The sequence below is a fragment of the Amycolatopsis sp. NBC_00345 genome, assembly GCF_036116635.1.
Classification (GTDB): domain Bacteria; phylum Actinomycetota; class Actinomycetes; order Mycobacteriales; family Pseudonocardiaceae; genus Amycolatopsis.
On the sequence record NZ_CP107995.1, the window covers coordinates 170,146 to 283,990 of the forward strand.

At 71.5% G+C, this 113,845-nt stretch carries 108 protein-coding genes and 1 pseudogene (2 of these 109 running past the window's edge); 68 read left to right on the forward strand and 41 right to left on the reverse strand.

Translation table 11 applies throughout. The features are described from left to right. Positions 1-986: the 3' portion of a hypothetical protein gene (locus OG943_RS00800; RefSeq protein WP_328607711.1), read on the forward strand. It extends 295 nt beyond the left edge of the window; the window shows 986 of its 1,281 coding nt (coding positions 296-1,281); its start codon lies beyond the left edge, outside the window; it ends in the stop codon at positions 984-986. Beyond that, positions 983-1,693, forward strand: a complete 711-nt coding sequence (locus tag OG943_RS00805) for a hypothetical protein (protein ID WP_328607712.1) — start codon at positions 983-985, stop codon at positions 1,691-1,693. The genes OG943_RS00800 and OG943_RS00805 overlap by 4 nt, the downstream gene beginning before the upstream one ends. On the opposite strand, the gene merB is transcribed toward OG943_RS00805, so the two are convergent. Continuing rightward, complete coding sequence (merB, locus tag OG943_RS00810; protein ID WP_328607713.1) at positions 1,648-2,388, reverse strand: organomercurial lyase; 741 nt, start codon at positions 2,386-2,388, stop codon at positions 1,648-1,650. The genes OG943_RS00805 and merB overlap by 46 nt on opposite strands. A 242-nt stretch (positions 2,389-2,630) precedes the next feature. Here merB and OG943_RS00815 point away from each other — a divergent pair, with 242 nt between their 5' ends. The 3 genes from OG943_RS00815 to OG943_RS00825 all read left to right on the forward strand — a co-directional run bounded on the left by OG943_RS00815 (position 2,631) and on the right by OG943_RS00825 (position 6,555). After that, positions 2,631-3,830: an IS110 family transposase gene (locus tag OG943_RS00815; protein WP_442874770.1), complete on the forward strand. Its 1,200-nt coding sequence runs from the start codon at positions 2,631-2,633 to the stop codon at positions 3,828-3,830. A 106-nt stretch (positions 3,831-3,936) separates the two neighbouring features. Continuing rightward, complete coding sequence (locus OG943_RS00820) at positions 3,937-4,821, forward strand: methylenetetrahydrofolate reductase (protein ID WP_328607714.1); 885 nt, start codon at positions 3,937-3,939, stop codon at positions 4,819-4,821. A gap of 42 nt (positions 4,822-4,863) precedes the next feature. After that, entirely contained in the window at positions 4,864-6,555 is a 1,692-nt protein-coding gene (locus OG943_RS00825) for a DUF885 domain-containing protein (RefSeq protein ID WP_328607715.1), read from the forward strand. A gap of 71 nt (positions 6,556-6,626) precedes the next feature. On the opposite strand, the gene OG943_RS00830 is transcribed toward OG943_RS00825, so the two are convergent. Beyond that, entirely contained in the window at positions 6,627-7,085 is a 459-nt protein-coding gene (locus OG943_RS00830; RefSeq protein ID WP_328607716.1) for a MarR family winged helix-turn-helix transcriptional regulator, read from the reverse strand. A gap of 62 nt (positions 7,086-7,147) precedes the next feature. Here OG943_RS00830 and OG943_RS00835 point away from each other — a divergent pair, with 62 nt between their 5' ends. The 4 genes from OG943_RS00835 (at position 7,148) to OG943_RS00850 (ending at position 9,774) form a co-directional block, all read left to right on the forward strand. Next, positions 7,148-7,516, forward strand: coding sequence for a VOC family protein (locus OG943_RS00835; protein WP_328607717.1), 369 nt, complete (start codon positions 7,148-7,150; stop codon positions 7,514-7,516). Then, positions 7,509-8,138 (forward strand): NAD(P)H-binding protein, encoded by a 630-nt coding sequence (locus OG943_RS00840; protein ID WP_328607718.1) that lies wholly within the window; start codon positions 7,509-7,511, stop codon positions 8,136-8,138. The genes OG943_RS00835 and OG943_RS00840 overlap by 8 nt, the downstream gene beginning before the upstream one ends. Next, positions 8,135-8,617: an EVE domain-containing protein gene (locus OG943_RS00845; RefSeq protein WP_328607719.1), complete on the forward strand. Its 483-nt coding sequence runs from the start codon at positions 8,135-8,137 to the stop codon at positions 8,615-8,617. Before OG943_RS00840 ends, OG943_RS00845 begins: the two co-directional genes overlap by 4 nt. A 248-nt stretch (positions 8,618-8,865) precedes the next feature. Next, positions 8,866-9,774: a DMT family transporter gene (locus OG943_RS00850; protein ID WP_328607720.1), complete on the forward strand. Its 909-nt coding sequence runs from the start codon at positions 8,866-8,868 to the stop codon at positions 9,772-9,774. 2 nt (positions 9,775-9,776) lie between these two features. Here the strand turns inward: OG943_RS00850 and OG943_RS00855 are convergent, their stop codons facing one another. Together OG943_RS00855 and OG943_RS00860 are read right to left on the reverse strand one after the other, a co-directional pair. Continuing rightward, on the reverse strand, positions 9,777-10,349 hold the full coding sequence (locus tag OG943_RS00855) for a GNAT family N-acetyltransferase (RefSeq protein ID WP_328607721.1): 573 nt from the start codon (positions 10,347-10,349) through the stop codon (positions 9,777-9,779). Beyond that, entirely contained in the window at positions 10,346-10,870 is a 525-nt protein-coding gene (locus tag OG943_RS00860) for a YbaK/EbsC family protein (RefSeq protein WP_328607722.1), read from the reverse strand. Before OG943_RS00860 ends, OG943_RS00855 begins: the two co-directional genes overlap by 4 nt. A gap of 223 nt (positions 10,871-11,093) precedes the next feature. Here OG943_RS00860 and OG943_RS00865 point away from each other — a divergent pair, with 223 nt between their 5' ends. From OG943_RS00865 to OG943_RS00880, 4 genes are all read left to right on the forward strand, one after another. Beyond that, positions 11,094-11,558 (forward strand): SAV_6107 family HEPN domain-containing protein, encoded by a 465-nt coding sequence (locus OG943_RS00865; RefSeq protein WP_328607723.1) that lies wholly within the window; start codon positions 11,094-11,096, stop codon positions 11,556-11,558. After that, positions 11,548-12,315 (forward strand): maleylpyruvate isomerase N-terminal domain-containing protein, encoded by a 768-nt coding sequence (locus tag OG943_RS00870; protein ID WP_328607724.1) that lies wholly within the window; start codon positions 11,548-11,550, stop codon positions 12,313-12,315. The genes OG943_RS00865 and OG943_RS00870 overlap by 11 nt, the downstream gene beginning before the upstream one ends. Before the next feature lie 108 nt (positions 12,316-12,423). Further along, the gene (locus OG943_RS00875) at positions 12,424-13,197 is read left to right on the forward strand and encodes a VOC family protein (protein ID WP_328607725.1); all 774 of its coding nucleotides are present in this window, start codon (positions 12,424-12,426) and stop codon (positions 13,195-13,197) included. Between the two features lie 97 nt (positions 13,198-13,294). Then, entirely contained in the window at positions 13,295-14,377 is a 1,083-nt protein-coding gene (locus OG943_RS00880) for a GNAT family N-acetyltransferase (protein ID WP_328607726.1), read from the forward strand. Positions 14,378-14,972: 595 nt separating this feature from the next. On the opposite strand, the gene def is transcribed toward OG943_RS00880, so the two are convergent. Further along, the gene (gene def / locus OG943_RS00885) at positions 14,973-15,473 is read right to left on the reverse strand and encodes a peptide deformylase (protein ID WP_328607727.1); all 501 of its coding nucleotides are present in this window, start codon (positions 15,471-15,473) and stop codon (positions 14,973-14,975) included. 55 nt (positions 15,474-15,528) lie between these two features. Next, a complete protein-coding gene (locus tag OG943_RS00890; protein ID WP_328607728.1) occupies positions 15,529-20,196 on the reverse strand; it encodes an ATP-dependent helicase in 4,668 nt (1,555 codons plus the stop codon). 453 nt (positions 20,197-20,649) lie between these two features. On the opposite strand from OG943_RS00890, the gene OG943_RS00895 reads away from it, so the two are divergent. The 4 genes from OG943_RS00895 to OG943_RS00910 all read left to right on the forward strand — a co-directional run bounded on the left by OG943_RS00895 (position 20,650) and on the right by OG943_RS00910 (position 24,814). Continuing rightward, positions 20,650-22,512, forward strand: a complete 1,863-nt coding sequence (locus OG943_RS00895; protein ID WP_328607729.1) for an Hsp70 family protein — start codon at positions 20,650-20,652, stop codon at positions 22,510-22,512. 75 nt (positions 22,513-22,587) lie between these two features. Next, positions 22,588-22,782, forward strand: coding sequence for a DUF3046 domain-containing protein (locus OG943_RS00900; RefSeq protein WP_328607730.1), 195 nt, complete (start codon positions 22,588-22,590; stop codon positions 22,780-22,782). 253 nt (positions 22,783-23,035) lie between these two features. Continuing rightward, positions 23,036-24,091, forward strand: a complete 1,056-nt coding sequence (recA, locus tag OG943_RS00905) for a recombinase RecA (protein ID WP_328607731.1) — start codon at positions 23,036-23,038, stop codon at positions 24,089-24,091. 195 nt (positions 24,092-24,286) lie between these two features. Continuing rightward, positions 24,287-24,814, forward strand: coding sequence for a regulatory protein RecX (locus OG943_RS00910; RefSeq protein ID WP_328611957.1), 528 nt, complete (start codon positions 24,287-24,289; stop codon positions 24,812-24,814). A 112-nt stretch (positions 24,815-24,926) separates the two neighbouring features. Here the strand turns inward: OG943_RS00910 and eda are convergent, their stop codons facing one another. Both eda and edd read right to left on the reverse strand, forming a co-directional pair. Next, the gene (gene eda, locus OG943_RS00915) at positions 24,927-25,553 is read right to left on the reverse strand and encodes a bifunctional 4-hydroxy-2-oxoglutarate aldolase/2-dehydro-3-deoxy-phosphogluconate aldolase (protein ID WP_328607732.1); all 627 of its coding nucleotides are present in this window, start codon (positions 25,551-25,553) and stop codon (positions 24,927-24,929) included. Next, the gene (edd, locus tag OG943_RS00920) at positions 25,550-27,529 is read right to left on the reverse strand and encodes a phosphogluconate dehydratase (RefSeq protein WP_328607733.1); all 1,980 of its coding nucleotides are present in this window, start codon (positions 27,527-27,529) and stop codon (positions 25,550-25,552) included. The genes eda and edd overlap by 4 nt, the downstream gene beginning before the upstream one ends. A gap of 256 nt (positions 27,530-27,785) precedes the next feature. On the opposite strand from edd, the gene OG943_RS00925 reads away from it, so the two are divergent. From OG943_RS00925 to OG943_RS00945, 5 genes are all read left to right on the forward strand, one after another. After that, the gene (locus OG943_RS00925; RefSeq protein ID WP_328607734.1) at positions 27,786-28,073 is read left to right on the forward strand and encodes a hypothetical protein; all 288 of its coding nucleotides are present in this window, start codon (positions 27,786-27,788) and stop codon (positions 28,071-28,073) included. Then, the gene (locus OG943_RS00930; protein ID WP_328607735.1) at positions 28,070-28,900 is read left to right on the forward strand and encodes a hypothetical protein; all 831 of its coding nucleotides are present in this window, start codon (positions 28,070-28,072) and stop codon (positions 28,898-28,900) included. The genes OG943_RS00925 and OG943_RS00930 overlap by 4 nt, the downstream gene beginning before the upstream one ends. 84 nt (positions 28,901-28,984) lie before the next feature. After that, entirely contained in the window at positions 28,985-30,904 is a 1,920-nt protein-coding gene (locus OG943_RS00935; RefSeq protein WP_328607736.1) for a fumarate reductase/succinate dehydrogenase flavoprotein subunit, read from the forward strand. Then, positions 30,901-31,653: a succinate dehydrogenase/fumarate reductase iron-sulfur subunit gene (locus OG943_RS00940; RefSeq protein WP_328607737.1), complete on the forward strand. Its 753-nt coding sequence runs from the start codon at positions 30,901-30,903 to the stop codon at positions 31,651-31,653. Before OG943_RS00935 ends, OG943_RS00940 begins: the two co-directional genes overlap by 4 nt. Beyond that, the gene (locus tag OG943_RS00945; protein WP_328607738.1) at positions 31,650-32,276 is read left to right on the forward strand and encodes a hypothetical protein; all 627 of its coding nucleotides are present in this window, start codon (positions 31,650-31,652) and stop codon (positions 32,274-32,276) included. Before OG943_RS00940 ends, OG943_RS00945 begins: the two co-directional genes overlap by 4 nt. A 30-nt stretch (positions 32,277-32,306) precedes the next feature. On the opposite strand, the gene OG943_RS00950 is transcribed toward OG943_RS00945, so the two are convergent. Beyond that, complete coding sequence (locus OG943_RS00950) at positions 32,307-32,750, reverse strand: hypothetical protein (RefSeq protein WP_328607739.1); 444 nt, start codon at positions 32,748-32,750, stop codon at positions 32,307-32,309. Positions 32,751-32,969: 219 nt separating this feature from the next. Between OG943_RS00950 and OG943_RS00955 the strand changes: the two genes are divergently transcribed. The 3 genes from OG943_RS00955 (at position 32,970) to OG943_RS00965 (ending at position 35,981) form a co-directional block, all read left to right on the forward strand. Next, a complete protein-coding gene (locus OG943_RS00955; protein ID WP_328607740.1) occupies positions 32,970-34,064 on the forward strand; it encodes an amidohydrolase family protein in 1,095 nt (364 codons plus the stop codon). A gap of 143 nt (positions 34,065-34,207) precedes the next feature. Next, positions 34,208-35,254 carry a DUF4037 domain-containing protein gene (locus OG943_RS00960; RefSeq protein WP_328607741.1) on the forward strand — a complete coding sequence of 349 codons (1,047 nt, stop codon included), beginning with the start codon at positions 34,208-34,210 and terminating at the stop codon, positions 35,252-35,254. 46 nt (positions 35,255-35,300) lie between these two features. Further along, positions 35,301-35,981, forward strand: a complete 681-nt coding sequence (locus OG943_RS00965) for a YoaK family protein (RefSeq protein WP_328607742.1) — start codon at positions 35,301-35,303, stop codon at positions 35,979-35,981. On the opposite strand, the gene OG943_RS00970 is transcribed toward OG943_RS00965, so the two are convergent. From OG943_RS00970 to OG943_RS00990, 5 genes are all read right to left on the reverse strand, one after another. Then, on the reverse strand, positions 35,978-36,697 hold the full coding sequence (locus OG943_RS00970) for a class I SAM-dependent methyltransferase (RefSeq protein WP_328607743.1): 720 nt from the start codon (positions 36,695-36,697) through the stop codon (positions 35,978-35,980). The genes OG943_RS00965 and OG943_RS00970 overlap by 4 nt on opposite strands. A 129-nt stretch (positions 36,698-36,826) precedes the next feature. After that, the gene (locus OG943_RS00975) at positions 36,827-37,729 is read right to left on the reverse strand and encodes an amino acid ABC transporter permease (RefSeq protein ID WP_328607744.1); all 903 of its coding nucleotides are present in this window, start codon (positions 37,727-37,729) and stop codon (positions 36,827-36,829) included. Then, positions 37,726-38,373 (reverse strand): amino acid ABC transporter permease, encoded by a 648-nt coding sequence (locus OG943_RS00980; protein WP_328607745.1) that lies wholly within the window; start codon positions 38,371-38,373, stop codon positions 37,726-37,728. The genes OG943_RS00975 and OG943_RS00980 overlap by 4 nt, the downstream gene beginning before the upstream one ends. An 85-nt stretch (positions 38,374-38,458) precedes the next feature. After that, positions 38,459-39,370, reverse strand: a complete 912-nt coding sequence (locus tag OG943_RS00985) for a glutamate ABC transporter substrate-binding protein (protein WP_328607746.1) — start codon at positions 39,368-39,370, stop codon at positions 38,459-38,461. Positions 39,371-39,456: 86 nt separating this feature from the next. Further along, entirely contained in the window at positions 39,457-40,185 is a 729-nt protein-coding gene (locus OG943_RS00990) for an amino acid ABC transporter ATP-binding protein (RefSeq protein WP_328611958.1), read from the reverse strand. Positions 40,186-40,527: 342 nt separating this feature from the next. On the opposite strand from OG943_RS00990, the gene OG943_RS00995 reads away from it, so the two are divergent. Beyond that, the gene (locus tag OG943_RS00995; protein ID WP_328607747.1) at positions 40,528-41,193 is read left to right on the forward strand and encodes a response regulator transcription factor; all 666 of its coding nucleotides are present in this window, start codon (positions 40,528-40,530) and stop codon (positions 41,191-41,193) included. Between the two features lie 3 nt (positions 41,194-41,196). Then, positions 41,197-42,600, forward strand: a complete 1,404-nt coding sequence (locus OG943_RS01000) for a sensor histidine kinase (protein WP_328607748.1) — start codon at positions 41,197-41,199, stop codon at positions 42,598-42,600. A 12-nt stretch (positions 42,601-42,612) separates the two neighbouring features. Here the strand turns inward: OG943_RS01000 and OG943_RS01005 are convergent, their stop codons facing one another. The 3 genes from OG943_RS01005 to OG943_RS01015 form a co-directional block, all read right to left on the reverse strand. Further along, positions 42,613-42,993, reverse strand: coding sequence for a hypothetical protein (locus OG943_RS01005; RefSeq protein ID WP_328607749.1), 381 nt, complete (start codon positions 42,991-42,993; stop codon positions 42,613-42,615). A 540-nt stretch (positions 42,994-43,533) separates the two neighbouring features. Further along, positions 43,534-44,760 carry an MFS transporter gene (locus tag OG943_RS01010; RefSeq protein WP_328607750.1) on the reverse strand — a complete coding sequence of 409 codons (1,227 nt, stop codon included), beginning with the start codon at positions 44,758-44,760 and terminating at the stop codon, positions 43,534-43,536. Positions 44,761-44,941: 181 nt separating this feature from the next. Next, complete coding sequence (locus OG943_RS01015; protein ID WP_328607751.1) at positions 44,942-45,307, reverse strand: hypothetical protein; 366 nt, start codon at positions 45,305-45,307, stop codon at positions 44,942-44,944. A gap of 165 nt (positions 45,308-45,472) precedes the next feature. On the opposite strand from OG943_RS01015, the pseudogene OG943_RS48270 reads away from it, so the two are divergent. Further along, positions 45,473-46,264: pseudogene (locus tag OG943_RS48270) on the forward strand (ATP-binding protein); the annotation flags it as partial. An 82-nt stretch (positions 46,265-46,346) separates the two neighbouring features. Further along, a complete protein-coding gene (locus OG943_RS01025; RefSeq protein ID WP_328607753.1) occupies positions 46,347-47,144 on the forward strand; it encodes an nSTAND1 domain-containing NTPase in 798 nt (265 codons plus the stop codon). A 14-nt stretch (positions 47,145-47,158) separates the two neighbouring features. Here OG943_RS01025 and OG943_RS01030 read toward each other — a convergent pair whose 3' ends face one another. Continuing rightward, positions 47,159-48,088, reverse strand: coding sequence for a TAXI family TRAP transporter solute-binding subunit (locus tag OG943_RS01030; RefSeq protein WP_328607754.1), 930 nt, complete (start codon positions 48,086-48,088; stop codon positions 47,159-47,161). A 175-nt stretch (positions 48,089-48,263) separates the two neighbouring features. Here OG943_RS01030 and miaB point away from each other — a divergent pair, with 175 nt between their 5' ends. Together miaB and OG943_RS01040 are read left to right on the forward strand one after the other, a co-directional pair. Next, a complete protein-coding gene (miaB, locus tag OG943_RS01035) occupies positions 48,264-49,745 on the forward strand; it encodes a tRNA (N6-isopentenyl adenosine(37)-C2)-methylthiotransferase MiaB (RefSeq protein WP_328607755.1) in 1,482 nt (493 codons plus the stop codon). Positions 49,746-49,768: 23 nt separating this feature from the next. Next, positions 49,769-50,218 carry an Rv2732c family membrane protein gene (locus OG943_RS01040; protein ID WP_442874771.1) on the forward strand — a complete coding sequence of 150 codons (450 nt, stop codon included), beginning with the start codon at positions 49,769-49,771 and terminating at the stop codon, positions 50,216-50,218. Between the two features lie 66 nt (positions 50,219-50,284). On the opposite strand, the gene OG943_RS01045 is transcribed toward OG943_RS01040, so the two are convergent. Beyond that, positions 50,285-51,598, reverse strand: a complete 1,314-nt coding sequence (locus OG943_RS01045) for a DUF349 domain-containing protein (RefSeq protein ID WP_328607757.1) — start codon at positions 51,596-51,598, stop codon at positions 50,285-50,287. Positions 51,599-51,816: 218 nt separating this feature from the next. Here OG943_RS01045 and miaA point away from each other — a divergent pair, with 218 nt between their 5' ends. After that, positions 51,817-52,737, forward strand: coding sequence for a tRNA (adenosine(37)-N6)-dimethylallyltransferase MiaA (miaA, locus tag OG943_RS01050; RefSeq protein ID WP_328607758.1), 921 nt, complete (start codon positions 51,817-51,819; stop codon positions 52,735-52,737). Between the two features lie 9 nt (positions 52,738-52,746). Further along, complete coding sequence (gene dapF, locus OG943_RS01055) at positions 52,747-53,574, forward strand: diaminopimelate epimerase (protein ID WP_328607759.1); 828 nt, start codon at positions 52,747-52,749, stop codon at positions 53,572-53,574. 6 nt (positions 53,575-53,580) lie between these two features. Here the strand turns inward: dapF and OG943_RS01060 are convergent, their stop codons facing one another. The 4 genes from OG943_RS01060 to OG943_RS01075 all read right to left on the reverse strand — a co-directional run bounded on the left by OG943_RS01060 (position 53,581) and on the right by OG943_RS01075 (position 58,393). Further along, positions 53,581-54,138: a hypothetical protein gene (locus tag OG943_RS01060; RefSeq protein ID WP_328607760.1), complete on the reverse strand. Its 558-nt coding sequence runs from the start codon at positions 54,136-54,138 to the stop codon at positions 53,581-53,583. Positions 54,139-54,241: 103 nt separating this feature from the next. Continuing rightward, entirely contained in the window at positions 54,242-54,430 is a 189-nt protein-coding gene (locus tag OG943_RS01065; RefSeq protein WP_328607761.1) for a hypothetical protein, read from the reverse strand. A gap of 165 nt (positions 54,431-54,595) precedes the next feature. After that, entirely contained in the window at positions 54,596-57,130 is a 2,535-nt protein-coding gene (gene valS, locus OG943_RS01070; protein WP_328607762.1) for a valine--tRNA ligase, read from the reverse strand. Positions 57,131-57,139: 9 nt separating this feature from the next. Further along, positions 57,140-58,393, reverse strand: coding sequence for an MFS transporter (locus tag OG943_RS01075; RefSeq protein WP_328607763.1), 1,254 nt, complete (start codon positions 58,391-58,393; stop codon positions 57,140-57,142). 63 nt (positions 58,394-58,456) lie between these two features. On the opposite strand from OG943_RS01075, the gene OG943_RS01080 reads away from it, so the two are divergent. From OG943_RS01080 to OG943_RS01090, 3 genes are read left to right on the forward strand one after another with little or no spacing between them, the layout of a single operon-like run. Then, positions 58,457-58,960 carry an ArsR/SmtB family transcription factor gene (locus tag OG943_RS01080; RefSeq protein WP_328607764.1) on the forward strand — a complete coding sequence of 168 codons (504 nt, stop codon included), beginning with the start codon at positions 58,457-58,459 and terminating at the stop codon, positions 58,958-58,960. Between the two features lie 43 nt (positions 58,961-59,003). Further along, positions 59,004-60,437 carry a GTPase HflX gene (gene hflX, locus OG943_RS01085; RefSeq protein ID WP_328607765.1) on the forward strand — a complete coding sequence of 478 codons (1,434 nt, stop codon included), beginning with the start codon at positions 59,004-59,006 and terminating at the stop codon, positions 60,435-60,437. A 54-nt stretch (positions 60,438-60,491) separates the two neighbouring features. Next, a complete protein-coding gene (locus OG943_RS01090; protein ID WP_328607766.1) occupies positions 60,492-61,496 on the forward strand; it encodes a hypothetical protein in 1,005 nt (334 codons plus the stop codon). Positions 61,497-61,686: 190 nt separating this feature from the next. On the opposite strand, the gene lexA is transcribed toward OG943_RS01090, so the two are convergent. After that, positions 61,687-62,403 (reverse strand): transcriptional repressor LexA, encoded by a 717-nt coding sequence (gene lexA / locus OG943_RS01095; RefSeq protein ID WP_328607767.1) that lies wholly within the window; start codon positions 62,401-62,403, stop codon positions 61,687-61,689. A 327-nt stretch (positions 62,404-62,730) separates the two neighbouring features. On the opposite strand from lexA, the gene OG943_RS01100 reads away from it, so the two are divergent. From OG943_RS01100 to OG943_RS01125, 6 genes are all read left to right on the forward strand, one after another. Then, positions 62,731-63,237 carry a LysM peptidoglycan-binding domain-containing protein gene (locus OG943_RS01100; protein WP_328607768.1) on the forward strand — a complete coding sequence of 169 codons (507 nt, stop codon included), beginning with the start codon at positions 62,731-62,733 and terminating at the stop codon, positions 63,235-63,237. An 891-nt stretch (positions 63,238-64,128) separates the two neighbouring features. Continuing rightward, positions 64,129-64,620, forward strand: a complete 492-nt coding sequence (gene nrdR, locus OG943_RS01105; RefSeq protein ID WP_328607769.1) for a transcriptional regulator NrdR — start codon at positions 64,129-64,131, stop codon at positions 64,618-64,620. A gap of 40 nt (positions 64,621-64,660) precedes the next feature. Next, positions 64,661-67,486, forward strand: coding sequence for a vitamin B12-dependent ribonucleotide reductase (locus OG943_RS01110; RefSeq protein ID WP_328607770.1), 2,826 nt, complete (start codon positions 64,661-64,663; stop codon positions 67,484-67,486). A 176-nt stretch (positions 67,487-67,662) separates the two neighbouring features. Further along, positions 67,663-68,079 carry a type II toxin-antitoxin system HicB family antitoxin gene (locus OG943_RS01115; protein WP_328607771.1) on the forward strand — a complete coding sequence of 139 codons (417 nt, stop codon included), beginning with the start codon at positions 67,663-67,665 and terminating at the stop codon, positions 68,077-68,079. 65 nt (positions 68,080-68,144) lie between these two features. After that, complete coding sequence (locus OG943_RS01120; protein WP_328607772.1) at positions 68,145-68,504, forward strand: cytotoxic translational repressor of toxin-antitoxin stability system; 360 nt, start codon at positions 68,145-68,147, stop codon at positions 68,502-68,504. Between the two features lie 186 nt (positions 68,505-68,690). Further along, positions 68,691-69,515, forward strand: a complete 825-nt coding sequence (locus OG943_RS01125; protein WP_328607773.1) for a S1 family peptidase — start codon at positions 68,691-68,693, stop codon at positions 69,513-69,515. A gap of 52 nt (positions 69,516-69,567) precedes the next feature. Here OG943_RS01125 and OG943_RS01130 read toward each other — a convergent pair whose 3' ends face one another. Continuing rightward, positions 69,568-70,437 (reverse strand): phosphoribosyltransferase, encoded by an 870-nt coding sequence (locus tag OG943_RS01130; RefSeq protein WP_328607774.1) that lies wholly within the window; start codon positions 70,435-70,437, stop codon positions 69,568-69,570. Positions 70,438-70,540: 103 nt separating this feature from the next. On the opposite strand from OG943_RS01130, the gene OG943_RS01135 reads away from it, so the two are divergent. Beyond that, complete coding sequence (locus OG943_RS01135; protein ID WP_442874677.1) at positions 70,541-71,266, forward strand: ferritin-like domain-containing protein; 726 nt, start codon at positions 70,541-70,543, stop codon at positions 71,264-71,266. Between the two features lie 9 nt (positions 71,267-71,275). Here the strand turns inward: OG943_RS01135 and OG943_RS01140 are convergent, their stop codons facing one another. Continuing rightward, positions 71,276-71,890 (reverse strand): TetR/AcrR family transcriptional regulator, encoded by a 615-nt coding sequence (locus OG943_RS01140; protein ID WP_328607775.1) that lies wholly within the window; start codon positions 71,888-71,890, stop codon positions 71,276-71,278. Positions 71,891-71,961: 71 nt separating this feature from the next. On the opposite strand from OG943_RS01140, the gene OG943_RS01145 reads away from it, so the two are divergent. Then, on the forward strand, positions 71,962-72,246 hold the full coding sequence (locus OG943_RS01145) for a hypothetical protein (protein ID WP_328607776.1): 285 nt from the start codon (positions 71,962-71,964) through the stop codon (positions 72,244-72,246). Continuing rightward, the gene (locus OG943_RS01150; protein ID WP_328607777.1) at positions 72,243-72,383 is read left to right on the forward strand and encodes a hypothetical protein; all 141 of its coding nucleotides are present in this window, start codon (positions 72,243-72,245) and stop codon (positions 72,381-72,383) included. The genes OG943_RS01145 and OG943_RS01150 overlap by 4 nt, the downstream gene beginning before the upstream one ends. 46 nt (positions 72,384-72,429) lie before the next feature. Here OG943_RS01150 and OG943_RS01155 read toward each other — a convergent pair whose 3' ends face one another. Continuing rightward, on the reverse strand, positions 72,430-74,442 hold the full coding sequence (locus OG943_RS01155; protein ID WP_328607778.1) for a prolyl oligopeptidase family serine peptidase: 2,013 nt from the start codon (positions 74,440-74,442) through the stop codon (positions 72,430-72,432). 157 nt (positions 74,443-74,599) lie between these two features. Here OG943_RS01155 and OG943_RS01160 point away from each other — a divergent pair, with 157 nt between their 5' ends. Next, on the forward strand, positions 74,600-75,646 hold the full coding sequence (locus OG943_RS01160) for a neutral zinc metallopeptidase (protein WP_328607779.1): 1,047 nt from the start codon (positions 74,600-74,602) through the stop codon (positions 75,644-75,646). On the opposite strand, the gene OG943_RS01165 is transcribed toward OG943_RS01160, so the two are convergent. Next, on the reverse strand, positions 75,634-76,218 hold the full coding sequence (locus tag OG943_RS01165; protein WP_328607780.1) for a TIGR03086 family metal-binding protein: 585 nt from the start codon (positions 76,216-76,218) through the stop codon (positions 75,634-75,636). The genes OG943_RS01160 and OG943_RS01165 overlap by 13 nt on opposite strands. A gap of 82 nt (positions 76,219-76,300) precedes the next feature. On the opposite strand from OG943_RS01165, the gene pdxR reads away from it, so the two are divergent. The 3 genes from pdxR (at position 76,301) to OG943_RS01180 (ending at position 78,697) form a co-directional block, all read left to right on the forward strand. Further along, the gene (gene pdxR, locus OG943_RS01170) at positions 76,301-77,722 is read left to right on the forward strand and encodes a MocR-like pyridoxine biosynthesis transcription factor PdxR (RefSeq protein ID WP_328607781.1); all 1,422 of its coding nucleotides are present in this window, start codon (positions 76,301-76,303) and stop codon (positions 77,720-77,722) included. Beyond that, complete coding sequence (locus OG943_RS01175; protein WP_328607782.1) at positions 77,719-78,165, forward strand: hypothetical protein; 447 nt, start codon at positions 77,719-77,721, stop codon at positions 78,163-78,165. Before pdxR ends, OG943_RS01175 begins: the two co-directional genes overlap by 4 nt. Positions 78,166-78,265: 100 nt before the next feature. Then, positions 78,266-78,697: a CBS domain-containing protein gene (locus OG943_RS01180; protein WP_328607783.1), complete on the forward strand. Its 432-nt coding sequence runs from the start codon at positions 78,266-78,268 to the stop codon at positions 78,695-78,697. Positions 78,698-78,700: 3 nt separating this feature from the next. On the opposite strand, the gene OG943_RS01185 is transcribed toward OG943_RS01180, so the two are convergent. Beyond that, complete coding sequence (locus tag OG943_RS01185; protein WP_328607784.1) at positions 78,701-80,260, reverse strand: DUF4139 domain-containing protein; 1,560 nt, start codon at positions 80,258-80,260, stop codon at positions 78,701-78,703. 120 nt (positions 80,261-80,380) lie between these two features. Here OG943_RS01185 and OG943_RS01190 point away from each other — a divergent pair, with 120 nt between their 5' ends. Then, positions 80,381-82,144 (forward strand): Xaa-Pro dipeptidyl-peptidase, encoded by a 1,764-nt coding sequence (locus OG943_RS01190; RefSeq protein ID WP_442874772.1) that lies wholly within the window; start codon positions 80,381-80,383, stop codon positions 82,142-82,144. Here the strand turns inward: OG943_RS01190 and OG943_RS01195 are convergent. The 3 genes from OG943_RS01195 to OG943_RS01205 form a co-directional block, all read right to left on the reverse strand. Then, positions 82,141-82,941, reverse strand: a complete 801-nt coding sequence (locus OG943_RS01195; RefSeq protein WP_328607786.1) for an alpha/beta fold hydrolase — start codon at positions 82,939-82,941, stop codon at positions 82,141-82,143. The two genes, OG943_RS01190 and OG943_RS01195, sit on opposite strands and share 4 nt — an antisense overlap. A gap of 123 nt (positions 82,942-83,064) precedes the next feature. Beyond that, positions 83,065-83,706: a response regulator transcription factor gene (locus tag OG943_RS01200; protein ID WP_328611960.1), complete on the reverse strand. Its 642-nt coding sequence runs from the start codon at positions 83,704-83,706 to the stop codon at positions 83,065-83,067. Further along, the gene (locus tag OG943_RS01205) at positions 83,703-84,833 is read right to left on the reverse strand and encodes a sensor histidine kinase (protein ID WP_328607787.1); all 1,131 of its coding nucleotides are present in this window, start codon (positions 84,831-84,833) and stop codon (positions 83,703-83,705) included. The genes OG943_RS01200 and OG943_RS01205 overlap by 4 nt, the downstream gene beginning before the upstream one ends. A 605-nt stretch (positions 84,834-85,438) precedes the next feature. Here OG943_RS01205 and OG943_RS01210 point away from each other — a divergent pair. After that, positions 85,439-86,482: a DUF4192 domain-containing protein gene (locus tag OG943_RS01210; RefSeq protein ID WP_328607788.1), complete on the forward strand. Its 1,044-nt coding sequence runs from the start codon at positions 85,439-85,441 to the stop codon at positions 86,480-86,482. A 4-nt stretch (positions 86,483-86,486) separates the two neighbouring features. Here OG943_RS01210 and galE read toward each other — a convergent pair whose 3' ends face one another. The 3 genes from galE to OG943_RS01225 form a co-directional block, all read right to left on the reverse strand. Then, entirely contained in the window at positions 86,487-87,467 is a 981-nt protein-coding gene (gene galE, locus OG943_RS01215) for a UDP-glucose 4-epimerase GalE (protein ID WP_328607789.1), read from the reverse strand. Between the two features lie 273 nt (positions 87,468-87,740). Further along, entirely contained in the window at positions 87,741-88,925 is a 1,185-nt protein-coding gene (gene galK, locus OG943_RS01220) for a galactokinase (protein WP_328607790.1), read from the reverse strand. After that, the gene (locus OG943_RS01225) at positions 88,922-89,644 is read right to left on the reverse strand and encodes a metal-dependent transcriptional regulator (RefSeq protein WP_091617706.1); all 723 of its coding nucleotides are present in this window, start codon (positions 89,642-89,644) and stop codon (positions 88,922-88,924) included. The genes galK and OG943_RS01225 overlap by 4 nt, the downstream gene beginning before the upstream one ends. Before the next feature lie 110 nt (positions 89,645-89,754). On the opposite strand from OG943_RS01225, the gene OG943_RS01230 reads away from it, so the two are divergent. The 3 genes from OG943_RS01230 (at position 89,755) to OG943_RS01240 (ending at position 94,850) form a co-directional block, all read left to right on the forward strand. Then, positions 89,755-90,594, forward strand: coding sequence for a sulfurtransferase (locus OG943_RS01230; RefSeq protein WP_328607791.1), 840 nt, complete (start codon positions 89,755-89,757; stop codon positions 90,592-90,594). Between the two features lie 306 nt (positions 90,595-90,900). Further along, positions 90,901-92,073 (forward strand): acetoin utilization protein AcuC, encoded by a 1,173-nt coding sequence (locus OG943_RS01235; RefSeq protein ID WP_328607792.1) that lies wholly within the window; start codon positions 90,901-90,903, stop codon positions 92,071-92,073. Between the two features lie 2 nt (positions 92,074-92,075). After that, entirely contained in the window at positions 92,076-94,850 is a 2,775-nt protein-coding gene (locus OG943_RS01240; protein ID WP_328607793.1) for a bifunctional acetate--CoA ligase family protein/GNAT family N-acetyltransferase, read from the forward strand. 76 nt (positions 94,851-94,926) lie between these two features. Here the strand turns inward: OG943_RS01240 and OG943_RS01245 are convergent, their stop codons facing one another. Both OG943_RS01245 and OG943_RS01250 read right to left on the reverse strand, forming a co-directional pair. Further along, positions 94,927-95,955, reverse strand: a complete 1,029-nt coding sequence (locus tag OG943_RS01245; protein ID WP_328607794.1) for an acyl-CoA dehydrogenase family protein — start codon at positions 95,953-95,955, stop codon at positions 94,927-94,929. 9 nt (positions 95,956-95,964) lie between these two features. After that, positions 95,965-97,146, reverse strand: a complete 1,182-nt coding sequence (locus OG943_RS01250; protein WP_328607795.1) for an acyl-CoA dehydrogenase family protein — start codon at positions 97,144-97,146, stop codon at positions 95,965-95,967. Positions 97,147-97,249: 103 nt separating this feature from the next. Here OG943_RS01250 and OG943_RS01255 point away from each other — a divergent pair, with 103 nt between their 5' ends. The 13 genes from OG943_RS01255 (at position 97,250) to OG943_RS01315 (ending at position 109,144) form a co-directional block, all read left to right on the forward strand. Beyond that, positions 97,250-97,441: a ferredoxin gene (locus tag OG943_RS01255; protein ID WP_328607796.1), complete on the forward strand. Its 192-nt coding sequence runs from the start codon at positions 97,250-97,252 to the stop codon at positions 97,439-97,441. A 129-nt stretch (positions 97,442-97,570) separates the two neighbouring features. Next, positions 97,571-98,452 carry a 3-oxoacyl-ACP reductase gene (locus tag OG943_RS01260; protein WP_328607797.1) on the forward strand — a complete coding sequence of 294 codons (882 nt, stop codon included), beginning with the start codon at positions 97,571-97,573 and terminating at the stop codon, positions 98,450-98,452. Between the two features lie 68 nt (positions 98,453-98,520). Further along, positions 98,521-99,279 carry a glucose 1-dehydrogenase gene (locus OG943_RS01265; protein WP_328607798.1) on the forward strand — a complete coding sequence of 253 codons (759 nt, stop codon included), beginning with the start codon at positions 98,521-98,523 and terminating at the stop codon, positions 99,277-99,279. A gap of 127 nt (positions 99,280-99,406) precedes the next feature. Then, positions 99,407-100,198: an MlaE family ABC transporter permease gene (locus OG943_RS01270; protein ID WP_328607799.1), complete on the forward strand. Its 792-nt coding sequence runs from the start codon at positions 99,407-99,409 to the stop codon at positions 100,196-100,198. Next, positions 100,199-101,077, forward strand: a complete 879-nt coding sequence (locus tag OG943_RS01275; protein WP_328607800.1) for an MlaE family ABC transporter permease — start codon at positions 100,199-100,201, stop codon at positions 101,075-101,077. Further along, a complete protein-coding gene (locus OG943_RS01280; protein WP_328607801.1) occupies positions 101,074-102,438 on the forward strand; it encodes an MCE family protein in 1,365 nt (454 codons plus the stop codon). The genes OG943_RS01275 and OG943_RS01280 overlap by 4 nt, the downstream gene beginning before the upstream one ends. Next, positions 102,435-103,472 (forward strand): MlaD family protein, encoded by a 1,038-nt coding sequence (locus tag OG943_RS01285; RefSeq protein WP_328607802.1) that lies wholly within the window; start codon positions 102,435-102,437, stop codon positions 103,470-103,472. The genes OG943_RS01280 and OG943_RS01285 overlap by 4 nt, the downstream gene beginning before the upstream one ends. Further along, complete coding sequence (locus OG943_RS01290; protein WP_328607803.1) at positions 103,469-104,500, forward strand: MlaD family protein; 1,032 nt, start codon at positions 103,469-103,471, stop codon at positions 104,498-104,500. The genes OG943_RS01285 and OG943_RS01290 overlap by 4 nt, the downstream gene beginning before the upstream one ends. Before the next feature lie 34 nt (positions 104,501-104,534). After that, positions 104,535-105,731 (forward strand): MCE family protein, encoded by a 1,197-nt coding sequence (locus OG943_RS01295; RefSeq protein WP_328607804.1) that lies wholly within the window; start codon positions 104,535-104,537, stop codon positions 105,729-105,731. After that, complete coding sequence (locus OG943_RS01300) at positions 105,728-106,909, forward strand: MCE family protein (RefSeq protein WP_328607805.1); 1,182 nt, start codon at positions 105,728-105,730, stop codon at positions 106,907-106,909. Before OG943_RS01295 ends, OG943_RS01300 begins: the two co-directional genes overlap by 4 nt. Beyond that, positions 106,906-108,147 (forward strand): MCE family protein, encoded by a 1,242-nt coding sequence (locus tag OG943_RS01305; protein WP_328607806.1) that lies wholly within the window; start codon positions 106,906-106,908, stop codon positions 108,145-108,147. The genes OG943_RS01300 and OG943_RS01305 overlap by 4 nt, the downstream gene beginning before the upstream one ends. Further along, complete coding sequence (locus OG943_RS01310; protein WP_328607807.1) at positions 108,147-108,635, forward strand: hypothetical protein; 489 nt, start codon at positions 108,147-108,149, stop codon at positions 108,633-108,635. Before OG943_RS01305 ends, OG943_RS01310 begins: the two co-directional genes overlap by 1 nt. Positions 108,636-108,649: 14 nt before the next feature. After that, positions 108,650-109,144: a hypothetical protein gene (locus tag OG943_RS01315; RefSeq protein ID WP_328611961.1), complete on the forward strand. Its 495-nt coding sequence runs from the start codon at positions 108,650-108,652 to the stop codon at positions 109,142-109,144. A gap of 19 nt (positions 109,145-109,163) precedes the next feature. Here the strand turns inward: OG943_RS01315 and OG943_RS01320 are convergent, their stop codons facing one another. After that, entirely contained in the window at positions 109,164-110,003 is an 840-nt protein-coding gene (locus OG943_RS01320; RefSeq protein ID WP_328607808.1) for a helix-turn-helix domain-containing GNAT family N-acetyltransferase, read from the reverse strand. 101 nt (positions 110,004-110,104) lie between these two features. On the opposite strand from OG943_RS01320, the gene OG943_RS01325 reads away from it, so the two are divergent. Continuing rightward, positions 110,105-111,469 (forward strand): FAD-dependent oxidoreductase, encoded by a 1,365-nt coding sequence (locus OG943_RS01325; protein WP_328607809.1) that lies wholly within the window; start codon positions 110,105-110,107, stop codon positions 111,467-111,469. On the opposite strand, the gene OG943_RS01330 is transcribed toward OG943_RS01325, so the two are convergent. The 3 genes from OG943_RS01330 to OG943_RS01340 all read right to left on the reverse strand — a co-directional run. Continuing rightward, positions 111,437-112,333: a serine hydrolase gene (locus OG943_RS01330; RefSeq protein ID WP_328607810.1), complete on the reverse strand. Its 897-nt coding sequence runs from the start codon at positions 112,331-112,333 to the stop codon at positions 111,437-111,439. The two genes, OG943_RS01325 and OG943_RS01330, sit on opposite strands and share 33 nt — an antisense overlap. Positions 112,334-112,541: 208 nt before the next feature. Beyond that, positions 112,542-113,606 carry an ACR3 family arsenite efflux transporter gene (gene arsB / locus OG943_RS01335; RefSeq protein WP_328607811.1) on the reverse strand — a complete coding sequence of 355 codons (1,065 nt, stop codon included), beginning with the start codon at positions 113,604-113,606 and terminating at the stop codon, positions 112,542-112,544. Positions 113,607-113,634: 28 nt separating this feature from the next. Further along, positions 113,635-113,845, reverse strand: partial view of an arsenate reductase ArsC gene (locus OG943_RS01340; RefSeq protein ID WP_328607812.1) — the 3' portion only. The gene runs 206 nt beyond the window's last position; the window shows 211 of its 417 coding nt (coding positions 207-417); its start codon lies off the right edge, out of view; the stop codon is at positions 113,635-113,637.

Consider the following 113,845-nt stretch of genomic DNA (forward strand, 5'->3'; position numbering starts at 1 on the left):
AGTGGCCGCGCGGGACCACCCGCGGCGAGCTGCGCGAGTTCGAGTTCAGCGTGATGACCCAGGTCGGCGCGGACGCCGAGCCCGTGGTGAAGCTCGGTTACCTCGAGTACCCCGGCGAACTGCTGACCGACCCGGACGCGCCTGGCTCCACCGCGCAGGCCACGCTGCTCAAGGCGATCGCCGGCGCCGACGCGCTGGTCGGCATCATCGACGGCTTCCGCCTGCTCCAGGCCCACAACGGGGACCAGCGCGGCCAGCTGATGCTCGAGGCGTCGCTCGACGCGATGATCAACGCGATGCTGCCGGTGCGCAGCCCGATCGTCTTCGTGATCACCAAGTGGGACCTGCTCGACCACCTGCACCCGGACGAGAACGAGCGGCTGCGGATGGTGCGCGAGCGGCTGATGGACACCCCCGGGTTCGCCGACCTGGTCAAGGTCCACAGCGCCCGGCGGATCGTGCGGCTGATCCCGGTCACCGCCGTCGGGCACGACTTCGCCGAGTACCGCGACGGCGCGGTGCGCAAGAACCCCGGCGGCCGGTTCCGGCCGTCGAACGTCGAGGCCGCGCTTTCGGTGGTGGTGCCGGACATCCTGCGCCAGACCGAGATGTCGCTCGACCACGCGACGCGGGCCGAGCTGCTCGCCGCGGCGCAGCGGCGGGTGCGGATGGGGCCTGGGGAGGCGTTGCGGACGCTCGGCACGTACGTCACGGGAAAGGCCGCGCGGATCCTGATCTCCTCGGTCGGTGCGGGCGTGGTCGCGGAGTCCGGCCTGTCGCTGCTGCTCGACACGCTCGGCCCGCGCGGCTACGACCCGGCGGAGCACAGCGCCCGGCTGGCGCGGCTCGGTGAGGCGGACCGCCGGGCGGAGGAGTTCGTCCAGGCCCGGCGACGGGTCGTCGGCGAGCTGCAGCGGCAGGTCGCGGTGCTCGAGGCGAAGCTGCCCGACTCCCGCCTCGGCGGCGACCGCTGGGGTGACTGGTGACGGGCGAGGCGTGGCCGTTCCTCGTGGCGCGGGGACGGCGGCGCGGCTACTCGGCGCTGCTCGTGCCGGGCTTCCTCGGCGAGCACGGGTTCCTGGAGGAAACCGCCGTGCCGCTGGACGACGTGTCCTTCCGCACCGCCTCGACCCCGTTCGGCACGCTCACCTGGGCCGAGCACGCGGTGACGACGGCCGACGCCGGCGGCGAGCCCCGCGACGAGTACGGCCGGCCGCTCGTCCTGCTGCACGGGCTCCTGTGCCCGCGCGGTGAACCGGCCGACGCCGGCGCTGCCCTCGCCCGGACGGATGCGATCGCGCTGGCCGTCTACCGCCGGTTCCTCGCCGGCGAGGAGGCGTTCCGGGCGGAGGAGTCGACGCCGTTCGAGGTCGGCCTGGCCCGGGTTCCGACGTTCCGGCCCGCTCCGGCGCCGCGTCCGCCCGTCGCGATTTCGGCCCCGCCGCGGGGAAAGCCGCGGCGCGGGCTGGTGTGGGCGGGGGCCGGCGCGGTGGTGGTGGCCGGCGGCGTCGCCGCGGTGATCGCGCTCGTGTCGGCGGGCAGCGGGCCGGAACCACCGCCGCCGTGCCCGCGGGACGTGGTGACGCTGACTTCCACGCCGCTGCCGTCGCCGGTGGCGACCTGCCTGCTCGACGGGAAGACCGTCGGCTACTCGCCCCAGAACGCCCCGGTCAGCCCGACGCCCCGGAAGTAGTCCGCCGCCTCGGCCGGCTCGCGCCGCCGGTAGCCGTGGTCGAGGCGGCCCGCGTACCAGCCGCTCGCCAGGTGCCACAGCGTGTCCAGGTCGAGCACGGATCCCTTGCCGGTGCCCGATTCCCCGGCCCATTCGTCCACACAGGACTCGTCGCAGAACAGCCGCTGGAGCGAGCAGGTGTGCCGCACGTCGTCCCACATGCGGGCCGCGGGCACGGGGAAGTGCGCCACCTGCGCGCCCTTCGGCGGTGCTTCGCGGCCGACGACCAGCGCGCTCGGCTCGCCGCAGCCGGGGCAGCGGGTCGAGACCAGCACCTCCGGCTCGTCCGGCACGAGGTGCGGGATCGCGAACGAGTCCCACGCGCAGCCGCCCCACCACAGCGTGCGGGCGCCCATCACGGAGAAGCCGAGCGGGACCGCGGCGAACGGGTGAGCCAGTACCACGTGCTCGCACTCGTCCAGCACGAGCTGGCGCGCGCCGTCGAGGCGGTGCAGCGCCTGCTTGGCCACGGCCAGCGAGCCGTGCGCGGCGTCGGCCAGCTCCGGCGCGGTCGGCGGCCGGCCGTGCACCGCGAACGCCCGGTACACGGCCACTCGCACGTCCTCGTCCCAGGCGGTGTCCAGGCTCCCGCGACCCACCTCACCGGGGCCCGTCGTGGCCCGGATGCCGGTCGATTCGCTCGTTAGCTCGCTCATGACGGCTCCATAAGATTGGTGGTGTTCGGGACGGGATGTTCTGGATGCCCAGGGCGATGGGGTGTGGCTGATGACTGCTTGCCTTGTGTGGTGGCTTTCGAGGAGTGGCCGCTCTGTCGTTCTGGACGCCCTGGCCGCTGATTGAGATCTGCGCGTGGTCGCTGTTTATGGAGCTGCTGGCGGGGTTGTCCACGGGGTTGAGCTGTGAAGACGGGACGGTGGGCTGCGTGGCAGTGCGCAAGATGTGGGTCGGGATCGACGTTGGCAAGGGCTTCCACCATGCGTGCGCGGTGGACGAGACCGGCACGATCGTGTTCTCGCGGAAGGTGGCCAACGGGCAGGCCGTGATCGAGCAGCTGATCACCCGCACCACCACGAAAGCGTCCGGGGTGGTGTGGGCGGTGGACATGACCTCCGGTGCCGCAAGCCTGCTGATCGCGTTGCTGCTGGCCACCGGCCAGCCGGTGGTGTCGGTGCCGGGCCGGCTGGTCAACCGGATGGCCGGAGCGTTCGCCGGGGAAGGCAAAACCGACGCCAAAGACGCCCGCACGATCGCTGAAACCGCTCGTCTGCGCGGGGACCTGACCCCGATCACCAGCCCGGACGCGGTGGTGACCGATCTGCGGGTGCTCACCGCGCGGCGGGAGGACCTGATGGCCGACTGGGTGCGCGGGGTCAACCGGATCCGCGAACTGCTGGCGAGCATCTTTCCCTCGCTGGAACGAGCGTTCGACTACTCCACCCGCTCCGCGCTGGTCCTGCTCACCGGTTTCCAGACCCCGGACAGCGTCCGGACGGCCGAGGCGTCCGGGTTGTCGGGCTACCTGACCGAGCACGGTGCTTGGGCCAAGGGTATTCCGTCCATGGTGGACAAAGCGCTGGCTGCCGCGGCCGAGCAAACCGTTGCCCTGCCGGGAGAATCGGTGACCGCGCCGTTGGTCGCACGCCTGGCACGGCAGTTGCTGGAGCTGGACCGGGAGATCAAGGATCTCGGCAAGCAGCTCGGTGAGCGGTTCGCCGGACACCCCAGCTCCGGGCATATCACCAGCGTGGATGGCTTCGGCCCCATCCTCGGCGCTCAGTTGCTCGCCGGCACCGGCGGCGACCTGCGAGCCGCCTTCCGCAGCTCCGGCCACCTGGCTGCCTATGCCGGTCTCGCGCCGGTGCCCCGCGACTCCGGACGGGTGCGGGGCAACCTGCACCGCCCGCAGCGTTATCACCGTGGCCTGCGCCGGGTGTTCTACCTGGCCGCGCTGTCGTCGATCAAACGTCCCGACGGCCCATCGCGAGTCTTCTACCTGCGCAAACGTGGCGAGGGGAAACGGCACACCCAGGCCCTGATCGCCCTGGCCCGCCGCTTGGTCGACGTCATCTGGGCGTTGCTGCGAGACGGCCGCGAGTTCCATCCCTCACCACCGGTCACAACCACAGCTGCTGCTTGACACCATCATTGAAACTCCTCGCGCGGCTGTGCCTCGACCGTACCCGTGGTCAAGGCCACGCGCCGGGGCTGCCCGCGCCCGGTTTCGCCCACTACCATTTCGTTCCATGACGTCGGTGATCGAGCGGTTGCGGGGGGACGCGCCCGCGTTCTCCATCGAGTTCTTCCCACCCCGGGACGAGGCCGACGAGGCCGTGCTCTGGAAGGCCATCCGCGAGCTCGAACCGCTGGACCCCGCCTACATGTCCATCACCTACGGCGCGGGCGGCTCCAGCCGCGACGGCACCATCCGCAGCATCGCCCGCGTCGCCACGGAGACCACGCTCTGCCCGATGGCGCACCTGACCGCCGTCAACCACTCGGTGACGGAGCTGCGCAACGTGATCGGCTGGTACGCCGCCGTCGGCGTCCGCAACATCCTCGCGGTGCGCGGCGACCCGCCGGGTGACGTCTACGGCGACTGGGTCCCGCACCCCGAAGGGCTCAAGTACGCCGAGGAGCTGGTCGATCTGGTCCGCTCGCTCGGCGACTTCTGCGTCGGCGTCTCGGCCTTCCCGTACGGGCACCCGCGCTCAGCGGACCTGGAGTCGGACACGAAGTACCTGGTCCGCAAGTTCCGCGCGGGCGCCGACTTCGCCATCGCGCAGCTGTTCTTCGAGGCCGAGGACTTCCTGCGGCTGCGCGACCGGGTGGCCGCGGCGGGCTGCGACGCGCTGGTGCTGCCCGGCATCATGCCGCTGACCACGCTGCGGACGCTGCACACCACTGTCAAGCTGGCGGGCGTGCCGGCGTCGCAGCGGCTGCTGGACCGGCTCGAGCCACTTTCGGATGACCCCAAGGCCTTCCGCGCGGAAGGGATCGACGTGGTCACCGAACTGTGCGAGAAGCTGCTCTCCGAAGGCGTGCCCGACCTGCACTTCTACACGTTCAACCGGTCCAAGGCCACGCGTGAGGTGGTGGGCAGGCTGGGGCTGGTGCCGGCCCGGGCTTAAGTATGTGTCGCCAAGTTGTAACGGCCCGGTAGCGTGCCCGGCATGGCTTCCACCGAAGAGGGCGTGCACGGGATCTGCGACCGGTACGTCGACGACTACGCGGCCGTGGACCCGGTCTCCGCGACCATGCTCGGCGTCGACGGTTACGACGACCAGCTCACCGACTACTCGCCGGACGGGCACGCGGCCCGGGCCGCGCTCGCCGCGCGGGCACTGGCCGAGATCGCCGTCGCCGAGCCCGCCGACGCGGGCGAGCGCGTCGCCAAGGCCGTGTTCACCGAGCGGGTGGGCCTGGACGTCGAGATCCACGAGGCCGGCCTCGACCTGGCCGCGCTGAACGTGATCGCCAGCCCGGTGCAGGACCTGCGCATGGTGTTCGACCTGATGCCGATGGACACCGCCGGGCAGTGGCGGAACATCGCCGCCCGGCTCGGGAAGGTGCCCGCGGCGCTCGCCGGGATCCGCGCGTCGCTGCTGGCCGCGGCGGACGACGGCCACGTTTCGGCGCTGCGCCAGATCGCCAAGGTCGCCGAGCAGTGCGAGACCTGGGCGGGGCTCAAGGACGGGCCGGGCTTCTTCACCGGGCTCGTGGGCGCCGCGGCCGGCAACAAGGCCGCCGCCGGGCTGGAGGACGACCTCGCCGCGGGCGCGCGCGGGGCGGAGGAGGCGTTCGCGGAGTTCGCGGGCTTCCTGCGCGCCGAGCTGGCGCCGCGCGCGCCGGCCAAGGACGCGGTGGGCGAGGACGTCTACAAGCTGTGGTCGCGCTACTACGTCGGCGCCGCGCTCGACCTGCACGAGGCCTACGAGTGGGGCTGGAACGAGTTCGCGCGCATCGACGCCGAGATGCGCGTCGTCGCGGACCGGATCCGGCCGGGCGCCACCGTCGCGGAGGCCGCGGCGGTGCTCGACGCCGACCCGCGCTACCGCGTGAAGGGCCGGGCCCAGTTCGAAGCGTGGATGCAGTCGCTGTCGGACGACGCGCTGAAGTCGTTGCGCGGCAAGCACTTCGACATCCCCGACCGGCTGATGGCGCTGGAGTGCCGGATCGCCCCGCCGGGCGGCGGCGTCGGCGCGTACTACACCGGGCCGAGCGAGGACTTCAGCCGCCCGGGCCGGATGTGGTGGTCGCTGCCCGCGGACAAGGACGAGTTCACCACCTGGCGCGAGGTCTCGACCGTCTACCACGAGGGCGTCCCCGGCCACCACCTGCAGATCGCGACGGCGGTCAACCAGGCGGGCTCGCTGACGAAGTACCAGCGGCTGATGACGTTCATCTCCGCGCACGGCGAGGGCTGGGCCCTGTACGCCGAGCGCCTCATGCAGGACCTCGGCTACCTCGCCGACGACGGGAACCTGCTCGGCATGCTGTCGGAGCAGCTGTTCCGCGCCGCCCGCGTGGTCGTCGACCTCGGCATGCACCTGGAGCTGGAGATCCCGGCGGGCACGGGCTTCCACGAGGGCGAGCGGTGGACCCCGGAGCTGGGCCTGGAGTTCATGCTCACCCGCACGATCACCGACCAGGCCCACGTCCACGACGAGATCGACCGCTACCTCGGCTGGCCGGGCCAGGCCCCCTCGTACAAACTCGGCGAACGCCTCTGGCTCGCCGCCCGCGACGACGCCCGCCGCCGCCAGGGGGAGTCCTTCGACATCAAGCAGTTCCACACCCTGGCCCTCCAGATGGGCGGCATGGGCCTGGACACGTTGCGCGACCAGCTTTCCCAGCTGAACTGATCCCACGGCGCGGGTTTCCCACGGAGGCCTCCTCACCCAGCTCGATCCGCTGGGTGAGGAGGCCTCCGCTGTCAGGCACCGTCGTTGCCGTCGCGCAGGGAATGGATCATGCTCCGCAGGATCTGGAACGCGCCTGACTGCTCGGTTTCGGTCAGGCCGGCCAGCATTCTGACCTCGACGGACCGGACCGCGATGGTCGCCTTCTCGAGTCTCCGTCGGCCGCGTGGCGTGAGCCGGGTGGGAAGAGCCTTCCCGACGGGTGCCTCGGCGGGCCTGGTCACGTGGCCCTCTCGTTCCAGGGTCTGGAGCAGCACGTTCATCGACTGCCGGGTCACGAACGCGCCCCGGGCGAGCTCGGAGTTCGACAGGCCCGGTCGTTGGGCCAGCAGTTCGAGGCAGGAGTAGTGCGTCACGCTCATCCCGAGCGGCCGCAGTACTTCCTCCATGGCTGCCCGCAGCGCGCTTGACGCCTCTTTCAGCAGGTAGCCCAGTGATTTGTTCAGGTCGACGCCGTCACCGTCTTGACTCATGTCAGTATTCTGACATACATTGAGCTATGTCAGAAGACTGACACGAAGAGAAGGAGCACACCTTGCCCGCCACCGGCCCCGACTTCATCTCGCTGCAAGCGCGTGACCTGGACGCTTCGCAGGCGTTCTACGAGCAGTACCTCGGCCTCGTCCGCTCGCCGGCCGGACCTCCGCACGCCGTCGTCTTCGAGACGAAGCCGATCGCGTTCGCGCTCCGCGACGTCCTTCCCGGCACCGATCTCGCCGCCGTGACCCAGCCCGGCATCGGTGCCGCGATCTGGCTCCACGCCACCGACGTCCAGGCCATTCACGACGCCCTCGCCGCCGACGGCCACACCATCGTCTCCGCACCGATCGACGGCCCCTTCGGCCGGACATTCACCTTCGCCGACCCCGACGGCTACCAGGTCACCCTCCACGACCGTGGCTGAGGCGAGCACCCTGGTTTTCGGGGCTACCGGAGCACTCGGCCGCCATGTCCTGGACGCGCTGGCCGCCCGGGGAATCAGTCCTGAAACGATCACCGCGGCCGGTCGGAACCAAGTGCGCCTCGGGGAACTTGCTGCCGCCGGGTTCGGCACCGCTGCCGTTGATCTGTCGGATTCAGCCGCCGTCGAGGAGCTGGTTGCCAGGCACTCCGACATTGTGCTGATCTCGGGCGGCGACCCGAATCGCCTTGCCCAGCACGAGTCGGTCATCAAGGCCGCGAAGAACGCGAATGCCCGGCACGCTGAGGCATTGGCCATCGTGGTCACCACGGCTGGGCACGACAATGTCACTTACAGCCTCTCGGGTGACACGGACTTCACCTACGCGGACATTGCCGAAGCGATGTCGGTCGTGCTGGAGCGAGAGGTCGCTTACCAGCCGGTCACTGCCGAAGAATTGCGGGGAGCGCTCATCAATTCGGGGATGGGCGGCGGGCTGGCCGCGTTCTTGGCAGGTCTCGATGAAACCATCGCTGCCGGGGTTTTCGCCCGGGTCGGTGACGATCTTTCCCGGCTCCTCGGCCGGCCGACGACCGGACTGGTCGAGGGGCTGACGGCAAAGTGAACAGTGAGGCCGGCGCGGGCGGGCCGGCTCGCGCCGTCCCTTCTCCCGATCGGCGATTCTGGATCAACACCGTCAGCCTGGATCACGTTGAAGCGGCCATCCAGGGAGGCTTCACACAAGCGGACCACGGTGCCGGCACACGTCTTCGCCGGCCGCGTCCTGGCGATGAGATGGTCTTTTACTCGCCGCGCACGAACTTACGGGGAGGTGAACCCGTCAGGCAGTTCACCGCGTGGGCCACCATCACCGGCGACAAGCCTTACCAGGCCTATGTCAGCGACGAATTTCAGCCATGGCGGCTCGCGGTCACATTTCACGCTTGTGAGCGAGTCGATGCGAAGCCACTTGTCGATCAGTTGTCTTTTGTCACGGACCCCGCTCATTGGGGTCTGCCATTTCGCCGTGGACTGTTTCCCATTCCGCGGCAGGATTTTTTGACGATCGCCGCGCACATGGTCCCGCGTGAAGATACCCGCTGATCTCACCGGCTCTCTTCCGCGATGAGCCCCAACCCACCGAAAAACCCCTGTCCCCACCGCAACCCCGCCACTAGGCTTCCGCCCGTGCATCGGATCTTCCTCGTCACCCCGCCGCCCCACGCCTGAGCGGGGTGATGCCCGCCGCGGAGTCGGCTCCGCGGCTGATCAGTGCTGCCGTGTCACGGCCTGAAAAGTCCGCCCCGCGTCGTCGAACGTCCTGAAATCCTTCGACGCTGGAGCGTTTTCCGATGTCTCTTTCGATCGCTTCGCCCGCGCGCGCCCGTTCGTCGGCCGCGCTGGTGCTCGCCGGGGTGCTGTGGGGCACCGGCGGGCTCGCCGGGTCGCTGCTGGGCCAGCTCGCCGGGCTCAATCCGCTGGCTGTGGCCGCGTACCGGCTGCTTGTCGGAGGCGCCACAGCCTCCGCGTACGTCGCTCTCACCGGCGGTCTGCGAGGCCTGCCGCGTACGCCCGAAGTGCTACGCCGCCTGCTCGCGGTGGGTGGCCTGTTCGCCCTGTTCCAGACCAGCTACTTCGCCGCCGTCTCGCTCAGCTCCGTCAGCACGGCGACGATGACCACGATCGGCGCCGCACCCGTGGTGCTCACCGTCGTCTCCGCGGTGCGGAACCGCCGCGCGCCGCGCCTGTGGACGCTGGTGTCCGTCGGCGGCGCCGTCGCGGGGCTGGTGCTGCTGCGCTGGTCGCCGGAGGTCGCGACGTCACCCGCGCGGCTGGCCGGCGGCCTCGGCTTCGCACTGCTCGCGGCGGCCGGGTTCGCCGTGCTCACGCTCGTCACGGCGAAGCCCGTCGACGGTCTCGAACCGTTGGCCACCACGGCGTTCGGCTGCCTGGCCGGTGGCCTGCTGCTGACGCCCGCCGCGATGTGGTTCGGCATGGGCCTGCCCGCCCGCGTCGACGTGCTGCTGCTGGCCGTGTACTTCGGCGCCGTCCCGACGGCTGTCGCCTACGCCGCGTACTTCCGCGGCCTCGGCGGCGCCCACCCCGTGCTGGGCGCGCTGTCCGCGTTGCTGGAGCCGCTCACCGCGACGGTGCTTTCGGTCGTCTTCCTGCACGAACGGCTGAGCGCCTTCGCGTGGGGAGGCGCGGTGCTGCTCCTCGCGGCGCTCGCGGTCGGCTACTGGCGGCCCGAGCCGAGGTGACGCTACTGCGCGTCGAGTGGCAGGGGCCGCCCGAGGATCGCGAACGGCCGCGGGTCGCCGGTGAAGTGGTAGTCGCGCAGCACGTCGAGGAAACCCATGCGGCGGTACAGCTTCCACGCCCGGCTGGTGCCCTCCGGGGTGGACAGCAGGACGTTGGCGCTCGGCACGCCGTCGAGCAGCCGCCGCAGCAGGTCCTCGCCGATGCCCTTGCCCTGGTTCTCCGGGCGCACGTGGATCTCGGTCAGCTCGAAGTAGTCCGTGAGCCAGCGGTCGGCCTCCGGCGCGCCCGAGCGGCGGGTCAGCCCCTGGCGCACCTGCTCGTGCCACCACTGCCCGGCGCGGCCCTTGTACCCGTAGGCGATGCCGAGCAGTTCGTCATCGGCGTCGAGGGCGGCCATGCAGCGCCAGCCCGCGCGCAACGCGTGCGTCAGCCACATCGGCGCCCGCTGCTCGGCGGTGCCGTCCGGGTAGCGCATCGCGGTCACGTAGATGGCCAGCGCCTCGGGCAGGCGCGCGCGGAACTCGTCCGCGGACAGCTGGACGTAGCGGAAGCACCCGGAGGACGTCGCGGTCACGATCGGTCATTCTCCCCTTCGCCCGCCAGGGCACCGGCGGTGGCCCCGGTCAGCTCCGCCAGGCCGTCGAAGGTCGTCGGGAAGATCGACTTCGGGTGCCCGGCCGCGGCCCACACCACGTCGTACGCGCGCAGCGCCGTGTCCACCAGCGTCACCAGCTTCGCGGGGTGGCCGACGGGCGCGACGCCGCCGATGGGCTGACCGGTGTGCTCGCGGACGAAATCGGCGTCGGCCTTGCCCACGTCGGTGAGGCCGGAGAGCTCGGCCAGCCGGGCCGGGTCGGCGCGGTGGGCGCCCGAGGTGAGGGCGAGCAGCGCCGTCTCCGTGCCGTCGGCCGTGCGGGCCCGGAAGACGAGGCTGTTGGCGATGGCGCCGACCGGTACGCCGAGCGCTTCCGCGGCCTGCGCGGCGGTGCGGACTTCGGCGGGCAGCACGCGGACGCCGTCGGCGGCGGCCTGCTGGCCGGACTCGGCCAGCACGGCTGTGACCTTGGCGACGGCGGGATGGTCGAGCGAGCTCATGCGGTTATGAGACCACGCCACCGGCACCGTGTCCCGCGCCACGCCCCCGGAATCCACCGGCGGGGTTGAGCGAACGCGGCACCTGGGGTTACTCTGGAAATCGTTCGAACAGACGTTCGACACCTGGTGAGCGCGCACCGGCCGGTGCCCGGCGCGGGGGCGGGGGAAGCGCCTCGGCGCCGGGCATCGGGCCGGAGCTCACCCGAGCAGGAGGAGGGTTGTCATGTCCGTCTCGGTCGTGTCCCCCGCGGACCCCGGGCAGCCGCAGCTGCCCCTGTCGCTGCGGCCGCCCGCGCCGCCGGCCGCGGTCGCCCTGCTCGCCCAGGCCAAGCGCGGGCTGGCCGGCGCCGAGCGCGAGCGTGACCCGGCGGAGCGGTTCATCGGGGCTTATCTGTCCGCGCTGCGCGGCGCCGCGGCGGTGCTCGCCGCGCGCGGCCGCCCGAGCCGGGGACGGTCCCGCCCGGCCAGCGGCTGGGTCCTGCTCGACGCCGTCGCGCCCGAGCTCCGGGAGTGGTCGGCGTTCTTCGCGGCCAACTCGGCCACGCGCGCCGCCGCGGAGGCCGGCATCACCGGCCGGGTCACCGCCGAGTCGGCGGCGGACCTGCTGCGCGCCACGTCGTTGTTTCTTGAGGTCGTCCGCCGTGTCGTGCACGGAGAGCCGATAACGGGCGAAGCCCATGTCGCGTGAGCTAGGTCCGGTCGACCATGGCCGGTTGCTCGAAGCCCTCGGGGTCGAGGCGAGGGTGCTCGGGGAGGTGGCCCACGCGGCGTCGCCCGACAGCCCGGTGCCCACCACGCCGGGCTGGACGCTGAACGAGCTGCTCCGGCACGTCGGCAGCATCTACCGGCTCGCGTGGGGATGGATGACGGAAGGGCACCGGCCCGTCCACTGGCAGCGCGGCCCGCTGCCGGGCGAGCCGGTGGCCGAGTACTTCGACGCCGGCCGGGAGGCGCTGCTGGCCGAGCTGGCCGCGCACGATCCGTCGGCGCGCGCGTCCACCTGGTGGCCCGCGGACCCGACGTACGGTTTCTGGCGCCGTCGCATGCTGCACGAAACCCTGGTCCACCGGTTCGACGCCGAGCGCGCCGCGGGCGTGGCGCACTCCCCGGTCCCGGACGACCTGGCCGCCGACGGCGTGGACGAGGTGCTCACCCTGTACTTCGACCAGAAGCTCGCCACCATGGGCCTGGCCGGCACTCGCCACGGCACGGTGGGGATCCGCACCGGCGGGCACAGCTGGATCGCCCGCGCGGGCCCCGACGAGACAGTCGCTTGGCGCTGTTCCGCCGAGGAGGCCGAGGCCGCGGACGAACTAGTCGAGGCCGAAGCGTCACGGGTCTACCTGTGGCTCTGGGGCCGCGCGGCCCCAACGGCCGTCACCGTCACCGGCGGCCACGACCTCGCCGCCCAGGTCTGGGCCCTGCTGCGGCTCGCCACCCGCTGAACCGGAGAGTGGGGAAGCTTTTCCGGTTTCTGTCGGTAGGTGTTTCGGCGCAGCGCCGATTCCTGCGCGGCGGCGTTTTTTGTCGGTGCCCGCCGCTAACTTGGCGGGATGGCTACGCGTTTGGTGAACCTGGTGGTCGACGCGGCACGGCCCCAGGAGCTCGCAAGCTTCTGGGCCGCGCTGCTCGGCTGGCAGGCAGCCGCCGACCTACCGGACGAGGTCGAGGTCCACGCACCCCCCGACGACGGGTGGGAGCTTGACCTGATCTTCGTGCCAGTGCCAGTGCCACCTGTATCGCTGGCACCGTCGCCGCCCGCGCCGCCGCTGGTGCCGAAGGTGGCCAAGAACCGCATCCACCTCGACTTGGCGAGTACCTCGGCGGCGCACCAGGCCGAGCGCGTGGAGCGCGCGCTGGAGCTGGGCGCGCGCCGGTTGGACCTCGGCCAGGGTGATGTGCCGTGGGTGGTGCTCGCCGATCCCGAAGGGAACGCGTTCTGCGTACTGGAGCCGCGCGAGGAGTACGCGGATTCGGGGGCGGTGGCGGCGATCGTCGTCGATGCCGGGGAGCCCGCGCGGCTGGCGGGGTTCTGGTCGGCGCTCACCGGCTGGCCGGTGTCGTCGGCGGAGGATGTGATCGTCGGGCTGCGGGCGCCGTCCGGGCGTGGGCCGTGGCTGGAGTTCCTGCGCTCGGCTGATCACAAACTCGGCAAGAACCGGCTGCACCTCGACGTCGCCCCGCACGCAGGGGAGGACCACGCGGCGGCGGTCGTACAGGTGGTCGCGGCCGGGGCGGCACCTGCCGACGTCGGGCAGGGCGACGTGCCGTGGGTGGTGCTCGCCGACCCCGAAGGGAACGAGTTCTGCGTGCTCACGCCCCGCTGAGCCGTGTTTCGAGCGGATAACGGAACTCCGCCGAACGCTGACAAGCGCGAAACACCACGCGACGGGCCCGGTTACAACCACCGGGGACCGTGGGGGCATGGAAACCTTCCGAGCCCGGCCGAATCGCACGCCGCTGGTGGCGGAGCTGCCGCCCGAGGAGCCGACCGCGTCCGCGTGGCGCGTCCGGGTCCGGATGGACGACCGGCCCGGCACGCTCGCGCGCATCGCCATCCGCCTGGCCGACCTCGAGTGCAACATCCTGGGCCTCACCGTGCTCCCGGTGCCCGGCGGCGTGCTCGACGAGATCGTGCTGCGGCCCGCCACCGGCCTGCCCAAGGAGGTACTCGCGGAGGCCATCCGCGGTGAGGGCTGCGAGTGCTCCGGCATCGTCGACGCCGACGTCCGCGAACTGCGCGACACGGCGTCCTTCGCGTTGTCGGCGGCCCGCCGCGCGGTCGACGATCCCGAGCGACTCGCCGAAGTGCTCCGCGACGTGCTCGCCGCCGACCTCGTCACGCGCGTCCCAGCGCCGGAGGGCAACCCGGGCCGCACCGAGAGCGGCCACCGCGCGGTCTTCCCGCTCGACGCGGACACGGTGCTGGTCGCGCGCCGCCGCTGGGCGCCGTTCGTGGAGCTGGAGCTGACCCGCGCGGCCGCGTTGATCACGCTGCTGGCGGCCATGCGCCACAACGTCTCGGGCGCTGTTGTGCTGGACCGCCCGGACGGTGCCGCCGTCATCCTCCGCCCCGGCACCCCGCGCGACGCCGACGCTGTCTCCGAGCTGCACCAGCGTTGCTCGATGAAAACACTGTTCCGTCGTTACCACACCGGCGTCCGCACCGTGCCGCGCAGATGGCTCCACAAACTGCTGACGCCCCCGCGCGGCTCGAGCGTCCTCGCGGTCTGCGGCCGTGAGGTCATCGGCCTGGGACAGCTGATTCCGCAACCGGACGGCACCGCGGAAGTCTCGCTGCTGGTGGAGGACGCCTGGCAGGCCGAAGGCATCGGCACGGCTTTGCTGGCCCGCCTCGCCGTCCTGGCCACCTCCGCGGGCCACACGGAACTCACCGCCGTCTGCCTCCCCGGCGACGACACGATGTCCCGGACCGCCGCCCGCGCCGGCCTCCGCGCCGAACGCTCCACCACGGACACCTCGGCCCTGCGCTTCTTCCTGCCCTGAGCCAGAGCAGGCCTAAACCGAGTCTGCAGGGCAGAGCGGACAGGACTAGAGCCGCGCCGAACCGAAGCTGCGCCGAACCGAACCAGCGCCGAACGCTGAACCAGCGCAGCGCCGAACCGAGCCTGCGCAGAGCCGAGCCGAGTCTGCAGGGCAGAGCGGGCGGACCCAGCTTGCCGAGCGCTGGTCGGCCGGGCCGCGAACTTGACCCGAGCCGGGTGCGGGCGCAGCCTGCCTTGGCCAGCCACTCCCGCCGATGCTCTCCCGCCATCCCCGGTGGAGATCGCGCGAATCGGCGGCCGTGCCGACCCGCAACCGCGCGGGTCGGCAACTGCGCAGGTTGGCAACTGTGTGGGTTAGCAACCGTGCAAGCCGTGCGGGGCAGGCAACCACGCGGGTCGGCGACCATGCGGGTCGAGTTGTCGTGCGGGGCACGCAAGGCGGCGCAGCGACGGTCAGGCTCAGTGGTGGTCAGGTGGGGCGGAGCAGGTGGTGGTCAGGTGAAGCGGAACAGCGGTGGTCAGGCGGGGCGGAGCAGGCGGTGGCCAGCTGAGGCGGAGCAGCAGTGGTCAGGCGGGGCGGACCGGTGGCTCCGGGATCAGCGGTTCCAGAACCAGTCCTTGCCGCGGGCTTCGCGGAGGGCCTGTTTCTTGTGGTCGGACGTGAGGCGGTCCAGGTAGAGCTTGCCGTCGAGATGGTCGGTCTCGTGCTGGAGGCACTGGGCGAGCACGTCGACGCCCTCGACCTCGATCGGCTCGTTGCGGAGGTCGACGCCGCGGACCACGGCGTGCTTCGCGCGGACCGTGGGGAACCACAGTTCCGGCACGGACAGGCAGCCCTCGCCGATTTCGTGCGTCTCCTCGGACAGCGAGACGATCTCGGGGTTGATCACGTAGCCCGTGAGGCCCCCGACGTCGTAGCTGAACACCCGCAGGCTCACGCCGATCTGCGGCGCCGCGAGCCCGGCCCGGCCCTCCGGCTCGACCGAGTCCAGCAGGTCCTTCACCAGCGCTTCGATCTTCTTGTCGAAGGTGGTCACGGGATCGCAGACCGTCTTCAGCACCGGGTCACCGAAGTAGCGCAGTTCGCGCATCGCCATGATCGAACGTCCTTATGTCACCGAGTGTCCGCGGAAAGTCTAGTGACCACGGTGCTCACGCCCGTAGCCGCAGGCCCTTCGGCGTCGCGCGGAACCCGGCCTCCTGCAGGATGTCCGCGAGCTCGGACGTCAGCGCGTGCTCGCCGTCGGCCCGCTGCACGGCGAGCTGGCCGAGCCAGCCCTCGCGCACGGCCGTGGACAACGCCGCCGCGGCCTGCTGCAAGGCCGGCCGCTCCTCGGTGAAACTCAACAGCGACTTGCCGCCCCGTTCGACGTACAACGCCGGCATCCCGTCGACCAGCACCGCCAGCGCCCCGGCCTTCCGCGCCGGCCGGTGCTTCGTGTCACCCGTCGCGGCCGGCCAGGACAGCGCCGCCCCGTACGGCTGCGCCGGGTCCGCCGCGGCCAGCACCACCGCACTGCCCGCCTGGCCCGGTCTGCCCCCGGAGTGGTCGGCTTGGGGGCCGGACACCGCGCGGAGCCGGTCAACCGCGCCCTTCGCCGCGAACTGGGCCGCGCCGAGACCTTCGACGACGTAACCGCGCACGACCTGGCCGGCGTCCTCCATGCCGCGCAGCACCTTGTAGATCCCCGAGAACCCGCCCGTGACGCGTTCGGTGTCGAGCGCGCCGCGGGTGAGCACGCCATGGCGTTCCAGGAACGCTTCCGTGCGAGCGTGCGCCCGGCGGGTCGGGTCCGTCTCGCGGGGCGGGGTGAGAGCCCAGCGCCCGGCGACCGTCGGCGGCCCGGACCGCGACGGCATCGCCGGGCGGCCCGCCCGCATCCGCGCGTACCGCCCGCGCGGCGCCTGCCGCCGGGGCTTGTGCGCGCCGTGCCCCGCGACCTGCGCGCGCAGCGGCCCCAGGGTGTCGCCGGTGACCAGCCCGGCCCAGACCAGATCCCACAGGGCGGCGACGACCGCGCCGTCGTCCGGCGGCGCCTCCAGCTGTGGTGTGACCCGGTCCACCAGCTGGCGGAAGAACAGCGCCCCACCGTCCAAAGCGGACACGACCGCCGTGTGCAGCGGGCTCGACGGCGGGTCCTCCTCCACCTCCGGTAGCAGCAGGTCCGCGACGTCGGACGGCGCCAGCGCCAGCCAGCCGTCCCCGCCCGCCAGCGCCCCGCAGCCCGCCCAGGTGACCTCGCCCGCCGTGGTCAGCTCGTCGAGCAGCGCGGGGGAGTACCCCGGCAGCCGGCTCGGCAGGATCAGCGACTCGACCGCGCTCGCCGGCAACGGCGCGCCCGCCAGCTGCTCCACCACCGACAGCACGTCGTCGGCCGTGGGCGCCGACCGCAGCCGGCCGCCGATTCCGTGCCACGCCGGCAGGAACCGGCCCAGCGCCGCCGGCTCCACGGGCTCGACCTCCGCCCGCAGCCGCGCCAGCGACGCCCGCCGCAGCCGCCGCAGCACCGCCGAGTCGCAGTACTCGACGCCGACGCCGTGCGTCTCCGGGTGCCCGACCGGGCTCAGCTCCCCGCGCACCAGCCTGCCCTGCCCGGTCAACCGGTCGAGCACGCCGACGACCACCGCCGTGCCCAGCCCGAACCGCGCGGCCGCCGCCGACGCCGGGAACGGCCCGCGGACCCGCGCGTACCGCGACAGCAGGTCGCCCAGCGGGTCTTCGACCGGCTCCGTGAACGCCTCCGGCACGCCCACCGGCAGCGCGGCGCCCAGCGCGTCACGCACCCGGCCCGCGTCCTCGATCGCGAGGTACCGCTCCTCGCCGGCGATCCGCACCCGGATGGCCCGCCGCGTGGATTCCAGCTCCGCCAGCCACTCCGGCTGGATCCCGCGCTCGCCCGCCTCCACTGTGGACAGATCGCCGAGGAACCGCAGCAGGTCGGCCGCGTCCTCGGCCGACCGCGCGTGGCGCTCGGGATCGAGCCGCTGCAGCGACCGCTCCACTTCTCGCACCGCGTCCGGGTCGAGCAGTTCGCGGATCGCCTCCGTGCCCAGCAATTCGGCGAGCAGCGTGGAGTCCAGTGACAGCGCGGCCGCCCGCCGCTCGGCCAGCGGCGCGTCGGTCTCGTACAGGAACATCCCGACGTAGCCGAACAGCAGGCTGCGCGCGAACGGCGAGGCCGACGGCGTCTCGACCTCCACCAGACGCACCCGGCGCGCCCGGACGTCGGCCATCAGCTCCCGCAGCCCGCCCACGTCGTAGACGTCCTGCAGGACTTCCCGCATCGCCTCCAGCACCACGGGGAACCGCTCGTACTTCGACGCCACCGACAGCAGTTGCGACGCCCGCTGCCGCTGCTGCCACAAGGGCGTCCGGCGCCTCGGGTCCCGTCGCGGCAGCAACAGCGACCGCGCCGCGCACTCCCGGAAGCGCGCGGCGAACACCGCCGAGCCGCCGACCTCCGCGACGATCAGCTGCTCGACCTCCTCGGGGTCCAGCAGCACGTCGTCGGCGCCGATGGTCACCTCGGCGCCGTCGGCGTCGAGCGCGTCGGGCAGGCGCAGCACGATGCCGTCGTCGGAGTGCGCCACCTGCGCGTCGACCCCGCGGTTCTCCCTCAGCCGGGCCGCGATGGCCAGCGCCCACGGCGCGTTCACCTGCGCCCCGAACGGCGAGTGCACCACGATCCGCCAGTCGCCCAGCTCGTCGCGGTAGCGCTCGAGCAGGATCGTGCGGTCGTTCGGCACGTGCCGGGTCGCCGACTTCTGCTCTTCCAGGTACGCCAGCAGGTTGTCGCACGCCCGCTGGTCGAGCCCGGCCGCCGCGGCCCGCGCACGGGCCGTTTCGGCGTCCGATGTGGACAGTTCGCGGACGAACGCGCCCAGCGCGCGCCCCAGCTCCAGTGGCCGCCCGGCCGCGTCGCCCTTCCAGAACGGCATCCGCGCGGGCTGCCCCGGCGCGGGCACCACGATCACGCGGTCGTGCGTGATTTCGGTGATCCGCCACGAGGACGTGCCCAGCAGGATGGTGTCGCCGACCCGCGACTCGTACACCATCTCCTCGTCGAACTCGCCGACGCGCGAGCCGGGCTTGTCGTCCGCGCCCGGGGTCATCACGGTGAACAGCCCGCGGTCGGGGATCGTGCCGCCGGAGGTGACCGCCAGCCGCTGCGAGCCCGGCCGCCCGCGCAGCTCGTCGGCGACGCGGTCCCAGGTGATCCGCGCGCGCAGCTCACCGAACTCCTCGCTCGGGTACCGGCCGGCGAGCATGTCGAGCACCGCGTGCAGCGCGTCGTCCGGCAGCGCGGCGAACGGCGCCGCCCGCCGCACCAGCGCCGCGACTTCCGGCACCGTCCACGGCTCCAGCGCCACCATCGCGACGATGTGCTGGGCCAGCACATCGAGCGGGTTGCGCGGGTACCGCACGGCCTCGATCGCCCCGGCCGCCATCCGTTCCGCGACCACCGCGCAGGAAACCAGGTCGCCCCGGAACTTCGGGAACATCACCCCGGACGACACCGCGCCCACCTGGTGCCCGGCCCGGCCGACCCGCTGCAGCCCGGACGCGACCGTCGGCGGGGCCTCGATCTGCACGACCAGGTCGACCGCGCCCATGTCGATGCCCAGCTCCAGCGACGACGTCGCCACCACACACGGCAGCCGCCCGGACTTCAGGTCCTCCTCGACGTGGGTGCGCTGCTCCCGCGACATCGACCCGTGGTGCGCCCGCGCGACCACCGGCGCCGCGCCCGTGGCCAGCCCCGACTGTCCGACCGCCTCGGCCGGGAACGCGTCTTCGGCGCGCAGCTCGGTCTGCTCGGCCGCCAGCTCGTTGAGCCGGGCGGTGAGCCGCTCGGTCAGCCGCCGGGAGTTGGCGAACACGATGGTCGAGTGGTGCGCCCGGACCAGCTCCAGCACGCGCTCTTCCACCGCGGGCCAGATCGACGGCCGCTTCACCGCGGCCCCCGCGATCTCTTCCTGCGTGCCGATGCCGCCCTCTGACGGTAAATCAGCCAGCGACGTCAGGTCGTCCAGCCGCTCCATCGGTGACGGCGCCGGCCCGTCGAGGTTCGCCATGTCCTCGACCGGCACCTCTACCCGCACTTCGATCGTCTTCGCGAGCTTCGGCTGCACCACTGTGACCGGGCGCCCGCCCGCGAGGAACGCGCTCACCTCGTCGACCGGCCGGACGGTCGCGGACAGCCCGATCCGCTGCGCCGGCTTGGGCAGCAGCGCGTCGAGCCGCTCCAGCGACAGCGCCAGGTGCGCGCCGCGCTTCCCGCCCGCGACCGCGTGCACCTCGTCGACGATCACCGTCTCGACCCCCGCCAGCGACTCGCGCGCCGACGAGGTGAGGATCAGGAACAGCGACTCCGGCGTGGTCACCAGCACGTCCGGCGGCGTCTTGCCGAACGACCGCCGCTCGGCCGCGGTGGTGTCGCCGGTGCGCATGCCGACCTCGATCCCCGGCACCGGCAGCCCCAGCCGCCGCGCCGCCTGCGAGATCCCGGCGAGCGGTGCGCGCAGGTTTCGCTGGACATCGACCGCCAGCGCCTTCAGCGGCGAGACGTACAGGATCCGGCAGCGCTTGCGCGGCTCGGCCGGCGGCGGCTCCACCGACAGCCGGTCCAGCGCCCAGAGGAACGCGGACAGCGTCTTGCCGGACCCGGTGGGCGCGACGACCAAGGCGTGTTCCCCGGCGTGCGCGGCCCGCCAGGCCCCCTCCTGCGCCGCGGTGGGCGCGGCGAAGGCCCCCGCGAACCAGGTGCTGGTCGCGGGGGAGAAGAGGTCTAGCACGTCTGCTGCCACGTTCTCCATCATGCGCGGCACCCCCGACAGTTTCGGTTCCGGTCGCCGTCGAAGGCGGTCCGCTCAGAGCGAACGGCCGGAGAGAACGCCTGGTCGGAGGCGTACGGGACGGGTGCGGCCTCACCCGTCCGAGCGATCCTGGCAAGCTGCGCCGGAGCCACGGAGGAGCGGTCAGACACCGCGTAAGGCGGATGCCCGAAACACGTGTCCACCTCGTCTCACGGCAGGCCGCCGGTGACGGCACGTCGGCAACACCAAGCCTGCTCCACTGTGGACACCGGGCTCACCACGAGGCCCGGCCGCCGGACCACCCGGTGCACCCCGTGCGAGCTGCCGGGGGCGCCGAGATGGTGGGTCCCGTCACGTTCGCCCGCCGAGGGGAAGCGAGTTTCACGGGTCCGCACGCACGGTGACCGTCCGCGTGGGAGCATCACCGCCAGCACCGCTACGTCGAGGGGGAGTGCTGTGCGGATCCTGTCGGTGGACCTCGGGACGTCCAACACCGTCGCCGTCCTTTCGGCACACGGCATGCCGCCGAGGGTCGTCGAGGTGGACGGTTCGGCCAACATGCCCTCCGCGATCTTCGCCGGCGAGGACGGCACGATCATGGTCGGCCGCGACGCCGAGCGCCGCGCGCGCCTGGACCCGACGCGCTTCGAGCCCAACCCGAAGCGCCGCATCGACGAGCAGACCCTGCTGCTGGGCACCGACGTCGTGCCCGTGAACGAGGCGCTGGCCGCCATCCTGCGCCGCGTGCTCGACGAGATCACCCGCCAGCTCGGCGGCGAGCAACCCGACGAAGTCCGGCTGACGCATCCCGCGCAGTGGGGGCCGGTGCGCCGCAACGTCCTGCTGTCCGCGGCCCGGCTGGCCGGCATCGGTTCGAGCGTGCTGCTGGTGCCCGAGCCTGTCGCGGCGGCCGCGCACTTCGCGTCGTTCCCGGGCAAGGCGCTGGCGCCCGGGCAGGCGCTCGCGGTCTACGACCTCGGCGCGGGCACCTTCGACGTCGCCGTCGTCGGCGCCACCCAGAACGGCTTCGTGGTGCTGGCCGAGGACGGCCTGCCCGACCTCGGCGGGCTCGACGTGGACCAGGCGCTGATGGTGCACGTCGGCCGCGAGGTCTCGCACTCGGACCCGCAGCGCTGGCAACGGCTCCTGCGCCCGGAGTCCACCGCGGACCGCCGTACGCGGCGCGCGCTGCAGGAGGACGTGAAGGCCGCCAAGGAGGCTCTGTCCCGGCACCCGCAGACCGAGGTGCCGATGCCGGAGCCGTTCAAGGACGTGCTGGTCACCCGCGGCGAGCTGGAAGGCCTGGTGCGCCCGGCGATGCTGCGCAGCGTCGAACTGCTGTCGCGCACGCTCCGCTCGTCCGGGCTGACGCCGGACCGGCTCGCGGGCATCTACCTGGTCGGCGGGTCGAGCCGGCTGCCGCTGGTCGGCTCGATGATCGCGGAGAAGCTCGGCGTGGTGCCGGGCAGCCTCGACCAGCCGGAGACGGCCGTGGCCCTCGGCGCGCAGCACGTGGCGCGCGACGGGCTGTCGATGCGGACGCAGAACGTCGAGGGCCCGGTCGCGGCCGGGACGCCGGCGCCGTTCGCGCCGCCGGTCGCCGCCATACCGGGCGGATACCCGGCGCGGCCCGGCTACCCGCAGCAGCCGCCGTCGTTCCCGCCCCAGCAGCAGCACGCGCCGGCGCCGTCGAACTTCCCCACGTACTCGCTGTCCGACCAGGCCGCGCCGCCGAAGAAGGGCGGGCGGACGAAGCTGTGGATCGGGATCGCCGTGGCGGTGGTCGTGGTGCTCGCCGCGGGGCTGACGTTCTTCCTGACCTCGAGCTCCTCGGTGAAGACCTACACCGCCGAGGAGTGCAAGACGCCCGGCCCGGCCGACTCCGGCGGGCTCACCGGCTGCATGCGCCAGCTCGCCGGGACGATCGCCGGCACCGGCGACTGCAAGCCGGGCATGGGCAACGGCCCCGCCGCGCCCGCGCAGAGCCTCGGCGCGACGTCGACGTGCTCGGCGCCCGGCCGCGCGGGCACTCAGGTGACGTACGTGCAGGGCACTTCGGCGGACGAGCTGAAGCAGTACACCGACGGGCTGCTGACTTCCGCGGGCGGCGACCGGACCGAGGCCGACTGGGCGGGCAACGGGCTCAAGGGCCGGTACTCGTCCGCGGCCGGGCAGGCCTCGGCGGTGCTGGTGTTCACGGTGGCCGACCGGCCGCTCGTCGGCTTCATTTACCAGCTGAACTCGAGCGACCAGGCGGCCGCGACCACGCCCGGCACGCTGGCCGACTACTTCGAGCAGAGCGTTCAACCGGGGAAGTGAGCGGAACCCGGAGCCGGCTCTGGCGCGAACGGGCCGTTCGCGGCGCCGGGGCGCGCGCGAGCTAGCATTCGGCCGATGCGTATCACGGTTTTCCGGCGGCTCATGGCCGAAGAGTTCGGCGCCGGCCGGGCCGCGGTGCTGACCAGCGACCACGTGTTCAGCGGGCTCGGTGGCCGGACCATCGAACAGGCGCTGGGCTCCGGCATCCCGCCCAAGCAGATCTGGCGCGAGGTCTGTACTGCCTTCGACATCCCGCCGGAGCGGCGCTGACCTGCGGTCTCTTCGCCGCGCAGACTCGGACGGGCGAAAAATCCTAGCGCAAGGGCGTGTCGGTACTTTCCTCGAACAGGTGTTCGTCTAGTGTGTTGTCCACACCGGGGCCAGCGATCCACAGATCGGTCGCCGCGCCTGGAATTGTCGGTCCCTGCCCGTAGCGTCGGACCGAACAGTGCTTGATCCAAACAGAGCTTGATCTGGACAATCGAACAAGCCCCACAGGCCCAACCAGCGAGGTGGACTTCCCATGGCACCAGCAGCACCCGACAAGGACAAGGCGCTCGAGCTCGCCCTGGCCCAGATCGACAAGCAGTACGGCAAGGGCTCCGTGATGCGCCTCGGCGAAGAGGGCCGTGCCCCCATCGCCGTGATCCCGACCGGGGCGATCGCACTCGACGTCGCGCTCGGGATCGGCGGGCTGCCGCGGGGCCGGGTCGTCGAGATCTACGGCCCGGAGTCCTCCGGTAAGACGACCGTCGCCCTGCACTCGGTGGCCAACGCGCAGCGGAACGGCGGCATCGCGGCGTTCATCGACGCGGAGCACGCGCTGGACCCGGAGTACGCCAAGAAGCTCGGCGTGGACACCGACGCGCTGCTGGTCTCCCAGCCGGACACCGGTGAGCAGGCGCTGGAGATCGCGGACATGCTGATCCGCTCGGGCGCGCTCGACATCCTGGTCATCGACTCGGTCGCCGCGCTCGTGCCGCGCGCCGAGATCGAGGGCGAGATGGGTGACAACCACGTCGGCCTGCAGGCCCGCCTGATGAGCCAGGCGCTGCGGAAGATGACCGGTGCGATGAACAACTCCGGCACCACCGCGATCTTCATCAACCAGCTGCGCGAGAAGATCGGCGTCATGTTCGGCTCCCCGGAGACGACGACCGGTGGCAAGGCGCTCAAGTTCTACGCTTCGGTCCGCCTCGACGTGCGCCGCATCGAGACCCTGAAGGACGGCGGCGAGCCGGTCGGCAACCGCACCCGGGTGAAGGTGGTCAAGAACAAGGTCGCGCCGCCCTTCAAGCAGGCCGAGTTCGACATCCTCTACGGCCACGGCATCTCCCGCGAGGGCTCGCTCATCGACATGGGCGTCGACCAGGGCATCCTGCGCAAGTCCGGTGCCTGGTACACCTACGAGGGCGACCAGCTCGGCCAGGGCAAGGAGAACGCGCGGAAGTTCCTGCTCGACAACCCGGACATCGCCAACGAGATCGAGAAGCGGATCAAGGAGAAGCTGGGCATCGGCGCGAAGGTCGACGCCGAGGCCGAGGCCGTCGAAGCGGTGCCCGCTCCCGTCGACTTCTAAGGGGCCGAGGGAAAGGGTGAGTGTGTCCACGGGGCACGCTCACCGTGACCTCTCCTTCCGACATCCACAGGGCGGACTCCAGCCAGGGCGGGCCTGCGGACGCCCGGCGGAGGCCGGTTTCCTGGTGGCCGCGGTTCGTCAGCCGCGGTCACCTGAGTTCGAGTGATGGGAGCGGTTGTGGCGAGGGCGCCGAAGGTGGATCCGGCGGAGCTGCCGCCGGAGGAACGGGCGAAGAAGGCCAAGGAGATCTGCTTCGATCTGCTGGCCATGCGGCCCCGCACGGGCGAGGAGCTCCGGCAGGCCTTGCACCGCAAGGGGTTCGACGAGCCGACGATCGAGACCCTGCTCGGCAAACTGGACCGGGCGGGGCTGATCAACGACGCGGAGTTCGCCGAGGTCTGGGTCCGTTCCCGGCACGCCAACCAGGGTCTCTCCCGCACCGCGCTCGTCGCCGAGCTGCGTCGTAAGGGCGTCGACGACGAGATCGCCGTCCAGGCCGCGAGCGAGGTCGACCGCGAGGCTGAGGAGCAGCGGGCCCGCGAGCTGGTCCGCAAGCGCCTGGGCTCGCTGGGCAACGTCGACGAGCAGACAGCCATCCGCCGCCTGCTCGGTTTCCTCGGCCGCAAGGGTTATCCGCAGGGTCTGGCTTACACCGTCATCCGCGAGGAGCTGCGTGAGTACGGCGCCGAGTCCACCATCCTGGACGACGCCGTCATCGAGTGACGGGCCGCGACCGATCGGCCACAGCAGAGCGGCTTTCCTTGGGGTACAAGGAAAACTGAGACCGCCGTTCCCCGGAATCGACCGCGGGGGAACGGCGGCACAAAGCCAGGAGTCAGGCGCCGAGCTTCGCGGCTTCCGCGGCGAGGGACTCGACGGCAGCGAAGTCCTTGGCGGCCAGCAGCTTCTTCGGGGTCAGCCAGGAGCCGCCGATGCAGCCGACGTTCGGCAGGGCCAGGTAGGTCGGGGCGGTGGCCGCGGTGATACCGCCGGTCGGGCAGAAGCGCAGGGCCGGCAGGGGGCCGGCGATGGACTTCAGGTAGTCCACGCCACCGCTGGCCTCCGCGGGGAAGAACTTCAGCGCGGTCAGGCCGCGTTCGGCCAAGCGCATCGCCTCCGACACCGTGCCGGCGCCCGGGAGGAACGGCAAGCCGGTCGCGAAGGCGGCTTCGAGGACGGTGTCCGTGCAGCCCGGCGTCACGAGGAACTTCGCGCCCGCGTCGGCGGCCTGCTTGGCCTGGCCGGCGCTGGTCACCGTGCCGGCGCCGATCACGATGTCCGGCACCTCCGCGGCCACGCGCTCGATCGCGGCGAGCGCCACGGGCGTGCGCAGGGTCAGCTCGATCACCCCGATGCCGCCGGCGAGCAGGGCGCGCGCGGTGGGCACCGCGTCGCCGAGGTCGTCGATCACCACGACGGGCATCACGGGGGACAGTTCGAGCAGGTCCGTGCCGGTGGTCACTGACCGACCTCCTGGGTTTCCAAAGCGGCTTCCAAAGTGGGCAAGGGCAGGCCGGGACCGAACCCCGGGCCACGGCCGAGGGGCGGCGGCCCCTGGACCCCGCGGTAGAGGTCCAGCTCCGGCGTGAGCGCCCCGAAGACGCTCGCGCCCTGGTCGGCGGGACCGACCGCGCGGCGCAGCGCCCCGAACAGCTCCCGCCCGGTGCCGGTCCAGGATGCCTCGGACGGGGGCGCGTCCACCAGGTCGCGGCGGGCGAGTTCTTCGTCACCGACCAGCACGTCCAGCGTGCCGGCCCGGGCGTCGAGGCGGATCACGTCGCCGTCGGCGATGCGGCCGATCGGCCCGCCCACGGCGGCTTCCGGCGTCACCTGGATCGCCGCCGGGATCTTGCCCGAGGCGCCCGACATGCGGCCGTCGGTGAGCAACGCCACCTGGTAACCGCGGTCCATCAGCACGCCGAGCGCCGGCGTGAGGCCGTGCAGCTCCGGCATCCCGTTGGCCTGCGGGCCCTGCTGCCGCAGCACGACCACGACGTCACGGTCCAGCTCGCCGGCCTCGAACGCCGTCTTGAACGCTTCCTGCGACGTGAACACCCGCGTCGGCGCCTGCACCACGCGGTGCTCCGGCGCCACGGCCGACACCTTGGTCACCGCCCGGCCGAGGTTGCCCGCGACCATCCGCAGCCCGCCGTCCGGGGCGAACGGCCGCTCCGCCGGACGCAGGACGTCCTCGTCGAGGCTGTGCGTCGGCACGTCGCGCCACACCAGTTCGCCGTCGGACAGGATCGGCTCCTCGGTGTAGCGGCGCAGCCCGAACCCGGCGACGGTGTGCACGTCCTCGTGCAGCAGCCCCGCGTCGAGCAGCGTGCCCACCAGGAACTGGATGCCGCCGGCGGCGTGGAAGTGGTTGATGTCCGCGCTGCCGTTCGGGTACACCCGCGCCAGCAGCGGCACCACCGCGGACAGGTCCGAGAAGTCGTCCCAGGTCAGCTGGATGCCCGCCGCGGCGGCGATCGAGACCAGGTGCATCGTGTGGTTGGTCGAGCCGCCCGTGGCCAGCAGGGTGATGACGCCGTTGACGAACGCCTTCTCGTCCAGCACCCGGGAGATCGGCGTGTACGACTCGCCGCGCGACAGCAAGACCATGCGCCGCCCGGCTTCCTCGGTCAGCGCCCGGCGCAGTGGCGAGTTCGGCTGGACGAAGCTGGCGCCCGGCAGGTGCAGGCCCATCACCTCGACCACCATCTGGTTCGAGTTCGCCGTGCCGTAGAACGTGCAGGTTCCCGCGGAGTGGTACGAAGCCGCTTCGGCGTCGAGGAGGTCTTCGCGCGTCGCGAGGCCCTCGGCGTACAGCTGCCGCACGCGGGCTTTCTCCTTGTTCGGCAGGCCGGAGTTCATCGGACCCGCGGGCACGAGGATCGCCGGCAGGTGCCCGAAGGACAGCGCGCCGGCCAGCAGGCCCGGCACGATCTTGTCGCACACGCCCAGCAGCAGCGCGGCGTCGAACATGTCGTGTGACAACGCGATCGCCGTCGCCATCGCGATCACCTCGCGGCTGAAGAGCGACAGCTCCATGCCCGGGCGGCCCTGCGTGATCCCGTCGCACATCGCGGGCACGCCGCCGGCGAACTGGGCGACACCGCCGGCCTCGCGCACGGACTTCTTCAGCCAGGCCGGGTACTCCTGCATCGGCTGGTGCGCGGAAAGCATGTCGTTGTAAGAGGAAACGATGGCGACGCCCGGCGCGCGGACTTCGCGCAGCGCGGCCTTGTCGACGCCTTCCATCGCGGCGAAGCCGTGCGCGAGGTTGCTACAGGCCAGGCCGCGGCGGACCGGTCCCTCGTCGTAAGCCGACGCGCTGCGTTCGAGATAGGCCCCGCGCGTCGCCGCACTGCGCTCCACGATGCGGGCGGTGACTTCGGCGACCACGGGGTGCACGGGGGTCTTTCTGGCGGGCTGGTTCGGGATGCTGTTCATGTCCGGCTCCCGGCTCACTGGTGGTGGGGGGTCCGCGGGACGGCAGCTCTGGCGTCGCAGGAACGTGACGCCAACCACGGTAACCGGTCGGAGCCGCACTTTCAAAATCGATTCAGAAGACCCCTAGAGGTGAGCCCGATCACTCCCGGTCAGGGAGATGTGCTACTTGTCACAGTGCACACAGCGGGGCAGAGTCGTAGGTGACGACGTGATCGTCACCCCGGTCCTGTCAGCGCAGAGAAGAGGGAGGCACCCGATGTCCACCACCGAACTCACTGAACTGCGGCGCACCATTGGCCAGCTACGGCAGTGCGTGGGCGCCCTGCGCTCCCGGTACGGCGACGCGTCGGCCGTCCGCAGGCTGGCCAACGACGTCGAACGGCTCGACATCGACACCGCCGACCTGGACGGGCACCCACCCGCCGTGCCGGCCCAGGCGAAACCCGTGGACCGCGTCCCCGTGCCGGACACCCCGTACGACCCGGCGCTGTGGCACGGCGCCGACGACGAGGGTGTTGGTGGATACAAGCGCGACCAGCGGTGAGCGCTCCCACTGACAACGACGTCAGCCGGGAAGGCACCGGTGTTCGCGCACCGGGCCGGGCCCGGATCGCCGACCGGACCCTGCGGACCGACCGATGGTGGCTGCAGCCCCTGCTCACTGTGCTGGGGCTGGCCACTTTCATCGTCTACGCGACGGTCCGGGCTTTCGTGCGCACCGCGTACTGGGTGCCCGATTACCACTACCTGACGCCGTTTTACTCACCCTGTGTCTCCACGTCCTGTGTCGCCGGCTCGAGCCACTTCGGGCACTGGTTCGGTGCCTTCCCGAGCTGGCTCCCGCTCGGGGCGCTGGTGCTGCCGTTCCTGCTCGGCTTCCGGCTGACCTGTTACTACTACCGCAAGGCCTACTACCGCTCGGTCTGGTTCTCGCCGCCGGCGTGCGCGGTCGCGGAGCCGCACGCGCGTTACTCGGGTGAGACGCGGCTGCCGCTGATCATCCAGAACGTGCACCGCTACTTCTTCTACGTCGCGACGATCGTCTCGCTGGTCAACACCTACGACGCGGTGATGGCGTTCCACAGCCCGAGCGGCTTCGGCTTCGGGCTCGGCAACATCATCATCGTCGCGAACGTGGTGCTGCTGTGGGCGTACACGCTGTCCTGCCACTCGTGCCGGCACGTGACCGGCGGCAGGCTCAAGCACTTCTCGAAACATCCCGTGCGCTACTGGGTGTGGACCCAGGTCTCGAAACTCAACACCCGGCACATGACCCTCGCGTGGACGACCCTCGGCACCCTGGTGCTGACCGACCTCTATGTGATGCTCGTGTCGAGCGGGGCCATCGCGGACCTGCGTTTCGTGGGCTAGCGTCGGCACCCGCACCGGCGGCGAGAGAAAACCGGCAGTAACGAAGAACAACGGCGTCCAGCAGCTCTCGAGGTGGCTCTATTCATGACCGAGGTCGAACGGCACAGCTACGACGTGGTGGTGATCGGTGCCGGCGGCGCCGGTCTGCGCGCGGTGATCGAAGCGCGCGAACAGGGTTACAGCGTCGCGGTGGTGTGCAAGTCCTTGTTCGGCAAGGCCCATACCGTGATGGCCGAAGGCGGCTGCGCGGCGTCGATGGGCAACGCGAACTCCAATGACAACTGGCAGGTGCACTTCCGCGACACCATGCGCGGCGGGAAGTTCCTGAACAACTGGCGGATGGCCGAGCTGCACGCCAAGGAGGCCCCGGACCGCGTCTGGGAGCTGGAGACCTACGGCGCGCTGTTCGACCGCACCGCCGACGGCCGGATCAGCCAGCGCAACTTCGGCGGGCACACCTACCCGCGGCTGGCGCACGTCGGCGACCGGACCGGGCTCGAGCTGATCCGCACGATGCAGCAGAAGATCGTTTCGCTGCAGCAGGAGGACTTCGCCAAGTTCGGTGACTACGAGGCGCGGATCAAGGTCTTCGCCGAGTGCACCGTGACCGAGCTGCTGCTCGACGGCGGCGCGGTGGCCGGAGCGTTCGGCTACTGGCGGGAGACCGGCCGGTTCGTCCTGTTCGACGCGCCCGCCGTGGTGCTCGCGACGGGCGGCATCGGCAAGTCGTTCAAGGTCACGTCGAACTCGTGGGAGTACACCGGCGACGGCCACGCGCTGGCCCTGCGCGCGGGCGCGAAGCTGATCAACATGGAGTTCGTCCAGTTCCACCCCACCGGGATGGTCTGGCCGCCGAGTGTGAAGGGCATCCTCGTGACCGAGGGCGTCCGCGGCGACGGCGGCGTGCTGAAGAACTCCGACGACGAGCGGTTCATGTTCGGCTACGTGCCGGACGTGTTCAAGGGCCAGTACGCGGACAGCGTCGAGGAGGCCGACCGCTGGTACGCCGACGCGGACAACAACCGCCGCACGCCGGACCTGCTGCCGCGTGACGAAGTGGCGCGCGCGATCAACTCGGAGGTCAAGGAGGGCCGCGGCTCGCCGCACGGCGGGGTGTTCCTCGACATCGCGAGCCGGCTGCCCGCCGAGGAGATCCGCCGCCGGCTGCCGTCGATGTACCACCAGTTCAAGGAGCTGGCCGACGTCGACATCACCAAGGAGGCCATGGAGGTCGGCCCCACCTGCCACTACGTGATGGGTGGCATCGAGGTGGACCCGGACACCGGCGCGGCGAGCGTGCCGGGCCTGTTCGCGGCCGGCGAGTGCTCCGGCGGCATGCACGGCTCCAACCGGCTCGGCGGCAACTCGCTGTCCGACCTGCTGGTGTTCGGCCGGCGGGCCGGGCTGGGCGCGGCGGCGTACGTGGGCGGCCTCGGCGAGAGCAGGCCGAAGGTCGGGGAGTCCGATGTGGACGCTGCGGCCAAGATGGCGCTGGCGCCGTTCGACCCGCCCGAAGACGGTGTCGCCGAGAACCCCTACACCCTGCACACCGAGCTGCAGCAGTCGATGAACGACCTGGTGGGCATCATCCGCAAGGCCGGCGAGATCCGGCAGGCGCTGGAGAAGCTCGGTGAGATCCGGCAGCGGATCCTCCGCGTGACGGTGGAGGGGCACCGGCAGTTCAACCCCGGCTGGCACCTCGCCGTCGACCTGCGCAACATGCTGCTGGTCAGCGAATGCGTGGCCCGCGCGGCGCTCACCCGCACCGAGAGCCGCGGCGGCCACACCCGTGACGACTATCCGGGCATGGACGCGGAGTGGCGGCACAAGCTGTTGGTCTGCTCCGCCGTCGCGGGGGACAACCCCACGGTGCCGGACGTCGACGTGGCGGTGGCCGAGCAGCTCCCGCTGCGCCAGGACCTGCTGGAGCTGTTCGAGCTCGACGAGCTGGGCAAGTACTACACCGACGGCGAGCTCGAGAGCCACCCCGGGAGGGACTCGTGAGTTACAAGGCCAGTTTCCGGGTCTGGCGCGGCGACGACAGCGCCGGCGAGCTGCAGGACTTCAAGGTCGAGGTGAACGAGGGCGAGGTGGTGCTCGACATCATCCACCGCCTGCAGGCCACCCAGGTCTCGGACCTCGCCGTGCGCTGGAACTGCAAGGCGGGCAAGTGCGGCTCGTGCTCGGCGGAGATCAACGGCAAGCCGCGGCTGCTGTGCATGACGCGGATGTCCACGTTCACCGAGGACGAGGTCGTCACCGTCACGCCGCTGCGCACGTTCCCGGTGATCCGCGACCTCGTCACGGACGTGTCGTTCAACTACGCCAAGGCGCGGGAGATCCCGTCGTTCACGCCGCCGAAGGACCTGCAGCCGGGGGAGTACCGGATGCAGCAGGTGGACGTCGAGCGCTCGCAGGAGTTCCGCAAGTGCATCGAGTGCTTCCTGTGCCAGAACACCTGCCACGTGGTGCGCGACCACGAGGAGAACAAGGAGAACTTCGCCGGGCCGCGGTACCTGATGCGGATCGCCGAGCTGGAGATGCACCCGCTCGACGTCGCCGACCGCCGTGACGCCGCGCAGGACGAGCACGGCCTCGGCCTGTGCAACATCACCAAGTGCTGCACCGAGGTGTGCCCGGAAGGCATCCACATCACCGACAACGCGCTGATCCCGATGAAGGAGCGGGTCGCCGACCGTAAATACGATCCGATCGTCTGGCTCGGCAACAAGCTCTTCCGCCGCGATCGGTGACGGCGGCGCGGGACGAGCTGGCCGGGGCGGTGGTCGCGGCGCTGACCGCGGCCAGTCCCGGCTCCCGTGCGGGCCTGCGTGGTTCGCTCGCGGCCGGAACCGCCGACGCCTACAGCGATATCGACGTGGAGTGGGTGGTCCCGGACGGCCGGCTCACGGCGTGTGCTGCCCAGGTGCGGCCGGTGCTGGAGCGGATCCGGCCGGTCGCCGCGGTGCGCGCTTCGCCGGACTTCTTCCACTCGCCCGTGCGGCGGCTGCTGTTCGTGCGGTTCACCGGTGTGCCGCTGTTCTGGCGGCTGGACCTCGCCGTGCGCGAGGCCTCCGTGCCCGCGGACCCGGGTGAGGACGAGCCGGTTGCGCATGCGCGGGACGACGAATGGTCCCGCCCGGCGAGTGCGCTGGCCAACGCGCTGGGCGCGGTGAAAGCCGTGGCGCGCGGGCGGTTCGAGGACGCGCGTGGCCTGCTGGACCGTGGGTTCGCCCGGATCGACGTAGCCGGCTCCGCGAGTGGGCGGTGGGCGGACGACGTCACGCGGCTGGCTCTCGCGGCCGTGGCTCGGGAACCCGGTTTGACCGCGCTGGCGGAGGAGACGATCCAGCTGGCCGGGGCGGAACTCGGCTGAGCTGCGCCCCGGCGCTGGATCACTTGCCCGTCAGATGTGGTAGTCGACGTTCGCGGCCAGTGCGGTGGGGTTGGCCTTCACCCGGACCTCCAGCATGGACGCCGTGTTCGAGGGCCACTTGATCGTGCCCGTGCCCTTGGTGCCGCAGCTGACCGACTGCCACTTGTCCGGGTTGCGCGCCTTGCTCATGCGAGCCTCGACGCACGCGGACTGGTTGGTGCTCTCCTGCACGCTCCAGTAGACGCGGAGCTTGCCGCTCCAGCCGCTGGCCGGGCTGGTGTACGAGCACTTCTTCGAGACGGGGCCCCACTTCCCGATCACCCCGGAGGCGGTGCCGCTGCAGAGAAACATGGCGCTGTTCGGCGCCGCCGACGCCGGTGCCGCCGCGAAGCCCGCCGAAAGCAGCGAGGTCACCGCGAACGCCGCGACGACGGACGCGATACGGGCGTTTTTGGGCGCGCGCTTTTTCATCATGTTCATACTCTTTCCCCAGATCTCCCAGTGACGGCCGTTCATGATCAACGGCCTGGGGTGAGTATTGCAGCCGTCGCGCCGGAATGCACGTGGTGGGTGGAAAAAGCCCTACGAGCTGGGAAAACAACCAAGGATACGAAGGCTTCTCGTCTTCACTTGATGTTTCGTTAAGGTGAATCGCGTTAAGGTGGGCTCGTGCTCGTGACGAACGTGTCCGTAATGGACGTTGAACACGGTGTGTCCGATCTCGCGAACGTGCTCGTCCGGGACGGTGTGATCCAGGCAGTCGGATCCGATGTGGACGGTCCGGATCCGTTTGACGGCAAGGGTGGGCTGCTGCTTCCCGGCCTGATCGACTGCCATGTGCACGTCGCGTTCCCTGGCCGGGGAGGACTGCCGCGCAGCACCCGGATCCTCGAGGCCGTTCCTGTCCTCAGTGGACTGCTGGCGTGCGGGGTGACGACCGTCCGCGACGCGTGGGGCGCGGACGCCGGGTTCCGGCACGCGCTGCGCGAGGGCTGGATCACCGGGCCGGACCTGCTCGTCAGCCTGCGGCAGCTGTCGCCGACCGGCGGGCTCGGCGACTGGTGGGACGCCGGCACCGGGCGCGAGGACGCGATCGCGGACCCGTCGCTGCCGGACAGCGTGTTCGACGGGCCGGACGAGGCGCGCGCGGCGGTGCGGCGCATGGTGCGGGCCGGTGCGGACTGGATCAAGCTCGGCGCGAGCGGCTCGATGGCTTCGATCCGCGAGGGCCGCAGTGTCGAGCCGACAGACGCGGAGCTGCACGCCGTGGTGGACGAGGCCCGCCGCTGCGGCCGGGATGTGCTGGCGCACGCGCACACCGCGCGTTCGGCCGCGGCCGCCGCCCGCGCCGGGGCGCGCAGCATCGAGCACGGCGTGTTCCTCGACGAGGCCGCGGTCACGGCGATGCGCGAGAGCGGCTGCTGGTACGTGCCCACCCTCGTGCCCACCGCCGACGACCCGGACGCGCGCCGCGCGCACCGGCGTTCGCTGGACCTCGCGCGGGCGGCGGGCGTCCCGATCGCGGCGGGCTCCGACCTCGCGCCCCGGCCGCATGTCGACTTGACGACCGAGCTGCGCCTGCTGTCCGAAGCCGGCCTCGGCCCGGCCGGCGCCTTGCGGGCCGCCACGAGCGAAGCGGCTCGCCTGCTGCGTCTCGACGACCGCGGCCGGATCGAACCGGGCCTGCGCGCGGATCTCTTGCTGCTGCACGGATCGGAGCTGGACGTGACGGATCTCGCGGGCCGCGTCCGCGCCGTCTGGCAGCAGGGACAGCTCGTGGCAGGCTGACTGTGCCGTTTGTTCCCAATCCGGCCACAGTCACGGCGGGATCGGCCGCGCACAGGCCGTCACCATCTGCCCGTGCCCGCCTACTTTTGGCCGGATTGGGAATCCGGTCGTGGTGTGGCAGCTGGATCGGCAGAATCGTCATTGTGGACTTCGTACCCGGGCTCGAACTCTCGCGACGCTTCTACGACGAGGCCGTCCGGCCGGTGCTGGACCGGCATCGGCCCGGCCTGGTGCACACGGCGGCGCTGATCGGGCCCGGTTCGGAGGTGCTCGGCTTCGACAGCGCCCGGTCTGCCGACCACGACTGGGGACCGCGGCTGCTGCTGTTCCCGCAGGAGCCCGAACCGGCGCTCGACGAGCTGCTGGCCCGCGAGCTGCCGCGCGAATTCCTGGGCTACTCCACGCACTTCGCGGACAACGAGGGTGATCCGACCCGGCGGATGGCGCCCGTCGACGGCCCGTTCCGCCACGGCGTCGGCGTCACCGGCCTGAGCGGCTGGCTGTCCGGGCGCCTCGGCTTCGACCCGCTGCACGGCGTCACCCGCGCCGACTGGCTGGCCACGCCCACGCAGGCGCTCGCGGAGGTCACCGGCGGCGCCGTCTTCCACGACGGCCTCGCGCGGCTCGGCCCCGCGCGCCGCCTGCTGGACTGGTACCCCGACGACGTCTGGCGTGAGGTGCTTTCCGGGCAGTGGCTGCGGATCGCCCAGGAGGAGGCGTTTGTCGGCCGTTGTGGCGAGGCCGGCGACGAGCTGGGCTCGGCCGTGGTGGCCGCCCGGCTCGTGCGCGACCTCATGCGGCTGTGCCTGCTGATGGCCCGGCGGTACCCGCCGTACAGCAAGTGGCTGGGCAGCGCGTTCGCCCGTCTTCCGGGCGCGCGTGAGCTGACGCCCGCGCTCACCGGCGCGTTGGCCGCGACGACGTGGCCCGAGCGGGAGAGGTTCCTGGTCATTGCGTACGAAATCGTTGCGGCGCAACACAATGAGCTGGGTCTGACGAAGCCGCTAGACCCGCGGGTGCGGGGGTTCCACAGCCGCCCGTTCCGGGTGCTGGGCGCCGGCCGGTTCGCCGATGCGCTCGCGCCGGGGAGCGTCGGCGCGGTGGACCAGTGGGTGGACAGCACGGACGTGCTGGGCCACCCGGCTCGGACCCGGGCTGTGTCGTCAGCGCTGGCCGCGGACGGGCCGTGAGCAAGTTCGCCGGGTGGTGCGCGGCAGTTGGTGCTGTACTGCTGAGGTGACTGCTTCGAAGCCGCCCCCGCCGCGGGATCTCGTCTGGCTGCTGCTGGCGCTGACGTTTGTCACCGGGGTCGTCGACGCGGTGAGTTTTCTCGGGCTGGGGCGGGTGTTCGTCGCGAACATGACCGGCAACGTCGTCTTCCTGGGGTTCGCCGCGGCGGGGGAGGCGTCGCTGTCGGTGGTCGCTTCGGTGACCGCGGTGCTGGCGTTCCTGCTCGGCGCGCTGGCCGGTGGCCGGCTCATCAACCGCACGGGGGACCGCGGGCACCGCCTGCTGCGGCACTCGACCACGGTGCAGGTCGCGCTGGTGGTCGTGGCCGTGGTCCTCGCGGCGACCGTCGGCGCGAGCGGGCGGCTGGGCAGCGAGCTGCTGATCGTCGTGCTCGGCCTCGCGATGGGCGTGCAGAACGCCGCCGTGCGCCGCATCGACATCCCGGACCTGACGACCACCGTGCTCACCCGGACCCTCACCGGTTTCGCCGCCGACTCGAAGGCCGCGGGCGGCAAGGGGGGCCGTCCGGCGCGGCAGCTGGCGGCCGTCGCGGCCATGCTGGTCGGGGCCTTCGTGGGCGGCCTGCTGCAACTGCACGTCTCGATGTGGGTGGCGTTGCTGCCGGCGCTCGTCGTGCTGCTGGGCGTGCTCGGGATTTTGGTGGCACACCGGGAAAAGACCGCTTAGGGACGCGCGGCCGTCAGCACCGCGAAGGTCGGGCTTTCGCGCAGGGGACGCCAGAAGCCCTCGTCGCCGGGAGGGGTCACGACGGGCTGGCGGCGGACGGTGGTCAGCCCCGTCCGGGCCAGCGCCGCCTCCACCACGCCCGGCGGCCAGAAGAACGACTCGAACTCGAACGGCGGCTCGGTTCCCACGTGGACGGTCGTGCGCGTGCGGCCGTCGACGACGTCGTGCCGGGTCACGGTCAGGCCGTAGCGCGCGTAGTCCGCGAGGACGGCCCAGTCGGCTTCCGGGTTGGGGTGCAGGAGGACCAGCCGTCCGCCCGGGCGGACGTTCGCCGCGAGGCCGGCCAGCATGGTGTCCAGCGCGGCGGGACCCGGCGCGTAACCGACCAGCCAGACGGCGGTGACCACGTCGAACGCGCCGATCACCGGCAGCTTCAGCGCGTCGTGCACCTCGTACGAGATGCCCAGCGGATCGCGCTCCTCCTGGCGCTGGGCGTACCCGACCATCGCGCGCGCCGCGTCCACGCCGAAGACCCGAGACGCGCCGGCGGAGCGGAAAAGCCGGGGGTAGAAGCCTGTGCCACTGCCCACGTCCAGCACCGAGCGGCGGGACAGGTCCCCGGCGGCGGCCAGCACCGTGGCCGCTTCCGCGAGCCCGATGGGGATCCGCTTGACCTCTTCGTAGCGCGCGTTGAGCACTTCGTACTGGTCGGTCACGGCAGCTCCTCGCGGCTCGGGATCCGCGCCGACGACGCTAGCCATCACCGCCCGGGCGCGACAGTGCCGAGACGGAAGAAGCCCCCGGTGGACGAACCACCGGGGGCTTTTCGGGAACGGGGAGCGGACTCAGCTCGAGCCGCCGAGGCCCCCGCCGAAGGCCTGGCCGCCCGCGGCGTTGCCGAGCACGATCTGCTCGGCCTTCCGGTCCGTGGGTTCGATGTGCTTCTTGCTCCGCCGGTTGCGCCGCTCCAGGTACGTCGCGAGCGCGGTCAGCAGCAGGCACATCACGATGTAGATCGCGGCCGCCACGATGGTCGACGGCACGATCGGCCGGGCGAACGCCCCCTGCGAGCCGATGTAACGCGCGTAGTAGAGCAGCTCCGGGTAGGTCACCAGGAAGCCCAGCGCGGTGTCCTTCAGCAGCACCACCAGCTGGCTGATGATCGTCGGCAGCATCGCGCGGATCGCCTGCGGCAGCAGGACCGTGAACATCACCTGGGTCTTGCGCATGCCCAGCGCGTACGCGGCTTCGGCCTGCCCCTTCGGGAGCGAGTTGACGCCCGCGCGGAAGACCTCCGCGAGCACCGAGCCGTTGTACAGGGTCAGGCCGAGCACCACGGCGAACAGCGGCGAGGTGTCGAAGCCGAGCGTCGGCAGGCCGTAGTAGAACAGGAACATCAGGATCAGCAGCGGGATCGCGCGGAAGAACTCGACGATCGCCGTGGAGATGCCGCGGATCCAGCCGTGGTCGGACAGCCGCCCGGCCGCGAAGACCGCGCCGAAGATCAGCGCGAACACCGCGCCCAGTGCGAACGCCTTGAGGGTCGCCACCACCGCGCTCGCCAGGTCCGACTGGACCTGCGCGTACTGCAGCCACTCCCACTTCTGGGCGGTGAACTGCCCGCTGTCGTAGAAGCTGTAAACGACGAACGCGATCAGCGCCAGCACCACGACGATGCCGATCACCGCGTACAGCCGGTGCCGGATCCGCGACTTCGGCCCGGGGACGTCGAACAGGACGTTGTTCATCGGGCCACGCTCCAGCGCTTCTCGAGACTGCGCTGCACGAACGACAGTACGGAGACCAGGATGATGAAGCCGAGCGCCACCCACAGCAGGGCGACCATCTGGTTGTCACCGCGCTCGGAGATGTAACTCCGGATCGCACCGGCCTCGGACACCGAGAACCCGCCGGCGATCGTGCTGTTCTTCAGCAGCGCGATCAGCGTGCTGATCATCGGCGGCACCACCGATCGCAAGGCCTGCGGCAGCACCACCTGGCCGAGGATCTGGCCGAAGTTGAGGCCGAGCGCGCGGCCCGCCTCGGCTTGGCCGACCGGCACCGTGTTGATGCCCGAGCGCACGACCTCGCAGATGAACGCCGAGGTGTACACCGTAAGCGAGACCACGGCCGCCGTGAAGTAGCTGACCTTGACGATGTTCAGCAGCGGGTAGGCGAAGACGAAGAAGGCGAACACCAGGGTCAGCGGTGTGTTGCGGACGATCGTCACGTACGTCGTGCCGATCGCGCGGAACACCGGGACCGGGCTCACCCGCAGCATCGCCAGGATCGTGCCGAAGACCAGGCTGCCGACCGCGGCGATCGCGAACAACTCGATCGTGGTGAGGAAGAACGGACCGAACAGGTCCAGATTGTTGAGCAGGACGTCCATGGGCCCTTCCCCGCGTCCGTGGGCTGGTGGTGGATGTCAAGCGGCCGGTGGCCGGGAGATCCCCGTCCACCGGCCGCTTACCGGGTCAGTACTTGACGATCGTCGGCTTGGTCGCGGTCGAGCCGGACTTGCCGAGGGTGGCGTCGTAGATCTTCTGCCAGGTGCCGTCGTCCAGGCTGGCCTGCAGCAGGTCGTCGATCTTGTCCCGCAGCACCTTGTCGTCCTTGTTCAGGCCGATGCCGTAGGGCTCCTTCGAGAACGGCTCGCCGACGACCTTCAGGGTCTTGTCCTGGGCGGCGTAGCCCTTGAGGATCGCGTCGTCGGTGGTGACGGCATCGACGTCCTTGGTCCCCAGCTTGTCGATGCACTGCGAGTACTTCTGGAACTCGACGATGTTGCCCGGCTCGGTCAGGCCCTGGTCGCGGACCCGCTGGATCGGGGTCGACCCGGTGACCGAGCAGACCTTCTTGCCCTTGAGCGTCTGCGGGCCGGTGATCGAGTTGTCGTCGGCGCGGACCAGCAGGCCCTGGCCGGCCTGGAAGTACGGGCCGGCGAAGGAGACCAGCGCCTTGCGCTTGTCGGTGATCGTGTAGGTGCCGACGTAGAGGTCGACTTGCCCGTTGGAGATCGCCTGTTCACGCGCGGCCGAGTCGACCGTCGTGTACTTGATCTTGTCCTCGCTGAAGCCGAGGCCCGCGGACACCATCCGGGCGATCTCGATGTCGAAGCCGCTGAACTTGCCCGTGGTCGGGTCCTTGAAGCCGAGGCCCGGCTGGTCGTCCTTGACCCCGATGGTGATGCTGCCCGCGGACTTGATCTTGGTGAACACCGGGGAGCCGGCCAGGTCGACGTTCTGCGCGACGGTGTAGGTCGGCAGGGCGGCCGTGTTCGCGCCGCTGGCGTCGCCGCCGGGGCTCGTCGGGGTGCCCTCCTTGCCGCAGGCCGTGAGCAGCAGGCTGCCGGCGAGCAGGCCTGCCGCGAGGGTGCGGATCCTCATCTGAGTGTCTCCTGTATCTGTCGTCGGCACGGCTGTGCTGCCGCTCCGGGGCGGGCGCCGGTGAAGGCGCCGGTGGGGTCGGTCGGTCAGTGGGTGAGGATCTTGCCCAGGAAGTCCTTCGCCCGGTCGCTCTTGGGCTTGGTGAAGAACTCCTCCGGAGTGGTGTCCTCGACGATCTCGCCGTCCGCCATGAAGATGACGCGGTCGGCGGCCCGGCGTGCGAAGCCCATTTCGTGGGTGACCACGAGCATGGTCATGCCGTCCTTGGCCAGGCCGGTCATCACGTCGAGCACCTCCTGGACCATCTCCGGGTCCAGCGCCGAGGTCGGCTCGTCGAACAGCATCACCTTCGGGCGCATCGCGAGCGCGCGGGCGATCGCCACGCGCTGCTGCTGCCCGCCGGAGAGCTGCGCCGGGTACTTGTCGGCCTGGTTGGCGATGCCGACCCGCTCCAGCAGCTCCATCGCGGTCTTGCGCGCTTCGGCACTGGCGGTCTTGCGCACCTTTACCGGCGCGAGCATGACGTTCTCGAGGATCGTCTTGTGCGCGAACAGGTTGAACGACTGGAACACCATGCCGACGTCGGCGCGCAGTGCGGCCAGCGCCTTGCCCTCGGCCGGCAGCGCGACGCCGTCCACCGCGATCTCGCCCGAGTTGATCGGCTCCAGCCGGTTGATCGCGCGGCACAGCGTCGACTTGCCCGACCCGGACGGCCCGAGTACCACCAGGACCTGGCCGCGCGGCACCTCGAGGGTGATCTCCTTGAGTACGTGCAGGTCGCCGAAGTACTTGTTCACGGCGGCCGCCTTGATCATCGGCGCCGCCACCTCCGCGGTCATCTGGCCTCCAGAGCTCGTCTACCTGCTGCTGCGGGACGCCGGTCCCACGTTGATGGCGGAAACCTACCCTCGTCGCCCCCTTTGTAAAGGCCGCTTGAGCAATACTTAGGGTTTCAAGTAGGTATCGACTCGCCGCCGTGCTCAACGGGGTCCGGGTCGGTCTTGTGCTGCTCAGCCTAGCCAAACGGGACGCGATCGCCCGTCGCTGAGGGCACCGGCGTGTCACCGAGGGTAGTTCGCGGTGCCCTTTCGGGCTCGGGTGCGGTGGCCCCCTAGAGTTCCCCGCTACCGTGGGCTGGATCACCGGGGAGGCGAGCGGTGCGGGTGCTGCTGGTGGAGGACGACGACCGGGTCGCGGGCGCCCTCGTGCCCGCGCTGACCCGGCGCGGGCTGGCGATGCAACGCCTGGCGTCCGGTGCCGGGGTGCTCGACCGGGTGCACGAGGTGGACGTCGTGCTGCTCGACCTGGGGCTGCCCGACATCGACGGCGTCGTGCTGTGCCGCCAGATCCGCGCGGTCAGCGACGTCGCGGTGATCGTGGTGTCGGCCCGCGGCGAGGTGGACGACCGGGTGCAGGGCCTGCGCGCCGGTGCCGATGACTACCTGGTGAAGCCCTACGACGTCGAGGAGCTGCTGGCGCGCGTGGAGGCCGTGCGGCGCCGCCGCGGCGAGCGGGCCGGCGTGCCCGAGCCGGTGATCGAGGTCGGCGACGTGCGGATCGACCTGGCGCGGCACGAGGTGCTCGTGGACGGCCAGTCGATCGCCCTGTCCCGCAAGGAGTTCCAGGTGCTCGCCCTGGTGGCGGGCGCACGCGGCACGGTGTGCTCGCGAGAGCACGTGCTCACCGAGGTGTGGGGCCACCGGGGCGCGGCGGAGAGCCGTTCACTCGACGTCCACGTCGCCACGCTGCGCACGAAGCTGGGCCGCCCGGCGCTGATCGAGACCGTCCGCGGCGTCGGCTACCGCCTCGGCGGGCGGGGCTGAGCTGTGCGCGTCCGCCTCCAGGGGATCGTGGTCACGCTCGTCGCGCTGCTCGTGTTCGGCCTGGGCATCCCGCTCGCGCTGAGCATGGCGGGCAGCGCGCAGCAGGACCTCTTCCTGGACCGGCTGACCGACACCGCGCGGTTCGCTTCGCTCGCGCAGCGCCCGCTGCTGGACAACCGGCCCGCGCTGCTGGAGCCGGAGCTGCGCCGTTACACCGAGGTGTACGGCGTGCAGGTCGTGGTGGTGAACCAGGACGACGTCGCCGTGCTCAGCTCGCTCGGCGGCACGGACGCGGAGCGCATCGACTCACGGGCGATCGAGGGCCCGGCGAACGAGGCGCTCGCCGGGCGGCACCCGACGCCCGGCTCGTTGCTGATGCCGTGGGAGACCGAGCCGCTGGTGCTGGCCGAGCCGATCCTCATCGACGGGGAGGTGCGCGGCGCCGTCGTCACGGAGTCGTCCACCGAGCACGTGCGCACGGAGCTGTTGTGGCAGTGGCTGGTGCTAGCAGCGGGCGCGGTGGTCGCGTTCGGGCTGGCGCTGCTGGTCGCCCTGCCGGTGGTGCGCTGGACGTTGCGTCCGGTGCGGCGGCTCGACGAGGCGACCGGCGCGCTGGTGGCGTCGGTGGTCAGCGGCCGGACGGCGGAGCCGGTGGGGGAGAGCGGCGGCCCGCCGGAGCTGCGCCAGCTCGGCCGGTCGTTCGACCGGATGGCCGCGAGCGTCTCGGAGGCGCTGGCCGCACAGCGCGCGTTCGTCGCGGACGCCTCGCACCAGCTGCGGAACCCGTTGACGGCGTTGAAGATCCGGCTCGGCAACCTCGACGGCCAGGTCGGCGACGAGGCCGCGGCCGCCGACCTCGACGCCGCCAGGGTCGACGCCGGACGGCTGCACCAGATCCTCGACGAGCTGCTCTCGATGGCCCGCGCGGAGGCCGCCGGCGGCGAGCTGGTGGCCACGGACCTCGGCGAGGTGGTGGCCGACCGCGTCGCGGACTGGACGGTGGTCGGCGCGGCCCGAGACGTCACCCTGGAGACCTCCGGCGACGCCGCCGGCGTGCGCGTGCTCGTCCCGCCGCGCGGCTTCGAGGTGATCCTGGACGCGTTGCTGGACAACGCGTTCAAGTTCACCGCCTCCGGCACGTCGGTACTCGTCTCGGCGGAACGCGACGGCGACCGCGTCACGCTCGCGGTCCGCGACCACGGCCCCGGCCTGCGCCCGGAGGAGCTGGAACGCGCGATGGACCGCTTCTGGCGCAGCGGCGCCCACCAGAACGTCCCCGGCTCGGGCCTCGGCCTGGCCATCGTCCGCGAGATCGTCCGCCACTCCGGCGGCGAGCTCCGCCTGGACCTCCCGGACGGCGGCGGGCTGCGGATCACCATGGACTTCCCGGCGGCCCCGGCCGTCTGAGCCGGCTCCCGTTCAGGGGCTGGTGAAGGTCACCTCCGGGAACGCCGCGCTGGGGCCGTTGAGCAGCGGCTGGGGCAACCCGTTGAGCTGCCGCTGGAAGAACGCGCCGACGTAGGTGGCGGTGATCGTGATCGACCGGGGAGCGTTCGGGATGGGCAGCGCGCCGCTTTCGTTGACCAGGTAGTCCAGGTCGGTGAACGAGTAATGGTCGGCTCCGGCGACCGTGAGCCACCGCTTCCAGCCGTGCAGGTTCGGCCAGCCGGCGGTCCAGCTCGGCACGAGCTCCGGGCTGCTCGGGTCCGCCGCCGCGACCAGCAGGACCGGGCGGTGGCCGAGGCCGGTGGCGGGCACCGGCGGGGTGATGGGGCTGTCCAGGTTGGCGCCGGCCAGCACCCGCCGGTCCGGTGAGTTCGGTCAGCAGGAAGGACACGTCCTGGGCGCGGCTGGTCGCGACCTGCGCATGGCTGATCGTGCCGGCGTCGAGCTCGTCGCACGCCACGCAGGGCAGCACGCCGCCGGGGAGTTGAGTGGCCACCGATTCGTAGGCGTGGTCGACGGTGCGGATAGCGGCCGGGCAGGGGCAGGGCGTCAGCGCGCGTCCCGGTGCAGGTGGCGGCGAAAGTGGACGGCGCGAGGGTTCCCGGCAGGTTGGTGTAGGTGAGTAGTGCTGTTGCTTCGGCGATGTTCAGGTACGAGGCGGGCGCGCTGGTGCCGGGGATGGCCGGGTAGTAGATGTCCGTCATCAACTGCCCGGACTGCGAAGACCACGGATCGGTGCGTGCCGGGTCGGTCAGGTGCAGGGTGCCGCGACGGCAGGGGCGGCCGCGCCGAGGGAAACGATCGCCGCGGCGGCGGACACTGCGCCCAGCGTTGTTCGCCAGATCATCGTCATGGTGACGACTCTTCCGGCCGCCACCCGCCGCGACATCCGGGCTAACCCTGAACGGCCCCCTGAATTCCGCGCGGAATCCGCTCGCCGCCGGAACGGGCGAGCAGGGTGATCACCGCCGCGACCACGGTGACCGCCGTCGTGACGAGTGCGGTCACCGTCCAGCCGACCCGCTCGACCGCGGCCGCGCCGAAAGCCGTGCCGAGACTTCCCCCGGCGAAGTAGACGACCATGTAGGCGCTGTTGAACCTCGCCGGTGCGCCCGGCTCGATGGCGAGAACCGTGCTCTGGTTCGCGACCTGGGCGGCGAACAGGCCCGCGTCGAACAGGGCCAGGCAAACCAGCGTCGACACGGTGCTCGAGAGGGCGAAGGCAAGCACAGCACCGGCGAGGCCGGCGAGACACAGGCCGCAGAGAATCACCCGGCGGGCGCCCACCCGATCGGTCCACGCTCCCGCGACTCGTGTGGCGGCGATCCCCAGTATTCCGGCGAAAGCGTACAACCCGATGCGCTCCGCGGAGTACGAAAAAGGAGGCTCCGACAGGGCCACCGCGAGCCCGGACCAGACGGCGCAGAACGCGAAGAACCAGAGGGTGCCCCGCATCGCGGCGAGACGGAGAGCCGAGTACCGCCGGTACAGCCCGGGGATCGAGCGCAGGGTCGCGAGGTAACCGCGGTCAGTGGCGCCGGCCACCGGTGGAATCACGAACAGCACTGTCACGGCGATGGCCGCGCACGCACCGGCGAAGACCCCCAGCATCCCTCGCCAGCCGATCAGGTCGGCCAGCCAGCCACCGGCGATCCGGCCGCCGAGAACCCCGGCCGAGATCCCCGCGGTGACGATTCCCAGCGAAGTGGCCCGCCGGTCCGCACTCGCCAGCCTGCCGACCACCGAGCTCAGCCCGGCGCCGGCCGACGAGCAGGCACCGACCACGCCGAGAACCAGGCCGAGCAGCCAGACCTGGCCGACGGCCGCGTTCAGCGCCAGAGCCGCGGCGAGCGCGCCGAACTGCGCGGACAGGACGTGGCGCGGGGAAAGCTGGTCAACGAGCGGAACCAGCAGGGCGAGCCCGCACAGGTAGCCGATCGGGCCGCAGGCCAGCGCCACGCCGACGGAGGCGAGCGACGTGCCCAGCGCGCCACCGACCTCGGCGATGGCGGGTTGCAACGGGTAGAGGGCCGCTGTGCCGACTGCCGCGGCGAGCGAGATGAATCCGACCACGGGGCCTCGGACAAGTCCCGCGGAAGGCGGGGTGATTTCGGTTTGCACGAGCCGAGCGTAGGAAGCACGGCAGGGCGGGCGCTGGCAGGAAATCGCCGTGACCCTTGGGAAATCCGTGAAGCGGGTCCCGGCTCTCGCTGCCCGTGGGCGCATTGATCGGCGAAGCTGCGGCACGACGGGAGGGCCCTCCCCGTGCGGAGAGGGCCCTCGGTTCCGGTGTCTCAGCGGATCACTGGTCGTACCAGCCGAACGCGGTGAGCGTGCCCGCGCCGGAGCAGTTGCCGCCGAAGGCCCAGTAGCCCGGCCCCTGCGCCGGCCCGTACCGGACGCTGCCGTCCGAGCAGCGGGTCACGGCGCCGCTGCGGCCGGAGTCGACCCGCACGTTGGCCGTCCACCGGTTGCTGTCGTGATAGGTGGTCACGAAGCTCGATACGTGGTCCGGCTGAACCCCGCCCGGGCTCGGGTACACGAGGTGCTCGTGCACAGTCGGCGCCGCCGTGGCCGCCGAGGCCGTGCCCGCCAGTGCCACGGAGCCGACAACGGCCGCCGCCCCCGCGACCACGACCCCGATCCGGGTGAACTTGGTGTTCTTCATATGCGTAACTCCCCCTGCTGTATTCAATGTGAATTTGTTTCTGGTCGGCCGGCTGGATCCGATCGGCCTCGTCCCTGTCTAGTGCGTTGGGGTTGTTCGCGGTGGAGTGCTGGACAGCGAACGACAAACTCCGAACAATGGGATTCGCCTGAGGGGGGTGGCGTCATGCCAAAGCGCGAGCGTCCGCTTGTCGCGGATGGGGGAGTTTTGTCGCAGTTCGCGGTGGATCTGCGGAAACTGCGGGAGAAAGCGGGAAGTCCGCCGTATCGGGAGCTGGGCCGGAGAGCGCATTACGCGGCCGGGACGCTATCCGACGCGGCGGCGGGCCGGAAGCTGCCGACGCTGGCGGTGACCAGGGCTTATGTTCGGGCGTGCGAGGGTGACGTCGCCGAATGGGAAGAGCGTTACCGGGCAGCCGTCGCCGAACTCGGCGTGGCCAATGGATTACCTAAAGTCACTGCGGAGCCGTTTCCCGGAGACCCGGCGTTCGAACCGGACGACGCCCATCGGTTCTTCGGCCGGGAGGATGTTGTCGCGCGGTTGGCCGGAATGGTGGATTCGGAGCGTTTCCTGGTCGTTTCCGGTGCTTCCGGAGCCGGGAAATCGTCGGTACTCCGGGCCGGTCTCGTCGCACGAATACGTGCGTACGGGGCCGGGCCGGTAATCCTGATGACCCCCGGGCGGCTTCCGCTCGAGGAATGCGCGGCGCGGCTGGCGGCGCTGACCGGGGAACCGGCGGGGCGGGTGCGCGCCGGGCTCGCAGCCGATCCCGCGAATCTGCACCGGTATGCCCGGCGGGCCGTGACCGGACCGGACGCGGAGCTGCTGATCGTCCTCGATCAGTTCGAAGAAGTGTTCACCCGGTGCCGAGCCGGCGGCGAGCGAGACGCGTTCCTGGCGGCACTCGGCCAGGCGGCGCGGAATCCGGACAGCCGGGTCCGGGTCGTCCTGGGCGTCCGAACGGATTTCCTGGCGCGGTGCGCCGTGGTTCCCGGACTGGCCGGCGTGCTGAGCGCGGCACAGGTGCGGGGTCGGCCCGATGACCACCGAGCAGCTGCGCTCGGCGATCGTGCGGCCCGCCGCCGAAGCGGGCCACCGGGTGGAGAACGCGTTGCTGGCCACGCTCATGGCCGAAACGGCGCGGCAGCCCGGCGCGCTCCCGCTGGTTTCCAGAGCGCTGAGGGAAACGTGGCGGCACGGCGGAGCGCTGACGCTGGAGGCGTATCGCGCGGCCGGCGGGATCACCCGGTCGCTGGTGCGCGTCGCCGAAGACGTCTACGACGAGTTCGACGACGTCCAGCGGGCCATCGCCCGTGATCTCTTCGCACGCCTGACCGAGCCGGGCGAAGACGCCGACGACACCGCGCGTCACGTCCACCGCCGTGAGCTGGACAGCGGCCCGGACCTGGACGTCGTGCTCGAGCGCCTGGTCCGCGCGCGGCTGGTCACCGTGGACGCCGACGGCCTGGACGTCGCCCACGACGCGCTCATCCGCGGCTGGCCGCGGCTGCGTGGCTGGCTGGCCACCGACCGGCCCGGCCTCGCCGTGCACCGGAGGCTGACCGAGGCCACCGGCCTGTGGGAGGAGGCGAACGGCGATCCGGCCGTGCTGTACCGGGGCGCGCGGCTGGAATTCGTGCTGGCGTGGTCGGCGCGGGCGAGGCTGACCGGCCGGGAACGCCGGTTCCTCGAAGCGGGCGTCGCGGTGCGCGATGCCGAGGAACGCCGGGGCCGTGAACGGGCGCGAAGGTTCCGGCGGCTCGGCGCAGCGGCCGTCGCTTCGGGCGCGCTCGCCGTCGCCTCGACGGTCGCGGCGGTGTTATGGCGGCCGAGCTGACCTCTCCGGGGCGGTTAGGTCTTCACGCTCCGGTAGTAACTGAGCGCGCCCGGGTGCAGTGGCAGCGGCTCGGTCTCGATGCCCGGGTGCACGTCGATCGACAGGGCCGCGCGGTTGGCCGCGGCCAGCGCCGGGCGCGCGTCGAACAGGCCGCGGGTGAGGGCTTCGGCGACGGCGTCCGACATCGAGGTGGGCACGACCAGGAAGTTGGGCACCACCAGCGTGGTCACCGGGCCGGGCTGGTTGTAGGTGCTGCCGGGGATCGTCGCGGTGCCGTAGACCGAGCTGAAGGCCTGCATGCCGGGCATCAGGGCGGACATGTCGAGCAGCCGCAGGCCGACCTTCTCCGTGTACTGCGTGATCAGCGGCGTCGGCAGGCCGCCGGACCAGAACAGGGCATCGACGGTGTGGTTCTCCAGCGCTTTCAGCGAGTCGTCCAGGCTCAGCTGCTGCACGGTGACCGAGTCCTGCAGCCCGGCGACCTGCAGCACGCGCTCCGCGATGTACTCCACGCCCGACTCCGGCGAGCCGACGGCGATGTGGTGCCCCTTCAGCATCGGCACCGAGGTGTACGGCGAGTCCGCGCGCACCACGATGTGCAGGTAGTCGTCATGGATGCGGGCCAGCGCGGCCAGCTTGCCGGGTTTCGCGGCGGCGGCCTCGGCGGCGAGGTCGGCGGCCACGAACGCGACGTCGGCCCCACCCGACTCCACGCGGTTGAGGTTGTCGCGCGAGCCCTGCGTCGACAACACGGTGGGCCGTTCGATCCCCAGGTCGGCGGCCCACGCGTCGGCGAGCGGCTGGGCGAGGTCGCTGTACACGCCACCCTGCGAGCCCGTCGCGATGCGCAGCCGCAGCCCCGAGAAGCTCGGGCCGCAGCCGGCCAGCAGCGCGCCGGCCGCCACCACCGCGACCGCGACCGCCGCCATCCGCCTCCACCGCATGGGGCGATCGTGCCAGACGCGGGGCCGGGAGCACGAAGACCGCCACGATGGGCCCCAGTGACGGTGGAACGGGGCGGTTACCCGCGGTTGAGCCGGTCATAACCGCCCCGTGAAGCGGGAACGGCGAGGTGGGCGCCGGTTTTGCCGAGGCGGGCGAGGGTTACGCTGGCCGGTGATGAACGCGCGCACTTATCAGATCCGCACCTTCGGCTGCCAGATGAACGTGCACGACTCCGAACGGCTCGCCGGCCAGCTCGAAGAGGCCGGTTACGTCGCGGTGGACGGCGTGGCGAAGCCGGACCTGGTCGTGTTCAACACCTGCGCGGTCCGGGAGAACGCGGACAACAAGCTGTACGGCTCCCTCGGCCACATGCGGCCGGACAAGACCGCGAACCCGGACATGCAGATCGCCGTCGGCGGGTGCCTGGCGCAGAAGGACCGCGGCGAGATCGTCAAGCGGGCGCCGTGGGTCGACGTGGTGTTCGGCACGCACAACATCGGCTCGCTGCCGGCGCTGCTGGAGCGCGCGCGGCACAACGCCGAGGCCGAGGTCGAGATCCTCGAGTCGCTGGAGACGTTCCCCTCGACGCTGCCCGCGCGCCGCGAATCGTCCTACGCGAGCTGGGTGTCGGTTTCGGTCGGCTGCAACAACACCTGCACGTTCTGCATCGTGCCGTCCCTGCGCGGCAAGGAGCGCGACCGCCGGCCGGGCGAGATCCTGGCCGAGGTCGAGGCGCTCGTCGCCGAGGGCGTGCTCGAGGTGACCCTGCTGGGGCAGAACGTGAACTCCTACGGCGTCGAGTTCGGCGACCGGCTCGCGTTCGGCAAGCTGCTGCGCGCCTGCGGCGGGATCGACGGGCTGGAGCGCGTGCGGTTCACCTCGCCGCACCCGGCCGCGTTCACCTCCGACGTGATCGACGCCATGGCCGAGACGCCGAACGTCTGCCACCAGCTGCACATGCCGCTGCAGTCCGGCTCCGACCGCGTGCTGCGCGAGATGCGCCGGTCCTACCGCTCCGCGCGGTACCTGAAGATCCTCGAAGAGGTGCGCGCCGCGATGCCGGACGCCGCCATCACCACCGACATCATCGTCGGCTTCCCCGGGGAGACCGAGGAGGACTTCCAGGCGACGCTGGACGTGGTGCGCGAGGCGCGGTTCTCCAGCGCGTTCACCTTCCAGTACTCCCTGCGCCCCGGCACGCCGGCCGCCACGATGGCGGACCAGCTGCCGAAGGCGGTCGTGCAGGAGCGCTACGAGCGTCTCGCCGAGCTGCAGGACGAGATTTCCTGGGCGGAGAACAAGAACCTGGTCGGCCGCCGGGTGGAGCTGCTGGTCGCCTCGGGCGAGGGCCGCAAGGACGCCGAGACGCACCGGATGAGCGGCCGCGCCCGCGACGGGCGGCTGGTCCACTTCACACCCGCCGGGTCCGCTGTGGACGGTTCCGTGCGCCCGGGTGACGTGGTGGAGGCCGTGATCAGCTACGGCGCCCCGCACCACCTGGTCGCGGACGGCGACCTGCTGACGCACCGCCGCACCAGGGCGGGCGACAACGCCGAAGCCGGTCTTCGGCCCAAGACGAGCGGGGTCACGCTGGGACTGCCGGGCTTCGGAGCCCCGGCGGCGCAGCCCGCCCCGGTGAGTGGGTGTGCGCTGTGACCGAACCGGGAACGTCCGCCGAGGTGGGCCCGCAGCTGACCGAGGAGATCGACGAGGCGGGCCAGCGGGCCTCGCGCACGGTCGAGCTGGGCCGGCGCGGCTTCACTATCGCCGTGTTCATCTTCGTGCTGCTGGTCGCGCTGATCCTGCCCTGGGTGGGCGAGCACCGCGGCTACCAGGTGCTGGCCGGCCAGGGCGGCGGCATCCCGCAGCTGTTCGCCGCGACGTCCACGGTGATCGGCGTGCTGGCCGGCGCGGTCGGGCTGGTGACGCGCCGCTGGTGGGTCTCCTGGTGCTGCGCCGCGGGCGGCTGGTTCGCCTCGGTCGACGGCCTGCTCGCGGTCTGGTCCCAGCAGTCCGCCCACGCTTCCGGCGCGGCCGGCGGCGGCCCTGGCATCGGCCTGCTGATCGCCTGGGCGGCCACGATCGTGCTCGCGACGCTGTGGATGCGCACCGCGTTCTCCCGCGCCTGAACAGACTCGTGAGTGTTTATGACGGTTCTAACCGTCATAAACACTCACGAGCCTTCGCGTAACGGGTCAGCGGTCGGCGACCGCGGCCTCCGCCGCCTGCAGCCATTCGCGCCACTGCGCGGCCTGGTCGTCGGCCTTCTTCGCCCGGCGCTCGTCACCCGCGGCGCGGGCCTTCTCGGCCTGGGACTCGAACTGCTCGACGCGCTCGCGGAACTGCGCGGCGCGCGCCTGCGCCTCCGGGTCCGTGCGGCGCCAGCGGCTGTCCTCGGCGGACTTCACCGCGTCCTGGACCGCCTTCAGCCTGCCGTCCAGCTCGCGGATGCGCTCGCGCGGCACCTTGCCGATGTCGTCCCACTGCTCCTGGATCTTGCGCAGCGCGTTCTTCGCGGCCTCGAAGTTCGCCGCCACGTCGATCTTCTCGGCCTCGACCAGCAGCTCCTCCTTGCGCGCGGCGTTGCCGGAGAACTCGGCGTCGCGCTCGGAGAACACCGAGGAGCGGCGGGCGAAGAACGCGTCCTGCGCCGCGCGGAAACGCTGCCAGAGCGCCTCGTCGCTGTCCTTCGGCGCGCGGCCGGCGGCCTTCCACTCGGTCATCAGGTCCTTGTAGCGGCCCGCGGTGGTGCCCCAGTCATCGGACTCGGCCATCGACTCGGCCTCCGCGATCAGCTCTTCCTTGCGCTGCTTCGCGGTCGCCCGCTGCTTGTCCAGCTCGGCGAAGTGCGAGCCGCGGCGACGGTTGAACCCCTCGCGCGCCTTGGAGAACCGCTTCCACAGCTCGTCGTCGGTCTTGCGGTCGACACCCTTGACGGTCTTCCACTCGTCCAGGATCGAGCGAAGCCGGTCGCCCGCGGCCTTCCACTGCGTCGACTCGGCGGCGATCTGCTCGGCCTCCTCGGCCAGCGCCTGCTTACGCGTGACGGCGGCCGCGCGGGCCTCTTCGCGCTCCTGCTTGACGTTGGCCAGCGCCTTCTCGGCCACCCCGATCACGTACTCGAGGCGGGCGCCCAGCGCGACCAGGTCCCCGACCACGGCCGACTCGGCCAGGCCGTCGCGCAGCTGCGTGGCGGTGGAGAGCGCGTGCTTCGGGTCCCCGGCGCCGGAGTGCAGCCGGGTCTCCAGCAGCTCGACCTCGGTGCGGACGTCGTCGAAGCGGCGGGCGTAGTGGACCAGTCCCTCTTCCGGGCTGCCGGCCTGCCAGACCCCCACCGCCCGCTCGCCGTCGGCGGTGAAGACGAAGACAGCGCCCTCGGCGTCGACCCGGCCCCAGGTGGACGGGGCCGGCTCGGCGGGCGGCACGGGCGGTGCGGTGTGCCCGCCGCCGTGCGCGTGCGGCACCGGGTGCGGCGCCGGGGTGCCGGTAGACGTGTTCTCCTGGGCCATCGCAGGCTCCTTATCGCCTGTACGCCCGCTGGTGCGGGCGCCCCGCCGTGCGGCGGGGCCGGGTTACGCGTAGTGCTCCGGGGGCATGGGGCCCCAGCGGCATTCAAGCAGCTCAGCGTCGACCGTGGTACCGGCTGAGTCACCCGAAGCCAGTGATCCTACTTCTCCGGGACGCTCCGTGTCCGCAGGCGCTACCCGTCCAGGTAGCGTCAACCGGCGTGATCAGCCCTGCTCAGCCGCTCCGTCCGGTGGCCGTCGTCGGCCCCACCGCCACCGGGAAGACGGCGCTGGCCGTCGAGCTGGCCCTGGCGCTGGGCGGCGAGGTCGTCAACGCCGACGCGCTGCAGCTCTACCGCGGCATGGACATCGGCACCGCGAAGGCCACCGAGCAGGAGCGGCGCGGGGTGCCGCACCACCTGCTCGACGTCCTCGACGTCACCGAAACCGCCTCCGTCGCCGCCTACCAGCGCGACGCCCGGCAGCGGATCGAGGACGTGCTGGCCGCGGGCCGCGTCCCGGTGCTGGCCGGCGGCTCGGGCCTGTACGTCCAGGCGGTGCTCGACGACCTGCGGTTCCCCGGCACGGACCCGGCCGTGCGGACCCGGCTCGACGCGGAGGCGGCGGAGTTCGGCACCGCCTCGCTCCACACCCGGCTGGGGGAGCGCGACCCGGCCGCGGCCGCCGCGATCCTGCCGACCAACACCCGCCGGATCGTGCGCGCGCTGGAGGTCATCGAGATCACCGGCGAGCCGTTCTCGGCCAACCTGCCGAAGCCGGGGCCGGCGCGTTACGGGACCGTGCTGGTCGGCGTCGACCGCGAGGCCGCCGAGCTGGACGAGCGCGTCGACCTGCGGGTGGAGCGGATGTTCGCGGCCGGGCTCGTCGACGAGGTGCGGGAGCTGGCCGGGCGCGGGCTGCGCGAAGGGAAGACCGCTTCGCGTGCGCTCGGCTACCAGCAGGTGCTCGCGGAGCTGGACGGTGAAGGGGACTTCGAGGCGGCCGCCGCGTCGACCGCGCAGGCCACCCGGCGCTTCGTCCGGCGGCAGCGCTCCTGGTTCCGCCGGGACAAACGGATCCAGTGGTTCGACGGCGCTTCCGGCGAGCTGGCCGCACGCGTACTCGACGTCCTCGGCCGGTAACCTGGAGCCATGGGCGGCATCGAGTTTCTCAAGGGGCACGGCACACAGAACGACTTCGTGCTGCTGCCCGACCCGTCCGGCCGCCTCGACCTCACACCGGCCAGGGTGGCTGCGCTGTGCGACCGGCAGCGCGGGCTGGGCGCGGACGGCGTGCTGCGTGTCGTCCGGTCGGGCGTGGCGGGCCTGGATTCCGCGGGCGAGTGGTTCATGGACTACCGCAACGCGGACGGCTCGATCGCGGAGATGTGCGGCAACGGCGTGCGCGTGTTCGCGCGGTACCTGGTGGAAGCGGGCCTGGCCGAGGACGGCGAGTTCACCGTCGGCACCCGCGCGGGCGACCGTCCGGTGGTGGTCCACCCGGACCGCTCCGTGACCGTCCACATGGGACCGGCGACGATCACCGGCACGTCGGTCACGGTGGTGGCGGGCCGCCCGTTCTCCGGCGTGGCCGTGGACGTGGGCAACCCGCACCTGGTCTCGGTCCTCGACGACGACGTGGCGGACCTCGACCTGGAGCACCAGCCCGACTTCGACCACGACTTCTTCCCCGCCGGGGTGAACCTCGAGTTCGTCAACCTGCTGGGTGACGGCGCGCTGCGGATGCGCGTCCACGAGCGCGGCGTGGGGGAGACGCGCGCCTGCGGCACCGGCACGGTCGCCGCCGTGGCCGCCGCCCTGCACCTCGCGGGCACCGACACGGGCTCCTCGACGGTCGACATCCCGGGCGGCCGCGTGGTGGTCACCGTGGCCCGCGGCGCGTCCACCCTGACCGGCCCCGCGGAGATCGTCGCCCGCGGCGAACTCGACGAAGCCTGGTGGGCCGCCGCCGGCGCGTGAGCGCTTTCACCAGTTGTGGAGCGCCTTTGCGCTGTCGTGGGGGTCGCCGTCGGCAGGGCGGGTGATCTGGTAGCCGAGGCCGGTCAGCACTTCGGCGGCGTCTCGCGGCATGTCTCGCACCGTGGCCCTCAGCTGCAGACGGCGCCATCGCTCGCGTCCCTCGTGCACGGCGCGCTCCCAGCCTTGCCGGGCGTCCAGCCGGAAGTCCCGGATGAGGAATTCGGCGACATCTTCAAGACAAGGGCGGAAACGCGCTCCACCGGTGGGGAAGTGGAGGGCGGCCAGTTCGTGCGGCTTGGTGTGACCGGCCTGCGACAGCAGATGTGAGAGTGCCCCACGGTGGGCATGAACCTGGAGGTGGGACGACGGTTTGGATCGAGCCTGCCGATCGTAGTCATATCGGAAAACCGGCGTCCGGTCGATGATCGCGTTGAGCTTGAAGACGGACTGGTCGACAGCCAGGTACTGCTCCGTGCTGTCGAGACAGAAACGCTGGACCACATGAAGTTCGGCGAGTTCCTGGCCTCCGCCCGTCAGCACGATGGGCGGGATCTTGACGACCACTCGATCGCCGTGGCTTTCGACACTCGGCCCGGGGACGTTGTCGAAGCAGGCACGAAGAAGCGACTCGGTTTCAGCGGTGAACCGAGCGACTTCACCCGGCAGATCAGGACTTGTCATCGCCCAGCAGGAACGCGATGTTGCGTAGTTCGTCCCAGACGTTCCACTCGTCACCGACGAGCCTGAATGATTGGGCGCGGTCCGCGAAGGTCTGAAGGTCCATGCCCACCTTTGACAGCAGGTCGTCCCTTCGCTGCAGCAACTGGCCAGTGGAGACTTCTTCGGTGCGCGTCATCAGTGCCTCCCGTCCTTTGCTCCATCATCGACACCAGCCCCGACAATTAGGTCGCACCGGAGCTTCTCAAGCCTGGAAGTCACCCTAAAGGCGTAGCCACCAGGCCTCGATGCCACGAAGGCTGGTGGGCCGCCGCCGGCGCGTGAGCACCGGCGGCGGCCGCCGTCAGGAGCCGATCGTCACCTCGACCGCCAGGTCGCCCTCGCCGGAGCGGGTGCTGACCGAGGCGACCGTGCCCGCGGTGCGGATGTCCGCCTCGATGGCGCCGAAACCGGTGAGCACGTCGGGCTGGGCGGTCACCGTCAGGGATTCCACGCCTGCGCGCATCGACACCTTCGCGTCGGTCTTCGCGCGCCGCACCGCCGCGATCACCGAGCCCGCCAGCGTGAGCAGAGCCGGGTCGCCGTCGACCGGGACCGGGGCGGGCCAGGGCGCGCGGTGCACCGAGCCCTCCTGCCACCACGACCAGACCTCCTCCGTCGCGTACGGCAGGAACGGCGCGAACAGCCGCACCACAGCGGAAAGCGTCGTGGCGAGCGCCGCCCGCGCGGACTGCGCCGCCGCCTCGCCGCGGTCGCCGTACGCGCGGCCCTTCACCAGCTCCACGTAGTCGTCGCAGAACGTCCAGAAAAACGTCTCGCTCAGCTGCAGCGCCCGCGCGTAGTCGAGCGCCTCGAACGCCGCCGTCGCCTCAGTGACGACCGACGAAAGCGCCGCCAGCACCGAACGGTCCAGCGGCTCCGAAGCCACCGCCTCGGCAGAAGGCAGCCCGAGGCCGAGCACGAACCGGCTCACGTTGAGCAGCTTCATCGCCAGCCGCCGGCCCACCTTCATCTGGCCCTCGTCCACGGCCGTGTCGACGCCGGGCCGCGCGCTCGCCGCCCAGTACCGCACCGCGTCCGAGCCGTACTTCTCCAGCAGGTCGGCCGGGGTGACGACGTTACCGACCGACTTCGACATCTTCTTGCGGTCCGGGTCGAGCACCCAGCCGGAGATCGCCGCCCGGCGCCACGGCAGCACGCCCTCCTCCAGCTCCGCGCGCACGGCCGTGGAGAACAGCCAGGTGCGGATGATCTCGTGCGCCTGCGGCCGCAGGTCGTACGGGAACACGCGGCGGAACAGGTCGTCGTCCAGTGTCCAGCGACCGGCGATCTGCGGCGTGAGCGACGACGTCGCCCAGGTGTCCATGACGTCCACTTCGGCGGTGAAGCCGCCCGGCACGTCACGCTGGTCCGCGGTGTAGCCCGGCGGCACGTCGGTGCTCGGGTCGACCGGCAGGCTCGTGTCGTCCGGCACCAGCACGGCGTCGTGGTCCGGCTCGCCGCCGGCGTCCAGCGGGTACCAGAGCGGGATCGGCACGCCGAAGAACCGCTGACGGCTGATCAGCCAGTCGCTCGTCAGGCCCTCGACCCAGCCGCGGTAGCGGACCTGCATGTGCGCGGGCACCCACTGCAACTCGGCGCCACGGTCGAGCAGCCGCGCGCGCAGCTCCTCGTCACGCCCGCCGTTGCGGATGTACCACTGGCGGCTGGTGACGATCTCGAGCGGCCGGTCGCCCTTCTCGTAGAACTTCACCGGGTGCGTGATCGGCCGCGGCTCGCCACGCAGCGCGCCCTTCTCCCGCAACAGGTCCACCAGGATCTGGCGTCCTGTGTGGACGGTCTTGCCCACGAGCGGCGCGTACGCCTCCGCCGGCACGTCACGCGGCGGCTCGGGCAGGAACCGGCCGTCGCGGCCGAGCACCGGCCGCGTCTCCAGCCGCAACGCGCGCCACCACGTCACGTCGGTCGTGTCGCCGAAGGTGCACACCATCGCGATGCCGGTGCCCTTCTCGGGATCGGCGAGGTGGTGCGCGTGCACCGGGACCTCGACGCCGAACACCGGCGTCCGCACGGTCTTCCCGAACAGCGGCTGGTACCGCTCGTCGTCCGGGTGCGCGACGAGCGCGACGCACGCGGGCAGCAGCTCCGGGCGCGTGGTGGAGATGAGCACCTCGGCGTCTTCGGCCGTGTGGAACACCAGGTCGTGGTACGCGCCGGGCCGCTCGCGGTCCTCCAGCTCCGCCTGCGCGACGGCGGTGCGGAACGTGACGTCCCAGAGCGTCGGCGCCTCGGACTGGTAAGCCTCGCCGCGCGCGAGGTTGCGCAGGAAGCCGCGCTGCGAGATCTGCGTCGTGGCCGGGTCGATGGTCTGGTACGCCGTGCTCCAGTCGACCGAAAGCCCGATCCGGCGCCAGACGTCCTCGAAGACCTTCTCGTCGGTCTCCGAAAGCTCCTGGCACAGCTCGACGAAGTTGCGCCGGGACACGGGAACGGCGTTCTTGCCCGGCTTCTCCGGCGGCCGGAAGCCCGGATCGTAGGGCAGCGAAGGCTCACAGCGCACGCCGAAATGGTTCTGCACACGGCGTTCCGTCGGCAGGCCGTTGTCGTCCCAGCCGATCGGGTAGAACACCTCGCGCCCGCGCATCCGGTGGTACCGCGCGACGAGATCGGTGTGGGTGTAGGAGAAAACGTGCCCGATGTGCAGCGAACCGCTCGCCGTCAGCGGAGGGGTGTCGATCGAGTAGACGTCCTCACGCGGCTTCGTGCGGTCGAATCGGTAGACGATGTCGCTCTCCCATACCGGTACCCACTTGGCCTCCAGACCGTCGACACCGACCTTGTCCGGGACTTGTGGGCTGGGGCTGGGAGTTGCGTTCATGGACCAACTCTAGGCGGGCGTCAAAGCGCCTTTCTCCGTGGCCGGGAGATCCCGCATCCGCCGCAGCGGCGAGCAGACGACCCACAGCGCGCCGCAGAGTTCGCCGATCACGGCGATCCACAGTGCGCCGGTCAGCCCGACGGTCTCGCCGAGCGCGCCGCCCAGCAGGCCGCCCAGCGGCATCGCGCCCCACACGACGAACCGCACGCTCGCGTTCATCCGGCCCAGCAGCCGGTCCGGCGTGATGGCCTGGCGGTAGGAGACCTGTGCGACGTTGTAGAGGATCACGCCGAACCCGGCCGCGGCCAGGCCGGACCCGGCGAGCGCCAGCCGCCAGCCGGGGGCGGCCAGCGGCACGAGCAGGTTGCCCGGCCAGACCAGCAGCGGGACCAGCCAGATCGACCGCGCCTGGCCGATCCGGCGGATGATCGCGCCCGAGCACAGCGCGGCGAGGATGCCGCCGACTCCGCCGACGGCCAGCAGCACGCCGACCGCCGCCGGGGGCAGCCCGGCCGTGCGCGTCAGGAACAGCACCTGCACGGCCTGCGCGGCGGCGCCGAACAGGTTCGCGGTGGCGGTGCACGCGACGATCGCGCGCAGCGGCTTGTCGGCGAACACGAACCGCATGCCCTCGCCGATCTGCGGCAGCAGGCGCTCCTGCCCGGTGCGCTCCGGCACGGACTCGACGGTGCGGATCCGCCACAGGCACAGCGCGGAGACGAGGTAGCCGAGGCCGGTCGTCAGCACAGTGCTGGCCGCGCCGATGACCTGGACCAGCACACCGGCCGCGCTCGGTCCGGCGATCTGCGCCGTGGACTGGACGGCCTGCAGCTTCGCGTTGCCCTCCAGCAGGTGTTCGCGGCCCACCAGCGCGGGCAGGTACGCCTGGTACGCGACGTCGAAGAACACCGTCGCCAGGCCGGTCAGCAGCACCACGACGAGCAGCTGCAGCATCGTCAGCACGCCCGCCCACCAGGCCACCGGGATGCTCAGCATCAGCACGGCGCGCACCACGTCGGCAGTCAGCATCACCGGCCGGCGCGGCAGCCGGTCCACCCACACGCCGGCGGGCAGCCCGAGCAGCAGGAACCCCAGCGTCTCGGCCATGGTCAGCAGGCCCATCTCGAACGGCGTGGCCGCCAGCGTCACGGCCGCCAGCAGCGGGACCGCCGTGATGCCGACGAACATCCCGAGCTGGCTCGCGGTGTCCCCGGCCCACAGCCGGCGGAAGTCCGCGTGGAAGAAGAGCGAATCCCTACTCACCCGAAAGAGTGTCTTCGAGTGATTGGAAAGTGTCAATCACTTAACCCTCCTTAGGCTGTGGGCGTGCCGACGAAACGACGTCCCTCGACCGAGGCCGAGGCCGCCGCGCTCGCGTCCGGAATACGCCTGCGCATCATCCGGTTGACTTCTTTCGAGGCCATGACCAACAAGGAGCTGGCCGGGCGGCTGGGCCGCGACCCGGCGACGACACTGCACCACGTCCGCAAGCTGGTGGAGACCGGCTTCCTGGCCCCGCAGGAGCCGCGGCGGGGGACCCGCGGCGCGAAGGAGATCCCCTACCTTTCGACCGGGCTGTCCTGGCTGCTCGAACACGACGCCGAGACGGCGCCGGTCATCCGGGCGATGCTCGAGGCCTACCTGGCGGAGCTGGCCGAGGCCGAGCCCGGCGAGGTGGACTCCTCCCGGCTGGTCTTCCAGGTCCCGCCCGAGGACGTCGAAGAGTTCAAGAACCGGCTGGGCGACCTGCTGGACGAGTTCCGCCACCGCCCCGACGCACCCGGCCAGGACCGCACCGCGGTCTACGTTTCGATCTATCCGAGCAGGTAATCCACTCGGCTCCCGCGTGGAATCGTGGGAGCATGGAGGCACGATGACAGAACTGACACACGAAGACCACTACGAGGAAGACCCGTCCACCGGCGAAATGGAGCTCGAGGACCGCGCCTCGCTCCGCCGGGTAGCGGGGCTCTCCACCGAGCTCGCGGACGTCACCGAGGTCGAGTACCGGCAGCTGCGGCTGGAGCGGGTCGTCCTGGTCGGCGTGTGGGCAGGCGGCACGGCCGAGCAGAACGACGCCTCGCTCGCGGAGCTGGCCAGGCTGGCCGAGACCGCGGGCTCCGAGGTGCTCGAAGGCCTGGTCCAGCGGCGCGTGCAGCCCGATCCGGCCACGTACATCGGCTCCGGCAAGGTGCGGGAGCTGCGTGACGTGGTCATCGCGACCGGCGCCGACACGGTGATCTGCGACGGGGAGCTCTCGCCCGGCCAGCTGCGCCAGCTCGAGGAGAAGGTCAAGGTCAAGGTGATCGACCGGACCGCCCTGATCCTCGACATCTTCGCGCAGCACGCCAGCTCCAAGGAGGGCAAGGCGCAGGTCGAGCTGGCCCAGCTGCAGTACCTGATCCCCAGGCTGCGCGGCTGGGGCGCGTCGCTGTCCCGGCAGGGCGGTGGCCGCGCCGGCGGCGCGAACGGCGGCGTGGGCCTGCGCGGTCCCGGTGAGACCAAGCTCGAGACCGACCGGCGGCGGATCAACAAGCGCGTGTCCAAGCTGCGCCGCGAGATCGCCGCGATGGACACCATCCGCGAGACCAAGCGCGGCCGGCGCGTGGCCAACGAGGTGCCCAGCGTGGCCATCGTCGGCTACACCAACGCCGGCAAGTCGAGCCTGCTCAACGCGCTGACCGGCGCGGGCGTGCTGGTCGAGGACGCGCTGTTCGCCACCCTGGACCCGACCACCCGGCGGGCGCAGACGGCGGACGGGCGCACGTTCACCCTCACCGACACCGTCGGCTTCGTGCGGCACCTGCCGCACCAGCTGGTGGACGCGTTCCGCTCGACGCTGGAGGAAGCGGCCGACGCCGACCTGCTGGTGCACGTCGTCGACGGCGCCGACCCGGCGCCCGAAGAGCAGGTGAACGCCGTGCGCGAGGTGCTCGCGGAGATCACCGGCACCCGCAAGGAGCCGCTCCCGCCGGAGCTGCTCGTGATCAACAAGGCCGACGCGGCCGACCAGGTCACCCTGGCCCGGCTGCGGCACCAGCTGGCCGGCTCCGTGCTGGTCTCCGCGCGCACCGGCGCGGGCATCCCGGAGCTGGCCGAGGTGCTGGCCGACCGGCTCCCGCGCCCGGAGGTGGTGGTCGACGCGCTTGTCCCGTACACGCGGGGTGAGCTCGTGGCCCGCGCCCACGCGGACGGCGAGGTGCTGGAAGAGGAGCACGTCGCCGACGGCACCCGGCTGCTCGTGCGGGTCCACCCGGACCTCGCGGCCGCGTTGCGCCAGTTCGAGACCAACTCCTCACCCCGCTAGCGCGTCTTCCGTAGTGTGCGGTTGATCCCGGCCGCGCACTACGGAGGTGAGCTGGTGCGAGTCGTCCTCGCGGTGGCGGCGTTTTTCCTGCTGATCGGCGCCTTGCCCGCCTCGGCCGCGGCACCGCCCGCGCCCGAAACGGTGTGCCAGGTGACGGATCCGCGCGTGACCGAGCTTTCGGGCCTGGTCTCCGACGGCACGCACTGGTATGCGATCAACGACGGCGGAACCAAGGTCCAGGTGTTCGTGCTGGACCGTTCGTGCGCCGTGCAGGACGTGCTTTCCGCGAGCAACGACCCGTACGACGTCGAGGACCTCGCCCGCGCGGCCGACGGAACGTTGTGGCTCTCGGACACCGGGGACAACAGCAACAAGCGGGCCACCGTGGCCCTGCTGGAGCTGAAGCCGTCCGGGGGCGCCGTGACGCTGCACCGGCTGACCTACCCGGACGGGCCGCACGACACCGAAGCCCTGTTGCTGGACCGGTCCGGCACGCCGTACCTGGTCACCAAGGACATCCTGGGCGACGCGAAGGTGTACCGCCCGAACGGCCCGCTCGCGACGCCCGGCCCGACCCCGCTGGAGCAGGTCGGCACGGTCACCATCCACACCACCGACACGAAGGGCGGCCCGGTGGGCGCCTTCGGCTCGGTGCTGGTGACGGGCGGCGCGACCAGCGCCGACGGCACCCTGGTCGCGCTGCGCACTTACACCGACGCTTACCTGTACGCCGCCCCGGACGGCGACGTCGCCGCGGCGCTGAAGGGCACGCCCGTCCGGGTCCCCCTGGCGGGGGAGAAACAGGGCGAGGCATTGGCTTTTGAGCCCGACGGCACGCTGTTGTCCGGCGGTGAAGGGGTCGGCCAGCCCATCCGCGCGGTGAAGAACGCCGCGTCGCTGGCTTCCGCTGCCGGAGCCCCGGCGGCCGGCGCGCCCCAGGGCGAGGCGGCGGCCGGTTCTTCGTCCGGCGGGGGAGTTTCCCCGCTCCCGGCGGCGGTGCTGGCGATCGTGGTGGTCTTCGGCGGCTGGTTGCTGGTGCGCAAGCTGCGCCGCCGCTGACGCCGGCGGGCCACGCGGCGCGGCCGGCTCCGCCCGCCCCGGATCTGTCTACTGAGGACAGTCACGCGGCGGTTCCGGCGCCGTCCCCCCAGAGACGGGCGCCGGTTCCGGCCGCGGCGGGCACCTCCGTCACCGCGGGTACGACCGAGGCCGGGCTTCCTCGTCGTCACCGCACGGCCGGAGGCCCGGTTCAGAGGCGGCGCAGGACCGCGACGACCTTGCCCAGGATCGTGGCGTCGTCGCCGGGGATCGGCTCGTACGCGTCGTTGTGCGGCATCAGCCAGATGTGGCCGTCCTTGCGCTTGAACGTCTTCACGGTGGCCTCGCCGTCGATCATCGCCGCGACGATCTCGCCGTTGTCGGCCGTCGGCTGCTGGCGGACGACCACCCAGTCGCCGTTGGTGATGGCCGCGTCGACCATCGAGTCCCCGGTGACGCTCAGCAGGAACAGCTCGCCCTCGCCGACGATCTCGCGCGGCAGCGGGAAAACATCCTCGATGGCCTGCTCCGCGAGCACCGGCCCGCCCGCGGCGATCCGGCCCACCAGCGGCACGTACGCCGCCTTCGGCATGGACGGCTGCTGGTCGATGTCGATGCCCATCGGGTTGTCGTCGGTGGTCGACAGCACGCCGACCGCGCGCGGCCGGTTCGCGTCCCGGCGCAGATAACCCTTGCGCTGCAACGCGCGCAGCTGGTGCGACACCGACGAGGTCGAGGTGAGCCCCACGGCCTCGCCGATCTCCCGGACGCTCGGCGGGTAGCCGAACCGGCTCACCCAGGTCCGGATCACGTCCAGCACCTGCTGCTGACGCACGGTGAGCGCGTCGTCCACGTCGTAGACCTCGGGAAGGGCGCTCACCTTGCCCGGGCCACCGGGCGTGGTGCCCGCCTTGCTCTCCTTGGCCACTGCGTTTCCTCCAGCCGTCCCGCGGCCGCCACGAGGGCGGGCCGCGCGTTCCGCGTGCGCCGGCCGGCACCCGCTGCTGCGGGCGCGCTCGCCGACGACATCTGCCCGGCAGATGTCCTGGTGACCGACGTTAGCCGTCAGTAACGACGATTTCAAACATCTGTTCGATCGACACGCCGTGTCCTCTCGATTTTGTCGGTGCGGGGTGGTAGACCTTCGCACGGGCGTTCGATAGAACGCCTGTTCGACCTAATCCACATCGTCGCCGGTGAGGGCGTCGCGCGGGGCTGGGTTCGAACCGAACAGCAGGTAACGAGGAGGTTCGCCATGTCGATCCTGGCCGACCGCGGGCTGGTCCGCCCGCTTCGCCCCGTCCGTCAGGTCGCCCCTGCCCGCCGCGACGTCGCGCCGGGCCCTTCCGCCCCGGCGCGAGTGGCGCGCGAGCGCCGCGGCGAGCCGCTGCGGCCACCGACCCGCGCGCGTGTCGTCGCGGGCCGCAAGGGCACCGCCGCCGCGTGCGCCGAGGCGCGCCGGCCAGCCGTCCGCTGGCCGTGGCTGCTCGCCATCGCCGCGGCCGCCTGCCTGGTGGTCACCGCTCTCGGTGTCTTCGGCGCGGGCGCACCGGGTGGCGCGGTCCCGTCCCGCACCGCTTCAGTGTCGGTCGAGCAGGGCGACACCCTGTCCGCGATCGCCGCCCGGTTCGCCCCCGACAGCGACCAGGATGCCGTGGTGACGCGCATCAAACAGCTCAACAACCTGGATGGCGCCGTCCTGACCCCAGGGCTGCCCCTCACCGTGCCGGTCGCCGGCGGCGGTGCCGGGCTGGGTTCCTGAACTCCGTGACGTTGTGACGGCTGTGCTGGATAGAGGCCGACGTGGGCGATCGTGGCGACGTGGGCATCTTCGCGTCGAGGAGAAGGCTGCCAATGGGTGGAGGAGAAGCTTGCCGATGGCGTGAGCTGCCGGGCCGGAGGTGGCTCGCGGGGGAGGTGTCCCAGCGATGGCGGCTCCTCTGATGGAGGACGGAGATGGTTCCTCTGATGGGGATAGCCCCATCAGAGATGGCTCGCCACCACGGAGGTGCTCCCCGGCAGTGGAGGCAGATCCACCGCCCGCCGGATTCTCCGCCTCGTGACCGCCCGGACTGCCACGACCGCCCGGCTACCACGACCGCCCGGGCTGCCGAGGCCACTCGGACTTTCTACGCCCACCGCGACTGCCCGGATCACTTCGACCGCCCGGACTGCCCGGACTACTCGGCGCGTCCTCTCCGACTCGGGTTGATGCCCGCCGCTCCGCAGCCCCGATTCCCCCGCGCCATCACAGCCCGGACCCGCCCCGCGCGCCCTCTCGGAACCAGCCGATGTTCGCCGCTCCACAGTCCCATCGCCCCAGCCCGTGACCGCCCGGATCCGTCCGGTCGCGGACCGGGCTCGGACGCCCGTCACCCTGTGGGGTCCTTCTTGCCCCGTGGCTTGCGTGCGGCCCCGGGGCGACCTAAGGTCTGCCCCTATATCTAGTAGTTACACCGCTGTAGTTGGTCCACAGGTTGGGGTAGACTCGGTGGCAGTTGTCCACAGCTGACCGGCGTTCACCCACCGGCTGTCCACATGTCGATCACCAGGCACGGGGCCGTGCGGGGTGGTCGTGACCCAGGCCGTAGCGTGGCGGCAGGGGCCGGGCGGCGAAGGAATCGGCCGGTGCGGAGGGGAAGGTGATCGGCGGATGAGGTGCCCGTTCTGCCGGCATGCGGACTCTCGGGTCGTCGACTCCCGAGAGGTGGATGAGGGTCAGGCGATCCGGCGGCGGCGCTCGTGTGCGCAGTGCGGCCGGCGCTTCACCACGTCGGAGACGATGGTGCTCGCCGTCGTCAAGCGGTCCGGCGTCACCGAGCAGTTCAGCCGGGACAAGGTCGTGAACGGCGTCCGCCGGGCGTGCCAAGGCCGGCCGGTCGACGACGACGCGCTGCAGAAGCTCGCGCAGCGCGTGGAGGAGTCGATCCGCTCCGCCGGGCTGGCGGAGATCCCGAGTCACGAGGTCGGCCTGGCGATCCTGGGCCCGCTGCGTGAGCTCGACGGGGTCGCCTACCTCCGGTTCGCCAGCGTCTACCGCTCGTTCTCCTCGGTCGAGGACTTCGAGAAGGAGATCTCCGACCTGCGCGAGGCCATGGCGGGTGCTGCTGCGGAAGAAGAAGGCGAGCGCGCCGAAGGCGATTGAGAGTCGCCGGCTGCGCGCGGGAGCAAGGGGATGAGACCCGATGACCGAAACCGTGGGAACCGGCGCAGCGACGGCCGGGCGTGGCAAGAAGAAGTCCAGTGGCGGCGGGCTGACCGTCGAGCGGGTCTTCACCACCGACGGCGTGCACCCGTATGACGAGGTCGCCTGGGAGCAGCGCGACGTCGTGATGACCAACTGGCGCGACGGCAGCGTGAACTTCGAGCAGCGCGGGGTCGAGTTCCCCGGCTCCTGGTCGGTCAACGCCACCAACATCGTCACCAGCAAGTACTTCCGCGGCGCGGTCGGTTCGCCGCAGCGCGAGAGCAGCCTCAAGCAGCTCATCGACCGCGTGGTGAAGACCTACGTCAAGGCCGCGGCCGACAACGCCTACTTCGCCACCCCGGGCGACCTCGAGGTCTTCGAGCACGAGCTCACCTGGATGCTGCTGCACCAGGTCTTCAGCTTCAACTCGCCGGTCTGGTTCAACGTCGGCACGGCGTCGAAGCAGCAGGTGTCCGCCTGCTTCATCCTGGCCGTCGACGACACGATGGAGTCGATCCTCAACTGGTACCGCGAGGAGGGCCTGATCTTCAAGGGCGGCTCCGGCGCGGGACTCAACCTCTCCCGCATCCGCTCCTCGAAGGAGCTGCTGACCTCCGGCGGCACCGCGTCCGGCCCGGTGTCGTTCATGCGCGGCGCCGACGCGTCCGCGGGCACGATCAAGTCCGGCGGCGCCACACGCCGCGCGGCGAAGATGGTCGTGCTCGACGTCGACCACCCGGACATCGAGGAGTTCATCCAGACCAAGGCGCGCGAAGAGGCGAAGATCAAGGTCCTCCGCGACGCCGGGTTCGACATGGACCTCTCCGGCGCCGACATCTCCTCGGTGCAGTACCAGAACGCCAACAACTCGGTCCGCGTCTCCGACGAGTTCATGCAGGCGGTCGAGACCGAGGGGCAGTTCGCCCTCCGCGCCCGGCTCACCGGCGAGGAGATCGAGCGCCTCGACGCGAAGAAGCTGTTCCGCACCCTGGCGCAGGCGGCGTGGGAGTGCGCCGACCCCGGCGTACAGTACGACGGCACGATCAACGACTGGCACACCTGCCCGGAGTCCGGCCGGATCACCGCGTCCAACCCGTGCAGCGAGTACATGCACCTGGACAACTCCAGCTGCAACCTGGCGTCGCTGAACCTGCTGAAGTTCGTCTCGGCCGAGGGCACGTTCGACGCGCCGCTGTTCGCGAAGGCCGTCGAGCTGGTCATCACCGCGATGGACGTCTCGATCTGCTTCGCCGACTTCCCGACCGACCCGATCGGCGAGACCACCCGCAAGTTCCGCCAGCTGGGCATCGGCTACGCCAACCTCGGCGCCCTGCTGATGGCGCTGGGCCACGCGTACGACTCCGAGGGCGGCCGGGCGCTCGCCGCGGCGATCACCTCGCTGATGACCGGGGTGTCCTACCGGCGTTCGGCCGAGCTGGCCAAGGCCGTTGGCGCGTATGAGGGTTATGCCCGCAACGCCGCGGCGCACCAGCGGGTGATGCGCAAGCACGCGGCGGCGAACGAGCTGGTCCGCACGCACCATTCGAACGACGCGGCGGTCCGCGCGCTGGCGAGCGAGGAGTGGCGGCGCGGCAACGAGCTGGGCGAGCGGCACGGCTGGCGCAACGCGCAGGCCTCGGTGCTCGCGCCCACCGGCACCATCGGCTTCATGATGGACTGCGACACCACGGGCATCGAGCCGGACTTCTCGCTGGTGAAGTTCAAGAAGCTCGTCGGCGGCGGCTCGATGCAGATCGTCAACCAGACGGTGCCGCGCGCGCTCGAGGTGCTGGGCTACCCGGGCGAGCAGGTCGAGGCGATCGTCGAGTACGTGGCGCAGCACGGCCACGTGGTCGACGCGCCGGGCCTGCGCCCCGAGCACTACGAGGTGTTCGACTGCGCGGTCGGCGAGCGCTCGATCGCGCCGATGGGCCACGTCCGGATGATGGCCGCGGTGCAGCCGTTCCTGTCCGGCGCCATCTCCAAGACGGTGAACATGCCGGAGTCGGCCACCGTCGAAGAGGTCGAGGAAATCTACTTCCAGGGCTGGAAGCTGGGACTCAAGGCGCTCGCGATCTACCGCGACAACTGCAAGGTCGGCCAGCCGCTCTCCACCGGCAAGAAGAAGGAGGAGACGGCCGAGGCCGAGCCGGAGAAGGTCGTCGAGTACCGCCCGGTGCGCCGTCGCCTGCCGAAGAAGCGCCCGAGCCAGACGGTGTCCTTCACCGTCGGCGGCGCCGAGGGCTACCTGCACGCCGGCTCGTACCCGGACGACGGCCTCGGCGAGATCTTCGTGAAGCTCGGCAAGCAGGGCTCCACCCTGTCGGGCGTGATGGACGCGTTCTCGATGTCGATCTCGGTGGGCCTGCAGTACGGCATCCCGCTGGAGTTCTACGTCTCGAAGTTCTCCAACCTGCGCTTCGAGCCGGCGGGCATGACCGACGACCCGGACATCCGGATCGCGACCAGCGTGATGGACTACCTGTTCCGCCGCCTGGCCCTGGACTACCTGCCGTACGAGAAGCGTTCGCAGCTCGGCATCTTCACCGCCGACGAGCGCTCGGCCGAGGTCGAGGCGAACTACGGCGGGCAGAACGTGGACCTGGAAGCGTTGCGCACCAGCGTCGACTCGTCCTCGGCGCAGGTGGAGAAGTCCACTTCGGACTCTTCCCCGCGTGACGCGCAGAGCACGGCCGAGCTGATGGAACTCCACCTGGGCAAGGCCGCGGACGCGCCGCTGTGCATGACCTGCGGCACCAAGATGCGCCCCGCGGGCTCCTGCTACGCCTGCGAAGGCTGCGGCGCCACCTCCGGCTGCAGCTGAGAACATCTGACGGTAGGTGAAGTGGCTGGTCAGAGCCGGGGTGGCGGTTGCCGCCCCGGCTCTGCCATGTCTGTTCGTGGTTGCACTCAACGCAACATTCGCCAGCATAAGTACGTCACGTACTTGACGTACTTATGCTGGAAGGGCATCCTGGTGAGGATCACGGGGAGGCTGACATGTCTGCTGTCCACTACGACAGCTACACCGATGCGCGCGCACATCTGAAGGACTTGCTGGATGCCGCCGAGAAGGGGCGAGTCGCCACCGTTCGGCGTGACTCCGCAACGACCGCAGTTGTGGATGTCGAACGGCTGCGTCACTTCCTCGCGTCGATCGTTCCGTCGCACACCCAGGTCGTCCCAGAGGCCGGTGGTTGGTCGGTGTTCATTCCGGGGCTGCCGGTGGCTGCGGATGGCTCGTCGTTCGACGAGGCGGTCGACGAGATGGTCGACGCCCTGCGGGAGTATGCGCAGGATTGGCAGGAGCGTCTGCTGGATGCTCCGAACCACCGTGACAACTGGGGATTGGTGCAGCTGATCAGCTTCAGTGACGACGGGCAACTGCGTGACTGGCTTGTCGGTGCCGCGCGGTGACTTCGTGGCCGCAGCCAACCCGCAAGGATCACGAGACGTTCTGCCAGGCAGAGGAATGGCGCCGAGTGCGCGACGCTCGCGGGTGGACCGGAACGCATCACGTCACTTACGAACTCGATCTTGTCGACAGCAGGATTCTGCGTACTCGCATCTCGCACCCGGTGGACCGTAGCGGCTACGGACCGGGCATATGGAAGCACATTCTCCGCGATCAGCTCGAAGTGGAGGAACCTGTGTTCTGGTCGTGCGTGCAGGACGGCATCAAGCCGGCTCGCGGGACACCTGAGCCGCCGGCGCAGGCCCTGCCTGCCGACCTCGTGCACATGCTGATCTCGCGTGTCGGCCTCGACGAGGCCGAGGTGGCCGGGATGAGCAAGGGTGAGGCGGTCGCCAGGATTCAGAGCTACTGGACCGAGGGCGCCTGATCAGGCCGCAACTGGATGGATAGCGCACGGTACGAATAAGTGCCCTCCACCAGTGGAACATTTGACCGTGCGGAGCCAAATCGGGGGCTCGCCCTACCCAGAAGAGGCGTGCTGTCCGGATGTCCCCGTTGATCTTGATCGCGAAAACTGAGTGTGTCCGCATCTCCGAGTGAAGGGACACCCTCTGTGGTCAAGCTGAAGTCCGCGCGCCGGCGTACGGCGAGCGTCGTCGCGGTGGCGGTCGCCGGCGCGGTGTGCGCCACCCTGGTGACGGCCGGCAGCGCCGATGCCATCGTGAAGGGGCAGGACTCCGCGCAGCGCTACTCGTTCATGGCCTCGATCCCGGAGACGGTGAACGGGACCGGGCAGCACGGCGTCTGCGGGGCGTCCCTGATCGACCCCCAGTGGGTGGTGACGGCGGGGCACTGCGTGGACCCGAAACTGGTGACGCCGGACGGCACGATCCGTGTCGGCAGTGAGTTCCGGTCCTCCGGGGGCACGGTCCGCCACATCTCGAAGACGGTGACGAACCCCGGTTACCGGCTCAGCGGCGAGAAGCCGTACAACCAGAACGACATCGCGCTGATCAAGCTCGACCGTCCGGTCGCCGAGCGGCCCATCCGCATGGCCGCCCGGCCTGGCGCGCCCGGCACCCCGACCCGGCTCCTCGGCTTCGGCACCGTCCTCGACACCTACGACCTCTCCAAGGCGGCGTACGCGGAACGGCTCCAGGAACTCGACACGCGCCGTGGCGCCGACGCCGAGTGCGGCCCCGGCTACGCGGGCTGGAGCCGGTTGTGCACGATCAGCCCGAAGCCGGACGCCATGGCGTGCATCGGGGATTCCGGCGGCCCGCAGATCCGGCGCGGCTTCGACGGCCAGTGGGAACTGATCGGAACCACCTCGGGACCCGGCGACTCGCGTGCGACCTGCGCGGGCGGGCCGGGCCTCTACAGCAACGTGTCCGCCTTTTCGGGCTGGATCCGGCGGACGGTCCACGTGAACCGCTGAGCCGTCCGAACGGCTCGTTCGCCGCGTGCCCCGGCTTGGGCCCCGGTCGCGTTCAACGATGGCGGCGGGACTCGCGTAACTTCCGGTCGGTGGTCGTGGTCGTGCTGAGGGTCCGGGTCGCCGCGATGCCGAGGACCGTCGCCGCGCCTGCCGCGCGGGCGGCGCGGGCGACGCCGGCCATCGTCGAACCGGTCTGGTAGAGGTCATCCACGATGAGGACGGTTTCGCCGGCCAGGTCCTCCTTGATCCGGTACCCGCCGAGCAGGCCGGTGCGTTCCGCCGTGGTCATCTGTTTCGCGGGCTTCCGTTTGGCGACGACCGCTTCGACGCCGACCAGGGGCCGGCCGAGCTGCTCGGCCACGTTGGCGCCGAGCAGGACGCTGGCCGACGGGCCGGGCTCGTGGCCGGGGACCAGGAGGACCTTGCTGGAGCTGAGGAACCACTCGTGCCGGAGGATCGCGTCGACGAGCGCTTCGCAGAGCTTCTTGCCGGCGTCGTCGACCTCCGGCTGCGGGAGGTCGCGATGTTCGTCGTAGCGCTTCACCCTGCGGACCCACTCGCCCGTCTCAGTGGGCTGCGGCCCGGTGCCGTCGGCGGCCTCCCGGTAGAAGTCCAGGGCGAGTGCGGCGTCGAGCGAAGCCCGGTGCTTGATTTCGATGACGTAGACGTCGGTGAGCAGTTCCAGCAGCTCGCTCAGGTTCGGGGGTGGCTCGAAGTCGAGCCGGACCCGCTGCGGCCACTGGCGATCGCCGGCCGCGGGCCGGACGATCCGGGCGCGGGGCAGGGCCCCGACGATGTGCCGGGTGGTCTCCTCGGAGCCGCGGAGGTTCAGGAACCAGGCGGTCGACGACTGTTCGAGCTCGTAGGCGTGGAGCCGGTTCGCGCGGTCGTCCGCCTGGTAATCCGTGGAAAAGTCCTTCATACGATGGTCCCCTCGCCCTCGGCACCGACCTTCCCACAGGACCTCACCGGATCTCCACACTTTCTCCGCCCCACGGCCGCATCGGCGGGCCACCATCGGTGCCGTGGACTGGCTGACGGAATTCACAGGGGAAGCGGAGCGGCGGCGGGTACGGCCGGAACCGGAGTGGGCACGGGGCGCGCGGCTTGATCCCGCGGTGGCGCGGAGCGTGCAGCGGTTCCAGGTCGGGGAGTCCGGGGACGGCGCCAACCTCCTCGCCAAGGCGGGCGGGCGGTATCGGCAGACGGTCGCGCTCTTCGTGGCCGAGGAGCAGAACCACGCGCGGCTGCTCGCCCGGCTGCTGGCCGCCGCGGGGAGCGCGACGATCGACGCGCACTGGTCCGACGCCGTGTTCGTCCGGCTCCGGCGCGCGCTCGGGCTGCGGCTGGAGCTGATGGTGCTGCTCATCGCCGAGGTTGTGGCGCTGCGGTACTACCGGGCGCTGCGCGACGGCACCAGTGACCCGCTCACCCGCGAGGTCGCGGCGCGCATCCTGGCCGACGAGGAGCGGCACGTGCCGTTCCATTGCGACCGGCTGCGCGGCGAGTTCGGCGGGGCGACCGGCAAGGCCGTCGCGTTCGGGTGGCGGGTGCTGCTCGCCGGTGCGCTCGTGGTCGTGCTGCTCGACCACGGGCGGGCGTTGCGCGAGCTGGGGGTCACGCGGATCGCGTTCGCCGCCGGGGTGCTGGTCCGGTTCGAGCGGGTGCTCGTGGAGGTCCACTATGGACGGTCGACGCCGGCTCGGGTGCGGCCGTTTCCACGCCGGGCCCGGCCGCGGGGGCTGGTCTGAAGAACCGCGTCAGCGCGGAAGCGACGCGAGGTGTGCGCGCAGCACGTCGCGGCATTCCTGGTCCGAAGTCACCTCGGGCTGCAGGGCGGCGCGGAAGCTCAGCCCGTCCAGCAGGGCCGCCAGCCGCTGGGCTTCGGGGGCGGCGGCTTCGGATGGCAGTAGCTCCTGACTGGCCATCGCGTCGGTGATGCGCCGGGCCAGGGCAAGCGTGCCCCGCATCGCCTCGCGGGCCAGGTCGGCGATCTCCTGGTCGACCCGCGCCGCGACGAGGAATTCCACCAGCACGGTGGCCTCGGCCCGCCGGGCCGCGTCGAGGGGGAGCAGCTCGGCCAGGAACTCCGTCAGCTGGTCCGCCGCCTCGTCGCGGGTCAGCTCCGACAGCGGGCGCAGTGACTCCCGGCGCCGCTCCAGCCGGGCCGTCACCCGGTCGATGGTCGAGCGCATGGCGAAGCGCATCAGGTCGCGCTGGCCGTCGAAATAGTGCCGCACCGAGCCGATGTTCAGCCCGGCCTCGGTCGCCACCGACCGCAGCGACACGGCCTGCAGCCCGTCGCGCGCGGCCAGGCGCAGCACGGCGTCCGCGATGTGCGCTCGCCGCTGCTCACTGTCGACCTGCTTGGGCACTGGACCTTTCTATCACACCTGTGATACGAATGTTTATGTCACAGGTGTGATAGAAAAATGAGGTGGGAGACATGGAGACGGTGCTCAACCTGCTGCTGATCCGGTTCGGCCTGATCGCCGGGGGTCTGGTGGTCCTCGGGCTGGTGGTCTTCGGCGTGGCGGTTTCGTTGCGGCGCAGGGGAAAGGGTGATCGTGTACGGGACGGGGTGGCGACGGCCGCCCGGTTCGCCGGACGGGTGCTGGACGAGCGGCACACCGGCGGTTCCCGAGCCCGGCGTGGGGGTGGGCTCGGGAACCGCTTCGCCCGCGAGGCCGTCCGGCGGATCGACGACAGCGTCACCCGGAGGGACCGGTGACCGCGGTCCTCGCCGACGGCGACGAGATCCTGCACCACCTGATGATGGACCTGCTGATCAAGGGACTGATCGTGCTGGCCGCGGTGGTCCTGCTGGTGCTGGGCGCGGTGGTGATCTGGCGCCGCGCCGGGCGGTGACGCGGGGGCGCCCCAGCGGCGCCCCCGCGTTCCGGGCGTTCCGGCGTCAGCCCGCCAGGCGGGACCAGAGGAACTCGAACACCAGCGCCCACTTGAACGCGAGCTGCTTGTTGTCCGCCGCGCCGCCGTGGCCGCCCTCGATGTTCTCGTAGTACTGGACGTCGTGGCCCTGTTCGGTCATGCGCGCCACCATCTTCCGGGCGTGGCCGGGGTGCACGCGGTCGTCGCGGGTGGACGTGGCGAACAGGGCCGGCGGGTACTTCCGTCCCTTGTGGACGTTCTGGTACGGCGAGTACTTCGCGATGTACTCCCATTCCGCCGGCACGTCCGGGTCGCCCCACTCGGCCATCCACGACGCGCCCGCCAGCAGCAGGTGGTAGCGCTTCATGTCGAGCAGCGGCACCTGGCTGACGATCGCGCCGAACAGCTCCGGGTACCGCGTGAGCATCACGCCCATGAGCAGGCCGCCGTTGCTGCCGCCCTGGATGCCCAGCTGCCCGGGCGTGGTGATCCCGCGGGCCGCCAGGTCGGCGGCCACGGCGGCGAAATCCTCGTACACCTTGTGCCGGTCGGCCTTGATCGCGCTCGAGTGCCATTCCGGCCCGTACTCGCCGCCGCCGCGGATGTTCGCGACGACGTACGTGCCGCCGCGCGCCAGCCAGCCGCGCCCGATCACGCCGCTGTACGAGGGCGTCAGCGAAACCTCGAAGCCGCCGTAGCCGGTCAGCAGGGTCGGGCCGCCTTCCGCGCCCGAAGGCCGCACCACGAAGTACGGGATCTTCGTGCCGTCCTCCGAAGTCGCGAAGTGTTGGCTGACCTCGATCCCTTCCGTGTCGAAGAATGCGGGCGCCTGCTTGAGTACCTCGACCTCTTCGCCGACAACGCCGCGGCTCAGCGTGGAGGGCTGCAGGTAGCTGGAGGAGTCGATGAGGTACTCGTCGTCGACGTCCGGCTCGGTGTCCACGATCTCGGCGCTGCCGAACTCCGGCGCCCCGCCCAGCGGCGCCTCCGCCCAGCCGTCCGGGCCCGGGGTGAGCGCGCGCAGCTCGGACTTGACGTCGCGCAGCGTCGCGAGCAGCAGGTGGTGGCGCGTCCAGGCCCAGTAGTCCAGCGATGTGTGCGCGTCCGGCGTGAACAGCGCGGTGAAGTCGCGGGAGCCGGCCATGAAGGCGTCGTAGCCGATCACCAGCAGGGAGCCGCCCGGGTATTCGACGCCGCCGGCGGTCCACGGCGTGCGCGGGTGCACCAGCAGCCATTCACGGTGCGCCGAGGCCCGCGCGTCATCCGGCACGTCGACCTTCACCAGCCCGGAAGCCGTCCGCTGGAACAGCTCTGTGCGGTAGAACTCGATGGTGCGGGAGACGAAGTCGCGCTCGAAGCCCTCGGTCGGGTCGTGGTAGGCGGTCACGGAGACGTCGTCCGGCTTGCCTTCGTACACCAGCGTGGCCTGCTCGACCGGCGTGCCGCGGCGCCACTCCTTCGCCAGCCGCGGGTACCCGGAGCTCGTCAGCGAGCCCGGGCCGAAGTCGGTGCCGAGGTACAGCCGGTCAGCGTCGATCCAGCCGACGCGGTTCTTCGCTTCGGGAAGGAAGAACCCGCCTTCGACGAAGGCGTGCGCGTCGAGGTCGAACTCGCGGACCACGGTCGCGTCCGCGCCACCGCGCGACAGCTGCACCAGGCCCAGCCGATGGTCCGGGCGCAGCACCGCCGCGCCTTTCCACACCCAGTTCTCGCCCTCGGCTTCGGCCAGCGCGTCGAGGTCGAGCAGCACCTCCCACTCGGGCTCGGCCTGGCGGTAGCCGCTCAGCGTGGTGCGGCGCCAGAGGCCCCGCTGGTGCCCGGCGTCCTGCCAGAAGTTGTAGAGGTGCGCGCCGCGGCGCACGACGTAGGGGATGCGGCCGTCGGCGTCGAGCACCTCCCGGATCCCGTCCCGCAGCGCGGCGAAGCGCTCGCCGGAGGTCAACGCTTCCAGCGTCCCGGCGTTGCGGGTGCGGACCCAGTCCAATGCCTCGTCGCCGGTCACTTCTTCCAGCCACAGGTACGGATCTTCGACATTCATGGGTCCGGTCTCCTCACTCATGGGCCCAGTCTCGTCCATAGGCACAGTCTCGTCGTACCGCCCGGTTCCCGGCCACCGGATCGGCGTTCCCGTTTCGTGATCCCGGCGCCGGGGCCCGACCGTATGCTGGAGCGCGGGTCGGACAGGGGGAGCGAAAGTGACCGAACGGGCTGACGGCGACGGACCGCCGGAGCAGGCCGGGCCACCACTACCGCCGCCGGTGGTGGCCCGGCCGCCCGGCTTCGTCGCGCCGCCGGGGCCGTACTGGCCGCCGCCCGTCTGGGCCGCACCTCCACCTCCACCTCCACCTCCACCCCCGCCCCCGGTCCGGCCGCGTCGCCGCAGGCTGGCCGGCGGCATGATCGCGCTGGCCATCGTCGTGGCCACGCTCGCGCTGATGGCCGTGGTCCCGCACCAGCTGTCCGGGAACGCCCTCGCCGTGCCCGGCACCGCGCAGCGGTCCGAGGCGGGCCGCCCGCTCGGCACCGGCGCGGGGACGGACCCGCGCGCGGTCGCCCAGCTGGAGACGAACCCCCTGCTCGCGAAGGGCGTCACGCTCACCCGCGTCTCGTGCGACCTGCCTGCGCTCGGCCGCGGCGACGCTCAGCTCCAGGCGTTCTACAGCGCGCTCGTCGGCTGCCTCGACCAGGCGTGGCGCCCGGCGCTGGACCAGGTCGACGAGCCGACGTTGCCGGCCACCGTGTCGGTCACGCTGCCGAAGGTCAGCGCGTGCGGCGCCGCACCGTCCAAGGAGGAGGCCGTCGCCTATTACTGCGGCGGCGACACCACGATCTACGCGCCCACTGACTGGATGCTGTCGGACGCCGGGCTGAACCGCTCGCGCCACCTCGCGACCATCGCCCACGAGTACGGCCACCACGTGCAGCGGGAGAGCGGCATCCTGGCCGCGGCGGCCGACAAGATGTCCACACCGGACCAGAGCAGCCCGGGCGACCAGGCGGTAGTGCGCCGGATCGAGCTGCAGGCCAACTGCTTCGGCGCGCTGTTCATCGCGAGCGCGATCGGCCAGGGCTCGGTCGGCCAGGCCGTCGGCAACGCCGCGGTCGCCGACTACGGCCGGGCCGACGACAGCGAGGACCACGGCAGCCGCGCGCACCAGCTGTCCTGGGCGAAGGCCGGGTTCTCCGGTGGGACCACGGCCGCCTGCAACACCTGGGCCGCGCCGGCGGATCAGGTCAGCTGAGGAGCCCAGCCGGGGTCGCGGCCGAGCAGCCCGAGGAACCGGTCCAGCTCGCTCGCGTCGCCGGGCACGGCGACCAGCGGCGCGAAGGTGCCGTTCTTCTTCCGTTCCTCGGGGTCGGCCGGGATCACGGCGGCGAACTGCAACGCCGTGGTCACGGCTTCCGGCACCGGCTCGTATGGCACGTCCAGCGTCTTGGCCAGGTCCCAGCCGTGGGCGACGGTGTCGACGAGGTGCATCGCGGCGGCCACCTCGCCGGGGAAGGTGCCGAAGGTGTTGATCCGCAGCTGCCGCGCGAGCACCCCGTCCTCGGCGAACGCCTGCAGGAAGTCCTCGGCCGAGGCCGCGTACGAGGTGTAGGCGTCGGCGCCGAGCTCACCGGACTCCCAGTCGGCCGCGGAGCCGTGACGGGCGGCTTCGGCGAAGGCGTGGTTCTCGCTGATCTGGTGACGTAGCAGGTCGGCGAGCGTCCAGCCGGCGCACGGGGTCGGCCGGTCCAGGTCCGCGGCGGTGGCACCGGCGGTGATCTTGTCGAGGATGAGCAGGGACTGTCGGTCGAGTTCGAACGGGGTCATACCTGAACGCTAACCGCCGGATCGGACCAGCAGGAGAGCCAAATCGATACGAACTGTGGTGGGCCAATCTAGAATCCGCACCGTGGAGCTGCATATCGACCTGACCGGCACGCGCGGCCACCGGGACGAGATCTACCGCCAGATCCGCGAAGCCATCCTCGACGGCCGGATCCGCGACGGCGACGCGCTGCCGCCGACCCGCGAGCTGGCCCAGCGGCTGGCCGTCTCGCGCACCACGGTCAGCGCGGCCTACGACCGGCTCACCGCCGAGGGCTTCCTCAGCGGACGCGTCGGCGCCGGCACGTTCGTCCGGTCCGGCGCCGCGCCGTGGCCCGCCGGGCCGGCCGCCGAACCCGCGGCGGGCGTGCGGCCGCGTCCGGAGTGGACGGACGTCCCGCCGCCACCGCGCTCGTTCGCGAACACGCCGGAGTTCGACTTCCGCCCGGGCGTCCCGGACGTGCGGCTCTTCCCGTTCGACACCTGGCGCCGCCTGACCGCGTCACTGCTCCGCGAGTCCCGCGCCGCGCTTATGACGTATGGCGACCCGCGGGGCGATCCCCGGCTGCGGGCCGGGATCGCGAGGCACGTCGGAGTCTCGCGGAACGTACGCGTCCGGTCCGATGACATCGTGGTCACCGCGGGGGCGCAGCAGACCGTCGACCTCGTCGCGCGGGTGCTGCTGGGGCCGGGTGACCTGGCGGCGGTGGAGGACCCCGGGTACCCGCCGCCGCGGCTGCTGTTCGGGACGCTCGGCGTGCGCGTGGCGGCCGTGCCGGTGGACGACGAGGGCATCGTCGTCGCGGAGATCCCGCCCGGGACCCGGCTGGTGTACGTGACGCCGTCACACCAGTACCCGCTGGGCGTGTCGATGTCGCTGGCGCGGCGCCACGAACTGCTCGACTGGGCCGAGCGCACCGGCGCGGTGATCGTGGAGGACGACTACGACACGGAGTTCCGCTACACCGGACGGCCGCTGGAACCGTTGCACAGCTTGGATTCCCATGGCCGGGTGGTGTACGTCGGCTCGTTCTCGAAGGTGCTCTCGCCGGCGTTGCGGATGGGGTTCCTCGCCGCTCCGCCGTCGCTCACCGGCGCCATCGTCAAGGCGAAGTACCTGGCCGACTGGTCCTCCCCGGCGATCGAGCAGGCCGTGCTCGCCGAGTTCCTCGCCGAAGGCGGCTTCACCCGCCACATCCGGCGGATGCGCAAGGTCTACCGCGAGCGGCACGACCTCCTCCTCGGCCTCCTGCGCCGCGACTTCGCCGACGTGCTGACGCCACGGCCGTCGGCGGCCGGGCTGCATCTCAGCGCGACCTCCGAGCGGGACCTGCGCGCGGTGGTGCCGCAGGCCAGAGCGGCGGGGATCAGCCTGCTTTCGCTGGACGACTTCGCCGTCACCTCACAGCGGCACGGCCTGCTGTTCGGCTACGGTGCGATCGCGGCCGAGCGCATCGCGCCGGGGCTGGCCCGGCTGCGCCGGGTCCTGGACGAGGGAGACCGATGACCGACGACGTGATGGTGGCCATCGACGCGGGACTGCGCCGGCACCTCGGCGGCGACCGGGCCGGCGCTCGCGAAGCCTTCACGAAGCTGTGGGCCGAGATCGGCGCGGACGGCGACCCGTTGCACCGCTGCGCGCTCGCGCACCACATGGCCGACGTCTGCGCGGATCCGGCCGAGGAACTGGAGTGGGACCTGCGCGCGCTCGCGGCCGCCGACTCGCTCACCGACGAGCGGGTGCAGGAGCATCAGTCGAAGCTCGCGGTGCGGGGCTTCTACCCGTCGCTGCACCTGAACCTCGGTGAGGACTACCGCAAACTGGGTGACTTCGCCGCCGCGCGCCGTCACCTGGCGTCGGCGCGGGAGCGGCTCGACGCGCTCGGCGACGACGACTACGCCGCCGGAATCCGCGCCGCGCTGGACGGGCTGGCCGAACGGCTGGCCTGAGCGCTGCATACCACGGGTGAACGCGCTCTGCCGGACTTTCGCGCGCGGCACCCGGGCCCTAACCTGAGGTGGCCCAGCTCACTGCGGAGAAGGGATCGCCATGCGGATTGAAGACTTGCTGCGCGGAAAGGGCACGGCAGTCGCGACGGTCACCCCGGGGACCACAGTGACCGAGCTGCTCGCCGGCCTCGCCCGGCACAACGTCGGTGCCATGGTGGTGACCGCCCAGGACGGCGGCATCGCCGGGATCGTGTCCGAACGGGACGTGGTCCGGCGGCTCAACGACCACGGCCCGGCGATCCTCGACGGGCCGGTCGCGGACATCATGACCAAGCTCGTCGCCAGCTGCACCCCGGAAGACTCCGTCGACCAGCTCAGCGTGCTGATGACCGAGCGGCGGATCCGGCACGTGCCGGTGCTCGTCGAGGGCAAGCTCGCCGGGATCGTGAGCATCGGCGACGTGGTGAAGAGCCGGATGGAACAGCTGGAGAAGAGCCAGGAACAGCTCGAGGCGTACATCGCCCAGGGCTGAGCCCTACTCGCGCCAGCCACTCAGCTCGACGCCCTTCGCGACGTCGACGCGGTAGGCGAGCGTCACCGTCCCGGTCGCGCCCGGCGCCAGGGTGAGCAGCCAGGTCAGCTCGCCCAGTTCGGTGCGCTCGGCGGGCTCCGGGGTGGTGCGCACGTCCCGGACCGTGATCGCGTCGTCGCGGGAGACGGGCGTCTGGTCGAGCACGGTGACCGAGGCCTCGCGCGGGCCATGGTTCGTCACGGTGGTGCGGTATTCCGCCTCGCGGCGGCGCTGCCCGGACAGCGTCGCCTTGCTCGCCGTGCGCTTCACCAGCTCACGCTCGACCCGGATGCGGTCGTCGACGCCCAGCGCCAGCTCCAGCTCCTCGCCGGGCGCCCACACGTCCAGCCGGGTGGTGCCGACGAACTCGGCCTCGTGGAACACCGACGCGCGGCCCGGGCGCAGGGTGTGCTCGGAGGTGTTGACGACGGTGGCGCGCAGGTATGCCTCCGCGGCCTGGATCGGCGCGGTGACATAGCCGAGCTTCGCTTCGAGGTCCAGCTGCGCCAGCGTGGTGCGGTGGCCCTGCGCGCCGGACGGGATCGCGACGGGCCGGCTCGGCCGGTACGTGACCGCGGTGGCGCCCTGCTCGACGGCGGCGACCTTCGGCGCCATCCGGCTGAGCGAGAAGGAGGCGCGGTCGCGCACCATCGCGGTGCCGGGCGCGGCCGCGGCGTACGCCATCGGCTGGGCCGGGGGAGGGGGCTGAACCCGGTCGAGGAACCAGGGCTGCAGTTCCGGCACCACCACGGTGTGCGCGGGGCGGGCCGTGGACAGCGCCAGCTCGCACTCCGGCCAGTCCTCGCCGGTGTGCTGGCTGACCAGGCCGTGGGAGGTCACGGTCACCTGCGCGCCGCGCACCCGCACGTCGTAGCCCGGTTCCCAGCTCGCCCCGGGTACCACATAGGACAGTTCCAGCTCGACCTCACCGGTATCCTTTCCCTCCAACGTTTCCAGCTCGACGGTGACCGTGGAACTGTCCTGTTCGGACTGCGCGCTGTGCGCCTCGATCCGCCGGTCCAGCGCGGCCAGGCCCTCGCGCAGCTGGTCCAGCCGGACGGTGAGCGCGCGGCGGCCCTTGAGCGCGGCGGCCAGCTGGGTGCCGAGCGCGTCGCTGACCTCCGCGACGCGGCCGGGTTCCGCGTCGCCCGAGGCGAGCGCCTTCGCGAAGCTGGTTCCGCTGCGTCGCGCGACGCCCGTCAGCATCTCCACCTTCGCGGCTTCGGCCGCTTCGTCGTCCGCGACGGCGTCGAGCGTCGCCTGATCTTCGCGCCGTTGCGCGACGAGCGCGCGCAGCGCCGCGTCCGCTGGCTCCGCGTGCTGCTCGAACGAGACGTCGACCCCCGTGACCAGTGCGGCCCCCGTGCCGGTGACGCGCACGGACTCCGCGTCGAGCGCCAGCGGTAGCCCGGCGACGCGCAGCCGTGCCCCGTCGGCCAGGTTCGCGCGGCCACGGCGGGTGATCCGCGCCTGCTGCGGGTAGACGGTGACGGCGACGATCGGGGCTTCGACGGTGGTAGCCATACCGGCGACGTTAGTCGGTAGACGTGGCGCGCGGTTGCCGGAAGTGTGAGGTGTGCTCGCCCGCTTCGTCCTGCTTGGGGGTTACTGGTGAAGGCTTCTCGGGTCGCCCTTGTGCTCGGCGTGGTGCTGGCGCTGCCGTTCGGATCGGCGGTGGCGCAGGCGGACCCGCCGCCCGCGCCGGTGTTCACGGGTGGGCAGGCGCAGCCGGTGTTCGACCCGGCCGACGTGTTGCGCGAGGACGTCTGGGTGACCGCGCCGGTGGACAGCGACCACGACGGGCACGACGACCTCGTGCACGCCCAGGTGGTCCGGCCCCGCGCGACGGTGCAGGGCATGAAAGTCCCCGTCGTGTACCAGGCGAGCCCGTACTTCGCGGGCGGCAACGACGTCGCGAACCACAACGTGGACACCGAGCTGAACGTGCCGACGGAGGGGCCGCGGGTCCCCGCTCGGCGCGTCGGCCCGCAGACTCCCATCAACTGGAGCTACCAGGACTACTTCACCGCGCGCGGGTTCGCCGTGGTGTACGGGGAATCGCTCGGCACCGGCCTGTCCACCGGCTGCCCGACCACGGGTGACGTCAACGAGACGGCCGGCGCCCGCTCGGTGGTCGACTGGCTGAACGGCCGCGCGGCCGCGCGCGACGCCGCGGGAGCGCCCGTCACGGCGGGCTGGAGCACCGGCCGGACCGGCATGATGGGCGTGTCCTACAACGGAACCCTGCCCAACGCCGTCGCGAGCACCGGCGTCGAAGGCCTCGAGACGATCGTGCCGATCGCCGCCATCTCCAGCTGGTACGACTACTACCGCAACGACGGCGCGGTCGTCGCCGCCGGCGGCTACCAGGGCGAGGACGCCGACGTGCTCGCCGAGTACGTCTACACCCGCGCCGACCGGCAGGTCTGCCGCCCGGTGATCGACGGGCTGACCGCGGCCCAGGACCGGGTGACCGGCGACTACAGCCCGTTCTGGGACGTGCGGAACTACCGCAACGACGTGGGGAAGGTGCACGCGTCCGTGCTCGCCGTGCACGGCCTCAACGACTGGAACGTGAAGACCGACCAGGTCGCGACCTGGTACGAGGCGTTGAAGGCCCATGGCGTCGAGCACAAGATCTGGCTGCATCAGTTCGGGCACAACGACCCGCTGTCGCTGCGCCGCGACGTCTGGCTCCAGACCTTGAACAAGTGGATGTCGCACTACCTGTACGGCGTCGACAACGGGATCCAGAACGAGCCGAAGGCGACCATCCAGCGCGAGGACAAGTCGTGGACCGACGAGGCCGACTGGCCCGCGCCGGGCACCACCGGCGTCAAGGTCTACCCGTGGCCCGGCGGGAAGGCGAAGGGCACGCTGGACACGCACAACCCGGTGCCCGGCCGTGCCACCGTCGAAACCCTGTCCGACGACGCGGGCAAGACGATCGAGCAACTCGTCGACGCCGCGTCTTCCGGCAACCGCCTGCTGTACGCGACTCCGGCGGCGAAGCAGCCACTGCGCCTGTCGGGCACCGCGCGGGCGGACCTGGAGCTGTCCTTCGACCGGCCCGCCGCGAACGTCACCGTGGTCCTCGCCGACCGCGCGCCGGACGGGAAGTCGCACGTGATCAGCCGCGGCTGGACCGACCCGCAGAACCGCACCGGCCCGGCCGTCACCACGCCCGTCACGCCCGGCACGCCGTACCGGATCGGCGTCGACCTGATGCCGAAGGACTACGTGCTGGCCGCCGGCCACCGCCTGGAGTTCCTGCTGGCTTCGAGCGACCACGACTACACCCTGCGGCCGGCGCCGGGCGCCGGGCTGGCGCTGGACCTCACGCGGACGTCGGTCACGCTGCCGGTGACCGGCGGGCGTGCCGCGCTGTCGGCGGCGTTCGGCGCCTAGGCCTCGAGGAACTCGCGCACGACGGGGGCCATGACCTTCATCGAGACGTTGTGGTTCTGGCCCGCCAGGGTGCGGCGGTGCCCGTCGGGCAGGACGTCCGCGAGGTCCTGGGCGGCCTGGCGCAGCCCGGCGGCGCTCTTGCCGCCGTCCAGCACGAGCGTGGGCGCCTTGACGCCCGCGAACTCGCCGGCGAGCAGCGGCTCGCCGGCGAAGTGCCCGTCCAGCAGCGCGAGGTCGTAGGGGAGGGTGTGCGCGACGGCGGTCAGGCGCTTCCACACGCCCGGCATGAGCCGCATCATCGGGATGGCGAACGCGGGCGCGCCCATGCCCTTGGTCATGAAGTACTTCACGGCCTCGCCGCGTTTGCTTTGGCGCACCAGGCTTTCCAGGCGTGGCTTGAAGTCCGCGGGCGCGTGCCGGCCGGCCGGGTCGGTCATGAACGGCGGCTCGTACAGCGCGAGTTTCGTGAGCGGCACGCCGGCCTCGGCGGCCTTGAGCGCCAGGACGGCGCCGGAGGAGAGGCCCCAGGCGAAGGCCTCGCCGCCCGCCGCGTCGACGATCGCCCGCAGGTCCTCGATCTCGCGCTCCACGGTGTACGGCGCGGTGTCGCCGCTGTCGCCGCGGCCACGGCGGTCGTAGTTGTAGACGGTGAAGTGCTCGGCCAGCAGCCCGGTCAGCTGCAGCAGACCGGGGAACTCGCGGTAGCTGAACGCACCGGCGACGAGCACCAGCGCGGGGCCGGAGCCGGCGCGGTCGTAGGTGATGACCGTGCCGTCGGCGGAGATGACCTGGTTCACGGGGTTCCTCCAGTCGGGGCTTTCAGGGTGCTCGGACCATCCTGGCTACCGACGGTGTGAATTGTCAAGAACAAAAAAGTTGTCGGATGGGCCGGTGATCCCGCGGCAGGGGAGTGCCGCGGGTCAGTCCGCGATTCCGGCCCGGTACGCGAAGGCCACGGCCTGGGCGCGGTCGCGTAGCCCGGCCTTGGAGAAGAGGTGGTTCACGTGGGTCTTGACGGTCGCCTCGCTGACCACCAGCGTGCGCGCGATCTCGGTGTTCGACAGGCCCGCCGCGATGAGCCGGAGCACCTCGATCTCGCGCGTCGTAAGGCCTTCGACCTCCTGGGTGTGCACGGGGGCCCGCCGGGTGGCGGCGTCCACGAGCCGCCGCTGCAGCTCACCATCCACTGTGGACTGACCGGCGGCGGCGGAGCGCAGGGCGCGGGCGATCGCCTCGGCGTCGGCGTCCTTGGTGAGGAAGCCGCGGGCGCCGGCCTTGAGAGCGGCGAGCAGGGAGTCGTCGTCGGTGTAGGTGGTGAGCACGACGACCTCGGTCCCCGGGTGCCGCGTGCGCACCAGCTCCGTGGTCTCGACGCCGTCGCGGCGGGGCATGCGCAGGTCGACCAGCAGGACGTCCGGCTGGTGCTCGGCGACGAGCTCCAGCGCGCCGACGCCGTCCGCGGCCGCGCCGACCACCTCGACGCCCGGCAGCAGCCCGAGCAGCGTCACCAGGCCCTCCCGGACCACGGCCTGGTCGTCGGCGATCACCACGCGCAGGTTCACGCCGGCACCGTCAGGTGAATCCGCCATCCGTCCTCCCCCGGTCCGCTGACCAGTTTTCCCTCGAGCAGCGCGACCCGTTCGCCCATGCCCCGCAAACCGTATCCCGCCGCCGGCGCGTCCGGCGGGCGCCTGCCCTGCCGGTCGGCGACGGTCAGCTCCACCTGCTCCGGCGAGAAGGCCAGCGTGACGTCGACGTCGGCCTTCTGCGCGTGCTTGCGCGTGTTGGCCAGCGCCTCCTGCACCGCGCGGACCAGCGTGGTGCCGACCGCCGCGTCGAGATCCCGCGGCTCACCCTCGACGACGAGGTCCGCCCGCGCGCCGGTGTCCAGCCGGTAGCCGGCGAGCAGGTCGGCCACCGCGCGCTCGACGGGCACGGCGTCCTCGCGCAGCGCGGCAACGGCCTTGCGGGCCTCGGCCAGCCCGTCCGACGCCAGCTTCTGCGCGCGTTCGACCTGGGCGACGGCGTCGGGGCTGGCGCCGTCGCGGACCAGCATCAGCCGCGCGCCCTGCAGGTTCAGGGCGAGCCCGGCGAGGGAGTGGGCGAGCACGTCGTGCACCTCGCGGGCGATCCGCGCGCGCTCGGCCAGCGCGGCGGCGCGCGCGTGCTCCTCGGCCGCCGTCTGCGCGCGGGCGAGGGCGAGCTCGGTCTGCTCCAGCCGCGCGGCGCGGCCCCGCCGGTTGGCGGCGAGCAGGAGCATGACCACGGGGACGGCGAGGATCGAGGCGGCGCTCAGCCAGTCGAGCCGGTGTACCCAGGCCATCGCCACGATCGCGACCACACTGAGCACGGTGGCGGCGGTGGTGAGCACCTTGCCGTACGCCCGCATCAGGTAGAACGTCGTGCTGAACATCGCGACCGACGTCAAGCTGTTCGGCTGCAGCACCCACAGCGTCCCCGAGCTGACGATGACGACGACCATCGCGGCCGGCAACAGCCAGGCGGGCCGCGCCGGCGGCCTCAGCATCGGCACCGAGCAGACCAGCGCGACGCCGATCAGCGGCCACGACCACTTGCTCGCCCCGGGTATCGAGATGAACATCGGGAACGCGATCAGGCCCCAGCGCAGCCAGTCAAGCGGCCCGAGCGGCCGCCGCTCCTCGCCGGTGGTGATGCTGACGGTGTCCATGGCCCTCCCGGGTGCTTGTACGGAAATGTACTTGCAGCCGGTTGCCTGCGCGGGTTCCGTGCGTGGCTTCGCTGTGTGGCTTCTCTGTGTGGCTTCTCTGTAGGTCCGCTGCACCGGGGCTAGGCGACATCTCCGGGTTGTGTCGGTTCGCCTTGTCGGCCTGTCCGCCGCGTTCGCCACGCCCGCGACCTTGCCCGCCCTCGGTGCCACGCTCGCCGCCCAGGTCCAGGCCTCCGCCGCGCCGAACTTCCAGGCCCCGTCCAAGCGGGTTTGCCCGGCCCGGCTCGGTTTGCTCGCCCAGCCCAGCCAGCCCAGCCCAGCCAGCCCAGCCCAGCCAGCCCAGCCCAGCCAGCCCAGCCCAGCCAGCACATTCAGCTCAGCCAAGCCCAAATCCCATCCCGTCCGGCATCCGCTGCCGCTCGCCCCGCCCCAGACCCCAGCGCCGAGGGCCGAGGGCCGCGCACCCTAGCCCACCCCACCGACAAAAACCGGCCCCCGGCACCGCACCCCCTCCGAGTTGTCCACATCGGCCCGCGCCACCCCGGGTTTGTCCACAGATTCGCGACCGCCCCCACCAGCCCCGATTTCCGCCGCACAGTGGAGTCGTGACCACCTCGACCCCGCCGGGCTCGGCCCGGCCTGTTCTCACCGACCCTGCCCAGCTGATCGTGGCGCTCCCGTACCTGCTCGGGTTCACCCCCGCGGACTCACTCGTCCTGCTCGGGCACCGGCCGCCCGGTACCGGCATCGGCCTGATCGTGCGGGCGGACCTGCCACCCCAGGACCTGTTCGCGTACCAGGCCGAAGCGCTCGCCCCGCGCTTCCGGGCCGCCACTCATTTCGGCGTCACCGCCGTCATCGTCGGCGGCCGCGCCGGACCCGGTGGGCGGCCGCCGTTCGCGGAGTTCGTCGCCGAACTCCGGCGGGCGCTGAGCGAGCACGACCTGCCGCTGCTCCATCCACTGTGGACGGCCGCGATCGAGGAAGACGCGCCCTGGGCGTGTTACCGCGACCAAGACTGCCGCGGCATGCTCCCGGACCCCCGTGGCACGGTCATCGCCGCCGCCACGACCAGCGCGGGGTTGGTGTCGTTCCCGAGCCGCGAGCACGTGGCCGCGTTGCTGGAGCCGCGTTCGCCGGAGGCGATCGTCCGCCGGACGGCACTGCTCGGGCGCGCTGAGCAGCCACCCTGGGACACCGAGGACGTGGTCTCCGCGGCGGCCGCCGCGGTCCGCGCGGCCTTCGTGCGGAGACGAAGCGGCATCGACCAGCTCGACGACGAGCAGGCGGTGCGCCTCGCGTACGCCCTCACGATCAAGCCGGTCCGCGACGCCTGCCTCGCGACGGCCGCGCCGCCGGGCACCGGCGTGGCCCTGGAGGCGGAAGGCCTGTGGCTCTCGCTGGTCCAGGAACTGCCCGCGCCGCACCGTGCCGAGGCCGCCTGCCTGCTCGCCTACACGACCTTGCTCCGCGGCGAGGGCGCGCTAGCCGGGATGGCCCTGGACAACGCCCTCGAAGCGAGCCCCGGCCACCTGCTCGCCCAATTGCTGCACGCGGCGTGGAACCACGGCACCGACCCCGCGAGGCTCGCGGGCCTCGCGGCCGGGTCCGAAGTGGACCTCGGCCTCGAGCACACCGGGGACGGATGAACCGTCAGGACTGCCGGGCGCGGGTGAACTCCCAGGCGTCGGACACGATGCCCATGAGGTCGGTGCGCTCCGGCTTCCAGCCGAGCTCCTGGCCGGCTTTCGCGCTGGAGGCGACGAGCACCGACGGGTCGCCGGTGCGGCGCGGGGCCACGACGGCCGGGATCGGGTGGCCGGTCACCTTCCGGCAGGCCTCGACGACCTCGAGGACCGAGAACCCGGTGCCGCTGCCCAGGTTGTAGATGCGGTGCTCGCCCGCCGTGGCGTGGCGCAGGGCCAGCTGGTGGGCGTCGGCGAGGTCGACGACGTGGATGTAGTCGCGGACTGCCGTCTGGTCGGGCGTCGGGTAGTCGTCGCCGTAGATGGAGATGTGCTCGCGGTCGCCGGTGGCGACCTGAAGGACGAGGGGGATGAGATGGGTTTCGGTGGTGTGCCGCTCGCCGAAGGCGTTGTACGCGCCCGCGACGTTGAAGTAGCGCAGGCTGACGGCGGCCAGGCCGTGGGCGCGCGCGAAGCTGGTGATGGCGTGGTCGATCGCGAGCTTGGACGCGCCGTAGGTGTTGGTCGGCTGCGTCGGCGCGGTCTCCGGGATCGGCGACGACTCCGGCTCGCCGTACGTGGCGGCGGTGGAGGAGAACACCAGGCGCGGCGTGCCGTTGGCCTTCATGGCCTCGAGCAGGCGCAGCGAGGTGACGACGTTGCCCTCCCAGTACTTCGCCGGGTCCGTCATCGACTCGCCGACCAGCGACTTCGCGGCGAAGTGCAGGACGCCGTCGAAGCCCTCGCCGAGGATGTCGGCGGCCACCGTGGCGGCGTCGCCCTGGATGAAGCGGGCGTCGGGGTGCACGGCGTCGGCGTGGCCGGTGGACAGGTCGTCCACGACGGTGACCTGGTGACCGGCTTCGATGAGCCGCGCGGCGCACACACTGCCCACGTACCCGGCGCCGCCCGTGACGATCAGTTTCAGGGGGCTCTGCTGGTCGGTCACGTCGTGGCCTTTCTCCTGAGGGTGGTGACTGTGCGGCACAGTCTTCCCTTAAGGCGACGCGACGAGCCGCCCGGGGGTTGCCCCGGATGGCTCAGCGCGGTGATCGGCCTTCTCCGGGGCGGACGTCGCCGGGGATCGTCCCGGCGGTCTCCGGCTGGTAGCGCCGACTTCGCCCGGGGACGGCCGTCTGACGTTTCGCCTGGGCAACTGCCGAGCGACCTCGCGAGGGCAGACGACCGCCGGAAACGACTGTCGAGCGCCCCCGGCCAGGGGTCAGACCTCGTCGCGCCCGGCGCCTCGGGAAGGAACGGCCGTGAACGTCCGCGGGCGGCGGAGGCCGGCGCTTTCGAACGCGGTCTCCACGGCGGAGCGGACCGTTTCCAGGTCGGCCTCACGCACCAGCGCGATGGCCGAGCCGCCGAAGCCGCCGCCGGTCATCCGGGCGCCCAGCGCGCCCGCCGACCGGGCGGAGTCGACCGCGAGGTCGAGTTCGGTGGTGGAGATGCGGTAGTCGTCGCGCATGCTCACGTGCGAAGCGTCGAGGTACGGGCCGATCTCGGCCAGCTTGTCCTGGCGCAGCAACGCGACCACGTCGAGCACCCGCTGGTTCTCGGTGACCACGTGGCGCACCAGGGGGGCGAGCTCGTCCGGCAGCTGGGCCAGCGCGGCGGGCAGGCCCTCGAGCGTCACGTCGCGCAGTGCCTTGACGCCGAGCAGCTCGGCGGCTCGCTCGGTGCCGCGGCGGCGCTCGCCGTAGCCGCCCTCGGCGTGGGAGTGCTTGGTGCGGGTGTCCATGATCAGGATCCGCACGCCGGCCTCGGCCAGCGGGAACGGGACCTGCTCCATCTCGCCCGAGCGGACGTCGAGGAACAGCACGCACGACTCGGTGCAGCACAGCGAGGCCGTCTGGTCGAGGAGCCCGGTGGGGGCGCCGACGTAGTCGTTCTCGGAACGCTGCACCCAGAGGGCGATCTGCGCCCGGTCCGGCGCTCCGGGCGTGTCGCCGTCGACCTCTACGCCGGCGAGGCCCAGCAGGGCCAGCGTCACGGCGCACTCCAGCGCGTGCGAGGAGGACAGGCCCGCGCCCGATGGCACGTCACCGGCGATGACCAGGTCGGCGCCCGCGGCGTAACCATGGTCGCGCAGCACCCAGGCGACGCCCGCGGGATAGGCCGCCCAGCCCGCGACGGACCGGGGCTCCAGCGACGCGATCTCGAGCGGGCCGGACTGCTGGAGCTGTCCGTCGTCGCCGAGGGTGGCGACGTTCAGCACCCCGTCCTCGCGCGGCGTCCCGGCCGCGGCCAGGCGGTGGGGCAGGGCGAAGGGCAGCACGAACCCGTCGTTGTAGTCGGTGTGCTCGCCGATCAGGTTGACCCGGCCCGGCGCGGACCAGACCCCGGCCGGGGCCCGGCCGTGAATCCGGTGGAACGCCTCGGCCGCGTCGGTGGCGGGGCTCACCTGGCCTGCGCCAGCACCGCGTGCAAGGCCGACGTCGCGACCTGTGCGCTGCAGTCTGTGCCGGTGACCTCGATGGTCACGCTGCCGCCGTTCGCCTTGCCGATCCGGACGCGGCCGCCGGGCACGATGCCGACGGACTTCAGCTCGGTCATCAGCGACTCGTCGAGCTGGACGTGCTCGGCGATCCGCCTGATCTCGACGTCGCCGCCGCCGGTGCGGGCGAATTCGTCGAGCCGCACCAGGTCCGACTCGGGTGGCGGGGCGGGGTCGCCGTCGCCGAGCTTGTCGAGGCCGGGAATCGGATTGCCGTACGGCGACGTGGTCGGGTGGTCGAGCAGCTTGACCAGCTTGCGCTCCACCGCCTCGCTCATCACGTGCTCCCAGCGGCAGGCCTCGGTGTGGACGTGCTCCCACTCGAGGCCGATGACGTCGACGAGGAGGCGTTCGGCCAGGCGGTGCTTGCGCATCACCGCGATGGCCAGCTCACGGCCGTGGTCGGTCAGCTGCAGGTGCCGGTCGTCGGCGACGACCACCAGCCCGTCGCGCTCCATCCTGGCCACGGTCTGGCTCACGGTCGGCCCGCTCTGCTGCAACCGCTCCGCGATCCGGGCCCGCAGCGGGACGACACCCTCTTCTTCGAGCTCGTAAATCGTACGCAAGTACATCTCGGTCGTGTCGATGAGATCGTTCACGCTGTCCCCTTCGTCCGCGTAGCTCATCGTAGTCGTTGGCCCCGACAGCGACGGCACGCCTCGGGGTAACAAGCCCCGGGCGGGGAAAAGTCCGGGCCCGGTGTGCGAAGACAGTCCGGACCTGCAGGATGGGGGGCATGCGACCGCTGATCACCACCGCCGAGCTCGCCGCCCTGCCCGCGGGGGAGCGCCCGGCCGTGCTGGACGTCCGCTGGCGGCTCGGCGGCCCGCCCGGCGCCGAGTCCTATCGGGACGGACACGTGCCCGGCGCGGTGTTCGTCGACCTGGACACCGCGCTCGCCTCACCGCCCGGCGAGGGCGGACGGCACCCGCTGCCCGATCCGGCCGATCTGCAGCGTGAGCTGCGCAAAGCCGGGGTGAGCTCGGGCCGTCCGGTCGTGGTCTACGACGACGCCGACGGCTCGGTCGCGGCGCGGGCGTGGTGGCTGCTGCGCTGGGCCGGGCACCAGGACGTCGCTGTGCTCGACGGCGGTTACGCAGCGTGGCTCGCCGACGGCCGTGAGGTGACCGCCGACGCCCCGGTCCCTGAACCGGGTGACATCGAGGTAGTGCCGGGCGGCATGCCGGTGCTTTTCGCGGACGAGGCCGCGGCGCTGGCCCGGGAGGGCGTCTTGTTCGACGCTCGGGCGAGGGCGCGTTACGCGGGCGAGACCGAGCCGGTCGACCCGCGCGCCGGCCATATCCCCGGCGCGGTCAACGCGCCCTCGACGGAGCACGTCGGCGCAGACGGCCGCTGGCGCACCCCGGCGGACCTCGCCGAGCGGTTCGCCACCTTGGGCCTCCGCGACGACGCGCCGGTCGGCGCCTACTGCGGCTCCGGCGTCACGGCGTCCTCTGTGGTGCTGGCGTTGGAGGTCGCGGGCCATGCGGCTCCGGCGGCGCTGTACGCGGGCTCGTGGTCGCACTGGTCTCGCGATCCCGGGCGCCCGGCCGCCACGGGCAACGAACCGGGCTGACGCACACGGGGCGCCTCGCGCTCTGGACCGCCCGACGCCCGGCTCGCGCCGCGCCTGGAGAGTGCCGCCGCCTCGGGCGCGGGCGGATGAGTAAGGGGAAAACAAGAGTGGCGGCCGGTGACCCGGTCGGGTCTGCTGAGCCGGGAGCCGGGAGCCGGGAGCCGGGAGCCGGGAGCCGGGAGCCGGGAGCCGGGAGCCGGGAGCCGGGAGCCGGGAGCCGGGAGCCGGGAGCCGGGAGCCGGGAGCCGGGCGCCAGGCGTGCGTGAAGAACGGCTGGCCGGGCGTCCGGCCAGTACAGTGCGGGACATGGCCTCGCCTGCTGTCGTCTGGGATTCCGCGCTGCTGGGGTACGACCTCGGCGGTGAGCATCCGTTCAACCCCGTCCGGCTGGAGCTCACGGTGCGGCTCGCGACGGAGCTCGGGGTGCTGGACGGGGTGGAGCTGCTCGTGCCGTCCGCCGCGGGGGACGAGGAGCTGCTGCGGGTCCACGCGCCCGAGTACCTCGCCGCCGTGCGGGAGGCGCCGCTGGTCGGGTGGGACGTCGGGCACGGGCTGGGCACGACCGACAACCCCGTGTTCAGCGGGATGCACGACGCGTCCGCGCTGGTGGTCGGGTCGACGCTGCTCGCCGCGCGCAAGATCGCCGACGGCGAGGTCAAGCGGGCGGTGAACATCGCGGGCGGGCTGCACCACGCGATGCGCGACCACGCGTCCGGCTTCTGCGTCTACAACGACTGCTCGGTCGCCATTTCGTGGCTGCTCGACCACGGCTTCGACCGCATCGCCTACGTCGACACCGACGTGCACCACGGCGACGGCGTCCAGGCCGCCTTCTACGACGACCCGCGGGTGCTCACCGTTTCGCTGCACCAGCACCCGTTCACGCTCTGGCCCGGCACCGGCTACTCCGCCGAGACCGGCAAGGACAAGGCCGCCGGCACCGCCGTGAACGTGCCGCTGCCGCCGCACACACGGGACCCCGGGTGGCTGCGGGCGTTCAACGCCGTGGTGCCCTCGCTGCTCGCGGAGTTCGAGCCGCAGATCCTCGTCACGCAGTGCGGCGTCGACTCCCACGAGGAGGACCCGCTCGCCGACCTTTCGCTGTCCGTCGACGGGCACCGCACGATCTACGCCACCCTGCGCGACCTCGCCGAGACCTACGCCGGCGGGCGCTGGCTGGCCGTCGGCGGGGGCGGCTACCAGCTGATCCGCGTGGTCCCGCGCTCGTGGACGCACCTGATCGCGACGGTGCTCGACCGCGACGTCGCGCCGGAGACGCCGCTGCCGCCGGGCTGGGTCGACGCCGTCACGCGCGCCGCGCCGACCGCGGAGATCCCGCGCGCCATGACCGACGACCGGGACACGACGTTCAAGCCGTGGGGCGACGACGCCGACGAGCCCGTGGACATCGCGATCCGGGACACCCGCCGCGCCGTCTTCCCGCTGCACGGCCTGGACCCGGACGATCCGAGGGACTGACCATGCCCGAAGCCGACACCACACCGGGCGAGGGAAACACACCCGGCGACCACCCCGCAGCCGACAGCCACGCCGCGTCCGACAGCGACCGGAAAGGCCTCCGCGACCCGTTCGACTACCCGCGGGACTGGGAGGCCGACGTCGTCCTCTCCGACGGGGGGACGGTGCACCTGCGGCCGGTCGTGCCGAGTGACGCCGACGGGCTGGTCGCGTTGCACGGGCGGCTTTCCGAGCGCACGCGGTACTTCCGGTACTTCGGGGCGTACCCGCGGATCCCGCCGCGGGACCTGGTGCGGTTCTCCACCGTCGACCACCACGACCGGGTCGCGTTCGCGGCGCTGCTCGGGGACGACATCGTCGCCGTGGGGCGGTACGAACGGCTCGACCAGGGGCCGTCGGCCGAGGTCGCGTTCCTGGTGGACGACCAGCACCAGGGGCGCGGGCTCGGCTCGATCCTGCTGGAGCACCTGGCCGCGGCCGCGTCGGAAAGCGGGCTGCGCCGGTTCGTCGCCGAGGTGCTGAGCGAGAACGCCGCGATGGTTCGCGTGTTCCGCGACGCCGGCTACCAGGTGAGCCGCGCGATCGAGGAGGGCGTGCTGCACCTGGAGTTCGACATCGACCCGACGGAGGAGTCGCTGGCCGTCGCGCGGTCGCGGGAGCAGGCGGCGGAGGCGCGCAGCGTGCACAACCTGCTGCACCCGCGGTCCGTCGCGGTGATCGGCGCGTCCACGGACCACATGAAGGTCGGCCACGTCGCGTTCCGGAACCTGCTCTCCGCCGACTTCTCCGGCACCGTCTATCCGGTGAACCCCGAGCACCGCTCGGTCCGCGGCGTGCGCGCGTACGCCTCCGTGCTCGACATCCCGGACCCGGTCGACCTCGCGCTGGTCGCCGTGCCGGCGGAGGCCGTCGAGTCCGTGCTGGACGCCTGCCTGGCCAAGGGCGTGAAGACGCTGCTGATCGTTTCCGGCGGCTTCGCCGAGTCCGGGCCGCTGGGGCTGCACGCGGAGCTGCGGCTCGTCGGCGAGGCCCGTGCGCACGGCATGCGCGTGGTCGGGCCGAACGCGCTCGGTGTGCTCAACACCGCGACCGATGTCCGGCTGAACGCGACGCTCGCGCCCGTCCTGCCGAAACGCGGCCGCACGGGCTTCTTCTGCCAGTCCGGTGCGCTGGGCACGGCGATCCTGGCCGACGCCGGCTCGCGCGGGCTCGGACTGTCCACCTTCGTCTCGGCGGGCAACCGCGCCGACGTCTCGGGCAACGACCTGCTGCAGTACTGGGAGACCGACCCGGACACGGACCTCGTGCTGCTGTACCTCGAGTCGTTCGGCAACCCGCGCAAGTTCGCGCGGCTGGCGCGGCGGCTGGGGCGCAGCAAGCCCATCGTCGCGGTGAAGTCGGGGCGGCACGCGGTGCGGCCGCAGCTGGCGGCGACGTCGGCGGAGGTCGACGAGGCGAGTGTGCAGGCGCTGTTCGAACAGGCGGGTGTGGTGCGCGTCGAGTCGCTCGCGCAGCTCTTCGACACGGCGCTGGTGTTCGCGCACCAGCCGCTGCCGGCTGGGCCGCGGATCGGGATCGTCGGCAACTCCAGCGCCATCGGGTTGCTGGCCGCGGACACCGCGCGGTCACAGGGGTTGCGGCTGGCGTTCGACCCCGTCGACATCGGGCCGCAGGCCGGGCCGGAGGAGTTCGCCGCCGCCGTGCGCGAGGCGCTGGATTCGCCGGAAACTGACGCGCTGATCGCCGTGTTCGCCCCGCCCGTCGCGATCCCGGGCACGGCGTACGCGCGGGCGTTGCGCGAAGCGGTTGTGGAGCTGAAGCAGGACAAGCCGATCGTCTCGACGTTCCTCGCCGCGGAGGGGGTGCCGGACGAGCTGGCCGTGCTGTCGGACGACGGCGTGCCGACGCGCGGCTCGATCCCGTCGTACTCCAGCCCGGAGCGCGCGGTGGACGCGCTGGCCCGCGTCGTCCGGTACGCCGCGTGGCGGCAGCGGCCGCAGGGCGCGCTGGTGCGCCCGGGCGGGACGCACGTGGAGCAGGCGCAGGAGATGGTGCGGGAACTGCTGTCGGAAGAGGAGGGCCATTCGACGCTGCTCTCCGACGACGACGTGGTGCGCCTGCTCGGCTGTTACGGCGTGGACGTGGTCCCGTTCCGCGTGGTGTCCACTGTGGACGACGCGGTGGCCGCGGCCGCCGAGCTGGGCTACCCGGTGACGCTCAAGGCCGTCGACGAACGGCTGCGCGGCCGCCCGGACCTCGCCGGCGTGCGGCTTGACCTGACTTCGGAGGACTCCGTGCGCGTCGCGTACCGGGACCTGCGCGAGGTGTCCGGCGACGACGACGTGTACGTGCAGCGGATGGCGCCGAAGGGCATCTCGTGCGTGATCGGCCTGCAGGACGACCCGTCGTTCGGCACGCTCGTGTCGTTCGGGCTGTCCGGCCTGGTCAGCACGCTGCTGGGGGACCGGGCCTACCGCGCGGTCCCGCTGACCGACGTGGACGCGGCGACGCTCATCCGCGAGCCCCGCGCGTCGCCGCTGCTCACCGGTTACCGCGGCGACGAGCCCGCGGACCTCGCCGCGCTGCAGGACATGGTGCAACGCGTGGCCGCGCTGGCCGAGGACAACCCGGAGGTCCGCTCGCTGTCGCTGGACCCGATCCTGGCCTCGCCGGACGGCGCCTTCGTCGCGAACGCCCGGATGGTGCTGGGCCCGCCGCCCACCCGCCCGGACACCGGCCCGCGCCGCCTGCGGCACATCACGCCGACCGACTCATAAGCCACGGCGGTCCCTGAAGGCCACCTTGAGGGCATATAGGTCCCTCATGGTGGCCTTCAGGGCAGGCGGCGCGGGGTTACTGGGCGAGCAGTGTGCCGAGCGCCAGCAAGTGCTCGGTCGCGCCGCCGCCGGTGAACTCCAGCCGCTTCGCCGCGGCGAAGTAGCGGTGCACGGGGTGCTCGACGTCGATGCCGACGCCGCCGTGGAGGTGGACGGCGGTGTGCGCGACGCGGTGGCCGGCCTCGCTGGCCCAGTACTTCGCGGTGGCCAGCTCGGCGTCCGCGGGCAGCCCTTCCGAGAGCCGCCACGCTGCTTGCCACAGGGTGAGCCGCACGGCCTCGACGTCGAGGTACGCGTCGGCCAGCCGTTGGCGGACGGCCTGGAACCCGCCGAGCACGTGGCCGAACTGCTCGCGCTCGCGGGTGTAGGCCGCCGTCAGTTCCAGCGCGCGCTCCACGACGCCGAGCTGTTGCGCGCAGAGCCCGACGGTTCCGCGCCGTCGCAGCCAGTCCGCGATGTCGCCGAGTGGCACGCCGGGCGCGTCGGTCAGCTCCACCAGGCCCGCGTCCGCGTGGTCGATAGTCCGCTGCGGTGCGATCGAAACGCCAGGCGCGTCCTTCTCGACGATGTACACGCCGCCGGACGCTTCGACGAGCAGCGCGTCCGCGAAGGCCGCGTACGGAACCGCTGTCTGCGTACCGCTAAGGCGTTCGCCGGACGCAGTGAAACCGCCGCCGAGCGCGACCGCCAGCACGGCGGCGCCGCGGACCACCGGCACCAGCCAGCGTTCGACCTGGTCCGGCGGGCCGAACTCGGCGAGCGCGGACGCCGCCTGGACCACCGACGCGAGGTACGGCACCGGTGCGACGGCGCGGCCCACCTCCGTCAGCACCGAGCACTGTTCCAGCAGCCCGAAGCCGCCTCCGCCGACGGCCGACGGCAGTGCCGCGTCGAGCACGCCCGCCTTCGCCAGCACTGTCCACAGTGAAGCGTCGAAGCCGCCGGAGCCGTGTGCTCCCAGTGATTCCGGCGTCACGTGGTCGCCGAGGATCCGCCGGGTGAGCGCGGCCAGGTCTTGCTGCGCCTCCGTGGGGGAGAAGTCCATCAAGGCCTCCTAACGGGTCACGGGCTGGCCGAGCGCGGCCGCCGCGACGATGTCGCGCTGCACCTCGTTCGTGCCGCCGCCGAAGGTGAGGATCAGAGCGGAGCGGTGGAGTCGCTCGATGCGGCCGGCGAGCAGCGCGCCGGGCGAGCCCTCGCGGACGACGGCGCCCGCGCCGAGCACTTCCATCAGCAGCCGGTAGCCCTCGATCGCGAACTCGGTGCCGAACACCTTCGTCGCCGACGCCTCGGCCGGCCCCAGCTCCTTCGCGGCGGCGGCCCAGGCGATCTGCCAGTTGCGCAGCTTCAGGTACTCGGCGTGGGCGTGCACCCGCGCCAGGTGCAGCCGCACCCATTCCGACTCCAGCAACGGGCGGCCGTCGGCGGAGACGGCGGACCGGGCCCACGCCAGCACGTCGTGCAGCGCGGCGCGGATGGGCGCGGCCGAGGTCAGGGCGACGCGCTCGTGGTTGAGCTGGTTGGTGATCAGCGGCCAGCCGGCGTTCTCGTCGGCGACCCGCGAGGTGACGGGCACGCGCACGCCGTCGTAGTAGGTCGCGCTCGTGCCGGGGCCGGCGACGGTGTGCACCTTCGTCCAGGAGAAGCCGGGCGCGGACGTCGGCACGATCAGCATCGACAGGCCCTTGTGCTTGCGCGTGTCCGGGTCCGTGCGCACGGCGAGCCAGACGTAGTCGGCGTACTCGATCAGGCTGGTCCACATCTTCTGCCCGGTGACCACGTACTCGTCGCCGTCGCGTTCGGCGCGCGTGCGCAGCGACGCGAGGTCCGTGCCCGCCTCCGGCTCGGAGTAGCCGATCGAGAAGTGCAGCTCCCCGGCGGCGATCTTCGGCAGGTAGAACGCCTTCTGGTCCGGGGTGCCGAACCGCATGATCGTGGGGCCGATCGTGTTCACCGTCAGGAACGGCACGGGCACCCCCGCGACGGCCGCTTCGTCGGTGAACACCAGCTGTTCGAGCATGGGCCGGTCCTGGCCGCCGTACTCGCGCGGCCAGCCGAGCGCGAGCCAGCCGTCCTTGCCCAACCGGCGGACAATCTCCTTGTACGCCAGGCCATCCCCGTACTCGCCGCCGCCGGCGGACAGGCTCTCGCGGCGCGCCGGCGTCATCAGCTCCGCGAAGTACTCGCGCAGCTCGCCGGCCAGCGCCCGCTGGGCTTCGGTGTGGTCGATCCGCATGTCTCACCTCCGGGCCGCCGCGGGAGCCGTGGTGTGGTGCCGGTCCCCGGCGGTAGGCTAGAACCTGTTCTAGTTGTATCAGGTGTGGCGATCAGGAGGAAGCATGGAGGTCGGCGTCGACCGCTCGCTGTGCGAGGCGAACGCGGTCTGCATCGGGTTCGCGCCGGAGGTCTTCGACCTCGACGACGACGAGGAGCTGGTCATCGCCACTGGCGCGGTGCCCGAAAGTCAAGTAGAACGTGTTTCGCAAGCGGTGACCGGTTGCCCGAAGAATGCCCTGTTCGTGGCCCGTTGATCGGGCCTTGCTAGAAACGAGAACAGATTCTAGTCTGGGTCCCATCAAGCAGGCTTCGACGAGGAGGCTCGCGGTGAGAGTAGCCGTGGTGGACGCGATCGGTGACGTCAGTCGGGTGGTGACGGTCAATTGAGCCTCGACACACGCGTGGCCATCGTTACGGGCGCCGGCGCGGGACTCGGCCGGGCGGAGGCACTGGCGCTGGCCCGTGAAGGCGCGGCCGTGGTGGTCAACGACGTCAGCGGCGCCGAAGCCGTCGTCGACGAGATCGAGGCCGGCGGTGGGAAGGCGCTCGCGGTGGCGGGCGACGTCTCCGAGTCCGCGACCGCCGACGCGCTGCTGGCCGCCGCCGTGGACCACTTCGGCAGCCTCGACATCCTGGTCAACAACGCGGGTGTGCTGCGCGACCGGATGCTCTTCTCGATGGCCGACGAGGAGTGGGACAAGGTCATCTCCGTGCACCTGCGCGGTCACTTTCTGTTGTCCCGGCACGCCGCGCGGTACTGGCGCGACAAGTCCAAGGCCGACGGGGGACCGGTTTACGGGCGGCTGGTGAACACCGCCTCGGAGGCGTTCCTCATCGGCTCGCCCGGCCAGCCCAACTACGCCGCCGCGAAGGCCGGGATCGCCGCGCTCACCGTCTCGGCCGCGCGCGGGCTCGCGAAGTACGGCGTGTGCGCGAACGCGATCTGCCCCCGTGCGCGCACGGCGATGACGGCCGACGTCTTCGGCGACGCGCCGGGGGAGGGTGTCGACCCGTTGTCGGTCGAGCACGTCGCGCCGTTCGTCGCGTTTCTCGCTTCGCCGGCGGCGGAGAAGGTGAACGGCCAGGTGTTCGTGGTGCACGGCGGCATGGTCGCGCTGCTGCGCCCGCCTTCGGTCGAGCAGCGGTTCGACACCGTGAACGGGGTCTGGACCACCGGCGAGCTGGCGGACAGCGTCGGCGCCCACTTCGCCGAGCGTGACCCGGAACGGATGTTCGCCGCCACGGAAATCCTCGCCCTGCCCTGAGAAGCGCACTGCCGTGAGAACCGACGTGAAGACCGTACTCGACTGCAACTCGACGAGGAGTTGATCTGATGGGCCGGCTCGAAGGCAAGGTCGCGCTGGTCACGGGCGGCGCGCGGGGCCAGGGCGAGGCGGCCGTCCGCGCGTTCGTGGCCGAGGGCGCGCGCGTACTGGTCGCCGACCTGCTCGACGACGAGGGCGAGAAGCTCGCCGCCGACCTCGGTGACGCCGCCGTGTTCCAGCACCTCGACGTCGGCGACGAGGACGGCTGGGTGACGGCCGTCGCGCGCGTCCAGGCCGAGTTCGGGCCGCCGACGGTGCTGGTCAACAACGCCGGTGTACTGCACTTTTCCGAGCTGGCGCGCACCACGCTGGCCGATTACGAGCGCGTGATCCGGATAAACCAGATCGGGGCGTTTCTCGGCATGCGCTCGGTCGTTGAACCCATGACCGGGGCCGGTGGCGGCTCCATCGTGAATGTGTCCTCTGTGGAGGGTCTGGCCGGAATGCCGTTCCTCGTCGCGTACACCGCGAGCAAGTTCGCGATCCGCGGGATGACCAAGGTCGCCGCGCTGGAGCTGGGCGCGCGCGGCATCCGGGTGAACTCCGTCCACCCCGGCATGATCGACACGAAGATGGTCTCCGAAGCGGCCGGCACGGATGTCGACGTGTCGTGGGTCGGCAAGAAGGTCGCGCTCGGCCGGGTCGGCCGGCCGGACGAGATCGCGAAGCTGCTCGTGTTCCTCGCGAGCGACGAAAGCTCCTATTCCACGGGCAGCGAGTTCGTGGCCGACGGCGGGGCCACCGCCACACACGCGTTGAAGGTCTGAGCGGTGGAAGCACGGGCAGGCGGCTGGATGGACTAGTCCAGGCGATCGAGACGCAGTAGTGAACACCGCTAACGGAACTCGGGCAGCGGCGATGGACAAGACTCGGGGCTGACTACTGGGAGGTGCGGTGGGCGAGAGCGGCTCGATCACCCTCCCGGGCACCGCGGCGCTGACCCAGGTCGGCCGGCTCGCCACGCTGTCCTGGGAGGTGCTGCGGGCGATCTTCCGGCGTCCGTTCCAGTTTCGCGAATGGATCCAGCAGTGCTGGTTCTTCGCCAGCGTCACGATCCTGCCGACGGCGCTGGTCGCCATCCCGTTCGGGGCCGTGATCGCGCTCCAGCTCGGTTCGCTGACCGCGCAGATCGGCGCGCAGTCGTTCACCGGCGCGGCCAGCGCGCTCGCCATCGTGCAGCAGGCGAGCCCGCTGATCACGGCGCTGCTGGTGGCCGGCGCGGGCGGGAGCGCGGTCTGTGCCGACATCGGCGCGCGCAAGATCCGCGAAGAGATCGACGCGATGGAAGTGCTCGGGGTCAACCCGATCCAGCGCATCGTCGTGCCGCGGGTGCTCGCCGCGATCGTGGTGGCGGTGCTGCTCAACGGCCTGGTCAGCGTGGTCGGCGTGCTCGGCGGCTACTTCTTCAACGTGGTGCTGCAGGGCGGCACCCCCGGCGCGTACCTGGCCAGCTTCAACGCGCTGGCCCAGGTGCCCGACCTGTGGGTCAGCGAGATCAAGGCGTTCCTCTACGGCTTCGTCGCCGGGGTGGTGGCCGCCTACCGCGGGCTGAACCCGGCGGGCGGGCCGAAGGGCGTGGGCGACGCGGTGAACCAGGCCGTGGTGATCACGTTCCTGTTGCTGTTCCTCATCAACGTCGTGCTGACCGCGATCTACCTCAAGATCGTGCCGCCGAAGGCGCTGTAGATGACCGCCGAACCGATCGACGCGACCCCAGCGCCGCCAGCGCCCCCGGTGTCCGACCGGACGCTGGAGATCATCGCGCGCCCCGGTGCCAGCCTGGAAGGACTGGGCCGGCAGCTTTCCTTCTACGGCCGCGCGCTCGCCTGGTCCCCGCGCACGATCCGCCGCTACGGCCGCGAGACCACCCGGCTGCTGACCGAAGTCTGCTTCGGCACCGGCGGGCTCGCGGTGATCGGCGGGACGCTCGGCGTGATGATCGGCATGACGCTGTTCACCGGGCTCATCGTCGGCCTGCAGGGCTATTCGGCGCTGAACCAGCTCGGCACCGCCGCGCTCACCGGCTTCATTTCGGCCTACTTCAACACCCGCGAGGTCGCGCCGCTCTCGGCCGGGCTCGCGCTTTCGGCCACGGTCGGCTGCGGTTTCACCGCGCAGCTCGGCGCGATGCGGATCTCCGAGGAGATCGACGCGCTCGAGGTGATGGCCGTGCCGAGCCTGCCGTACCTGGTCACCACACGGGTGCTGGCCGGTGTCACTGCGGTGATCCCGTTGTACGCGGTGGGCCTGCTGTCCTCGTACCTCGCTTCGCGGCAGATCACCATCTGGCTCTACGGCCAGTCCGCCGGCACCTACGACCACTACTTCACGCTGTTCTTGCCGGCGGAGGACGTGCTCTGGTCGTTCGCCAAGGTGATCGTGTTCAGCGTGCTGGTGATCCTGTCCCATTGCTATTACGGCTACACCGCGGAGGGCGGCCCCGCGGGGGTCGGCGTCGCGGTGGGCCGCGCGGTGCGGACGTCGATCGTGCTGATCTCGGTGCTCGACTTCTTCCTCAGCCTGGCGATCTGGGGCGCCAACACCACGGTGAGGATCTCCGGATGAGCACGCGGCGCGCGGTGGTGAAACGCCTCAAGCACCAGTTGCTGGGGCTGATCTTCCTTGTGGTCGCGGCGCTGTTCTTCGCCACCACGATCGCGCTCTACCAGAAGGTGTTCACCCCGGTCACGCTGGTGAAGCTGGAAACCGACCACGTCGGCAGCCAGCTGCGCACGGGCGGCGACGTGAAGGTGCGCGGGCTGCTCGTCGGCGAGATCCGTTCGGTGCAGTCGAAAGGTGACCACGCGGAGCTGGAACTGGCGCTGCAGCCGGACAAGATCGACGTGATCCCGGCCAACGTCTCGGCGCGGCTGCTGCCGAAGACGCTGTTCGGCGAGCGCTACGTCGCGCTCCAGCTGCCGGACAAGCCGGGCCCGCACATCGCAGCGGGCGACGTGATCCCGCAGGACCGCAGCAGCACCGCGATCGAGATGGAGCAGGTGCTCGACGACGTCATGCCGCTGCTGCAGGCGGTACAGCCGGAGAAGCTGGCGAGCACGCTCACCGCCGTGTCGACCGCGCTGGACGGCCGGGGCAAGGAACTCGGGCAGACGCTCACGCAGGTCTCGGACTACCTCGGCAAGCTCAACCCCTCGCTGCCCGACCTCAAGGCCGACATCACCGGGCTGGCGAACGTCTCGGACATCTACGACAAGGCGGCGCCGGACCTGCTCGACGCGCTGGCCGACCTGACCACCACGAGCCGCACCGTCGTGGAGAAGCAGCAGGGACTGTCCGATCTGTACGCGACGGTCACGAACGCGTCCGCGGACCTCACCAGCTTCCTGGAAGTCAACAAGGACAACCTGATCCGGCTCACCACCGCGGTGCAGCCGACGCTCGACGTGCTCGCCGAGTACGCGCCCGAGTACCCGTGCCTGCTCCGCCAGCTGGCGGAGTCCGTGCCGCGGGCCGAGCTGGCGTTCGGCAAGGGCACGGCGCACCCGGAGGTCAGCCGCGTGACCATCGAGTTCTCGGCCAGCCGCGGCAAGTACCTGCCCGGCGTGGACGAGCCGAAGTACGACGACAAGCGCGGCCCGCGCTGTTACCCGGAGGTGCCGAAGCCCGGCCACTGGCCGCAGTACCCGCCGGACGGCGCGATCCAGGACGGCTCCAGCAAGCCCCCGCCGCCGCACGTGCCCGACGAGACGCTGCCGGGGGAGATCACCTCGGGCGCGATCCCGTCCGGCAGTGGGGGGTCGGGCGGCGCGCCCGCAGCGCCGTCGGTGGTCGGCTCGACCGACGAGGACAACTTGATCAACCTGCTCGCCTCGCCGGCCCTCGGCACTTCGCCCGACCAGGTGCCGGGCTGGGCGAGCCTGCTCGTCGGGCCGCTCTACCGCGGGGCGGAGGTGGAGCTGAAATGAGGTCGTTCGTCCCCGCGCTGGTGAAGATCGGCATCTTCGCCGTGGTCACCATCCTGCTCACCGGGATCCTCGCGGCCACCATCGCCAACACCAACTTCGGCACGACGTCGGGCTACGTCGCGAAGTTCACCGACGCGTCCGGCCTGCAGCCGGGTGACGACGTGCGCATCTCGGGCGTCAAGGTCGGGCAGGTCGGCGAGATCGGCGTTGTCGAAGGAGACCAGAACCTCGCCGAGGTGCACTTCGCCGTCGACGCCGCGTACAAGCTGCCCGAGCTGGCGACGGCCACGATCAAGTACCGCAACCTCGTCGGCCAGCGGTACCTCGCGCTTGGCACGGACGTCGGCGGGGGCGGCGCGCTGCCGGACGGCGGGGTCATCCCGACCGAGCGGACGAAGCCCGCGCTCAACCTCACCGTGCTGTTCAACGGGTTCAAGCCGCTGTTCAAGGCGCTGGACCCGAAGGAGATCAACCAGCTCTCGGCCGAGATCGTCCAGGTCTTCCAGGGCGAGGGCGGCACGATCACCAGCCTGCTCCAGCACACCGCGTCGATCACCGCCTCGATCGCGGGCAAGGACAAGGTGATCGGCGAGGTGATCGACAACCTCAACCAGGTGCTCAGCACGGTCAACGCGCGCGGCCCGCAGCTCGGCGACCTGATCGACCAGACCCAGCGGCTGGTCAGCGGGCTGGCCGCGCAACGGCAGCCGATCGGCGAGGCCGTCGGCGCGCTGGGCGACCTGACCACGGCGACGTCCGGGCTGCTCGCCGACGCGCGGCCGGCGGTCAAGGACGACGTCGCGCAGCTGGGCACGCTGTCGAAGAACCTCGGCGACTCGGACCAGCTGCTCGACCACCTGCTGCAGGTGCTGCCGGGCAACCTGGAGAAGTTCACCCGGACCCTGAGCTACGGCAGCTGGTTCAACTACTACCTGTGCGGGATCGAGGGCAAGATCGGCATCTCGTCGCTGGACGTGACGCTGCCGGTCATCCCGATCCCGACGACCGAGCGCGCGGCGAGGTGTGGCCCGTGAAACCCCTGAAGCAACGCAACCAGGCGGCGGTCGGCGCGGTGACGCTGGTGCTGATCCTGCTCGTCACCGCGGTCACCTACTTCTCCGACAGCATCCCGATGTTCGGCAACGGCACCACCTACTCCGCGTACTTCGCCGAGGCCGCCGGGCTCGCGCCGGACAACGAGGTGGAGGTGGCCGGGGTCAAGGTCGGCCAGGTGACCTCCGTCGAGCTGGGGCGCAAGCAGGTCCTGGTGAAGTTCCGGGTCAAGGGCACCCGGGTCGGCGACGCGTCCACGGCGTCGATCGAGATCAAGACGCTGCTGGGGGAGAAGTACCTGGCGCTCGTGCCGAAGGGCGGCGGCACCCAGGACCCGGACGCCACCATCCCGGTCAACCGCACCCGCACGCCGTTCGAGCTGCAGGACGCGTTCAACCAGCTGTCCACGACCGTCGGCGACATCGACACGAAGCAGCTCGCGGACAGCTTCACCGCGTTGTCCGACTCGCTCAAGGACAGCCCGCAGTACCTCAAGGACACGCTTTCCGGCCTTTCGTCGTTGTCCCAGACGGTGTCCTCTCGCGACGCGGACCTGCACACGCTGCTGGCCAACACGGGCGCGGTGTCCAAGACGCTGTCCGACCGCAACGCCCAGCTGCAGCAGGTGATCAGCGACGGCAACCTGCTGCTGGGCGAGCTGCAGCGGCGCCGTGAGCAGATCAGCACGCTGCTCACCGGGACGCAGCAGATTTCGCAGCAGCTGTCCGGGCTCGTCGAGGACAACCGCACGCAGCTCAAGCCCACGCTGGACGCGCTGGGGAAGGTGACCGATGTGCTGCAGCGCAACCAGGGCAACCTCGACCGCGGGCTGGCGCTGATGGCGCCGTTCGCGCGGGTCGGCGCGAACGCCACAGGCAACGGCCGCTGGTTCGAGGGCTACCTGTGCGGCCTGCTGCCGCCGACGATCACCGCGGCCGGGCTGTCCATCAACCCCGAGGGCTGCACCCCGCCGATCGCGGCGCCGAACCAGGGGGTGGGGGGACGATGACCACCGCCGACGTACTTCTTCCCGCGGAGGCGGCATGACGCTGCAGACCCGTAACGGCCGTAATCTGGTGACCTGGCTGGCTTTCGGCTGTGTGGCAGCACTTCTGCTCACCGCCGGGCTGTGGCTGGTGCTGCGGGACACCGGCGGCACGAAGCTTTCGGCGTACTTCGGCAAGACCGTCGGGCTGTACTCCGGATCGTCGGTGCGTGTGCTGGGCGTCCCGGTCGGCCAGGTCACCGACGTGACACCGGCGGGCGACGCGGTCCGGGTCGACATGCGGGTGGACGGCGACGTGCCGATCCCCGCGGCCGTCGGCGCCGTGGTGGTCGCGCCCAGCCTGGTCAGCGACCGTTACGTGCAGCTGACCCCGTCGTACGACAGCGGCCCGACGCTGGCGAGCGGGACCGTGCTGGCGAGGGACAAGACCGCGACGCCGGTCGAGCTGGACGACCTGTACGCGAGCCTGGACAAGCTGTCCACCGCGCTCGGCCCGGACGGGGCGAACAAGAACGGCGCCCTGTCCGACGTGCTGGACACGGCGGCCGCGAACCTCAAGGGCAACGGCGCGAACCTCAACTCGACCGTCGGACGGCTGGCCGACCTGGCCGGCACGCTGAACGACTCGAAGGACGACCTGTTCTCCACCGTGCAGAACCTGGACTCGTTCACCTCGGCGCTCGCGCAGAGCGACAGCCAGCTCAACGAGTTCTACCAGCGCGTGGCCGACGTGAGCGGGTTCCTCGCCGACGATTCCAGCGAGGTCGGGAAGGCGCTGTCCTCCTTGGCTTCCTCGCTCGGTGACGTGCAGCAGTTCGTGGCCGACAACAAGTCCGGCCTGGAGTCCAATGTGGGCAAACTGGCGTCGCTGACCAAGGTGCTGGTGGACCAGCGGGCCGCGCTCGCCGAGGTGCTCGACATCGCGCCCACCGGCGCGACGAACTTCATCAACTCCTACGACGCGGCCTCGGGCACCATCGCGGTGCGCGACAACCTCAACGAGATCACCAACCCGCCGATCCTCACCGTCTGCCGGCTGATCAGCGCGGGCACGCCGAAACAGGTGCCGGACGCGCTCGGCAACATCTGCAAGCAGCTCGCGCCGGTGCTCGACGGCGCGCTGAAGCTGCCGACCGTGCCGCAGGTGCTGAACTCGCTGCAGAACGGGCAGCTGCCGCCGTTGCCCCTGCCGCTGACCGACGTGCTGACGCAGCTTTCCGGCGGTGGCAAGTGAAGCGCGTGAAGCAGCGGCTGGCCGGCGTGCTCGCGGGGGTGCTCGTGCTCGCCGGCTGCAGCGACGGCGGCTTCTCCGGGCTGTACTCCACGCCGCTGCCGGGCGGGCCCGACCTCGGCGACCACCCGTACCACGTCACGGCGCTGTTCACCGACGTGCTCGACCTGGTGCCGCAGTCGAGCGTGAAGGTCAACGACGTCGCCGTCGGCCGCGTCGACCGCATCACGCTCACGCCGGACACGAAGGCCGCGCTCGTCGCGATGACTGTGAACGGCGACATTTCGTTGCCCGCCAACGCACACGCGGAGCTACGGCAATCGAGCCTGCTGGGCGAGAAGTTCGTGGAGCTGAGCGAGCCGAGCGCGGAGAAGCCGGCCGGGCACCTCGCCGACGGCGCGCAGATCCCGCTCGGGCGCACCAACCGCAACCCCGAGATCGAGGAGGTACTGGGCGCGCTTTCGCTGCTGCTCAACGGCGGCGGCGTCGACCAGATCCAGAACATCAGCCACGAGCTGAACGACGCGCTGGCGGGCAACGAGCCGCAGATGCGCGCGCTGCTGTCCCGGGTGGACGATCTCGCGACCCAGCTCGACGGGCACAAGGCCGAGATCCTGCGCGCGATCGACGGGCTCGGCAAGCTGTCGCACACCCTCACCGGGCAGACGCAGAACCTCACCACGGCGCTGGACAACCTGGCGCCAGGGCTGAAGATCCTGGCCGATCAGCGCGACCAGCTGGTGGGCATGCTGAACGCGTTGAACAAGCTGTCCGGCGTCGCGGTGGACACCGTGAACCGCAGCCGCGACCAGCTCGTCGCGAACCTCAAGGCGCTGGAGCCGACGCTGCAGAAGCTCGGCGAGGCGGGCAAGAACCTGCCGACGGCGTTGCAGATCCTGCTCACCTACCCGTTCCCGGACTACGCGGGCAACACGATCAAGGGCGACTACGCGAACGTCGACGCGACCATCGACCTCGACCTGGACAAGCTGGTGCAGAACTTCACCAACTCGTCGCAGCCGCCGATCCAGCTGCCGTCGCTCGGCCTCGGCACGGGCACCGGGACCGGCCCGGACTCATCGTCGCCGCTGCCGTTGCCGACCACCGCGCCGACCGGCAAGAACCAGGGCGGCGTCCTCGGCGGCCTGCTGGGCACGCTGCTCGGGGGTGGGGCCGGATGACCAGCCGGAAGACGCGGATCCAGCTCATCGTTTTTGTCGTGATCGCACTGGTTTCGGTGGCGTACGCGGGCGGGCACTACGCGGGCCTCGACCGGTTCTTCGGCTCGCGGGGCTACCAGGTGACCGTGCAGCTCGCCGACTCCGGCGGGGTCTTCGTCAACTCCGAGGTCGCCTACCGCGGGGTGACGGTGGGCCGGGTGTCGTCGATGACGCTGACCGGCCACGGCGTCGACGTGCACCTCGACCTCGACTCGGGCGGCCCGGACATCCCCGCCGGCCTGCACGCGCAGGTGGCGGACCGGTCGGCGGTGGGGGAGCAGTTCGTGGACCTGCTGCCGGACCACGACGCGGGCCCGTACCTGCACGACGGCTCGGTGATCACGCAGGACCGGACGTCGCTGCCCGCGTCGCCGGACTCCGTGCTGACCCACCTCGACAACCTGGTCGCCAGCGTGCACCCGGACTCGCTGAAGACGGTCGTGGACGAGACCTACGACGCGTTCGCGGGCACCGGGCCGCAGCTGCAGAAGCTGTTGGACAGCACGAGTTCGCTGACCGCGACGGCGGCCCAGTACATCCCGCAGACCCAGGGGCTGCTGGCGAACTCGCGGACGGTGTTCGCCACGCAGGAGCGGCAGGCGGCGAACATCACCTCGTTCGCGGGCGGGCTGAAGACGATCACGGCGCAGCTCAAGGCGTCGGACCCGGACCTGCGCAAGGTGATCGACGAGGCGCCGCAGCTGAGCCGGCAGATCAGCGACGTGCTCGCCACGTCGGGCACCGACCTCGGCGTGCTGTTCGCGAACACGCTGACCACCGCGCAGATCACCTCGGCCCGCACGGACGCGATCGAGGAGCTGCTCGTGGCGTACCCGGTGATCGGCGCGTTCTCGCCGACGACCTCGCCGGATGGCACCGGCCACCTCGGCGTGGTGTTCAACTTCTTCGACCCGGCTTCGTGCACGAAGGGCTACCAGGGCACGAAGGAGCGCCCTGCCAACGACACCAGCGAAGCGCCGGTGAACATGAACGCCTACTGCGCCGAGCCGCCGGGCAGCCCGACCGGCGTACGCGGCTCGCAGAACGCGCCGTACGCGGGCAAGCCGCCCGCCATCCCCGCGGCGCCCCAGGCGTCGGCGCAGACCCCGGCCCCGGACGCGAACCAGCTGCCCGGCCTGCTGAGCCTGCTGGGCAAGCCGGCGCAGGGCGGCCTCGGGGCGCTGCTGGGCGGCTCCTGATGGCGACCCGGCTGCTCGGGGTGGTCGCGGCGCTGGCCGTGCTCGCCGCCGCCTGGTTCGGCTGGTCCTGGTGGCAGGCCGCGCACGACGACTCGCTGGCCCGCGGCCGTGACCGCGACGCGGTGCTGGCCGCCGCGAGCACCGAGCTGGTCGCGTTGAACACCATCGACTACCGCACCGGCACGGCCGACGTCGACCGGTGGATCGACTCCGCCACCGGACAGTACGGCCACGACCTCTCCGGCGACCGGCAGCTGCAGATCGACCGCGCGACGAGCACCAAGACCGTGTCGACGGCGTCGCTCGTCCAGGCCGCCGTGACGGAGCTGGACCCGGCGGCGGGCACGGCGCGGCTGATCGCGGTCCTCGACGTCCGGGTCGGCACGGCCGGCGCCGCGCCCGTGCCGAAGCAGTCCCGGCTCACGGTGGACTTCGCGCGCGTCGGTGACACCTGGAAGGTCGGCGCGGTGCAGGCGGTGGGTTCGTGAAGGGCGGTGGGCTCGTGAAGGTGCGCTCGCGGCCGATCGTCGCGGCCGTCGCGGTGGTGGCGCTGGCGTGCGCGGTGTGGTTCGCCGTGCAGGCCTCGGCCTTGCAGCCGGAGGACAACGCGGCGCTGGTCGACCAGCCCGCCACGGCCGAGCTGTGCGACCAGGTGAGCGCGGGCGTGAAGGCCGTTTTCTCCTACGACTACGGCGATCTCGACCGGACTACCCGCGCCGCCGCCGGCGTGCTCACCGGCGCCGCCGTGGACCAGTACCGGACGCAGTTCGCCGCGGCGGGCAAGCGCGCCGCGGCCGCGAAACTGATCCGCACCACCACGATCCGCTCCATCGGCGTCCGCACTCTCCACGGCGACGACGCGTCGCTGCTGCTCTTCCTCGACCAGCAGACCATCACCCCGGGCGGCGGGGCGCCGCAGTCGGCGGTCGCGCAGCTCGGCGTCACCGCCCACCGCGCCGACGGGTTGTGGAAGATCACCGGCCTGGACGCGCTTTAGCCGGGTGAGTCTTGCCTGCTCAGCTGACGGGGCTGCGGCGTTCGAGGAAGACGGTGTCGTGCCAGCTGCCGTCGCGTTGGGCGATGCGTTCGCGGATGCCGACGGTGCGGTAGCCGGCGGCGTGGTGCAGGGCGAGGCTGGCGCGGTTCTCGGTGAAGACCGACGTCTGCAGGGTCCACAGGCCGGCGTCGTCGGCGGCCATGACCTGCTTGCGCAGCAAGGCATTCCCGACGCCGCGGCCACGCTGGTCTTCGGCGACGTAGACGGAGGTTTCGGCGACGCCGGCGTAACAGTCGCGTGTGGACACACGGCTGGACGCGGTCCAGCCGACCACTTCGCCGTCGCGTTCGGCGACCCAGCGGTGCCCGGGGAGCCATTTCGCGTCCAGACTCGCCCTGGTCGGGACAGTGGTTTCGAACGTCGCGACGCCGGTGGCGATGCCCTCGCTGTAGATGCGCCGCACCGTGGCCCAGTCGTCCGTCGCCAACGCCCGGACGGTGACGTCTTCGGGCACGTCGTCCGGGCAGCAGGGACGCGGGGCGAGCAGGCCCATCACGGCGTCGGCGGCGTGCGGCAGCCCAGCGCAGCAGGCCTCGTTGACGGTGACGACGGTGGCGGTGCCGACCTTCCGCAGGCGCACGAACCCGACGTCGGCGAGCTTGCGCACGTGGTGGGAGGTGGTGGACTGGCTCGTGCCGAGGATCTCGGTCAGCGCGCCGACGGTGATGCCCTGGGGGCTGGTCGCGACGGCGTGCAGCAGCCGGACCCGGACCGGCTCGGCGAGGCAGGCGAACCAGTCCGCGTACGTCGTGGCGTCCGCGGTGGGCAGGATCTGGGCCTGGGGCAACGCGATCGGCATGCCGCCCAGTATATCGATCCGAATCGATGGTTGTTTTCATCGATCCTGATCGATACTGTCACCTTCGATGGATCGATCCGGATCGATGGAAGGTGCCTGGGATGAGCGAGCTGCCTGTGGTGGTGGTCGGCGCGGGCCCGGTGGGTCTCGCCGCGGCTGCGCACCTGCTGGAGCGTGGTCTGGAACCGCTGGTGCTGGAACGCGGTGACCGGGCGGGGGCCGCGGTGGCGCAGTGGAATCACGTGCGGCTGTTCTCTTCCTGGTCGGAGCTGATCGACCCGGCGGCCGGGCGGCTGCTCGACCCGACGGGCTGGACCCGGCCCGACGGTGCCGGCTATCCGACTGGACGGGAGTGGGCGGAGTCGTACCTGCGGCCGCTCGCGGTGGCGCTGGGCGCGCGGGTCCGGTTCGGCGCCGAGGTGGTCGGGGTCGCGCGGCGTGGCCGGGACAGGGTGGTCGACAGCGGCCGCGACGACGAGCCGTTCTCGGTGCACATCCGGACCGCCGACGGTGCCGAGGAGCGGGTCCTGGCCCGGGCGGTGATCGACGCGTCCGGTACCTGGACCACGCCGAATCCGCTCGGTGGCGAGGGCCTGCCTGCGATCGGCGAACGTGGTGCCACGGAACGGATTTCGTATCGCGTACCGGATCTGGCCGACGCCGCGACCCGGGCCCGGTATGCGGGCAAGCACGTGGTCGTCGCGGGGAGTGGGCATTCGGCGTTGACCGCGCTGGTCGCGTTGTCCGGCCTGGCGGGGACGCGGATCAGCTGGGTGTTGCGCCGTGGCGGCGTCGGAAACACCTTTGGTGGCGGCGATGCCGACCAGTTGCCGGCCCGGGGTGCGCTGGGGTTGCGCGCGAAGGCGGCGGTGGAGGCCGGGCTGATCACCGTGGTGACCGGGTTCCGTGCCGAAGCCGTTGAGCGTGACGGCGACGGCCGGCTGACGCTGCTCTCCTCGGCCGGGCAGCGGCTGGACGGCGTCGACGACGTGGTTGTCCTGACCGGGTTCCGTCCCGAACTCGGGTGGCTTTCGGAGATCCGTCTCGAGCTGGACCCGACGTTGCAGGCGCCGGTGCGGCTGGCGCCGCTGGTCGACCCGAACGTCCACTCCTGCGGCACCGTCTACCCGCACGGCGCGAAGGAACTCGCCCACCCGGAGCAGAACTTCTTCCTGGCCGGGATGAAGAGCTACGGCCGGGCGCCGACCTTCCTCGCGCAGACCGGCTACGAGCAGGTCCGCAGCATCGCCGCCGCGCTGGCCGGGGACCACGAGGCCGCCGCCCGCGTCGAGCTGGCCATGGCCGAGACCGGGGTGTGCGGCGGCTCCGGCCTGTTCGATGAGCCAGGCCCGGAGGCCGGTGGGTGCTGCGGTGGTGAACCGGGCCGCCTGGCCGAGTCGTTCCCGGTCAGGACGGCACCGATGATCCTCGCGTCAGAGCCGAAGGGTGCCGCGGGCGGCAAGTGAGCCCTTCAACGCGCCGGTGGCGGTGGTGAGCGCCGTGGTCGCGGTGGTCCAGTCGATGTCGTCGTCCCAGGAGGCCATCACCGCGACGGCGAAGGTCCGGGACCCGGTCCGGACCAGGCCCGTGGTGTTGAGCACCCGCCGGCCCTCGGAGCTGCCCCAGCCCTGCTTCACCGCCCAGTCCACGCCGGGGAACGCGCGCGGGATCCCGAAGTGCTGGTCGAAACCGTCGGCGGCGTTACGCGGGGCGCTTTCCATCGCCTCGGTGACGAAGTCGTGTTGCTCCTCGGGCAGTCCCGCGGTGATGTGCCGGTAGACCGTGATGACGTCGCTGGGCGACATCTGGGTGGAGCCCCATTGGCCGGTGTCGGCCGGCGGCGAGGTGTGCGCGAGCCCCAGCTTCTTGGCCTGCCGCCGGACGATCGCCGGCCCGCCTTGCTGTTGCCACAGGCGGCTGGCGACGTGATCGTCGCTGGCCGCGAGCATGCGGCGGAGGTCCGCCCCTTCACTGCCCGAGGGCACCCCGGAGCTGTCCATCAGGTCGAGCGCGATGAGCAGCTTCACCACGGACGCGGTGGGCTGCGCCTGATCGGCCTTCCAGCTCACCGTTACCGCGCACGTGTCCAGATCGACGACCTCGAGCTCGAGGCGGGGGTCGTTCCCGTTGCTCAGCAACGCTTTCCTGGCATCGGCGATGGCACTCGCGTGCTTGTCCGCCGCCTCGGCCGGAGCCGAGCTGCACCCGGCGTGCCAGCGATCGCTGCCGGATTCGCCGCTGTTCAGGGCGATCGCGGCCAGCAGGCCGCCCACCACGATGAGCACGGCGATCCCCACGAGCACCTTCGTCTGTCCGAACTGCTTCAGCAACGGTCTACCTCCGTCGGAAACGCGAGTAGACAGAAGCTATTCAGAACGGGCATCGCGGGTATCGGCCGACGAGCCGGTGCATTCCGGCCACCCGGTGGGCAACCTCGCCGGACCGGGCGCTTTTATCGGCCGGATGGCCGATCCCCCGCGATCTCGGCCCGTGCTAATCCGAAATCGGCGGTGAGCAGGCCGGCCGAAGGCGCCACCATCATCCCGGTGTTTTGTCGACCCAGTGCTTGCGCAGCCACAGGCTCACGTAGACGAGCCCGACGAGCACCGGGACCTCGATCAGCGGGCCGACCACCCCGGCCAGTGCCTGGCCCGACGTCACCCCGAACACGCCGATCGCGACGGCGATCGCGAGCTCGAAGTTGTTGCCCGCGGCGGTGAACGCCAACGTCGTGGACCGCGGGTAGGACAACCCCGAAGCCCGGCCCAGCAGGTAGCCGCCGCCCCACATGATCGCGAAGTACGCCAGCAGCGGCAGCGCGATCCGGGCCACGTCCAGCGGCCGGGAAGTGATGGTGTCGCCCTGCAGTGCGAAGAGCATGACGATGGTGAACAGCAGCCCGTACAACGCGACCGGCCCTACTTTGGGCAGGTACTTGCTTTCGTACCACTGCCGTCCCTTGACACGTTCCCCGATCCGGCGCGACAGGTAACCGGCCGCGAGCGGGATCCCGAGGAAGATCACCACCGACAGCGCGATCTCCCAGGGCGAGAAGCTGACGCTGGCGGTGTCGAGGCCGAGCCACCCGGGCAGCAGGTCGAGATAGAACCAGCCGAGCACGCCGAACATGACCACCTGGAACACCGAGTTCAGCGCGACCAGCACGGCGGCGGCTTCGCGGTCACCGCGGGCGAGGTCGTTCCAGATGATCACCATCGCGATGCAGCGCGCCAGCCCGACGATGATCAGCCCGGTCCGGTACTCGGGCAGGTCCGGCAGCAGCAGCCACGCGAGCGCGAACATCAGCGCCGGGCCGAGGATCCAGTTCAGCACGAGCGAGAGCACCATGGTGCGCTTGTCGCGGGTGACGGTGCCGAGCTTGTCGTAGCGGACCTTCGCCAGCACCGGGTACATCATCAGCAGCAGCCCCAGTGCGATCGGCAGGGACACCTGGCCGATCTTCACCGCGTCCAGCCCGGTCTGCAGCCCGGGCACGACACTGCCCAGCAGCAGCCCGGCCGCCATCGCGACGATGATCCACACCGGCAGGAACCGGTCCAGGAACGAGAGTTCGCGCAGCACCTCGGCATCGGTCCGGGTCACGGGCGTTGCCTCCTGGCGAGGATCGGGATCATCGGGACGCGGCGGGGTCGAGCAGTTCGGCGAGCAGGCCCCGGACCCGGCGGTCGATCTCATCGCGGATCGGGCGCACGGCCTCGACGCCCTGCCCGGCGGGGTCGTCCAACGGCCAGTCCAGGTACCGCTTGCCGGGGAAGACCGGGCAGGCGTCGCCGCAGCCCATGGTGATCACGACGTCGGCGGCCTCGATGTCGCCGGTGGCG

Coding starts and splice junctions, on each gene's coding strand:
- merB (WP_328607713.1), bottom strand. CDS start 2,388: ATGAGCGAGCTAACGAGCGAATCGACCGGCATCCGGGCCACGACGGGC.
- OG943_RS00815 (WP_442874770.1), top strand. CDS start 2,631: ATGTGGGTCGGGATCGACGTTGGCAAGGGCTTCCACCATGCGTGCGCG.
- OG943_RS00820 (WP_328607714.1), top strand. CDS start 3,937: ATGACGTCGGTGATCGAGCGGTTGCGGGGGGACGCGCCCGCGTTCTCC.
- OG943_RS00825 (WP_328607715.1), top strand. CDS start 4,864: ATGGCTTCCACCGAAGAGGGCGTGCACGGGATCTGCGACCGGTACGTC.
- OG943_RS00830 (WP_328607716.1), bottom strand. CDS start 7,085: ATGAGTCAAGACGGTGACGGCGTCGACCTGAACAAATCACTGGGCTAC.
- OG943_RS00850 (WP_328607720.1), top strand. CDS start 8,866: ATGTCTCTTTCGATCGCTTCGCCCGCGCGCGCCCGTTCGTCGGCCGCG.
- OG943_RS00860 (WP_328607722.1), bottom strand. CDS start 10,870: ATGAGCTCGCTCGACCATCCCGCCGTCGCCAAGGTCACAGCCGTGCTG.
- OG943_RS00865 (WP_328607723.1), top strand. CDS start 11,094: ATGTCCGTCTCGGTCGTGTCCCCCGCGGACCCCGGGCAGCCGCAGCTG.
- OG943_RS00870 (WP_328607724.1), top strand. CDS start 11,548: ATGTCGCGTGAGCTAGGTCCGGTCGACCATGGCCGGTTGCTCGAAGCC.
- OG943_RS00875 (WP_328607725.1), top strand. CDS start 12,424: ATGGCTACGCGTTTGGTGAACCTGGTGGTCGACGCGGCACGGCCCCAG.
- OG943_RS00880 (WP_328607726.1), top strand. CDS start 13,295: ATGGAAACCTTCCGAGCCCGGCCGAATCGCACGCCGCTGGTGGCGGAG.
- def (WP_328607727.1), bottom strand. CDS start 15,473: ATGGCGATGCGCGAACTGCGCTACTTCGGTGACCCGGTGCTGAAGACG.
- OG943_RS00890 (WP_328607728.1), bottom strand. CDS start 20,196: ATGATGGAGAACGTGGCAGCAGACGTGCTAGACCTCTTCTCCCCCGCG.
- OG943_RS00900 (WP_328607730.1), top strand. CDS start 22,588: ATGCGTATCACGGTTTTCCGGCGGCTCATGGCCGAAGAGTTCGGCGCC.
- recA (WP_328607731.1), top strand. CDS start 23,036: ATGGCACCAGCAGCACCCGACAAGGACAAGGCGCTCGAGCTCGCCCTG.
- edd (WP_328607733.1), bottom strand. CDS start 27,529: ATGAACAGCATCCCGAACCAGCCCGCCAGAAAGACCCCCGTGCACCCC.
- OG943_RS00925 (WP_328607734.1), top strand. CDS start 27,786: ATGTCCACCACCGAACTCACTGAACTGCGGCGCACCATTGGCCAGCTA.
- OG943_RS00935 (WP_328607736.1), top strand. CDS start 28,985: ATGACCGAGGTCGAACGGCACAGCTACGACGTGGTGGTGATCGGTGCC.
- OG943_RS00950 (WP_328607739.1), bottom strand. CDS start 32,750: ATGATGAAAAAGCGCGCGCCCAAAAACGCCCGTATCGCGTCCGTCGTC.
- OG943_RS00955 (WP_328607740.1), top strand. CDS start 32,970: ATGGACGTTGAACACGGTGTGTCCGATCTCGCGAACGTGCTCGTCCGG.
- OG943_RS00975 (WP_328607744.1), bottom strand. CDS start 37,729: ATGAACAACGTCCTGTTCGACGTCCCCGGGCCGAAGTCGCGGATCCGG.
- OG943_RS00980 (WP_328607745.1), bottom strand. CDS start 38,373: ATGGACGTCCTGCTCAACAATCTGGACCTGTTCGGTCCGTTCTTCCTC.
- OG943_RS00985 (WP_328607746.1), bottom strand. CDS start 39,370: ATGAGGATCCGCACCCTCGCGGCAGGCCTGCTCGCCGGCAGCCTGCTG.
- OG943_RS00990 (WP_328611958.1), bottom strand. CDS start 40,185: ATGATCAAGGCGGCCGCCGTGAACAAGTACTTCGGCGACCTGCACGTA.
- OG943_RS01015 (WP_328607751.1), bottom strand. CDS start 45,307: ATGAAGAACACCAAGTTCACCCGGATCGGGGTCGTGGTCGCGGGGGCG.
- OG943_RS01025 (WP_328607753.1), top strand. CDS start 46,347: ATGACCACCGAGCAGCTGCGCTCGGCGATCGTGCGGCCCGCCGCCGAA.
- OG943_RS01030 (WP_328607754.1), bottom strand. CDS start 48,088: ATGCGGTGGAGGCGGATGGCGGCGGTCGCGGTCGCGGTGGTGGCGGCC.
- miaB (WP_328607755.1), top strand. CDS start 48,264: ATGAACGCGCGCACTTATCAGATCCGCACCTTCGGCTGCCAGATGAAC.
- OG943_RS01045 (WP_328607757.1), bottom strand. CDS start 51,598: ATGGCCCAGGAGAACACGTCTACCGGCACCCCGGCGCCGCACCCGGTG.
- dapF (WP_328607759.1), top strand. CDS start 52,747: ATGGGCGGCATCGAGTTTCTCAAGGGGCACGGCACACAGAACGACTTC.
- OG943_RS01065 (WP_328607761.1), bottom strand. CDS start 54,430: ATGACGCGCACCGAAGAAGTCTCCACTGGCCAGTTGCTGCAGCGAAGG.
- valS (WP_328607762.1), bottom strand. CDS start 57,130: ATGAACGCAACTCCCAGCCCCAGCCCACAAGTCCCGGACAAGGTCGGT.
- hflX (WP_328607765.1), top strand. CDS start 59,004: ATGACAGAACTGACACACGAAGACCACTACGAGGAAGACCCGTCCACC.
- OG943_RS01100 (WP_328607768.1), top strand. CDS start 62,731: ATGTCGATCCTGGCCGACCGCGGGCTGGTCCGCCCGCTTCGCCCCGTC.
- nrdR (WP_328607769.1), top strand. CDS start 64,129: ATGAGGTGCCCGTTCTGCCGGCATGCGGACTCTCGGGTCGTCGACTCC.
- OG943_RS01110 (WP_328607770.1), top strand. CDS start 64,661: ATGACCGAAACCGTGGGAACCGGCGCAGCGACGGCCGGGCGTGGCAAG.
- OG943_RS01115 (WP_328607771.1), top strand. CDS start 67,663: ATGTCTGCTGTCCACTACGACAGCTACACCGATGCGCGCGCACATCTG.
- OG943_RS01130 (WP_328607774.1), bottom strand. CDS start 70,437: ATGAAGGACTTTTCCACGGATTACCAGGCGGACGACCGCGCGAACCGG.
- OG943_RS01145 (WP_328607776.1), top strand. CDS start 71,962: ATGGAGACGGTGCTCAACCTGCTGCTGATCCGGTTCGGCCTGATCGCC.
- OG943_RS01155 (WP_328607778.1), bottom strand. CDS start 74,442: ATGAATGTCGAAGATCCGTACCTGTGGCTGGAAGAAGTGACCGGCGAC.
- OG943_RS01165 (WP_328607780.1), bottom strand. CDS start 76,218: ATGACCCCGTTCGAACTCGACCGACAGTCCCTGCTCATCCTCGACAAG.
- OG943_RS01175 (WP_328607782.1), top strand. CDS start 77,719: ATGACCGACGACGTGATGGTGGCCATCGACGCGGGACTGCGCCGGCAC.
- OG943_RS01180 (WP_328607783.1), top strand. CDS start 78,266: ATGCGGATTGAAGACTTGCTGCGCGGAAAGGGCACGGCAGTCGCGACG.
- OG943_RS01185 (WP_328607784.1), bottom strand. CDS start 80,260: ATGGCTACCACCGTCGAAGCCCCGATCGTCGCCGTCACCGTCTACCCG.
- OG943_RS01205 (WP_328607787.1), bottom strand. CDS start 84,833: ATGGACACCGTCAGCATCACCACCGGCGAGGAGCGGCGGCCGCTCGGG.
- OG943_RS01225 (WP_091617706.1), bottom strand. CDS start 89,644: ATGAGCTACGCGGACGAAGGGGACAGCGTGAACGATCTCATCGACACG.
- OG943_RS01230 (WP_328607791.1), top strand. CDS start 89,755: ATGCGACCGCTGATCACCACCGCCGAGCTCGCCGCCCTGCCCGCGGGG.
- OG943_RS01235 (WP_328607792.1), top strand. CDS start 90,901: ATGGCCTCGCCTGCTGTCGTCTGGGATTCCGCGCTGCTGGGGTACGAC.
- OG943_RS01240 (WP_328607793.1), top strand. CDS start 92,076: ATGCCCGAAGCCGACACCACACCGGGCGAGGGAAACACACCCGGCGAC.
- OG943_RS01245 (WP_328607794.1), bottom strand. CDS start 95,955: ATGGACTTCTCCCCCACGGAGGCGCAGCAAGACCTGGCCGCGCTCACC.
- OG943_RS01250 (WP_328607795.1), bottom strand. CDS start 97,146: ATGCGGATCGACCACACCGAAGCCCAGCGGGCGCTGGCCGGCGAGCTG.
- OG943_RS01255 (WP_328607796.1), top strand. CDS start 97,250: ATGGAGGTCGGCGTCGACCGCTCGCTGTGCGAGGCGAACGCGGTCTGC.
- OG943_RS01265 (WP_328607798.1), top strand. CDS start 98,521: ATGGGCCGGCTCGAAGGCAAGGTCGCGCTGGTCACGGGCGGCGCGCGG.
- OG943_RS01275 (WP_328607800.1), top strand. CDS start 100,199: ATGACCGCCGAACCGATCGACGCGACCCCAGCGCCGCCAGCGCCCCCG.
- OG943_RS01280 (WP_328607801.1), top strand. CDS start 101,074: ATGAGCACGCGGCGCGCGGTGGTGAAACGCCTCAAGCACCAGTTGCTG.
- OG943_RS01285 (WP_328607802.1), top strand. CDS start 102,435: ATGAGGTCGTTCGTCCCCGCGCTGGTGAAGATCGGCATCTTCGCCGTG.
- OG943_RS01295 (WP_328607804.1), top strand. CDS start 104,535: ATGACGCTGCAGACCCGTAACGGCCGTAATCTGGTGACCTGGCTGGCT.
- OG943_RS01305 (WP_328607806.1), top strand. CDS start 106,906: ATGACCAGCCGGAAGACGCGGATCCAGCTCATCGTTTTTGTCGTGATC.
- OG943_RS01310 (WP_328607807.1), top strand. CDS start 108,147: ATGGCGACCCGGCTGCTCGGGGTGGTCGCGGCGCTGGCCGTGCTCGCC.
- OG943_RS01320 (WP_328607808.1), bottom strand. CDS start 110,003: ATGCCGATCGCGTTGCCCCAGGCCCAGATCCTGCCCACCGCGGACGCC.
- OG943_RS01325 (WP_328607809.1), top strand. CDS start 110,105: ATGAGCGAGCTGCCTGTGGTGGTGGTCGGCGCGGGCCCGGTGGGTCTC.